The organism is Luteitalea sp. TBR-22 (assembly GCF_016865485.1).
In the GTDB taxonomy this organism is placed as follows: domain Bacteria; phylum Acidobacteriota; class Vicinamibacteria; order Vicinamibacterales; family Vicinamibacteraceae; genus Luteitalea.
This window is the reverse complement of sequence record NZ_AP024452.1, coordinates 4,378,687-4,494,029: the sequence shown is the minus strand read 5'-3', so window position 1 is coordinate 4,494,029 and position 115,343 is coordinate 4,378,687. Positions and strand designations below refer to the sequence as shown.

Sequence of the window (115,343 nt, the reverse complement as noted above, 5' to 3'; positions counted from 1 at the left end):
TTCCTGCTCGGCAAGTATCTGGGGCTCCTGCTCACGCTCGCGGTCAACATGCTGGTGATGACCGTCGCCCTCTACGCGGTGCTCCTGGTGTTCGGAAGGCTGACGCCCGCCAACGTGCAGGCCGTCTGGACGGCTCCCGCCGCCGATCCGCGGCTGATCGTCGCGCTCGGCCTGATCTACGTGGAACTGGCGGTGGTCACGGCGGTCGCGTTGCTGTTCTCGACGTACTCGTCGGCCCTGCTCTCGGCCACCTTCACGACGGCCATCTGGGTGGCCGGCCACTTCGTGGGCGACCTGCGGACGCTGGACACCATCGGCGCCTCGGGCTCCACGGTCTGGGTGGCGCGCGCCGTCTCCTGGGTGCTGCCGAACCTGGCGTTGTTCGACGTCAAGGCCGAGGTGGTGCACGGGGTGCCGGTGCCGTGGGCCCAGGTTGGTGGCGCGGTCGGGTACGGCGTCGCCTACAGCGCGGCGATGCTGGCCATCGCGGTGGCCATCTTCCAGCGCCGGGACTTCAAGTGATGACCGCCGCCGACGCCATGGCCGCTCCTGCCACGCCGCGAGGATGGCCCTGGCTGGCCGTGGCGGTCGCGTCGCTGGTCTCGGCCGCCGCCCTGCAGGCCTACGCGCTCGGCAAGCGCCCCGCCCAGGAACTGCCCGCCGTGCTGTACCTGCAGTCGCCCGCGGTCGCTCGCCGCGCGGTGCTGTCGTTCGACACGCTGGCGGCCGACCTGTACTGGATGCGCGCCCTGCAGCATTTCGGCGCCACGCGCCTGCGCGTCGACGGACCGAAGCGCTTCGAGAACCTGCAGCCGTTCCTCGACCTGGCGACATCGCTCGACCCGCGCTTCAACATCGCGTACCGGTTCGGCGCCATCTTCCTGTCCGAAGAGCCGCCGGGCGGCCCGGGTCGCCCCGACCAGGCGATCGCACTGCTCGAGAAGGGCGTGGCCGCCAACCCGCACCGTTGGGAGTACCACCAGGACATCGGGTTCGTGCACTACTGGTGGACCGGCGACTACGCCCAGGCCGCCGCGGCGTTCTCGCGCGGCGCGGCCGTGCCGGGGGCGCCGTGGTGGCTGAAGTCCCTCGCGGCGGTCACGCTCGCCCAGGGCGGCGATCGCAACAGCTCCCGCCTGCTGTGGCGGGCGCTCGCGCAGACGCCCGACAACGACTTCCTGCGCCGCGACGCCCAGCGCCGGTTGCTGCAGCTCGACGCGCTCGACCAGGTCGACGCGCTGCAGGCACTCGTCGAGCGTGCCCGGGCGGCTGGCCTCTCGGCGCCATGGTCGTGGCCGCTGCTGTTCCGGGCCGGCTACCTGCGACAGCTGCCCGTCGACCCCACGGGGACGCCGTACGCGATCGACATGACCACGGGCCGCGTCGACGTCCACCGGCAGTCCGGCCTCTGGCCCTTGCCGATCGAGCCGCGCAAGGCAGCCGGCGGGGGCCCTCGGTGACGACCGAACCCGTGCTGCTCTCGCTGCTCGCGCTGCTCGGCCTCGTGGTCGGCAGCTTCCTCAACGTGTGCATCTACCGCTTGCCGCGCGACCTGTCGGTGTCGTTCCCGGCGTCGCACTGCCCGTCGTGCGAGCACCCGCTGCGCTGGTATCACAACGTGCCGGTGGCGAGCTGGGTCGCGCTGCGCGGGCGCTGCGGGTTCTGCCGCGCGCCGATCCACTGGCGGTACCCGGTCGTCGAACTCCTCAACGCCGGGCTGTGGGCGCTGCACGGGGCGTGGTTCCCGTGGGACGGGCTGCTCATCGTGCGCCTCCTGTTCGCGTCGGCGCTGCTGGTGCTCTTCTTCACCGATCTCGATTGCCGCATCCTGCCCAACGAGATCACGGTGGGCGGCACGGTGGCCGGGCTGCTCGCCTCCGTGGTCGTCACTCCACCGGGCTGGCAGTCGTCGCTGATCGGCGTGCTGCTCGGCGGCGGAGTCCTGTGGGCGACCGGCACCATCTACGAACGCGTGCGCGGCGTCGAAGGGATGGGCATGGGCGACGTCAAGATGCTCGCGATGATCGGTGCCGTGCTCGGTTGGCCGCTGATGATCCTCACGCTCATCTGGTCGTCCATCGCCGGCGGCACGGTGGGGGCGATCCTGCTCGCCTTCAAGGCCGATGCGCGGACCACGGCCCTGCCGTTCGGCTCGTTCCTCGCCCCGGCCGCGCTGGCGGCCTCCCTGGTGGGCCAGCCGGTCCTGGACTGGTATCTTGGGTTCTACCGCTGATGCCGCTGCAGACCTACCTCTGGCTCGTCGGACCCCTCGTCCTGTTCTGCTTCGTGCTCGCGCTCTCGGTCCGCCGCGCGGCCCATCGCCGCGTCACGCTGGAGATGGCGCGCACGCGCGGTCGTTCGAGCGAGGCCGGCCTTGCCTCGGCCATGTCGGACGCACTGACCCGTCTGCGAGGGCAGGAACTGGCCCATCAGGCGCGCTACGAGGCGCTGGCGGGGTTCATGGAACAGGTCGTCGAGAGCCTGCCCGGGGGAGTGTTCGTCCTCGGCCGTGACGGCAATCTCCGCATCGCCAACACCGAGGCAGTGCGCTGGCTCGGCCTGTCGCGCGCCGAGGGACAGGTGCTGTGGACGCTCGACGGCACCGAGCCCCTGCGGCGGGTCGCGCAGGAGTGCCTCCAGCGCATGGCCAGGCACGACGCGACCGTCGTCGGTCCCGGCGCCCCCGGGACGGCGGTCCCCGTCACGGTGATGCCGCTGCGTGCCGCAGACGGCGACGTCGACGGCGTCCTCTACCTGGTCCACGTCGAGCACGTCGCCTGACCCGGCTGCTCCAGACTCGCTCGCGCTGACGGGATCGCAGGCTTTGCCACGGCCGCGGGTGCGCAGGTGCGCGATCCCTGCGACGGCCGTCCCGCCGCCTTGCCGAATGCGGCCAGAAACGTCGACGCCCGTCATGGCCTCCGCCTTGCCACTTCAGGCGGCATGCGTCCGCCCCCGCGTCGTCTTGCCTCGACACGCTCTGGTGCCCGTGAACGCGCTTCCGTCGCCCGCGGCGGCGCGCTCCTCGAGGCGGTGATCGCCTCGGGACTCCTCATCGTGTTGCTCACCGGATTGCTGCCCATCGTCGCGACGGCCCGTGTGGCGACCAGCCGCGCCCGCCGCGACGTGCTCATGTCGCTGCTGGCCGGGCGGCGGCTTGCCGAGATCGGCGCGCTCACGCACCTGCGGCTGCCGGCAGGCATCGTGCGTGACGAGGCAGCGCACCTCGGTGGCGGCGACGTGTTCGCCGAAGGAGGCACCGGCTTGCGGGAGACCGGCATCGGCGCGCTCGAGGCGCCCACGCCGGGTGCCAGTGACTGGCTCGACGACCGCGGGCGATGGGACGGGGAGGGGCCGGTGCCGGGGCCGGCAGGGCGCTACCTCCGCCAGTGGGGCCTGGTCACGGGACCGGAAGGCTGTGTCGAGGTCTGGGTCCGCGTGAGCGTCCCATCGTCGATCGACGAGGCGTTCGCGGGAGGCCTGCAGTGCCCGTGGGGAGGAGGACCGTCGTGAGCGCGCGCGGCGGGGCACGCGGCGGGTTCACGCTGCTGGACATGCTCGTGGCGCTCGCCCTGGTGCTGGCAGCGATGGCGACCGTGGTGGCGGCGTTGCCGCCGATGTTCGACGTCGTGCGGACGGTGCCCGAAGCCACGGACCTGCAGCAGCGGGCGCGCGCGACCGACGCCCTCATCGACGCGGCGCTGGCACCCGCCGGCGCCGGCGCCGACCTGCTCGGCGAGGGGCCGCTGTCGCACGCGGTGCCCGCGGTGTGGCCGCGCCGCCTGCTCGGCACGGCCGACCCACCGGGCTCGGCCTGGGGCGACCGGTTGTCGTGGCTGACGGTGCCCGCCGGTGCGGCGCAGGCGCCGGTCATCGGTTCCATCGCGCCTGGCGCCGACCTGGTGCCGCTGGCGTGGCACCCCGCCTGCGGCACCCATCCCACATGCGGGTTCCGGCGCGGCGATACCGTGCTGCTCGCCTCACGCACAGGCGCCATGGCGATGGCCTCGGTGGCCGACGCGACCGGGCTGCTCGTGAGGCTCGCGACGACCGTCGAGCAGGCGGTACCGGCGCCGGCGACGCTGGTGGTGGTGCAGGTGTCTGCCTTCCTGTTCGACGGCCCGCGCCGCCAGCTGCGTCGCGCCGACGACGCGGCCCCCAGTCAGCCCGTCACCGACGACGTGGTGGCGCTGCGCGTGCGGTACTACGGAACGGCGGCGCCACCGCGGTGGCCGTCGGTGCCTGGCGTCGAGACGTGCGCCGTCGCCGCTGATGGCACGCCGCGGCTGGGCCTGCTCGGGGCCGTGCCCGGGCCTCCGGTGGAACTCACGCCTGCCGATCTCACCGATGGTCCCTGGTGCGGCGCCGGGACCTGGCGCTTCGACGCCGACCTGTTGCGGCTGCGTGCGGTGCGCCTTGCGTGGCGCGTGCAGGCAGCCGGCGCTGGGGTGCGGGGCCGCAGTCCCGCCTGGTTCGCAGTGCCCGGGCAGGCTCGTCACCCGGCGCAGGAGGTGCGCGATGTCGAGGTCGAGACGTTCACGGTGTTGCCCAATCTCGCCTGGGGGCAGTGAGGCCGGCGCAGCGCTGCCGGCCGCGCTCCTCCTGATGGCGTGCCTGGTCAGCGTGACCGGCTGGCTCATCGGACACACGCGCGTCGACCGGGACATGACCCGCACGCTGGCCGACGAACGCGAGGCGGCGCGCCTCGCCGAGGCCGCGGTTCAACTGGCGGCGCTGGCTCTCGGCCGCGTGCCCGACTGGTCGCGGGTCGACGCGCTGGCGCTGCCGCTTTCCTGTGCCGATGCCCCGGGCCCCCTCGTCGGCCTGGACGCGGCGGCAGAGACCAGCCGCGTGCAGGCGATCGAGGACGCGGCGAGCCGCTGGGGCGTCGACACGCCTCGCTGGCGCCTCGCCTGGCAATGTCACGCTGCCGGGGTGCTCGTCGCCTGGCCGAGGGCCGGCACGACGCCGTCGGTCGGTATCTGGGTAGGAGACGACGTGGAGGGAGATGGCGCACCATGGATCGACACGAACCAGCGGATCCGGGTGCTGGGCGTGGTGGCGGGCCGCGGCGGGGCCCGTTCGAGTCAGGTGGTCACCATCGCGCGCTCGGCGTCGGGCGCGCCGGTCACGTTGCTCGCCTGGCGGAGCGGTCAGTACTGACCGGGTCAAGTTTCCGGGTGCGCCGGCCGATCATCCGGAGGACGCCTGTCTGCGGCACGGTCGGCCGCGCGGGAAGTGAGGAGGCATTCGATGACTGCACGAGGCGCGGGCCTGCTGGCCTGCTTGTGGATCGGGGCGACGGCCCATCAGGTCGACGCGCAATCACTCGGTGACGTGGCTCGGCAGGAGGCCGCCCGGCGCGAGCAGATCAAGACCTCGGGCAAGGTGTTGACCAACGCCGACCTGCCGCCGTCAGCGGTCCTGGCCCCGGCGGGTGCGCCTGCAGCCCCGGCACCGGAGGCTGGCTCCGAACTGGCCGAGGCCGCCAGGGGACGGGAGTCGGCCTCGACGACCGACGAGGCGAAGGCGAAGGCCACCGCGGCCGCCGCAGCGGACACGAAGGGGAAGGCTGCGCCGGCAGACGACGAGGACGGCTGGCGCAGCCGCGCGGCCGCCATCAACGGCGCCTTGTCGGAGGCCCGCACGCAAGTGCGTCAGCTCAAGGCGCTCGGCGACCGTTTGTCGCTCGAGTCGCAGGCGGCCAATCCCGACATCGCGGCGCGTGCGTCCGCCGAACGCGCCGACCTGAGGGCGCAAGTGGCCAAGGCCGAGGAGAGGCTCGCGGAGGCCACCGCGGCGCACGAGGCCTTCCAGCGGGAGGCGCGCGCGGCAGGCGTCCCGTCGGCGTGGATCCAGTAGACTGACCGACTCACGGCCGAGGGAAGGCTGGACCGCCCGTCTCCCGTCGGATTCGTCTGTCCCCAGATGTCTGCCTCGACGCGCGAAACGCCCGACGTCCTCCTCGTCGACGACAACGACGACCTCCGCTACGTGCTCGCGACCGTGCTGTCGCGGCACGGCTACCACGTCGTCGAGGCCGCCGACGAGCCGGCGGCGGTCGACGCGTTGCGTCTGCATCGGCCCTCGCTGGTGCTGTCGGACCTCCGGTTGCCCACCGGCGACGGCCTCGGCGTGCTGCGCGCCGCCAAGGAACTCGATCCCGCGCTGCCGGTGATCCTGATGACCGGGTATGGGGCCATCGAGGAAGCCGTCACCGCCGTGCGGGAGGGCGCCCTCGACTACCTGCCCAAGCCCGTCGACCACGAGCACCTCGTGCTCATGGTCAGCCGCGCCATCGAGCAGCGTCGCCTGGTCACCGAGAACCTGCTGCTGAAGGAGGCGCTCGGATCGCGGCACGGCGCGCCGACCATCATCGGCGAGCACCCGTTGCTGCTCGAGGTGCTCAAGAGCCTGCGTCGCGTCGCGCCCACCGAGACCACCGTCCTCCTCGGCGGCGAGAGTGGAACCGGCAAGGAACTGTTCGCGCGTGCCTTGCACGCCCACAGCGACAGGGCCGATGGCCCGTTCGTCGCGATCAACTGCGCGGCCATCCCAGAGACGCTGCTCGAGTCGGAGTTGTTCGGCCACGAGAAGGGCGCCTTCACGGGCGCCAATGCTCGCAAGCCCGGCAAGTTCGAGGTCGCGCACGGCGGCACGCTGTTCCTCGACGAGATCGGCGAGATGCCGGTCAACCTGCAGGCCAAGGTGCTGCGCGTGCTCGAGGAACGCAGCTTCGAGCGGGTCGGCAGCAACACGACGCTGCACGTCGACGTGCGCCTGGTCGCCGCGACCAATCGCGACCTGCGCGCCGCGGTCGCCGCGCGCACCTTCCGCGAGGACCTCTTCTTCCGCCTGTCGGTGTTCCCGATCACCATCCCGCCGTTGCGGGATCGCCCCACCGACGTGCCGATCCTCGCGCGGCACTTCGTCGAGCGGTTCGCGCGAGAGCAGAACAAGCGGCCGCCGCACCTCTCGACGACAGCCATCGAGGCGCTCGAGCGGCACGCCTGGCCGGGCAACGTCCGTGAGCTGCAGAACTGCATCGAGCGCGCGGTGATCCTCGCCGAGGGCGACACCATCCACGCGCAGCAGCTGAACCTCGGCGCGGGGGAGATCGTGCGCGAGGCGCACCCGGCGCCGCCGCGCGATCCGTGGGACGAGATCGACCTGTCGGGCACCCTGCCCGAGGCGTCACGTCGCGTGCTGATGGAGGTGGAGCGCCGCAAGATCGCGCAGGCGCTCGAGGACGCTCGCTGGGATCACGCGAAGGCCTCCGCGGCCCTGCAGATCCCGCCGCGATTGCTGCTGGCGCGGATCCGCGACTTCAAGCTCGCGCCCCGGTAATTCGAGCTTGGAAATGTGAAACTTCAGGCGGCTTGGGCCTTCGGTCTTCGCCGCGCCAGGCGCAGCCGGCGCACGAGCATTTCGAATTTCCAGGTTCAGATTACAGACCGAGCGCCGTCAGGCCCACCCTCACCTGCGCCTCGTCGACGTCGGTGGCGATCGTCGTCTCGCCGATGCGCGTCGGCAGGACGAAGTGCAACGTCCCGGCGACGACCTTCTTGTCGCGCCTGGTCGCCTCGAGGACGTCGTCGGCATCGAGGTGCGTGATGGCCGGCAGCGGTCCCATCGCCTCGAGCAGCGCGATCAGCGCGTCGTGCGCCTCACGCGGCCAGGTGCCCCTGGCGACCGCGATGGCCGACGCGGCCTTCATTCCGTAGGCGACCGCTTCCCCGTGGCGCAGGAGCCGGTACTGCGTCACGGCCTCGAGCGCGTGGCCGATCGTGTGGCCGAAGTTGAGGATCTTGCGCAGCCCGTCCTCGCGCTCGTCCTTGGTGACCACGTCGGCCTTGATGGCGCAGCACTCGGTGATCACCGGCAGCAGGGCGTCGGGCTGCCCGTCGAGCAGCGCATCCATCGTCTGCTGGCACCGGGCAAACAGCGGCGCCGACGCGATCACGCCGTACTTGACCACCTCGTAGAGGCCGGCCCTGAGCTCGCGCCGGCTCAGGGTGCCCAGCACCACCGGGTCCACGGCCACGAGCGCCGGTTGGTGGAAGGCGCCGAGCAGGTTCTTCCCGAGCCGGTGGTTCACGCCCACCTTGCCTCCGATGGCGCTGTCGGTCTGGGCGACCACCGTCGTCGGTACGTGCACCAGGCGGATGCCGCGGAGATAGCTGGCCGCGGCAAAGCCCGCCAGGTCGCCGATCACCCCGCCGCCGACCACCACCAGCACCGCCTTGCGGTCGATGCCGCGCGTGACGAGCGCGTCGTGCACCTTGCCCAGCGTGGCCATCGTCTTGGCCTTCTCGCCGTCGTTGACGAGCACCGGCTCGTCCTCGGCAGCGAGGCCGAGCCCCTCACGCACCGTCGCGCCGTGCAGTCGCCACACGGTCGGGCTCGAGACGACGACGAGGCGGGACGCGCCGGGACAGGCTTCGCGCACGAGGGCGTCGAGCGTGCCGAGAAGGCCGGGGGCGATGAGGATGCGCGACACCTGCGTCGACCGGGTGTGCACCTCGAGAACTGTGGGAGTCATGGGCGAATCGGACGAGAACCGCCGCGTGCCTGCCATCGCGACGGGGGCTGGCACACGGGCGTGGCCGCGGAGCAGAAATCCGGCCCGAAACAGGGGCCTGTCCGCCGAAGCCTCGGCGAAGGCGGATGGTAGGATAGCAGGGTCCCGGCGGGGATGCGGGCCGCACGGACAGGAGCTGACACCCCACTGGTGACCACCACACCCGATTTCCTCGTCCTCGGCAGCGGCATCGCGGCGCTCCGCGCAGCATTGGCGCTGGCGAGTCGGGGGCGTGTCTGCATCCTCACCAAGGGCGACCCCGGGCAGGGCAGCACCGTCTGGGCGCAGGGCGGCATCGCCGCGGCGCTGGGCGACGATGACTCGCCGTCGCTGCACTACGAGGACACGCTGGCGGCGGGCGACGGGCTGTGCGAGCCCGGCGCCGTGCGGATGCTGGTGGAGGCCGGTCCGGCCTACGTCGAGGAACTGCTCGCGTGGGGAGCCGCCTTCGACCGGCTCCCGGACGGCCGACCATCGCCGACGCGCGAGGCGGCGCACAGCGTGCGTCGCGTGTTCCACGCCGAGGATGCGACCGGTCGGGAGATCAGCCGCGTCCTGCATGCACAGGTGGCAGCCGCGCCGGCGATCACCCTCGTCGATCACGCCATCGTCAGCGACCTGATCGTCGAGGGCGGGCGGTGCGTGGGCGCCGCGTGGCACGACGCCGACGGCATGCGGCACGAGACGCGCGCCGCGGCGACGTTGCTCGCGACGGGCGGGGCCGGGCACGTGTTCTCGCAGACCACCAACCCGGCCGTGATCACCGGCGACGGCATGGCGATGGCGTTCGAGGCCGGCGCGGAAGTGGCCGACCTCGAGTTCGTGCAGTTCCACCCGACGGTGCTCGACGTGCCGGGGCGCGCGCGCTTCCTGCTGTCGGAGGCCCTGCGCGGCGAGGGGGCCCGCCTGCTGAACGTGCATGGCGAGGCGTTCATGACCCGCTACGAGGCGGCCGCCGAACTCGCGCCTCGTGATCGCGTCGCGCGGGCGATCGTGCGCGAGTCCCAGCGCACGGCAGCGCCCGTCTACCTGTCGCTGGCCCACCTGACCGGGCTCGACGTCCACGGGCGGTTCCCGCAGATTTCGGACGCCTGCCGCGAGGTCGGGCTCGATCTCGCGCGCGACCCCATTCCGGTGAGCCCGGCGGTCCACTACGTGATGGGCGGCGTGGTCACCGATCTCGACGGGCGGACGTCGGTGCCCGGCCTGTATGCGGCCGGGGAAGTGGCGTGCACGGGTGTGCACGGCGCCAATCGGCTCGCGAGCAACTCGCTGCTCGAGGGCCTGGTCTTCGGCGCGCGTGCCGGCGCAGTGATGGGCGAGAGGCCCCGGGCGCGGGACGCGTGGAACTCCGATCGCCTCGTGGTGTGCGATCAGCCGATGCCCGCCGCGGGTGGCGCGTGGCCCGAGGGACTCGATGCGGCGGTGGTCCGTGCGCGAGCCTGGCGGGATCTCGGCCTGGTCCGCACGCCCGAGGGGCTGCGCGAGGCCGAGTCCTACTTCGGGCGGGCCTGGGCGGCGCGCTTCGCGGCGCCGGGCGAAGGATTGGCGGCCGCGCAGATGCGCAGCCTGGTCACGGTGGCGTGGCTGATGGGCCGCGCGGCGCTGCGGCGGGAGGAGAGCCGGGGCGGCCACTACCGGACCGACTTCCCGGAGCGACGGGACGACACGTGGGGCCATCACTGCAGCGACGTGCTGCAGCGCAGAGCGGATTGACGAGGATCATGAGCGAGCAGCAGGGCAAGGGGCAGGCACAACAGGGCAAGGGCGGCGCCAAGGGCGACGCGTTCGTCACGGCGATCACCTCGCAGGCGGAGGACTACTCGCGCTGGTACCTCGACGTGGTGCTGCGCGCGGAACTGGCCGACTACACCCCGGGGCTCAAGGGGTGCATGACGATCCGCCCGTACGGCTACGCCATCTGGGAGCGCATCCAGCAGCTGCTCGACGCGCGGCTCAAGGCCACCGGTCACGTCAACGCCTACTTCCCGCTCTTCATCCCCGAGAGTCTGCTGATGAAGGAAGCCGAGCACGTCGAGGGCTTCGCCCCCGAGGTGGCCTGGGTCACGCACGGCGGCAAGGAAAAGCTGGAGGAGAAGCTGGCGATCCGGCCGACCTCCGAGGTCATCATCGGCACGATGTACGCCAAGTGGCTGCAGTCGTGGCGTGATCTCCCCATCCTGATCAACCAGTGGGCCAACGTCGTCCGCTGGGAGAAGGTCACGCGCCCGTTCCTGCGCACCACCGAGTTCCTCTGGCAGGAAGGGCACACGGTCCACGAGACCGAGGCCGAGGCCGAGGAGGAGACGCTGAAGATCCTCGGCGTCTACAAGGAGTTCGTCGAGACCGAGCTGGCGATGCCGGTCATCGAGGGCCGCAAGAGCGACGCCGAGAAGTTCGCGGGCGCCTCGAAGACGTATTCGATCGAGGCGCTGATGGGCGACGGCCGTGCGCTGCAGGCCGGCACCTCGCACAACCTCGGGCAGAACTTCGCCAAGGCCTTCGAGATCAAGTTCCAGGGGCGTGACAAGGTCGAGCAGCACGCGTGGACGACGTCCTGGGGCGTGTCGACGCGCCTGATCGGCGGGCTGATCATGGTGCACGGCGACGACAGCGGCCTCGTGCTGCCGCCCAACATCGCGCCGTACCAGGTGGTGATCGTCCCCATCCCGCGCGGCGACTGGCGCGAGACGGTGCTGCCGCACGCGCAGAAGATCAAGGACGCGCTGGTGGCCGCCGGCGTGCGCGTGATGCTCGACGACCGCGACGCCTACACGCCGGGCTGGAAGTTCGCCGACTGGGAGATGCGCGGCGTGCCGGTGCGGCTCGAGATCGGGCCCAAGGACATCGAGAAGCAGCAGGTGGTGCTGGCGCGTCGCGACACCCGCGAGAAGGCCTTCGTGCCGATGGACGGGCTCGTTGCGCAGGTGCAGGGCTGGCTCGCGTCCATTCAGGCGTCGCTGTTCGAGAAGGCGAAGCAGGTGCGCGAGGAGCGCACGCACTACACGGAGAACTACGACGAGTTCAAGACGCTGATGGCGGGCGCGCGTCCGGGCTTCGTGTTCGCGCCGTGGTGCGACGACCCGGCGATCGAGGCGCAGGTGAAGGCCGAGACGCAGGCGACCATCCGCAACTACCCGTTCGTCGCGCCGTCGTACGAGGGCAAGGCCTGCTTTGTCACCGGGCGCCCCGCGACGGTCATGGCCTGCTTCGCGAAGGCGTACTGATCGTTCAGCCCCACAGGGCCGCGAACGCCTCCGGCAGGCGTGCGGCCAGCTTCTTGACCGCGGCACTGCGCCTGGTGAGCTTCTCGCGTGCGGCGATGGCGCGGAAAATCGTCACCAACTGCCCGCGGAACCACGCGTCGGCCGACGCCTGCCAGGCGTCGGCCACGCTCTCCAGGGCGGCCGCGTCGCCCACCTGCTGCAGCGCCGACAGCATGCCCACCGGCGTCTGCTCTCCCAACAGTTCGAGCGTTTCCCGCAGGTCGTAGACCGCCAGCCGACTGCCACGCGCCGCGAGGGCCTGATGCGTCGTCGCGCGGATCACCCGCCACGCGTTGACGTGCTCGGCGGGCACGACGGCTTCGTGGGTACGCACGCGTTCGACGAGGCGGCTGAGCACGGTGAGCGGGGCGGTTGCGCCGTGCGAGGTCAGCAACTGCCGGAGGTGCTCGGTGTCGGCGGGCAGTTCTCCGGCAGCTGCCGCCTCGAGCAGGGCCTCTCCCGAGCGTTCGTCGCCTTCACCAGGGCCGGCGGCCGACCCTGGCCGCACGGCCTCACGCAGCGCCTCGGACGGGTCGTGTTTGAGCCGGTTGCGCAGCGGCACCAGGACGTCGGCCTCGTACTGGCCGGTGGTGTCCTGGGCGTTGGTGATCGCTTCGAGTGCCCGCAGGCGGACGGCGTCGGGTCGTGCGGCGTCGAGCAGCGTGACGGTCAGGGCATCGAGCGCCGTGGTCGCCACGTCGCCGTCGGGCGCATCGAGCAGGGGGCCCATCGCGTCGACCGCTGCGACCGCCACGTCGGGGTCGTGATGTGACAGGTACGGCGTGATGGTTGGCAGCGCCGACGGGTCGCCCATCCGCTCGAGCACGCGGAGGAGCTTCGGACGGTGGATGTCGTCGACCTGGGCGAGCCGCTGAATCACGGGTCGCAGCGCCGGGCGACCGACGATGGCCAGGCGGGCGATGGTGGCTTCGACACCCACCGGGTCATCGCTGTCGAGGAGGGCATCGAGCAGCGCCTTGGACTGACCGGGGCGGGAGGGCACGGCGGGATTCTAACGCCTAACGCTTAACGCCTAACGCTTGACGCTTGACCGTCGCCTTGTTCCGCCCAGGACTGCCGACGGCCGAAGGACGAAGGCCCAGAGCAGAAGCACGAAGGGCCCGACTGGCATGTGCCAATCGGGCCCTTCGTGTGAAGCGGTTGGCGAGACTTACTGCGTCACGCGGACCGTGAGGGCGGCGCGGCGGTTGAGGCGGCGCGTCTCCTCGCGGCTGTTGTCGTGCTTCGGACGCTCCTCACCGTAGCTCACCGTGCGGATGCGGTTGGCACCGATGCCGCGCGAGCCGAGGTAGTCGCGGACCGAGTAGGCGCGGCGCTCGCCGAGGGCGAGGTTGTACTCCGCCGTACCGATGTTGCAGGTGTGACCCTCGACCTCGATGCGCAGCTCGGGGTTGTCGGTCAGCGCCTTGATCGCCTCGTCGAGGATGCGAGTGGCTTCCGGCCGCAGCGTGTAGCGGTCGAAGTCGAAGTGGACGTCCTCGAACGTGTAGTCCTTGATGGCCGGCTTGACCACCTGGATGGTCACCGTGTCGGTCACCGTGCCGCCCTTGCCGTCGGTCACCGTCACCGTGCAGGGCACCGGACCCTCCTGCGCCGGGGCCGTCCACAGCGTCTCGCGGTTGCTGGGCTGGGCCACCGTGCCGGCGGGGCAGGACCACTTGTAGGTGAGCGGATCGCCATCGGGATCGCTCGCGTCAGCCGTGATCGTCGAGCTCTTGCCGACCTCCACCGTGCACGGGTTGCAGCGGGCCTTCACCGTCGGCGGACGATTCTCCTGCACGGCCGGCGGCGGCGGGGGCGGCGGCGGGGGCGCCGGCGCCACGTACGCGGTCGCCACGCCCGGGTGGTAGCCGATGCGGAACTGCATCGACACCTTGTCGAGGCCCTCGTTCTCCTGGAAGCGGTACAGATCGTTGCGCGAGTCGTGCTTCAGGGCGTAGGTGACGCCGGCACCGGCAAAGAAGCCCTTGCTGCTGAAGTACGTGGCACCAATCGCGGCGTCGAGAGGGCTCTTGATGGCCCAGGTGCCCGCGCTCGTCGATCCGTCGAACGCGGTGAGACCGCTCGAGGTGAGGGTGTCGTCGAAGTACGACTCGCCGAACAGCTCGGCAGTCAGCTTCAGGCCGCTCCGCGTCGGGAAGCCGAGGCCGAAGCCGTAGCGGAGGCCGTTGCTCTGATTGGTGCGCTCGGCGTCGGCGCGCACGGCCACGCCGGCATAGCCCGACAGGTCGACGCGCTCGTTGACTTCCTTGCTCACGATGTAGTCGAGGAAGAAGTCCGCCTGGCCAGAGCTCGTGCCCTTGTCGGCAGAGCCGGTCGGCAGCTTGACCATCGCCTTGAGGGCCATCGCCACCGGCGCGCCCTTGGCCTGCGAGGTCAGGGCCACCTTGCCGCCAGCGTAGATGTCGCCGAAGGTCGACCCGGACCACGGCTGCTTCACCAGCGGGTACTCGTTGTTGGGACCGCCTGCTTCATTGCCGGGCACGAAAACCGGACGGATGTCGCGATCAATACGCGTCACCGCCGAGACCGACGCGAACAGCTCGGCTCGTCCACCCACCCCATACCCGAAGGTCAGGGGGAAGAAGCCGATGTTCGTGAAACCTTCCTGGCGGTCGAAGTTCGTGTAGTAGGCGCTGGCCGACCACCGTCCCGCCGGCAGCACCTCGCCGAGCGGCACGAACCACAGACCCGTGTCGCCCTGGAATGTCGGGGCGGCGGTGCGGGTTTCGGTCACCACCAGGCTCGCGGCGGGCGCGGGTGCCGGCCCCGCCTGCTGCTGCGCGAACCCTGCAGGCGCAGCCATCGCCAGACCCATCGTGGCGGCGAGACCTACCCTGAAGAGGCGTGTCATGTGCGTGTCCTCGAATTTCCTTCTGCTGAACGAACGTTCGTACAAGATAGCGCTGCCCTGCATATTACTGGCGCGCATCGGCGGCCGTCAAACCTATTGGTAAGTTTATCGGGACACTGCCCCACCGACACGAGTCCCTGCAGGGTCGACGCACGTCATTGGACGCTTGCAAGATGGCCGCCAACCCGGCCGCGAAGATGATAGACGCTTGCGCCTCGTGGCGAAACGGCGCCCGACGACACGACATGGGACCGCCTGGGGAGCGGCAGACCAGGGAGCGCGGGGCGCCACACCTCGGCGCCCCGGTCCATCACGCCTCGGCCGGCGGGGTCCGCTTCTGGAAGATCCACGCGACGATGATGCTGAAGGCGTACAGCACGATCATCGGGAGCGCGAGGAGGAACTGCGACACGACGTCGGGGCTGGGCGTGACGATCGCCGCGACGACGAAGATGATCAGGATGGCGTACTTGGTGTGCCGGATGAGGAAGCGGGGCGTGACCAGCCCCACCCGGGCCAGGAACATGATCAGCGTCGGCATTTCGAACACCGCGCCCATTCCGAGGGCCATCCGGACGTAGAGCGAGAAGACCGGCTCGATGCGCGGCGCGAACTGCACGGTGTCGGTCGAGAAGCTGGCGAAGAACCGCCACATCGCCGGGAACACCACGTAGTGCGAGAAGAGGGCGCCGCCGATGAAGAACACCGTCGACATCAGCACGAACGGGATGGCGAACCGCTTCTCGTGCGCGTACAGCCCGGGCGCGATGAACGCCCAGATCTGCCACAACACCACCGGCAGCGCGATCATCAGCCCGACCAGCGCGCCCATCTTCATGTAGAGCATGAAGGCTTCGGTCGGCTCCGTATAGATGAGCTTGCCGCCCGACGGCAGGATCGCCTGCAAGGGCGCCATCACGAACTCGAAGATGGGGTTGATGAACGCGATGGCGACCAGGAACCCCACCAGCACCGCCAGCAACGCCTTGATCAGGCGCTGCCGCAGTTCGTCGAGGTGCTCGAGGAAGGACATCTTCCCGCCGACACCTTCGTCCTCCTCGTCCTCGTCGAACGGGCGGGGCGGTGGCGGAACGGCTGGGACGGGAGAGAGGGACATGCCGCGGAGGTCGGGCCGGAAGCCGGGTTAGACGTCGGCGCCGCGCGGCGTCGTCTCGGCCACCGGCTGGCGCGCTTCGTCCTGGGCGCGGTCGTAGAGCTCGTCGCCCGTGTAGGGGTCGATCGCGGGGGCCGGCGTGGCCTCGGCCACGGGGGCGGCCACCACCGCCGGCGCCACCGGCGCCGCGGGAGCCGGCGTCACCCTGGCCGACTTCTCCTTCTCCTCCTCGACCCGGATCTCCTCCTCGAGCGAGTTGCGCAACTCGTTCGACGCGCGCTTGAACTCCGCCAGGCTCTTGCCCAGGGACTTGCCGAGCTCGGGCAGCTTGCGCGGGCCGAACACGATGAGGGCGATGACGAAGATGATGACCAACTCCGGCATGCCGAGGGAACCGAACATCTTGCGCTCCTGAGTGGGGTCCGGGGAGCGACCCTAGATCAATCCGGGTAGTGCTTGGACCGTCCCTCGATTATAGGAACCCCGTCGAGGGAGGGTCAAATGACAACGGCGTCATCCTCGGCCGCGACGTTGGTGCGGCTCGACCTGCGTGATACGCTGCCAACATGCAGAAAAACCGCGCGCTTCCGGCGGTCCTGTTCGCCGTGGCCGTCTCCGCGCTGGTCGGCGGCGTGCTCGGCCGCCGTGCCCAGGCCACGGCCGACCCCCTCACCGATCGCTACCGCGTGTTCACCGCGGCGCTGGCGGCCGTGGAGCAGGAATACGTCGAGGACGTGGAGTCGGACCGACTCGTCTACAGCGCCATCACCGGCATGCTGCAGACGCTCGATCCGCATTCGAGCTTCCTCGACCCGCGCGCCTACGCCCAGTTGCGCGAGCGCCAGGAAGGCCGCTACTACGGCCTCGGCATCTCGATTTCCCCGATCGACGGCGACATCACCGTGATGTCGCTCTTCGAAGGCTCCCCCGCGTACAAGAAGGGCATCCGCCGCGGCGACGTCATCGCCCGCATCGAAGGCCAGGACACCAAGGGCTGGACCAGCGACCAGGCCGTCAAGCAACTGCGCGGCCCCAAGGGCACGCAGGTCAAGCTGGGCCTGCGGCGGCAGGGCTACACCGAGCTGATCGAGCTGGCCGTCGAACGCGACGAGGTGAACATCCCCACCCTCAAGGGCGTGTTCATGATCGGCCCCGAGACCGGCTATGTCCGCCTGAACGACTTCTCGGAGACGACCGACCGCGACCTCGGACAGGCCCTCGAGACGCTCAGCGCGAAGGGCATGAAGCGCCTCCTGCTCGACCTGCGCGACAACCCGGGCGGCCCGCTCGATCAGGCGATCAAGGTCTCCGACCGCTTCCTGCCCAAGGGCGACATGGTGGTCTACACGCGCGGGCGCACCCGCAACTCCGACCAGGACTATCGCGCCTCCGACGCCAGCGACTTCGGCACGATGCCGGTCGTCGTGCTGGTGAACCGCAACAGCGCGAGCGCCTCGGAGATCGTCTCGGGCGCGTTGCAGGACCACGACCGCGCGCTCATCGTCGGCGAGAAGACCTTCGGCAAGGCGCTGGTGCAGTCGGTCTACCGCATCAGCGAGGGCGCCGGCCTCGCGCTGACCACCGCGCGCTACTTCACGCCGAGCGGGCGCCTGATCCAGCGGCCGTGGGACGGCACCTTCGACGAGTACCTCACCTACTCGCTGCGTGAGCAGAAGGCCGACGAACCGCATGATCCGGCCAACCTGAAGCTGACCGACGCCGGCCGCAAGGTGTACGGCGGGGGCGGGATCCAGCCCGACAAGTACATCGCCGGCCCGGTGGAGGGCTTCAACCCGTCGCGGTTCGGCCGCACGCTCTGGGCCCGCCAGATCTTTGCCGACTATGCCGGCCGCTATACCGCCGAGGGCGACACCCGCATCAAGGGCAACGGCCAGACCCGCACCGTCAGCCGCGGGTTCACCGTCGACGACGCCATGGTCGCCGACTTCAAGGCGTACCTCGAGTCCCGCAAGGTGCGCATCGACGAGGCGGCCTTCACGGCCGACAACCAGTTCATCCGGGCGATGATCCAGTACGACATCGACCTCGCGCTGTTCGGCGTCGAGGAGGCCCGGCGCAACCTGATCGCCCGCGACCCGCAGGCCCAGTTCGCGCTCCAGCAGTTCGAGGAAGCGGCACGCTTGCCCCACCTCAAGGCGGCGTCCACGGCCTCGCGCCAGGCACCGTAACCGCACCCCGGCCGGGCCCGCCCGCGCGGCGGGCCCTTCCGCTCCGGGCGGCGGCGGAACAGCCGGCCCATCGTCTGTTCTCGCCAGGTTGGCGCAGGATCTAGTGGGTCCTGTGGGCTCTTGCCCCAATTAGTAGTTGCCTGCTAGACTCCGTCGCCTGTTCGACCTGCGTACCGCGGTGCCTCGTACGCGGCAGCCCCGTGCCCCGAAAGCCATGCGCCTCAATCGTCTCGAAATCAACGGCTTCAAGAGTTTCCCCGATCGCGCCGACCTGGCCTTCGACCTCGGCGTGACCGCCATCGTCGGGCCCAACGGCTGCGGCAAGAGCAACGTCGTCGATGCCATCACGTGGGTGCTCGGCGAGCAGAGCGCCAAGAGCCTGCGCGGCGAGCGGATGGAGGACGTGATCTTTGCCGGCAGCGACGCCCGCAAGCCGACGCACACGGCGGAAGTGAAGCTCAAGATGAGCGGCGTCATCTCGCGCGTGGGGCTCGAGGATCACCCGCAGAAGAAGACGATGGCGCAGGAACTCGAGGAGTCGGCCGAGACCCTCACCGAAGACGTCGTGATCGCGCGAGACGTGGAGGTCGCACGACGCCTGTACCGCTCGGGCGAGAGCGAGTACCTCGTGGACGGCCGCGTGGTGCGCCTGCGCGACGTGCAGGACCTGCTGATGGACGCGGGCCTCGGCGTGAAGGGCTACGCGGTCATCGAGCAGGGCAAGATCGGGCAGATTCTCGCGGCCAAGCCCACCGAGCGCCGGCAGTTGATCGAGGAGGCCGCCGGGGTCACCAAGTACAAGTCGCGGCGCCGCCAGGCGGAACTCAAGCTCGAGGCCGCGCAGCAGAACCTGACGCGCGTCGACGACATCATCTTCGAGCTCGAGAAGCAGCGCGGTTCGCTGAAGCGCCAGGCCTCGAAGGCGCGTCGCTATCGGACGCTGCGCGAGGAACTGCGGCAGTGGGAGAAGCTGCTGTTCGGGCAGAAGTACCAGGCGCTGCAGGCGTCGATGGCCTCGGCGCTCGAGCGGCTCGAGCAGGCGCGCGGCAACGAGGCCGCCCTGGCGGGACGCGTGGCGGAGGTCGAGGCGGCGCTCGAGCGCCTGCGCATCGAGCTCACCGAAGCCGACGCGGCCGCCAATGCAGCGCGCCAGTCCGCCCACGCCAAGGAACTCGAGAGCGGCCGTCGCCAGCAGCAGCTGGAGTTCGACCTGCAACAGGTGCAGACGATCGGCGTCGCCCTGGTGGGGATGCAGGACGAGATCGCGCGGCTCAAGGAGCGCATCGGCCCCGCGCACGACGAACTCGAGGCGCGCCGCGCCGGCAGCGCGCAGGCCGACCGCGAGCGCGACGAGGCGGCCGCCCGGGTGAAGGAAGAGGACGTCGCCGTCCAGCGCGCCGCCGGCGAGATCGCGGCGCTCGAGCAGGCGGTGGAGAAGGCCCGCAGCGAGCTCTACGCGGGCATGACGCAGGTCAACACGCTCAGGAACGCCATCGAGCGAGCCATCGAGGCGCGCGACCGGATCGCGCAGGAGCTCGGTCGCCTCGAGGTCGAGAGCGACGACCTGCGGGTGGAGCAGGAGGCCGCCCTCACCGAACGCGAGCGCGCCAGCAGCGCGCTGCGCGAGGCGCAGGCCGCCCTCGAGCAGGTCCGGAACGCCCGCGTGGCGGCCGACGCGGCGCTCGGTGCGGCGCGCGTCGAGCGCGAGTGGCGTGAGCGTGATCTCCGGACGCGTGAGCGCGAGCTTTCGGGTCTGCAGGCCCGCCTCAAGTCCCTGGAGGAACTCGACGCGGCCCGCGCCGAGTACGGCGAGGGCGCCCGGCTGCTCCTGGCGTCGGGCGCGGCCGGCTTCACGCATCTCGGTTCGGTCGCCGATGCACTGGAGGTGGACGGCGAGTACGAGACCGCCGTCGCCGCCTGCCTCGGCGAACTCGTCCAGCACGTCGTGGTGCCCGATCTCGCCTCCGTGCAGGCGGGCCTGGCGCTCGTACGCGAACGCGACGCCGGCCGCGTCGGCTTCCTGGTGGCCGACGACCTGATGCCGGCCGAGCCGACCGCGCCGCCGGTCGCCGGCGTGCGGCCGCTGCTCGACGTCGTGCGCGTGAACGGCCCCGCCGCCGCGCACGTCCGCGCCGTGCTGCGCGACGCGTGGCTGGCCGACTCCGCGGCGCAGGCCCGCGAGGCCGCGCGCCATGTCGCAGGACCGGTCGTCACGCCACAGGGCGACGTCTACCGTGGTGCCAAGCTCGTGTCCGGGGGCGGCAAGGCCGATGCCCGACAGATTCTGCACACCAAGGCCGAAATCAAGGGCCTGCGCGAGCAGGTGCAGGGGGCCCTCGCCGACATCGACCGGCTGGCCGGCGATCTGGCCGGCGCCGAGGCGGTGATCGCCAGGGTGGCCGGCGAGATCTCCGTGCTGACCTCCGAGCAGGTGACGCACGAGAAATCGATCGTCGGCCTCGAACTGCAGGTCAATCGCGCCTCCGACGAGCGCGACCGCGTGGCGCGGCGCATGGAGCTCATCGACAACGAGCGTCGTCGCGCCCAGGAAGAGCGATCGGCGCTCGAGGCGCGCGAGGCGGAGGCGCGCCGCTCCATCGAGGACCTCGAGGTGGAGCAGCAGTCACTCAGCGACGAACTTGCCGACGCGCAGCGTCGCCTGCTCGACGGGCGGGAGCGTCAGGCCTCCATCGGCCGACGGGCCGCAGAAGCGCGCGCCACGCATGCGGCGCTGGTCGAACGCGCGTCGGCCCTCGCGCAGGACGTCCGTCGGCTCGAGGACTCGTCGGCCGATCTGTTGCAGCGCATCGCGGCGCGGCAGGCCGAGGTCGACGCGTCGGTGGCCCGGCGGGCCAACCTCGAAGGCTCGATCTCGGCGCTGCGCGCCGCCATCGACGACGACCTCGCTGCGCTCGACGATCTGAAGCGACGTGTCGTCGAGGCTGACGAGGCGGTGGTGGCCGTGCAGGGCGCCTTTGCCGAGCACGAGGCGGCGGCGCGAGAGGCGAGGCGCGGCCTCGACGACGTGCGTTCGCTTGCCACGTCGCTCGAGATCGCCCGGGCGACGGCGGAAGCGGACCTGGGGCACCTGGCCGAGTCCTGCCGTGAGGCGCTCGACCAGAGCCTCGAGGAAGTCGCCGCGGCCGTGGCCGAGATGCTCGCCAACGAGCAAGGGCTCCCCAGCGCCGCCTCCGTCGCGGCGGCCGAGCGCGCCGGCGCCGAGGACGACAGCGCCGATGCGTCGGCGGAGGCCGGCAGTGCGGCCGGCGAGGCAAGCGATGCCGCCGCAGAGGCCGCCGTCGAACCGCCGCCACCGGTCCTCAGCGCCGAGCAGGCCATCACGCGGCTCAAGGCGCGCATCGCGGCGCTCGGCGCCGTCAACATGATGGCCATCGAGCAGTTCGACGAGCTCGAGCAGCGCCACGGGTTCCTCACGGGCCAGCGCAAGGACCTCATCGACGCCATCGCATCGACGGGCGAGGCCATCGCGCGCATCGACAAGACGACGCGCGAGCGGTTCGCCGAGGCGTTCGCGGCCGTCAACGCCAACTTCGAAGTGATGTTCACCACGCTGTTCGGGGGAGGGCGCGCCGGCCTCGTGCTCCTCGATCAGGAGGACGTGCTCGAGAGCGGCATCGACATCGTCGCGCAGCCGCCCGGCAAGCGCCTGCAGAACGTGCAACTGCTGTCGGGCGGCGAGAAGGCCCTGACCGCGATGGCGTTGATGTTCGGCATCTTCAAGTACCGCCCGAGCCCGTTCTGCCTCCTCGACGAGATCGACGCGCCGCTCGACGACGCCAACATCGGCCGGTTCGTGGAGATGCTGCGCAGCATGCAGGACCACACGCAGTTCGTGCTCATCACGCACCACCGCAAGACGATGGAGATCGCCGACCGCCTGTACGGGGTGACGATGGAGGAGCCGGGCGTGTCCAAGGTGCTCCGGCTCGATCTGACCCACTAGGCGGCTGCGGGCGTCAGGTTGCGGCTCCCCGCCGGGGCCGTCGCCTGGCGGCCGCCGCCGGTTTCCCGTGAACGAAGACAAGGGCACTCGCTATCGCCGCGCCGAGCGCGGCCTCCGGCTGCTGGAGGTGACGGCAGCCGGCGTGGTGCTCCTCGCGATGGCCTGCAGCCCCCTTCCCGTCGCCATCGCCCGCCGCGTGACGGGCGCCGCGGCCCTCGCGCCTGCTGCACCGCTCCCCGGGCCGCTTCAGGGCCTGGCCGCTGCCGCGGTCATCGCGGCCAGCCTGGCGCTCGCAGCGTTGGCGGCCGCCCCCTTCGCCAACCGCCGACTGGGCGGACTAGCGGCGCGCTACAACCTGCCCGTGGTGTCGGCACGCCACCTCGCGCGTGAGCGCCTTCGGCACGGTCTTGCCACTGTGGCAGGAGGTGCACTCGGCTGGTGGGTGTTCGCCGCGCTCTCGCAGTTCACGCCGTGGCTTGGCGGACTGGCGACGGCGGCGTTGCTGCTCGTCGTGGCGGGGGCCGTCATGCTGTTGGCGCCGTGGCTGATCCTGCTGTCGCCGCGGGTGCGGCCGATGAGCGACGAGACGACCACGGGTCGTCTGCACGCCCTCGCCTCTCGGGCCGGGCTGCGCCTCGCTGGCCTGCACGAGTGGGTCTTCGCCGAGCAGGGCGATCACGCCAACGCGGCGCTGGTCGGCGTGCTCGGGCCGCGACGGCTGCTGCTCTCGGACACCCTGGTCGCAGGATGCCCGCCCGACGAGATGGACGTGGTGGTGGCGCACGAGCTCGGTCACCACGCCCACGGCCACACGTGGACCCGGGTGCGGGCGCAGGCCGCCGTGCTGGTGCTCGCGGTGCTTGCCGCCCAGGCGGGCGCCGCGGGACCGGCCCGCTGGGTGGGCCGCACGGGCGGCATCACCGATCCGGCGTCGGTGGCCTGGATGCTGGTGGGCGCGGGCCTGGCCTGGCTGGCCGCACGCCCGTGGCTGCTCGCCCAGTCCCGGCTGCACGAGGCCGAGGCCGACGCCTTCGCCCTCGACCTCACCGGCCGCCCGGAGGTGCTCGAGCGCGTGCTCACGCGTCTGGGGGCGCGCAACCTGGCCAGCGAGGAGGACTCGCTGCTCACCCGTGCGTTCTTCCTCACGCATCCACCGATCCCGCAGCGCATCGCCGCCGCGCGCCGCGCGGCGCAATCGACCGATCCCGCGGGCCGCCCGTAGCCGGCGGCCGGTCACCTGTGCGACCTCGGCCCCGCGTTATGCTCTCTGGGCCCTGGGCCTTGGGCCTTGGGCCTTGGGCCTTGGGCCCTGGGCCCTGGGCCTTGAGCCCTGAGCCCTGAGCCCCGAGTCATGATCACCCGCCGCGCCTTCACCGCCACGACGCTCGCCACCCTGCTCGGCACCCGACTGCACGCGCAGGACGACGCCAACTACGACGAGGCGAAGGTGCCGCCGTACACGCTGCCGCCGCTGCTCGTCGATGCCGCGGGCCGGCCGCTGCGAGGTCGGGACGACTGGCAGGCCCGCCGCGTGGAGCTGCTCGACACGTTCGCGGCGCAGATGTACGGCCGCACTCCGCGAGGGCTCGCCGCGTGCACGGTGACGGCCATCGATGCGCCGGTGCCCGTGCTCGACGGCCGCGCCCTCCGGCAGCAACTGCGGCTCGACTGGGTGGGGAAGGCCTCGGTGGACGTGCTCGTCTACCGGCCCGCGCACGGCCGACGGGTGCCCGTGTTCGTCGGCCTGAACTACTACGGCAACCATGCGGTCGATCCTGATCCGGGCATCGTCCTCAACCGGCGCTGGATGCGCGCGAGCGAGGCCAACGGGATCGTCCAACACCGCGCCACGGAGCGGTCGCGCGGCACGATGGCGCGACGCTGGCCGGTCGACCTGATCATCGAGCGGGACTGCGCGCTGATGACGGCGTACTACGGCGACTTCGCACCCGACGACCCGGCCGTGGTCCGCGACGGCATCGCGCCGCTGGCCGATGGCCTGCAGGACCGCATCCCGGTGCGCGAACGGTGGGGGGCGATCGGCATGTGGGCATGGGGGCTGTCGCAGATGCGCGCCGCCGCGACCGGCGTTCCTGGCCTCGATGCGTCGCGGGCCATCGTGATCGGGCACAGCCGCCTGGGCAAGGCGGCGCTCTGGGCCGGGGTGCAGGACGAGGCCTTCGCGATGGTCGTGTCCAACGACTCGGGGTGCGCCGGTGCGGCGCTGAGCCGCCGCATCTACGGGGAGACGATCGGCCGCATCACGTCGAGCTTCCCGCACTGGTTCTGCGGCAATGCCGCGTCGTGGGCTGGCCGCGAGGCCGAGATGCCCGTCGACCAGCACCAGCTGCTCGCGCTGGTCGCGCCACGCGCGCTGCACGTCGCCAGTGCGGTCGACGATCGATGGGCCGATCCCCGCGGCGAATTCCTCGCCACCCTGGCGGCCGACCCGGCCTGGCGGTTCCTCGGCGGCACCGGCCTGGGGGACGTGACGGAGATGCCGCCGGTCGATGCGCCCGTGGGCCGGCGCGTGCGCTATCACGTGCGCACGGGCGGCCACGACATCAACCGCTACGACTGGACGCAGTACCTCGAGACGGCGAAGAGCACGCTGCACAAGTGACGAGGGACGAGGGACGAGTCACAAGGGCTGCAAGGGACCAGGGACGAGAGACGAGAGACGAGTCACAAGGGTTACAAGGGACCAGGGACGAGAGACGAGAGACCAGAGACGAGGGGACCAGTCACGAGGGGACCAGTCACAAGGCTTCCAGGGACGAGGGCCAAGAGGACCAGTCACGAGGGTCATCAGGGGCGAGGGAAAGGGGCCGGGGGGCCCTCGTCCCGTGCCCCCCTTGTGACTGTTCGCTCGTCCCTTGTCCCTTGTGCTGGCGTGCGCTACCGCACGATCAACTCGCCCTGCATCTCCTGGCAGCCCTCGTCGGCGCGCATGCTGCAGTAGAACGGGAAGCGACCGACCTCGTCGGCGCGGAACTCGAACGTGACGCTGCCGCCCGGCGGGATGCGCTTCTGGATGCGATAGGCATCCACGGTGAAGCTGTGGGCGATGTCGGCGGAAGTGATGGTGAGTCGCACCACGTCGTTGCGGCGCACGTCGATCACCTCGGGCTCGAACGCGTACTTGCGCGCCGTGATCGTGAAGCTGCGACGCCCGGCCGGCTCCGGCGCCGGCTGCACGGCGAGGCCGGCCCAGCAGGTCGCCGCCAGTCGCTGCAGCACCGCGCGCCTCGTGGTCCCGCGGCCATGGTCGGTCGCCGTCTTCGTCGTGTTCATCGCGGGTCTCGTCGTTTGATGCGGCGGCCGTCCACGCCGGTGCTCGCCGACCTCTGCCGCAGGACCTGTGGGTCGGTCGCGTCGGCCAGTATCGCCCAGCCCGGCGCCAGTCGGCGCAGCCCGCCACCCACGCCGGCCCGGCGTGACGGGCGAGGGCGTGCGTCGCGGGCGGTGACCGCGTCAGGGACGCGCATCGAGGCGTGCGGCGAGTGCGTCCACCTCGGGACGCAGCGAGCCGCCGCGGTCACCGGCCAGCAGACGACGCGCCTCGGTCAGTTCTGCACGTGCCTGCGTTGCCTGGCCGGCGGCAAGGGCGACATGCGCCAACAGCACGCGGGCCTCGCCCACCGTGACCGGTGACGCATTGGGGTTGCCCACGGCCGCCGAGACGACGGCGCCGGCCTCGCGCCGGGCCGTCGGCACGTCGCCCAGTCGCCATGAGGCGCGCGCGACCTGCACGCGCGACTGCTGGGTCTGTGGGTGTTTCCCACCCAGCGTCGCCTCCCTGATGGCCAGCGCCTGCTTGAAGAGCACGAGAGCCTCGGCCGGACGATTGGCGTCGAGGTGCGTCAGTCCCAGGTACGACAGGCTGCTGCCGATCCGTGGGTTGTTGGCGGGCAGGACCCGTCGCCGGATGTCGAGTGCGCGCTGGAAGAGCGCCGCGGCTTCCTCGCTGCGACCCTGGGCGCGCACGGCGCGCCCGAGGTTGGTGAGCCCGAGCGCGACGAGATCCTCGCCCTCTTCCCTCGCCTGCAGCTGTTCCCACATCGCCAGGCCCGTGCGATGCAGCGCCTCGGCCTCTGCATGGCGGCCCTGCGCCTGGCGCACGAGTCCGAGGTTGTTGTACGTCTCGGCGACGTCGCGGTGGACGGCGGGCAGCAGGCGGCGCCTGATCGCCAGGGCTTCCTCGAGAGGCGGCACCGCCTCGTCGGGCCGACCTGCATAGCGACGCACGTCGCCGAGCGCGTCGAGGCTGTCGGCCAGGACGAGCGCATCACCGCCGCGGCGCATCACCACGGCTTCGGCGTTGAGCCGCTCGGACACGTCGTACTTGCCGAGCTGCTTGTAGACGTCCGCGAGCGATTGCAGCAGCTCGCCGCGTACCTGCGGCTCGCCTCGCATGGTCGTCTGGAGGCGCGTCGCCGCACGTTCCAGCATCTGCTCGGCCGTGAGGGACTCGCCGAGGGCCTGCCGCGGGTCGGCCTGGCCGAACATGTCCACGAGGAACCGGTTCACCGCCGACGCGCGCGCCAGCGCCTGTTCGGCTCGATCGCGCTCGCGAGCCACGCGCGCCGACTGGATGGCGGTGACCGCCGAGACGGCGATCAGCGCCACGGCCGCGAGGGCGGCGCCCGCCACGGCCAACCGGTGACGGCCGATGAACTTGCGCGTCCGGTACGCCCACGAATCCGGTCGGGCGAGGACCGGCTCGCCCTGCAGGTATCGCTCGACGTCGTCGGCCAGTTGGTCGACCGAGCCGTAGCGCCGCGCCGGCTCGAAGGCCATCGCCTTGAGCACGATCGTGTCGAGGTCGCCGGCCAGCAGCCGGCGCAGGCGCTCGGGCGTGGTCTGTCGCGCTGCGGCGATCGCCAGCCACTCGCCAGGCGCAGGCGCCGGGGCGGCCGTGAACCTGGCGCGCGCCGGGGCGACGCCCACGGCGGTGCTCGGTCGCGCCACGGACGCATCGCGCAGCACGCTGTGCAGCTGGTCGCGCGTGCCGGAGGTGAAGCGGTGCGGCTTGCGGCCCGCCAGCAGTTCGTACAGCACGACGCCGAGTGCGTAGACGTCGGTGCGCGTGTCGACGTCGGCCTCGAGCACGCCAGCCTGTTCCGGACTCATGTACTCCGGCGTGCCGACGAACTGTCCCTCTCGCGTCAGCAGGTGACGGTCCGGGCCGTCATCGGCCACCACCTTGGCGATGCCGAAGTCGATCACCTTGGTGGTCGGTGCGCCCTCCTCGTCGGACACGAGGATGTTCGAGGGCTTGAGGTCGCGGTGGACGATGCCCTTCTGGTGCGCGTGCTGCACGGCGCGGCACGTGCTGACGAACAGGCCGAGGCGCTCGCGCAGCGGCGCGCGGCGTGCGTCACAGTACTCGGTGAGGGGCAGGCCCTGCACCAGTTCCATGACGAAGTACGGTCGCCCGTCGACGGTGGCGCCGGCGTCGAACACGCGCGCGACGCCGGAGTGGTTCATGCGCGCGAGGACGAGTCGCTCGGCGTCGAACCGCGCGATCAGCCGCTCGGTGTCCAGGCCGCGGCGCACCAGCTTGAGCGCCACCTCGCGCCGCAGCGGCTCTTCCTGCGTGGCGCGGTACACCACGCCCATGCCGCCGGTGCCGAGCACGCCGGTGATCGTGTACGGCCCGATGCGGCGGGGGGCGCCCAGCCCGAGGTCGTGCACCACCGCGCCGCCGGCGTGCGCGGTGGCGTCGGCCTCGGTGGCGAGGGACGGCACGGTGGGGAAGGACTGACGGTCGGTCGACAATGCCGCGTGCCGGGGGAGGCCGGAACTGACGCCCAATGGTCAGGCGAAAAGCCGAAGGGCGCAACCCCGGAGGGGAAGCGCCCTTGGACGGCCGTCGCCGACTGCCGACTGCCGACTGCCGAACTATTCGGCCTTCGGCTGCTCCTCCTGGAGGAGGGCCTTGCGGCTCAGGCGAATCTTGCCCGAGGGGTCGACGTTGAGCACCTTCACGAGGAGCTGCTCGCCTTCCTTCAGCTCGTCGCGCACGTCCTTCACGCGGTGCAGGGCGATCTCCGACACGTGCAGGAGGCCGTCCACGCCCGGCATGATCTCGACGAACGCGCCGAAGTCGGCGATGCGCTGCACCTTGCCCATGTAGGTCTTGCCGACCTCGGGCGTCGCGGTGAGTTCCTGGATGATCGCCAGGGCGCGGGCCGCGGAGGCCTCGTCGTTGCTCGCCACGTTGATGCGGCCATCGTCCTCGACGTCGATCTTGACGCCGGTGCGGTCGATGATGCTGCGGATCATCTTGCCGCCGGGCCCGATGACGTCGCGGATCTTGTCGACCGGGATCCTGATCGACACGATGCGCGGCGCCCACTGCGAGGTCTGGGTGCGCGGCGCCGCGATCGACTCGGCCATCTTGCCGAGGATCTCGAGGCGGCCCTTCAGCGCCTGGGCGAGCGCCTGGCGCATGATCTCCATCGTGATGCCGGAGACCTTGATGTCCATCTGCAGGGCGGTGATGCCCTGCGCGGTGCCGGCCACCTTGAAGTCCATGTCGCCGTAGTGGTCCTCGGCGCCGGCGATGTCGGTCAGCACCGCGTACTTGCCGGTGGCCTCGTCCATGATGAGGCCCATGGCGACGCCGGCCACCGGCGCGCGCAGCGGCACGCCCGCGTCCATCATCGCCATCGACCCGCCGCAGACGCTGGCCATCGACGAGGAGCCGTTGCTCTCGAGGATGTCGGAGACGACGCGGACGGTGTACGGGAAGTCGGCCTCGGCCGGGATGACCGGGGCGAGGGCGCGCTCGGCGAGGGCGCCGTGGCCCACCTCGCGGCGGCCCGGGCCGCGCATGAAGCCCACCTCACCCACCGAGAACGGCGGGAAGTTGTAGTGGAGCATGAAGCGCTTGTAGGTCTCGCCGTCCATCGTCTCGATCTTCTGCTGGTCGTCCGCAGTGCCGAGGGTGGCGGTGACGAGGGCCTGCGTCTCGCCACGCGTGAAGACGGCCGAGCCGTGCACGCGGGGAAGCACCGAGACCTCGGTCCAGATCGGGCGGATCTGCTCGAACGAGCGGCCGTCGAGGCGCTTGCCGCGCTCGAGGGCCTCGTCGCGCATGACCTTTTCCTTCAGGCCCTTGAAGATCTTCTTGGCCTCGACGCGACGCTCGACCTCTTCCTCGGGGATGGAGGCGACCAGGTCGGCCAGCACCTGGTCGACGCGGCTGTAGTTCTCGAGCTTGTCCTTGATGCGCATCGCGTCGGCGAGGGGCAGGTACACCTTCTCCTCGACCTCGCGGTAGAAGTCGTGGGCGACTTCCTTGACGGGCATCACGATCTTCTTCTTGCCGGCGGCCTTGGCGAGGTCGTCGATCGTCGCGACGATCTGCTTGATGGCGGCGTGGCCCGCGTCGAGCGCGCCCACCATCGTCTCCTCGCTGACCTCCTGCGCCCCGGCCTCCACCATCATGATCGCGTCGGCGCTCCCGGCGATGATCAGGTCGAGCGCGCTCTGCTTGCGCTGCGCGAAGGTCGGGTTGATCACGTACTGGCCGTCCACCTGGCCGACGCGGACGCCGGCGATGGTCTTGAGGAACGGCATCTCCGACAGCGCCAGCGCGCAGCCCGCGCCGGTCACCGCCAGGACGTCGGAGTCGTAGTCGGTGTCGGCCGAGATCACCATCGCGATGACCTGCGTCTCGAACGCCCAGCCGGCCGGGAAGAGCGGGCGGATCGGCCGGTCGATCAGGCGGCTGGTGAGCACTTCCTTCTCGGTCGGCTTGCCTTCGCGCTTGAAGAAGCCGCCCGGGATGCGACCCGAGGCGTAGGTGAACTCGCGGTAGTCCACCGTCAGCGGCAGGAAGTCGATGCCCTGGCGCGGCGACGCGGCGTGGCAGGCGCTGACGAGGACGACGGTGTCGCCCATCCGGACGAGGACGGAGCCGTCGGCCTGCTTGGCGAGCTTGCCGGTTTCGAACGAGAGAGCCCGGGATCCGAGCTCGAGACTGCGTGTGTGCATGGGGTTCCCTGTCATGTCCTTGCCAGGGGACCTGTCTGCCCTGGCGGTGTGCGGTACGGCAATCGCGCCCGAGTGGGGCCGCACGGCGGGAGAACTGCCGGGCCTGCCACGAGCCGCGCGCGGTCGGTGAGCGTGCCAAACACGAAGGGACGGAAGCACGGCTCCCGTCCCATGGTGTGGCTCGCTACTTGCGGATGCCCAGGCGCTTGATCAGCTGGGCGTAGCGGTCGGTGTTCTTGGCCTTCACGTAATCGAGCAACCGGCGACGCTGGCCCACCAGCTTCAGGAGGCCACGGCGGGAGTGGTGGTCCTTCGCGTGCGTCTTGAAGTGCTCGGTCAGGTACGTGATGCGCTCGCTCAGGATGGCCACCTGCACTTCGGGAGAGCCCGTATCGGACTCGTGCTGGCGGAAATCCTCGATCAGGTTGGTCTTGCGGTCCTTCGTCAATGCCACGGTACGTCCTCCGCGATCGGCCCAGACATCCCCGGCAGGGGCACCAGTCCGTCGACGTGCATGGCCCCCGTCCATCGGGCGCCAGCGAACTTGGAATGATAGCCGATTCGGTCCGGTTGGCGCCAGTCAGGCCCGAGGGGACGGGGCAGTGGCCGTCCTCTCGGCCGCGAACCCGGAACGCCCGATGGCCACTCGAGCGGCGGTGATCACCAGCGCCGTCAGCATCAGCGCTGTCGTCAGCGAGTACTCGAGGCGCCAGTCCACCCGGAGGGCCAGGGGGAGGCTGGTAACGACCTGCAGGGAGTACAGATGCCCGACGAGTGCGAGCAGGCCCACGCGAGTGAGCAGCACGAGCCGGACCCCCGACAGCAGCGCCTCGATCACCAGCGCCGCGCCGGTCGAGCCCGACAGCGCCCCCAGCAATACGAACAGCCCACCCGACGCCACCACGGCCAGGTCCCGGCGGCCGAGCCCCCGCACCGCCAACGCGAACAGCACGGCGTGGATCATGCCGCCCAGCACCGACCGCGGCAGCAGGTCCAGCCACGCCGCCACCAGGTGGCGGCTTCCCATCAGCGCGCCGGCTGCGTCCAGATCCTGAGGGCTCGGGGGCACCGCTGCGGCCGGCAGGAGCCCGCCGAGCGCGGCGAGTGCCACGGCCATCGTCGCCCCGACCAGCACCTCCCGGCCGACCCGGGGATCCCGCACCCGCCCGGCCATCAACCGCGTCCAGGCCACCAGGCTTTCCGGCCAGTGCCGCCGGACCGTCGGCTCCGAGGCGAGGTAGAAGATGCCGGTCAGCGCTGCGCCGACCATCGCCATCCCTGCAACCGTCCAGGGAAGCTGCGGATCGGTGCCGAGCACCCGCCAGTCGGCATCGAGCAGCGCCGTGCCGGACAGGACCACGAAGGTGAACCCCCCCAGGCGCGTCGCGCCGACGCCATCGCCGCGCCCGCTGCGAACGTTGCGCCAGGCCAGCGCGAGGCCGCCTGCAGTGAGCGCCAGCGCGAGCACGATCGGCACGACGGTGCCCGCATCTGCGCCTGACACGCCGTCCGTCACCACCGACGACCCCGGCGGCAGCACCCGGAACATCGTGAGCGTTCCGCCCAGCGTGGCGGCCTCGATCCGCACCTGGGCCCCAGTGGTGAGCCGTCCGGTCCAGGCCCATACCCGGTCGGCGAAGGGCTGTGGCTCGGTGCCGGTCGCCGTCTCGGTCACCACGCTCGCCGGATCGATGCCACTCCACGCCCACAGTGCCGCCCACGGCGAGGAGACGGCCGCACTCGCGTCTGCCGCCGGCGTCCTGAGAGGCACGATCCGGAGCCGACGCAGGTGGCCGCGCGCGTTGACCGCCACCGCGGCACTGCCCGGGGTCACGGGCATCGGGGTGTCCACCGACAGGTCGTCTCGCCTGCCCGCGTGACTGCCGCCCGATGCTGCCGAGGCCGGGCCTTCCCGATAGACGACCCATGCGCCCTCCGCCGGATCGCCGGCAGGCGCCATCCACTCGAGACCAGAGGCCCCGGCGGGCTGAAAGCGATGCGTCCAGCGCGCCGGACGCGCAAAGGCCGCCACCGTCCGAAGCCGAGCCTCGGCCTGCGCGGCCAGCACCGCCGGTGGGTCTTCCATCGGCAGGCGGTCGAGGGCGCGCCGGCCGGGTGCGCCCATCACGATTACCAGGCCGATGGCCCAGACCGCGAGCCATCGACGGGCCTCGCCCCCGGCGAGCGCACCAAGGCCACCCGCCCCAGCCACCACCTGCGGCGGGGGTGTCAGGCCGGCATCCCTGGCCAGGGCCAGCACGTCGCCGCCAGGAAGGGCGGCGGCCAGTGCGAGGGCCGACGCGGGCCGGGCCGACACCGGGGCCAAGGCCGCCATGATGACCTCGTCGAGGCCCGCCGGCACGTCGCTCACCAATTGCGAGGGGCGCGGGATCGGCGCGCCGGGGTGCGCCGCGGCGCTGGCCGGATGTGCGCCGGTCAGGAGTTCATAGAGGACGATGCCGAGGGCATGGACGTCACTGGCCTGCGAGGCTGGCCCTCCGGCGAGGACCTCGGGCGCCATGTAGGCGGGCGTGCCCGCCATCTGCCGGCCGGGTGTCGACGGGCCCATCGCCACCGCGATGCCGAAATCGGTGATGCGGATGTCGCCCCGCCGGTCCAGCATGACGTTGGCGGGCTTCAGGTCGCGATGCAGCACCCCTCGCGCGTGCGCCGCGGCCAGTCCGGCGCAGAGCTGCCGGGCGAGCGTCGCCACCCGCGACGGGGGCAACCGGCCGACGCGGCGCAACAGCGTCGCGAGGTCCTCGCCGTCCACGTACTCCATGGTGAAGTACCGGCGTCCCTCGACTTCCCCGGCATCGTACGTCCGGCACACGGCCGGGTGCGTGATGGCCCGCGCGAGCCGCACCTCCTGGAGGAGCCGGTTGCCGTCACGGTCGGCGTGCGTGTGAACCACCTTCAGCGCGACCGGAAGGGCGAGCAGCGTGTCGAAGACCTTGTAGACGGCCCCCATCCCACCGCGCCCGATGCAGGCATCGATGCGGTAGCGGCCCGCGAACAGATCGCCCGGCGAGAGCTCGCCCGTCGCGACCTCGTGGTGCCGCACGACGATGGGCGGCGGAGCCGGCGACGAGGCGTCCCACCCTCCGTCCGTACGGTCGTCGTGGAAGCCCAGCAGGCCTTCGACCTCCGCGCGCAGTCCGGTGTCGTCGCCGCACAGGCGCGCCAGCAGGGCTGGGCGCTCTTCGGGCGCGCAGCGACTGGCCTCGAGGAAGATCGACTTGGCGCGGGCGTGGCGCGCAGCGTTCATGATCGGCTCGCGAGGGCGCGGCGCAGCCAGGCCCGCGCGTGGGTCCAGTCGTCCTCGATCGTTCGTCGCGACAGGCCGAGCACCTCGGCCACCTCCGGCACGCTCAGGCCCCCGAAGAAGCGCAGTTCGACCACCTGCGCCTGTCGCGGGTCGAGGCGTCCCAGCTGCTCGAGCGCCTCGTCCAGGGCCATCACGTCGGCCGGGTCGAGGCCGTCGGGATGGCCACCCACGTCCTCCAGCGTCACCCGTTCCCAGTCACCGCCACGCTTGTCCCGACCGCGGGCCCGCGCGTGGTCCACAAGCAGCCGACGCATGCACTGCGCGGCGATCGCCAGGAAATGGGATCGGTTCTGCCAGGCGACACGCCTGTGGTCGGCCAGTCGAATCCAGGCCTCGTGCACCAGGGCCGTGGCCTGAAGGGTATGGCCCGCGCGCTCGCGAGAGAGGCGGGCCCGTGCCAGGCGCCTCAGGTCCTCGTATACATCGGCGGCCAGTGACGTCGGTCCGGACTCGTCTTCTGCCGAATGCATGGGTCGGCCCGATTCTACCCCTCGCGTTGCACGGGCGGCCGAGTGTCGAGCGACAGGGGACACCACTGCGGGGTCTGGCGACGGATGTCGCGTAGTAGGCAGGAGCCGCTGACCGGATCGGCGGCCGAAACCGGCGATCCGTGCGCACGCGTGACGCCGCCAGGAGTCCTCTCATGTCCCTTGCCGCCGTTGTCCTCACTGCTTTCGTCGTTCCCGGCCTGTGTCTGTCGCTGGCGACGGGTACCGCTCACGCCGAGGATGGTCCTCGTCGTCCCGGCGGACCGCACGCCGTGGGTGTGCGCGTCCTGCACCTGACCGACCCCTCCCGCCCCGAATTGGCCACCGTCGACCCCAACGACGTGAGGGAGGTCGTCGTCCATCTCTGGTATCCGGCCCAGCGTGCTCCCGGAGCCGTTCGAGCTCCGTACTTCCTCGACCCGCTCGAGGCCGCGTTGAACGCGCAGGTGCAGGGGCTGCCCGACGATGCCTTCGACGGCCTTCGCGGCTGGGCCGTGGCCGGGGCCCGGATGGTGCGAGGGCGCGCCGCGCGGCCGCTCGTGCTCTTCTCGGGTGGCCTGCAGACGCCTCCAGCCTTCTACGCGTCGGTCGTCGCCGACCTGGCCAGCCGAGGACTCGTCGTGGCGGTCGTGGCGCATCCCTATTCGAGCGGTGTCAGCGTCCTGCCTGGTGGGCGGGTCGCCTTCTCTCCTGATCCGTTCGCCGGTGGCTCGCCCGAACAACTGCACCAGACATGGGTCGAGGACATGGCGTTCGTGCTCGACACCTTGACGCGCGATGCCTCTGCCCTCGACGCGGCCGATCATCGCGGAGGCGCCGTGATGGCCATGGGCCACTCGTTCGGGGGCGCGGCAGCGGCCAGCCTCGCCGTGCGTGACACACGCGTCTCGGCTGCCGCCAACCTCGATGGCACGTTCTGGGGTGCAGCCCTCACCGACGCGATCGCGACCCCGTTCCTCATGCTCACGGCGGAGCGTTCGGTCGGCGAACCCACCCGCGACCGGGTACTTGCCGCCCTGCAGGCTCCCGGGTACGACCTGCGTCTGCTCGGGAGTGCGCACAACGACGTGACGGATTTCGGCGTGCTGCTGCCGCGGCTTGTCGAACTCGCGCCGGGCCTTTCCCCCGAGGTCCTCGAACTGGGCGCGATCGACGCAACGCGGGCACTGGACCTGACCACTGCCTACCTCGCCTCGTTCGTGGACCGTCACCTCCTGGGGCGCAGGGCGCCTCTCCTCGACCGCCCGCAGGCATTCGAGGAGGCGGTGCTCACGCTGGTCGGATCACACTGAACCAGGGGCGGGTCACGCGGTGGGCGCGTCGTCAGCCCACGACCACGTCGGCGTGGAGCAACCCGCGGGCCTGCCGGCTCGGGATGGCGAGCGCGACGAGCGCGCCGCCGCAGTCGAGCAGGCGCACCCGCTCTGCGAGGAAGACGCCCGGCGATTGCCCCGGAGCGGGGGCAAAGGGCTGCCCGTGCCGCACCGCGCGCTCCTGTGCCTCGTCGAGCGTGAGGGCAGGGAGGTGCGGCAGCAGGTCGGCCATGGGGACGAGCCACCCGGCCATCTCTTCCGGACTGGCCTCGACGATCGCGCCGATGGCGCGCGCCACGTCCAGCTCGAACGCGCCACTGCCCGTCCTGCGCAGCGCCGACAGGTGGGCGGGGACGCCGAGCGCCTGCCCCAGGTCACGCGCGAAGCTGCGCACGTAGTAGCCGGCCGACGTCTCCAGGTCGACCACCGCCACGTGCCGCATCGCGTCCCACTCGACGAGCGTCACCGCATGGGCGGTGACCTCGACGGCGTCCAGGGCCACCGTCTCGCCGCGCCGCGCGAGGGCGTAGGCGCGCTCGCCGTCGATCTTCTTGGCCGAATGCGCCGGCGGTACCTGCGGGTGCGTGCCGACGGCGCCGGCCAGCGCGCTGATCAGCGCCGGCTCGGTCAGCGCGGCGAGGGCATCCAGGGAGGCCTCCTCGGTCGGCGTGCCGGTGCGATCCCCGGAGTCGGTCGCCGCCCCGAACGCGACGTCGGCCCGGTATCGCTTGCGACTGGCGGTGAGGAACTGCGACAGGCGCGTCGCTCGCCCGACCACCACCGGCAGCACCCCGGTGGCGAACGGGTCCAGCGTGCCGGTGTGGCCCACCTTCGTGCCACGTGGCAACCGCCGGCGCACCGCCGCGACGACGTCGTGCGATGTCAGGCCGGCGGGCTTGTCGACGACGAGGGCCCCGTCGAGGGAGGCGCTCACGCGAGCGCGTCGAGCAGCAGGGGCAGCAACCGCGCCTCCACCGCCTCGAGGGGATCGGGCACCGTGAAGCCGCTGGCATTGCGGTGGCCGCCGCCGCCGAACTGCTGCGCCACGGCGCGCACGTCGATGGTGCCCTTGGAGCGAAGGCTGACGCGCGTCACGCCGTCCTCGTCGTTGCGCAGCAGGCACACCGCGCGGATCGCCTGCGCCGTGAACGGCATGTTGATGAGGCCCTCGGTCTCATCGGGTGTGGATCCGGCGCGCTCGTGCTCGTCGGGCGTCAGCGTCAGCACCGCCAGGCGGCCGTCGGCCTCGAGGCGCATGCCGTGCAGCAACTCGCCCATCAGGCGGACGCGTCCGAGGCTGAAGCTGTCGTAGGCGATCTGACCCACGCGGACGGGATCGGCGCCGGCCAGCACGCAGCGCCGCGCGAGGTCGAAGCTGCGCGCCGAGATGTGCGAATGGCGGAACCCGCCGGTGTCGGTGAGCAGGCCCAGATACAGGTACGTCGCGATCTCCTCGTCCCAGGGCACGCCGAGCGCATCGATGGCGTCGGCCACCATCTCGACGCACGCTGCCGCACCTTCATCGAACCAGTTGATCGTGCCGTAGGCGGTGTTGCCGAGGTGGTGATCGATGTTGAGGACGGCGCCCGCGCGCTCGAGCCCGGCGATGCCAGTGCGCGACAGCGCGCTCGATTCCATCACGATGACGGTGGCCCCTGCGGCGTCGACCTCGCGCGTCACCTCCAGCGTGTCCATGCGCGGGAAGGCGAGGAAGGCCGCAGGTGCCGGGTCGCTGCACACGGTGCGCACGCGACGTCCCCGCCGACGCAGCGCCGCGGCCATCGCCATGACCGAGCCGAGCGAGTCGCCATCGGGGCGCGCGTGACCGCAGATCAGCACGGGACCGTCGCCGGCGAGGGCCTCGACGAGCGAGGCCGGCACGGCGAGGGGCGCGTCACTCAGCGTGGTCATCGGGGGTGGCCTCGGCCTGCTCGCGGGCTTCGCGTTCGGCACGTTCGCTGGCGATCTGGCGCAGCAGCGTCTCGACGCGCTCCTGGCGCTCGAGGTTCTCGTCGTAGTGGAACTTCACCTCGGGGGCCCGCCGCATGTTCATCGTCTCGGCGAGCCGGCGACGCACGAACGGTGTGGCGCGTTCGAGGGCCTTCGCGGTCTTGCGCCGCTCGACCTCGTCGCCGACGAGCGTGTAGTAGACGTGGGCGAGGCCCATGTCGCTCGTCATCTTGACGTGCGTCACGGTGAGCAGGCCGATCGCCGGGTCCTTGACCTCGAACGACAGCAACTGGCTGACCTCGTCCTTGATGTGGTCGGCGATGCGCTCGGCGCGGGAACCGGAACCTTGCATGGGGGAATTGTACAAATGCCGCGATGCCGCGATGCCGGCAATGTCGGCAGCGCACGCAAGGAGCAAGGGAAGAGGGACGACAGAAGACGGACGAAAAAGGCGAATGCCGAAGGGTGGTGCCCCTCGGCATTCTCGGGATTCCTGCATCACGGCATTCCCGGGCTGACGCCCGGGGGCCCCGGGCCTCAGCCCGGGATGGTGACCGCGATTTCCTCGGTGACGAAGACCTCGATGGTGTCGCCGGCCTTGACGTCGTTGTAGCGCTCGAACGTCATGCCGCACTCGAGGCCGTTCTTGACCTCCGACACGTCGTCCTTGAACCGGCGCAGCGAGCTGAGCTTGCCGGTGTGGATGACGACCCCATCGCGGAGCAGGCGCGCCTGCACATCGCCCGAGCGACGGATGACGCCCTCGGTGACGAAGCAGCCGGCGACGGTGCCAGCCTTCGGCACGCGGAACACCTCGCGCACCTCGGCCATGCCGATCCGGTTCTCCTTGATGGTGGGCGCCAGCATGCCCGCCATCGCGGCGCGAATCTCGTCGGTGACGTTGTAGATGATCGAGTGGAGGCGGATGTCCACCTTCTCGCGCTCGGCCACCGACTCGGCATTGCGGTCGGGCCGCACGTTGAAGCCGATGATGATGGCTTCCGACGCGGTCGCCAGCAGCACGTCCGACTCGTTGATGGCGCCGACGCCCGAGCTGAGGACGCGCACCTTGATGCGCTCGTCGCCCAGCTTCTGGAGCGAGTCGGCCAGCACCTCTGCCGAACCCTGCACGTCGGCCTTGATGATCAGCGCCAGCTCCTTCACGTCGCCCTCGGCGATGTGCTTCTGGAGCGACTCGAGGGTCATGCGACCGCCCTTGGCGCCGAGCGACTTGGCCTTGGCCTGTTCCTCGCGGAACATCGCGATCTGGCGGGCCTTGGCCACGTCCTCGACCGCCTGGAACGTGTCGCCTGGCGTCGGAACACCGCCGAGACCGAGCACTTCCACCGGTGTGGAGGGGCCGGCTTCGCGGACGGAACGGCCACGGTCGTCCTGCAGCGCGCGCACCTTGCCGACGATGGTGCCGACCAGCACGGTGTCGCCGACGTGCAGCGTGCCGTCCTGGACCAGCACGGTGGCCACCGGACCGCGACCGCGATCAAGCTTGCCTTCGAGCACGGTGCCCGAGGCGTTGCGCGACGCGTTGGCCTTGTGCTCGCCGATTTCGGTGACCAGCAGGATCATCTCGAGCAGCGTGTCGAGGTTCTGCTTGGCCTTGGCCGAGACCGGCACCATGACCGTGTCGCCGCCCCAGGCCTCGGCGAGCAGCCCGAGCTCCGAGAGCTCGCGCATGACCCGCTCCGGGTTGGAGTCCGGCTTGTCGATCTTGTTGATGGCGACGATGATCGGCACCTTTGCCGCGCGTGCGTGGTCGATCGCCTCACGCGTCTGCGGCATGACGCCGTCGTCGGCCGCAACCACCAGGACCACCACGTCGGTGACCTTCGCGCCGCGGGCACGCATGGTGGTGAACGCCGCGTGGCCAGGCGTGTCGAGGAACACGATCTTGCGACCGTTGAGCTCGACCGCGTAGGCCCCGATGTGCTGCGTGATGCCACCGGCCTCGCGCTCGGCGACCCGCGTGGTGCGGATGCTGTCGAGCAGCGTGGTCTTGCCGTGGTCGACGTGGCCCATCACCGTGACGACCGGCGCACGGGTGACGCGGTCCTCGGGCTTGTCGGCCCCTTCCTCGAACTCGACGATCTCTTCCTCGAAGGTGCGGACCTCGACCTCGGCGCCGAACTGGCGCGCGAGCATCGTCGCCGTGTCGGCGTCGAGCGTGCTGTTGATCGTCATGCGCATGCCCTGCTCGAGGATCACGCGCATCACGTCCTTGACCTTGGCCTCGAGCTTGTCGGCCAGGTCCTTGACCGTCATGCCCTCCGCGAGGGTGATGATCCGGGTGATCGGCGGCGGCGCCGCCGGCCCCGACTGCACGGGCTGCTCGAGGCGCGGTCCGCGCGTCCGGCTGCCGCCGCTGCGCCCACCTGGCCGCGGGCGATGTCCGCCAGGCGCGCCACCCGGACGATACCCGCCGGGACCGCCGCCGGGCTGGCCGGGACGCGGGAACTGCGCCGCCCCGGGACGCTGGCCGGGCTGGCCTGGCGCGCCCGGAGGGCCGCCGAGCGGACGTCCGCCCGGCCCGACCACGCCCGGGGCGCGGCCGATGTTGGCGTACGTCGGCTGATAGCTCGGCCTGGCCACCTGCGGCAGCGGCGAGCGGATCGGCTGCGTAGGCAGAGGCCGCGGGCCACCTGGCAGTGCGGCGCCGGGGGGCAGGGGACGCGGACCGGCGGTTGCCGGACGAGGTGGACCTGCCGGCCCCGCAGGACCTGCCGGACCAGCCGCCGTCGGCGGCGCGGGGCGCCTGACCGGAGGAGGCGTGGGCGGCGCAACGGGGCGGGCCGGACGCATGGGTGGGGCGCTCACAGGGCGGTTCGGATCCTCGACGCGGAGGCGCAGCGACGACGGCACGACGCGGCCGGCATCCTGTTCCTCGTCCGTGGTGGACGGGGCTGGCGGAGCCGCCGGCGCGGCGGCCACGGGGGCCGACGGTGCCTCGACGACCGGGACCACCGGAGCGGGCGCGGCCTCGACCGGCGCCTCGCGCTGCTCGACGGCCGGTGCTGCGGCCGCCGCGGCGGGTTCACTCGCTGCGGCCGGCGCCTCCACGGGCGCCGACGGGGGCACCGCCTCGGTCGCCACCGTCGCGGCCGGAGCCGTCGGGGTGGGAGAGGCGGGTGGGGCGACCGCTGCCGGAGCCTCCTGCGCGGGCGCGACCTCGGCCGGAGCAGGTGGTGGCGCGACCTCGACGGGCGCAGGCGCGGCCGCAACGGGGGCCTCGACGGCTGGCGGGGCAGCCGGCATCGCGCCGGGCACCTTGAGGGCCTTGACGAGGCGGGGCGGCGGCAGCGGGGCCGCCTTGGGCGGCTCCGGCGCAGCCGGGGCCTTGCCGCCGGGGCCGGGCTTCTTGCCCATCGGGCGAGCGGCCGGACCCTCGTTGAACATCTGCGCCGCGGGCGGGAGCGCGATGTTGCGCTTGCGCGCATGGCGCTCCACGAACTGCCGGGCCACCACCTCTTCGATGGTGCTCGAGGCCGAACGCACCTCGATGCCTGCCTCCACCTTCAGGAGATCCATGACCTCCTGGCTGGGTGCATTGAGCAGTTCCGCGACTTTGTAGATCCGGACAGTCGACAACGTGTCCCCTTCGTTCTAGGCCAGCCTCCGACCGTGCCCTTGGCCCCGGTCGGCCCTTCTCTCGCGCGCCCCCACGGGGCGTACGAGTACTACGACTCCTGCGGCGGTTCCGCGTCCCGACCCGGGCCACTTTCGAGGCCCATGGGCGAGGCGTCACCCGGCGGCTCGTCGGCCCCCGGCGTGGCGGTTTCGGCCTCGGCCTGCTCGGCCACGTGCTCGACGCCCATGTTGGGGTCGAACAGCGCGTCCATCGCAGCGGCGCCGGTGAGCGGCACCTCGGCCTGGCCCTCGGCCACGGCGTTCCAGTCGAACCCGGCGAGCTGGGCCTCGACTTCCTTGCGCTTCTCTTCCTCGCTCTTGATGTCGATCTTCCAGCCGGTCAGCTTGGCGGCGAGCCGCACGTTCTGGCCCTTCTTGCCGATCGCGAGCGAGAGCTGCTTGTCCTCGACCACCACCTCCATCACCCGCTCCTGGTCGTCGAGGATGGTGACGCGCTGCACGCGCGCCGGGCTGATGGCGTTGGTGACGAACTCGACGGGGTCTTCCGAGAACTCGACGATGTCGATCTTCTCGCCGCGGAGCTCCCGGATGATGGCCTGCACGCGGGTGCCCTTGATGCCGACGCAGGCGCCGACCGGGTCGACGTCGCGCTCGCGGCTGTACACGGCCACCTTGGCGCGGTCGCCCGCCTCGCGCACCGCGCCGCGGATCATCACGGTGCCGTCGTAGATCTCGGGCACTTCCTGCTCGAACATCTTGACGAGCAGCGCCGGGTCGGTGCGCGACAGGATGACCTGCGGCCCCTTCAGGTTCTCGTTGACGTTCTTGATCACCGTCCGCACGCGGTCGCCGATGGCGTAGTTCTCGGCGCGCGACTGCTCCTTGCGGGGCAGGCTCGCCTCGATGCGACCGAGCTCGACGATGATGTCGCCCTGCTCGAAGCGCTTGACCGTGCCGGTGACGACCTCGCCGACCCGCGACGAGAACTCGTCGAACACGTTGCGCCGCTCGGCCTCGCGCACCTTCTGGAAGATCACCTGCTTGGCCGTCTGCGCGGCGATGCGCCCCAGCTTTTCCTTGCTCTTGGGGAACTCGATCTCGTCCTCGAGCTCGATGCCCGCCGCGTACTCCTCGCCGTAGACACGGTAGATGTCCTGGGCGTCGCCCAGCGAAATCTCGGTGGCCGGGTTCTCGACGGTCTCGACGACCTTCTTGACGGCCAGGAGCTCGACCTCGCCGGTCTCGTAATTCAGGCGGGCCTTCAGGTTCTCGCCGTCCTTGCCGTAGGACTTGCGCGAGGCGGTGAGCACGGCTTCCTCGATTGCCGTGATCACGATGGCCGGATCGATCCCTCGCTCCTTGGCGAGCGTCTCGATCGATTGCACGAGCGGGTTGGTACTCATCGCGTCTAGAACTCCACCTCGAGACGGGCCCGGCTGATCTCCGCAAGCGGAATCCGTCGCTCCTTGCGACGACCCACCTGCAGGATGACGACCTCGTCCTCGACGCCGGCAATCCGGCCCTCGAAATGCGTCTGGCCCTCGACCCCTGCCGGCACCACCAGCTTCGCGAGCCGTCCGCTGAACCGCCGGAAATCGTCGGCGTGGCGCAGCGGCCGGTCGAGGCCCGGTGACGACACCTCGAGGGTATAGGTGTGGTCGAGCACGTCCTCGACGTCCAGAATCGTGCTCAGGTCCGTGCTCACCCGCTGGCAGTCCTCGATCCCTATGGACTGCTCCGGCGTCTCCACGACGACGGCACCGTCGGCATCGCGCTGCAGCGGTCGATCGATGACGACACGCAGCACCCAGCCACTCGACTCCCGCCGCAGCTGGATGTCGAAGATGTCGAGTCCGCAGGAACCTGCGACCCGGGTGGCCGCGGTCCGGACGCGCTCCAGGCGCGTGTCGGTTGTCACAGTCGACGAGACAGCGACCCCTGAAACACGAAGAGTGGGCAAAGCGGCCCACTCCGGAAGGGTAGCCTGAACTCCAATCGTGGACTGTAGCACGGTTTCGAGGCCGCGCGAAAGGCCCGGAAGGACGGGCTCACCGGGCCTCGCCGCGGCCGGGACAATGCCGTGATGCCGCGAGGCCGGAATGTCACAGCCCGGGGCGCTTCGTCGGCCGATGGCTGGCCGTCGTCACGCGGCTTCCGGCCTTGGGCCTTCGACCTTCGGCCTTCCCTGAGCCTTGAGCCCTGAGCCCTTTCGGCATTCCCGGCATTACGAGGTCAGGGCTTCTACCGGCCTGACGATGAGGTCGTACCCCGCCGCGTCGACCACCTCGGCGTCCACGTACGTGCCGGGCGGGAAATCCGTGGGGTCACAGTCGGTGAAGAACACCACCGGATCCACCTCGGGCGCCTGCCCGGGCAGCCGGCCCTGCAGGACGAGGTCGTGCTCCTTCGACGGGCCGTCCACCACCACACGCACCGTCTGGCCGATTCGCGCCTTCTGCCGGCGGGCGACGATGCGCTGCTGCACCTGCATCACCCGCTTCTGCCGCTTCCGCTTCACCGCCTCCGGCACATCGTCCTCGAGGCTGGCCGCTGCGGTGCCCTCCTGGTGGGAGTAGGTGAAGACCCCCACGTGGTCGAACTCGATGGTCTTGACGAAGTCCACGAGCTCGTCGACGTCGGCCTCGGTCTCGCCGGGGAAGCCGACGACGAAGGTGGTGCGAAGCGTCACGCCGGGCAGGGCATGGCGCAGGTTGCCGAGCAGGGTCTCGTAGCTCTTGCGGGTGCCCGGCCGCCGCATCCGCTTCAGCATCGCCGCCGACGCGTGCTGCAGCGGCAGGTCGATGTAGCGCACCACCTTCTCGCACGCGGCCATCGCCTCGATGGTCTCGGCCGTGATCGTGGTGGGGTAGAGGTACAGGAGGCGAATCCACTCCAGCCCCTCGATGGCGTTCAGCGCCCGCAGCAGGCGGCCGAGCGCGCCCCGGTCCTGCCGGTCGCGGTCGATGCCATAGAAGGTCGTGTCCTGCGACACCAGGAGCAGTTCCTTCACGCCCCGGGCGGCCAGGGCCCTCGCCTCGGCCACCACGGAGGCCTCGTCGCGGCTCCGGTAGGCGCCGCGCAGCTTCGGGATGATGCAGAACGCGCAGTTGTAGTCGCAGCCCTCGGCGATCTTCACGTACGCGTAGTGGCCGGGCGTGGTCAGCCGCCGGGGCGTCGCCGCGTCGTACAGGTAGGTCGGGAGGACCTCGGCGTCGCGATGTCTCGCTGACGCCCTGTCGGCCTTGGGCGTTCGGCCTTCGGCCTTCGGCACCGACGTCACGGGCTCGGCGCTCCCGTCCGTGCCGCGGCGGAACAGGCCGACCGTGGCGGGCGCGGTGGCACTCCCCTCGAGCGCGCCGACGATGTGGTCCACCTCTCCGGTGCCGAGCACCGCGTCGATCTCGGGGATTTGCTCTCGCAGTTCCTCCCGGTACCGCTCGGCCAGGCACCCGGTGACCACCAGCCGCCTCGCCCGGCCGCCGGTCTTGTGCTGCGCCATCTCCAGGATGGTGTCGATCGACTCCTGCTTGGCCGAGTCGATGAACGCACACGTGTTGACCACCAGCACGTCGGCCTCGGCCGCGTCGCCGGTGATCTCGTGGCCGGCCCGTTCGGCCAGGCCGAGCATCACCTCGGAGTCGACGAGGTTCTTGGGACAGCCGAGGGAAACGAGGCCGATTTTCATTGCAGATCAGAACGGGAATCGGGAAGCGGGAATCGGGAATTGCAATCCGGACGCGGACGGTGTCGGGCGCAAACACAGGCTCGTCGACTCCCGACTGCCGACTCCCGACTCCCGACTCCCGTCACGGATACATCCTGTACAGCATCCGCGGGTACGGAATCGTCTCGCGGACGTGCTCGAGGCCGCAGATCCACGCCACCACGCGCTCGATGCCCATGCCGAAGCCGGCGTGCGGCACCGACCCGTAGCGACGGAGGTCCAGGTACCAGTCGAAGGCTTCCTGCGGCAGGTCGTGGTCCTTGATGCGCTGCAGCAGCAGGTCGTAGTCGGCGAGGCGCTCGCCGCCGCCGATGATCTCGCCGTAGCCCTCGGGCGCGAGCACGTCCACCCCCAGCGCCAGCTCGGGGCGTTGCGGGTCGGGCTTCATGTAGAACGCCTTCACGGCCGCCGGGTAGCGGTGCACCATCACCGGCCGGTCGAACTGGTCCGACAGCACGGTCTCGTCGGTGCCGCCGAAGTCGCCACCCCATTCGATCGGCAGGCCCGCACCCTTCAGGCGCTCGACCGCGTCGTCGTACGAGATGCGCGGGAACGGCGTCTTCACCGTCTCCAGCTTGGTGGTGTCGCGCTCGAGCTGCGCGAGCTCCGGACGGCGCTTGTCCAGCACCCGCGCCACCACCGATTCCACCAGCTGCTCGGCCAGCGTCATGGTGTCGTCGAGATTGGCGTACGCCATCTCCGGCTCCACCATCCAGAACTCGGTCAGGTGCCGACGGGTCTTGCTCTTCTCGGCGCGGAACGTCGGGCCGAACGCGTACACCCGGCCGAGTGCCATCGCGTTGGCCTCGTTGTACAGCTGGCCGCTCTGCGTCAGGTAGGCCGTCCCGTCGTCGAAGTACTTGACCGGGAACAGCGTCGTCGTGCCCTCGCACGCCGAGGGCGTGAAGATGGGCGTATCGGCGAGGATGAAGCCACGGCTGTTGAAGAAGTCGCGGACGGCATCGATGATCTCGTGCCGCACCCGGAGGATCGCGTGCTGCCGCTGCGACCGGATCCACAGGTGACGCCGGTCCATCAGGTAGTCGACGCCGTGCTCCTTCGGGGTGATGGGGTAGTCGACCGACTCGCCGACGACCTCGAAGCTCGTCCCCGTGAGCTCGTAACCGCCCTTGGCGCGCGCATCGGCCCGGACCTTGCCCGTCACGATGATCGAGGTCTCCTGCGCGAGGTGGTCGGCCTTAGCGAAGAGCTCCTCGCCGATGTCGGCCTTCGACATGACGACCTGGATGAAGCCCGTGCCGTCACGCACGATGAGGAAGTGGATCTTCCCGCTGGAGCGGCGGTTGTGCAGCCACCCCCGGAGGGTCACGTCCTGGCCGTCGAACTGGGCGATGTCCTGGATGTAGGCGACAGGCGGCATGGGTCCGTCGAACAGGATCGCAGGAAACGCCGAAAATCCCAACGACCCGGTGGAGGGGGCGCCCCGGGTCACTCGTCGGCGAAGACGAAGTCGAGGCCGAGCATCGACTCCATGCGCCGGCGGGCGGCGCCGGCCCGCCGGAGCGTCGGGGCAGGCCCGTCCGGCCCCGCGGCGAGCTCGAACAGCAGCGTGCCGTCGTAGCCGACCTTGTGGAACCCGATCAGGAGCTCGTCCCAGTCGATCACGCCGTCGAAGGGCACGAGGTGGTCGTCGGCGCGGCCCCGGTTGTCGTGCAGGTGCGTGGTCACCAGGTAACCGGCAACCGTCTCGAGTGCGTCGATGACGTCGCCCTGCAACCGGGCGTGGCCGACGTCGAGACAGATGCCCAGCTCGGGGCGTTCCTCGTCCTCGATGAGGCGGACCAGTTGCCGCGCCGTCGACAGGGCATTCGGGATGATCTCGACGGCAATCTGCACGCCCACCCGCTCGGCGACCGGCGCGAGCGCGTCGAGCGTGTGGAGGACGGCGTCGCGCTGGTTGTCGCCGGAAGGCGGCGCGTACTCGTCGGGCACGCCGAGGTGCAGCACCAGGTGCCGGTAGGGCGCGACCTCGGCCAGCGTCAGGGCCTTGATGCACTCGTCGATGGTGCGGGTCCGTGCGGCGGCGCCGCTCGCGCCGGTCGAGAACGGCGGGCCCCACGTCGTGCCATGGAGGAACTCGGTGATCGGGGCGTGGACGCTGTGCAGCCGGACGCCTGCCGCCGCACACCAGCCGGCCAGTTCACCGGCCGCCGTCCGATCGTGGTAGTCGAAATGCGACCGCGTGGCGAACACCTCCACGGCCGAGAAGCCCTCGGCTGCCAAGGCCTCGAGGTGCGCCGGTCCGAGCCGCTCGGCGTGGAAGAGGTGAGTGGAGAGGCCGAAGTCCACGGTGGAAGTGTAGAACGCCTCCTACCTCAGTTCATCGACGTGCGCGGCGAGCAGGTCGTGCAGGCGGCCGAACATCCGATACCGGGCGAGGTTGGTGCGCACGTATCGCAGGGTGCGCGGCATGTACTGGATGTACACGGGGTTCTGCTTGGCGGTGGTCTGGTAGCCGAACGTGCCCAGCGCCTTGAGGTTGCGCTGCAGCGACATCACGTCGAAGCGCTCCCTGAACTCGGCCTCCGCCTCGGGGCGACCGGTCAGCGCCAGGAAGTACGCCAGCAGCCAGTTCACCGTCGAGTCCGACAGGTCGACGTACGAATCGCGCAGCAGGGACGCCAGGTCGTAGGTGTCCGGCCCGAGCCGCGCGTCCTGGTAGTCGATCAGGTACAGCCGCTGCTTGTGCAGCATCAGGTTGCGGCTGTGATAATCGCGGTGGCACAGCACGCGCGGTTCCGCGGCGAGCCGTTCGACGAGCAGCTTCAACTCCGCGCGGATGGCCGTCTGGGTGCCCTCGTCGAGCTCCACGCCCCGGTACCCGAGCAGGTAGTGCTTCAGGAAGAAGTCCATCTCCCAGCCGAGCTTGGCCTCGTCGAAGGCGACCCCGTACGGCAGGTACGCGTCGGACGCGAGTTCGGCGCCCCGGCTCTGCAGCGCGGCAATCAGCCGCACCGCCTCGCGATAGAGGCGTCCGTGCTCCTCGGTCGTCGCCAGGCCCAGGTGCGCCTGCAGCGTGACGTCGCCCAGATCCTCGAGCAGCAGCAGGCCGAGATCCGGCGCCTCGTCGAGGATGTCGGGCACCGGCACCGGCATCTGGTCGAGCAGGCGCGTCACGTTCAGGAACGGCAGCGTCTCGTCGAACGCCGTCGGGTACGCCGCCAGGACCATCGTCTGGCCCTCGGGGGCGATCAGGCGGAAATATCGGCGATCGGACGCATCGCCGGTCAGCGGCACCACGCGCACGCCACGCGCGCGCTGCCCGCTTCGCCCGAGATACTGCTCCACGCGTTCCTGAAAGGAATCGGCCACCAGTCGGTCCTGTCGAAGCGCCCGGTCGCCGGACGCGGCAAGCATGGTAACAGGCGTGAGCGGCTTCGCTGCGCCAACCCGCTCACGCCGATGCAGCGATGCCGAATGCCGCGATGCCGCAGGGGAAAGAAATCAGGAGCGAAGAGCACGGAGCCAAAGGCGCCGGGCGCCGGTCAGTGCTATGCGATCGAGTCCTGCAGGGCGGCGCCGGCAGGCAGCGGGCGCGCGCCCGTGACGATCACGTTGTGGAGGGCACACCCCGCGGGGACCTGCGCGCCTGGCCAGACGATGCAATCGCGCAGCCTGGCGGTGGGATCCACGAGGGCGGTGCGGTCGATCACGTTGCCCCGCGCATCGACCGCCTGGGCGCGGCAGGTCCGGCGGTAGTCGTCGACGGTGCCCACGTCGTCGAAGCGCGCCCCGAAGACGACGCCGCGCACCGCGCCCGGGTGCGAGGCGATCAGCCGCGGGTAGACGCCGCCGACGCTCTCGGCCGGGGCGTTGTCGGGGAGTCCGGCCAGCACCTCACGCCGTACCAGCTGGACGCCGGGGAAATGGACGCTCGGCACGATCGACGTGCGAGGGACGAAGCCGGTGACGACGCCTGCCGCCAGGACCGGACACGCCTCGGCCGGCGTCGCAAGGCCGGGCGCGGGGACCGGCACGTCCATCGTCACGCCACCGTAGCGACCCGGCGCGGGGTGCGGCATCAGTCCCATCGTGACCAGCGCTCCGCTCGCGACGTGCTCGTCCCACAGCGCGCGCAGCGGGATGTCGCACAACGTGTCGCCGTTGACGATGAGCAGCGTGTCGCCGTCGACCAACGGCAGCGCGTGCCGGGGACCGCCCGCCGAGCCGAGCACCACGGGCTGCTCCCAGGAGTAGCGCACGCGCACGCCGTATTGCGAGCCGTCGCCTACCTCGCGGGTGATCGTGTGCGGCAGGTGGTGCAGGTTCAGCACCGCCTCGGCGATGCCCTGCGCGGCCAGGCGGCGCAGGATGATGCCCACGAGCGTGTCGTCGCCGACCGGCATCACCGGCTTGGCACGGAGGTCGGTGAGCGGGCGCAGGCGCGTGCCGAGACCGGCCGTGAGGACCAGCGCCGCCGGGGGCCACGCGCTCATGCGGGGAACAGCATGTCCGGGCCGAGGCCCAGGGCGTCGCGCCGTTCCGCATGCAGCCGCGCGTACGACGCGGTCACGTACCGATCCGGCTCGACGCCAAGTGCCGCCGCGAGTTCGGTGATGCGCGCTTCCTGGCCTTCGAGCTCCACGAACACGCCGACCGGCGTCTCGTCGAGGGCCACCACGCACGTGTCGTCGCCGAACTCCTCGCGGAACTTCTGGTAGCGGAACGCCACCTCGTACCCGAGGCCCTCGAAGATCGCCCGCGTCATGGCGGCGTCGTCCGTGGACGTCTCGAACTCGGGCCGCACCTTCATCGGACCCGGCACGGGCGTCCCCTTGAAGGTGACGATGGCGCGTCCGGCGTCGAGCCGCAGGCGCAAGGCGCAGCCGCGTTCGCGCAGGCTGCGGTCCGGCGTGTCGTAGAGGGCGTCGTCCTGCAGGCGCCGCGCGTGACGCAGGGGGAGGCCGAGCGCGCCGACGGCGGCGCGCGCGGCCTCGATGGAGGGGTACTCGAGCTTGATCTCGCGCTCGACCACTAGTCCTTGCGGATGGCGAGCCCGAGTTCCTGCCCGCCGCGCAGCACGAGCAGGCGCGCGAGCCGACCGCTGGCGATCGCCTGCAGCTTCTTGCTGGCGTCGGCGGCGCTGGTCACCGGCTGCCCGTTGATCTGCGTGATCACGTCGAACCGGCGCAGGCCGCCCTCGGCCGCTGCGCTGCCGGGGTCGACCTCGGTGACTATCGCCCCGCCCGTGCTGCGGGGCAGTTCGAGGCGGCGCGCGATGTCGGGCGTGATGTCCTCGAGCCCGATGCCGAAGCCGGCGCTCTCCTCGACGGTGCTCTCTTCCTCGTTCGAGCCGGCCTCGGCCTCGAGGTCGAGTTCGCCGATGGTCACGCTCAACGAGGTGTTCTTGCCGTCGCGCACGACACGCAACGGCACCGTGGTGCCGGGACGCGTGCGCGTGACCATGTCCACGAGCTGATCGCGGTTCTTCACGGCCTTGCCGTTGAACTCGACGATGACGTCGAGCGGCTTGAGGCCGGCCTTGCCGGCGGGGCCGCCCGGCCGCACCGTGCGGACCAGTGCACCCTGGCGATTCGTGAGGCCGAGGTCCTCGAAGCCCTGCGCTTCGATGGGCGCAATCTCCACCCCGATCATGCCGCGCGTGACCTTGCCGGTCCGCAACTGCGGCACGAGCTCGCGCACCAGGTTGATCGGCACGGCGAACCCGATGCCCATGTTCGACGCCTGCGCGCGGTCACTGAGGATGGCCGTGTTGATCCCGATCACCTCGCCGCGCACGTTCAGGAGCGGCCCCCCCGAGTTGCCCGGGTTGATGGCCGCGTCGGTCTGCAGCATGTTGACGCTGCGCTGCGGGGCGACCTGGAAGGGCCGGCCCAGGGCGCTGACCACGCCGACCGTGACGGTGTGGTTCATGTTGAACGGGTTGCCGATGGCGACCACGAAGTCGCCGGGCTGCATCTGGTCGGAGTCGCCGAACTTCACCTGGTGCAGGGCGGCGGTCGGCTTCTTCAGCAGCTGGATCAGCGCGCTGTCGGTGAGGGGATCGCGTCCGACGATCTTGGCCTCGAACTCGACGTCGGCGTCGTCGCCGAAGAAGGCCACGTGGATCTTGTTGGCGTTCTCGACGACGTGGTTGTTGGTGAGGATCAGGCCCTCGGCCGCGTCGATGATGAAGCCGGTGCCGGCGCCCTGCGACTGCGGCTGCGGACGGCTGCGGCGCTGCCGGTTGCCCTGGCCGGGCTGCTGTCCTTCCGGCAGGAAGCGGCGGAGGAAGTCGTCGCCGAAGAAGTCGGTGAGCTCCTCGGTGCGCGGCGTCGACTCGGTGCGGATGTTGACCACCGCCGGCGACACCTCGCGCGCGATGGTGCGGAACGTCGTCGCGTCGATGCTGCCGGTGATCGGAGCGCTGTTGGCCGGCGGTGCGGCAGTCAGCGGCTGGGCCGACGAGGTCGGCGACAAATCGAGCCGCGACGCCAGCACCATGCCGATCGCCACCGAGGCGATCGCCAGCAGGACGGCGTAGAAGAGCGTGGTCTTGCGAGTGGACATGCGTGTCTCCGTGCGTCCTTCGACTTGCGGGGCGGCCGGCGGGAGGCTCGGCAGCCCGGACCCTTCAGCCCGCGAGGGCCGTGATGGCGCCCTGGCACGGGCCGCTGACCCGCGCCTCGGCGCCCCTGATGACGACGTTGATTTCCGTGCGGACACCGAACGTCGGGAAATACAGGCCCGGCTCGATGGTGAATCCCGATCCGTCGAGCAACTGCCGTTCGTCGCGCGTCTCGTAATCGTCGAGGTGCGCGCCATTCCCATGGACGCTTTCCCCGAGGCTGTGGCCGGTCCGATGCAAGATCGCGTCCGCGTAGCCGGCGCCGATGAGCACCTCGCGGGCGGCCTGGTCGAGTTCGAACCCACGCGCGTGGCCCCCGGCGTCGAGGGCGGCCTGCACCCGCTGCACGGCAGCGTCGCGAGCCCGCGCGATGGCGTCGAACGCCCTGGCCATGTCGTCGGGCACGCTGGCGCCCGTGTACGCGACCCACGTGATGTCGGCGTAGACCGCGCCCGGCGTGCCCTGCTTGCCCCAGAGGTCGAGCAGGACGAGCTGATTGCGGCCAATCGGCTGGTGTGCGTCGGCGGTCGGCAGGTAATGGGGGTTGCCGGCGTTGGCCATCGCCGCCACCACCGGCGGGTCGGAACTGACGAGCCCCTCTTCGGCGAACCAGCCGACCATCTGCTGCTGCAGGGCGTATTCGGTGGTCTGCAGGGAGCCGGCAGCCACCTGGCGCAGCACGTCGAAGGCCCGGTCCTTGATGCGGTGCAACGCTGCCGAGGCCGCCTCGTGTGTGGCAATCTGCACCGCCGACCAGACGGCCTCGAACTGCTGCACCAGGTCGCCCGACGACACCACCTCCACGCCACGCTGCCGGACCGCCTCGAGCGTGCCGGCATCGACGCGGGACAGGTAGGGGATGTTGCAGCCCGGCGAATACTCCATGGCGACACGCCGCCGCCCGCTCAGCAGCGCGTCGAGGCCTTCGTCCAGCGACCGGCGGCCGGCGTAGGGGCGCATCGTGCCCGGCAGGTGGTCCAGGTTGTGCCGCTCGACGGCGTGCACCAGGCCCTGCGGTTCGCCCTGCGCCGGGATGAAGTAGTACCAGCGGCGCGTGGTCATCTTCGGCGCGCCCAGCATGCCGGCCACCGACTGCGCGATCGGGTTGGAACCGTGGAAGTCGTACAGCAGCCAGCCGTCGAGGCCAGCGGCAGTGAGACTCGCCTGGATGGCGGCGACGTCGAGGGGCATCGGAAAAGTATACGGCCGCGGCTCAGCCGCCCGCCGAGGGATAGGACGCCGCACCGGCCAGGTTCGTTCACCCGGGGCCTCGACCATGTCCCGGCCGGGCGCGTCTTATAATCCCGTGTTGCCCAGCGCTGATGCCAGCGCGCAGTCCGGCGGGACGTGGAAGGACCACGCCCCGCGTCCCGGTAAACCTATGCGTCGATTCGTGTCATCCACGGCGGTCCTGGCGCTGCTGGCCGGGGCCGGGCTCCTGGCCCAGCAGGCCAGCGCTCCCGCTCCTGCCGCGCAGGCCGACCAGCCCCAGCGCCCCACCTTCCGCGCCCAGATCGACTACGTCGAGGTCTCGGCCATCGTCACCGACGACGACGGCAACCTCGTGTCGGACCTCAAGCAGGGCGACTTCCAGGTGTTCGAGAACGGCAAGCCGCAGACGATCAGCGTGTTCACGCCGGTGCGGATCCCTTTCGAGACGCCCACTCGGACGCTCATCGAGGGGCGCCCCCTCAAGTTCGACGTGGCCACCAACGAGGGGGCCCGTGAAGGCCGCGTGTACGTGATCGTCCTCGACGACTACCACATCGGCGCGTTGCGGGCCAATCAGGTCAAGCGTGCCGCCAAGGAGTTCATCGAGAAGCACGTCGCAGCCAACGACATGGTGGCCGTCATCCACTCGAGCGGCCGCAACAACGCGTCGCAGGAGTTCACCAGCGACAAGGACCTGATGACCGCGGCCATCGACAAGCTGATGGGCATGAAGCTGCGGTCGGCGACGCTCGAGCGGCTCGACGACTACCGCAACCGCGTCGAGTACCAGAACGCCCTCGCGGCCAGTTCCGGCGACGCCAATGCGGCGCGTGACAGGGCGCTCGACATGCTGGATCCGGAGCGGGCCTTCAACGCCCGGTCGACGATGGAGACGCTGCGCAACGTGTCGCGCCTCCTCGAGACCGTGAACGGCAGCCGCAAGGCGGTGCTCTTCTACAGCGAGGGCATCGACTACAACATCATCGACATCATGGGGACCCAGACCGGGTCGCGGTTCTCGAGCGACGTCCTCTACTCGATGCGCGACGCGATCGGCGCGGCCACCCGCAGCAACGTGGCGTACTACACGATCGACCCGCGCGGCCTCACCGCCATGTCCGACGACGAGATGGACATGCAGGCGCCACCGCAGGACGTCACGCTCGGCCTGAACCCCTGGAACATCCGCGACGAGCAGCGGCTGGCCCAGATGAGCCTGATGTCGCTCGCCGAGGAGACCGGCGGCGCGTACTCGGTCAACAGCAACGACTTCACGAAGATCTACGAGCGCGTCGTCCGCGACAGCAGCAACTACTACCTCCTCGGGTACTACCCGACCGACGAGCGCCGCAACGGCGCGGTGCGCCGCATCGAGGTCAAGGTGAACCGCAAGGACGTGAAGGTCTACGCCCGCAAGGCGTACCAGGCGCCCAAGGACAAGGAAGAGAAGAAGGTCACCGAGTCGGCCGCGGGAACCTCGCCCGAGGTGCGCTTCGCCCTGAACTCCGCGCTGCCGACGCCGGGCTTGAACCTGTCGGTGCACGCCGCGCCGTTCAAGGGGGCCAACAAGACCTCGTCGGTCGCGATCACCGTGCAGGTGGAGGGGGAGAAGCTGGCGTTCAAGCAGGCCGGCGACGTCTTCACCAACAACCTCGAGATCTCGATGATGGCCATGGACATCATGGGCAAGGTGCCCGACGGTGACCGGGCCAACCTGGACCTCAAGCTCCGCAAGGAGACCCGTGACCGCATGGCGCAGACCGGTATCCGTTCGGTGGCGACGCTCGACCTGCCGCCCGGGCGGTACCAGCTCCGCGTCGCAGCGCGCGAGGCCAACAACGGCACGCTCGGCTCGGTCTTCACCGACCTGATCGTCCCCGACTTCTCGGACAAGGACCTGAGCATGAGCGGCATCCTCCTGACGTCGACGGGCGCGCAGCTGACGCCGACGCCGCGCATGGAGGAGTCGCTCAAGAAGCTGATGCCGCTGCCCCCGACCACGACCCGCGGCTTCGCGCAGGTGGAGAACCTGTTCGGCTACGTCGACGTGTACGACTCGATTCAGGGCGGGCACAGCGTCGACATCACGACGACGGTGACGCGTGTCGACGGGACGAAGGTGTTCAACACCACCGAGGAGCGCAAGTCGACCGAACTCGGCGGCGGCAAGGGCGGCGGCTACGGCGTGCAGTTCGAGGTGCCGCTGAAGGACTTCGCGCCCGGCCTGTACGTGTTGAAGGTCGAGGCCAAGCCGCGCCTCGACAAGCCGTCGGTGTCGCGGGAAGTGACGTTCGCGGTGTACGGCCCGCCCGGGACGGGCACCGAAGCGGCCTCCAACGCCCCGCGATTCGTGCCCATCGCGCACGGCCCGCTCAGCAACGGTGGCGGCGCGGCCCGCGAGGCGGTGGTCCGCACCGAGCAGGACTGGGCGGCGCTGTGGGCGCAACTGCCCACCAAGCAGGCGGCGCCGCAGGTGGCCTTCGACCAGATGATGGTCGTGGGCGTGTTCCTCGGCAATCGCCCGACCAGTGGGTACAAGGTCGAGATTGCCGGCGTCGGCAAGGACGGCGACACGCTCATCGTGATGTACCGCGAGATCCCGCCGGTGCAGGGGTCGAGCGTCACGGCCACGGTCACCACGCCGTTTGCGGTCGCCGGCGTGACCAGGCACGACGGCCCGGTGCGCTTCGAGAAGGTGGCCGACAAGTAGCAGGACCGGGCAGGGCCGGAGAGCCGGCCCTGCCCAAATGGTTTACGCTGGACGCCGCATGGCGAAGCTCCCCGCACAGTCGTCGGCCGTCAGGACGCCGACGGCTCCCGAGCGCACCTCGCTCGGGCTCACGTCCAGGCAGGCCGCCCTCCTCGCGTACTCGGCCGGCTGGATCTCGGGGGTACTCGTCCTGTGGCTCGAGGCGCGCGACCGTCCCTCCCGGTGGCACGCCGCACAGTCGGTGCTGGGCTTCGGCGTCCTCTCGTTGCTCGGCGTGGCCACCCTCGGCGTGGCCGCGGTCGGGCTCCTGAGTTCGCTCGCCCTGTTCCGCGTGGGCGTTTGGGCGACCCAGTTCATCGTCGTGGTCGGGTTCGGCTTCTGGGCCTGGTCCCTGGCGCGCGTTGCCCTCGGCGGCACGCCGCGGTGGCCGCTGCTCGGCGACCGCGTCGACAGGCTCGCCGAACCGCACTGAACGAAGGGCTCAGGGGTCACGGAAGCCCAAGGTCCAAGGCCCAAGGCCCAAGGCCCAAGGTCCAAGGCCCAAGGTTTACGCGTCACCCAGGAGGTCAACATGCGTCGTCTGCCCGTCGTCGCCGCCATCGTCGTCCTCGCCTTCACTGCGGTGCGTGCGCAGGCGCCCGCGCCTACTCCAGCGCAACCCACCTTCCGCGGCGGTACCACGCTCGTCGAGGTGTCCGCTGTCGTCACGCGCGACGGCAAGGCCGTCACCGACCTGCGCGCCGATGAAGTGACGGTGCTCGACAACGGCAAGCCTCAGCCGCTGGTCGCCTTTGAACGCGTCGATCTCGGAGGTGGCGAGCAGCCCTCGCAGCGGCGCGACTTCGTGCTCGTGCTCGACGACTGGCACATCCACCCGACGCGGACCGCGCCGGCGGCCGAGGCCGCCCTGGCCTTCGTCGATGCGCTCGGGCCGCACGACCGCCTGGCGGTGGTGAACACCGGGCCGGGTGAACTCGCGCTGGACCTCACCACCGACCGTGAGCCGGCCCGCGCGCTGATCCGCCGGTTCCGCGGCCAGAAGACTGGCGGGACGCCGATGGAGGCGGAGTTCCGGACGCGACGGGCGATGGAGGTCCTCGGCCACGTCGCCGAATCGGTGCGTTCGGATGCCGCCGAGCGGCGCGCCATCCTGCTCGTGAGCGAGGGGCACGACGGCTTCGTGCAGGAGCGCAATGTCCGCCTCACGCCATTGGGGCAGGCCACGTTCACCGACTACCTGGAGGTGCTGCGGGAGGCCGCCCTGAGCAACGTGGCCATCTACACGGTCGACCCGCGCGGGCTGCGCGCGCCGGGCACCGCGCACATCCCCTCGGCCCAGATGGTCAACATGGGCGGCTCCGACAGTCCGCAGTTCACACAGGCGACGCAGATCTCCAACGGCGAGATATTCGGCAGCCTGTCGATGCTGGCCAGGAACACCGGCGGCGTGCAGACGCTGTGGACCAACGACCTCACGAAGGTGTTCCCGCAACTGCTGCAGGACAGTCGTCAGTACTACCGGCTCGCCTACGCACAGCCGGAACCGGCGGCAGGGAAGAAGCAGCCCGAGTCACGGAGCATCGAGGTCAAGGTGGCGCGCCGGGGCGTGGAGATCCGGGCGCGGCAGCGGTACGCGCCGGCCGCCGGCAGCTAGGAACCCGCCGATCCGGGGTGTAATGGCGCCAGCCATGCGCACCCCGCCTCTTCTCGTTGCCGTCGCCCTCGCCCTGCTCGCATCCGCGCCGCCCTCGGCCGCGCAGGTCGGGCGCGACTGGGGCATCGAGCAGCAGACGTACGTCGATCCCGTCACTGGCGTCACCGTCCGGGAGATCGCGACGACGGGGACGAGCGACAACCTGTACTTCCACGTCTCGAACTTCACGGCCGACAACCGCTATCTGCTGTTCACGTCGACGCGGACCGGCACGTCGCAGCTCTATCGCGCCGACGTCGGGACCGGCCGCCTCGTGCAACTCACCGACGACCCGGCGGGCACCTCGCGCGGCGCGACGCCCGACCACACCAACCCGCGCCGCGTGTACCTGCAGCGCGGCGTGGTCATCGTCGCGCTCGACATCGAGACCTTCACCGAGCACACGGTCGGCACGATTCCCGGGGTGGCCGTCGGGGGCTTCGGGCAACCATCGCTGAACGGCGCCGGCACGCACCTCGCCCTCTCGGTGCAGCGCGACGAAGGCACGTGGGAGATCGGGCGCATGGACGTGCGGACGGGGGAGTACCGCACGGTGATCACGCAGGGCTTCCGCATCGGGCACGTGCAGCACAGTCCGACCGACGACCGCATCTTCTACGTCTGGGAAACAGGCGGCTACGCACCGCAGCGTACCTGGGTCGTCGACGCCGACGGCCGCCGCAACCGCCCGTTCTACGCGCGCACCGACCAGAAGACGTGGGTGACGCCGCTGAAAGAGTGGATCACCCACGAGGCGTGGATTGCGGGGACGGGCGAGCTCACCCTCATCAACGACAAGCAGGGCGTGATGATCGCGGACAAGGACGGCAGCGCGCGCATGGTGAAGGAAGGCGACTACTGGCATGTCGCCGCGCGTCCCGACGGCCGTTTCCTCGTCGTGGACGACAACAAGGGCCGTCTGTGGCTGCTCGAGACTGCGACCGGAGCGATGCGGCTGCTTGCCACCGGCATCCGCGACGCCGTGCGGGCCGTCCACGCGCACGCGTCGTTCGATCGGCAAGGCGACTACGTGCAGTTCCACACCGGCCGGACGCGCGAGACCGTCGCGCTCATCGACCTGCGCACGCTGCCGCCCCTCGCGTGGCGCTGAAGCCGACGTCCCCGGAATCGCCGGACGCGTGGGCGCTTCCGGAGCTCGACCGTATATGATGACGCCTCCTCAAAGGGGCGAGCGTGTCACCGAGCGAACTGGTCGACCAACTCACGACGCACACGGTCCTCAGCGCCGCGCCGCGCGAGGAACTGGCCTGGCTGGCGGACCACGGCGTCGTGCGGCAACTGGCCACCGGCGACGTCCTGAGCGCCAGGGACGCCACCGTTGCCGGCATGTACGTGCTGCTGGCAGGACACATCGCCATGTTCGTCCAGCGGCCCTCGGGGCGCGAGAAGACGATGGAGTGGCGGACGGGCGATGTGCTCGGCGCGCTGCCGTACTCGCGCCTGTCGAGTCCACCGGGAGACACCATCGCGCAGGAGCCGTCGACCCTGCTCGCGATCGATCGCAGCCTGTTCCCCGCGCTGATTGGCGAGTGCCACCAGGTCACGGCGATCCTCGTGCACCGGATGGTCGATCGGGCGCGACTGTTCACGTCGAGCGACCTGCGCACCGAGAAGATGGCCTCGCTCGGCAAGCTGTCTGCTGGTCTTGCGCACGAGCTGAACAACCCGGCCGCGGCCATCGAGCGCAGTGCCGCGGTGCTCGACGACCGGCTCGCGCAGGCCGAGCGGGCCACCCGTGTGCTGTGCAAGGCACGCCTCGATGAAGAGCAACTGGCAGCCATCGAGGCCATGCGCTCCTCGTGTCTCGCCTCGCGCGCGGGGGGCGTCCTGTCGCCGCTGCAGCGCGCGGAACGGGAGGAGACCCTCGCCGACTGGCTCGCGGCGCACGCCCTCGACGAGACCCTGAGCCCACTGCTGGCCGAGACCGCCGTCACCCTCGACGCGCTCGATCGGATTGCCGGGCAGGTTGACGGCGACGCCCTGGACGCCGTGCTCAGGTGGGCGGCAGCCGGGTGCGCGGTGCGCGAGCTGGCCTCGGAGATCCAGGAGGCGGCGATGCGCATCACGGGCCTGGTGCAGGCGGTCAAGGGCTTCACGCACATGGATCAGGCAACAATGGCCGAGCCGCTCGACCTGCCCACCAACCTCGCCAACACGGTGACGGTGCTGAAGTCGAAGGCGCGACGCAAGGAGGTGGCCGTCGCCATCGACGTGGAGCCGGGCCTGCCCCGCGTGCTCGGCTTCGTCGGTGAGCTGAACCAGGTGTGGTCCAACCTGATCGACAACGCCCTCGATGCCGTCGCGACCGGCGGCCGCATCGACGTCACCGCCCGTTGCGAGTCCACCCACGTGGTCGTCCGCGTCATCGACGACGGTCCCGGCATCCAGCCCGACGTCCAGGCCCGCATCTTCGAGCCGTTCTTCTCCACCAAGCCGGTGGGGCAGGGCACCGGCCTCGGCCTGGACATCGTGCGGCGCCTGCTGCAGCACAACGACGCCACGATCGAGGTCGAGTCGGTGCCCGGGCGCACGGAGTTCCGCGTGCGACTGCGCGTCGCCGCCGCCCCCATGGAGAGCGCATCGTGAAGAATCCTGCGCTGCTGGTCGTCGACGACGACCCGCAGGTGCTCGCCGCCGTCCGCCGCGACCTGCGCAGCCGCTACCGCGACAAGTGGGCCATCGTCAGCGCCTCGTCAGGCGAGGAAGCCCTCGAGGCGATGAAGGAGATGAAGGCGCAGGGCGACGCGCTGGCGCTGCTCCTCAGCGACCAGCGGATGCCCGGCATGCACGGCACCGAGTTGCTGACGCGATCGCGCGAGGTCTACCCGATCGCCCGGCGCGTGCTGTTGACGGCCTACTCCGACATCGACGCCGCCGTGCGCGCGATCAACGACGCGCACCTCGATCACTATCTCTCCAAGCCGTGGGGGCCGCCCGAGGAGCGCCTGTATCCGGTCCTCGACGACCTGCTCGACGCCTGGCAGGCCGACTACCTGCCCGAGGCGACGGGCCTGCGGCTTGTCGGCCACCAGTGGTCGCCCCGGTCGCATGCCATCAAGGACTTCCTCGCGAGCAACCTGATCCCGTATCGCTGGGTGGACGTGGCGCGCAGCCCCGACGCGGCGCCGTTGCTCGAGGCGGGTTCCCTGGACTCCGAGGACCTGCCGGCGCTGTTCTTCGAGGACGGCACGGTGCTGCGCAGCCCCGAGCCACGCCAGGTGGCCGAGCACCTGGGGCGACCGCTCGCCGCGACGTTCGACCTCTACGACCTGGTGATCGTCGGGGCCGGCCCCGCCGGGCTGGCGGCGGCGGTCTACGGCGCCTCGGAGGGCTTGCGGACCCTGATGCTGGACCGCCACGCGCCAGGCGGGCAGGCGGGCACCAGCTCACGCATCGAGAACTATCTCGGATTCCCTGCCGGCGTGAGCGGCAACGAACTGACGCGTCGCGCCGTGGCCCAGGCGCAGCGGCTCGGCGCCGAGTGCCTCGTGCCGATCGAGGTCACCGGCCTCGAGATCGAGGGCGGCTACAAGCGACTGCACCTGGCAGACGGCCGGCAACTGGTCACCCGGACGCTGCTGGCGGCCACCGGCATGGCGTATCGCGAGCACCCGGCGCCAGGCATCGCGGAACACACCGGCGCCGGGGTCTACTACGGCGCCGCGACGACCGAGGCGGCCGTGTTCACGGGCAAGCGGGTGGTGGTGGTCGGCGGTGGCAATTCAGCGGGGCAGGGGGCCATGCACCTGTCGCGCTACGCCGCGAACGTGGACATCGTCATCCGCGGTGCGTCACTGCAGGCCACCATGTCGCAGTACCTGATCGACCAGATCGCCAAGACGCCGAACATCCGGCTGCGCGCCGGTACGGAGATCTGCGGCGTCGAGGGCGACGAGCACGTCGAGCGCGTGTCGTTCTCGTCGGTGGGCTCCGGCGTCGTCTCGGTCGAGCCCGTCGACGCGGTGTTCGTGTTCATCGGCGCCCGGCCGCGCAGCGAGTGGCTGCCGGCGGAGGTGCTGCGCGACGATCGCGGGTTCGTCCTCACGGGCCGCGACCTGATGGCGGCACCGTCGTGCGCCCGCGTGTGGAAGGAAGCCCGCGAGCCGTTGCCGCTCGAGACCAGCGTCCCTGGCGTGTTCGCGGCCGGCGACATCCGCGCCAACGCGATGAACCGCGTCGCGTCGGCCGTGGGCGAAGGCTCGATGGTCGTGCGCTTCGTGCACGAATACCTGGCCCTCACCTAGGCTGGCAGGTCGAGACCTACAGCTCGCCGTTCCACTCCTCGGGATCGGGCTGCGTGGCGCGGATGATCTCGAGGTGCCACTTGCCGCCGCCCCAGGGCTCGATGACCTCCGCGACGACGACGTCGACGAGCACCTCGTGGAAGCTGCGGGTCTCGGGGTCGCCTTCGAGGTGGTACGCGGGCTCCTCCCACCCGAAGGTCGGGTAGAGGACCAGCGTGAGGAACAGGTCGTAGCCGTCATCGACCACGATGAGCATCCCGCAGGGGCGCTTCAGCGTCGAGTGGTAGATGAGGTACTTCTCGGCACTGTGGGCGCGGATGTAGCGCTTGAGCGCGAACTCGCGCGCGACGATCTCCTCGACGGCGATCTTCTTGTCCCAGCAGTCGCGGCAGTACTTCTCCTCGCCTCGCGGCTCGGAGACCTCCTTGGCATTGCACAGAGCGCAGCGGGCGCTCGAGGCGGTACGACGAGGCATCAGGCCATTGTCGCATGGCGCCAGGGCGACACCCGGGGAAGGAAAGAAGAGTAGAAGAGTAGAAGAGCAGAAGGTAAGAAGGCAGGGCGGGAAGGCGGAAGAGGCAGGAAAGGGCAGGAAGGAGCAAACCGGGAGGCACGGCGAAAGCGCGAAGTCCTTGGAGACTTCGGCGCTTCCGTCCTTCGCCCTTCCCGCTCTGCCTTCTTCCCTTCTACTCTTCTGCTCTTCCTACTTGCCTTTTCCCATGCTGTGCTCGAACGCCGGCATGTACATCCGCTCGACGTACTCCTTCAGCATCCGGCGCGTGCAGAACTGCGGCGCCACCGTGCGGATCGACTCCTTCACCATGCCCACCCAGCGGTGCGGCACGTCGTGGTCGTCGCGGTCGTAGAAGGCCGGCACCACCTCGTTCTCGAGCAACCGGTAGAGCGCGTCGGCGTCGGCGGCGTCCTGTGCCGACGGGTCGCCGTGCTCGACGCCCGGGTCGATCAGCCAGCCGTTGCCGCCCGCGAACCCCTCGGGCCACCAGCCGTCGCCGATGCTCACGTTGAGCACGCCGTTGGCCGCCGCCTTCATGCCGCTCGTGCCGCTCGCCTCGAGCGGCTTGCGCGGGTTGTTCAGCCACACGTCGCAGCCCTGCACCAGGTAGTGCGCGACGTGCAGGTCGTAGTCCTCGACGAAGGCGATGCGCCCGCCGAAGCGCGGGTCGAGGGCCCGCCGGTAGATGCCCTGCAGGGCGTGCTTGCCGCCCTCGTCGGCCGGGTGCGCCTTGCCGGCGAAGACGATCTGCACCGGCCGCTTCGGGTCGTTGAGCAGGCGCGCCAGGCGGTCCGGGTCGTGGAAGATCAGGTCCGGCCGCTTGTACATCGTCATGCGGCGGGCAAAGCCGATCGTCAGCGCGTGCTGGCCGAGGAAGGTGCCGCCGGCCAGGACGCGGGGCGGCGCGATGTTCTCGCGGACCCAGCGCTCGCGGATCCGCTCGCGCACGAAGTTGTACATGTAGGACCGCATCTTCTCGCGGGTCTCCCACAGCACCTCGTCGGGGATCGACCGCACGGCTTCCCAGATGGCCGGGTCGTCGTGGTGGGCGCGCCAGTCGGCGGGCAGGTACTTGTCGAGCGTGCGGGTCAGTTCGAGCGACAGCCAGTTGGTGAGGTGGACGCCGTTGGTCACCGCCTTCACCGGCTCGTCCTGCCTGGGCAGTTCCTCGATGAGGGGCGCCCACATCTCGCGCGTCACCTCGCCGTGCAGCTGGCTGACGGCGTTGACGCCTGCCGCGCTGCGCATCGCCAGGGCCGTCATGTTGAACAGGGTGCCGCTGCCGTTGTCGTACCGGCCCAGTGCCAGGAAGTCCTCGCGGTGCGCGCCGAGGCCGCCCCAGCACCCGGCCAGGTGCGTCTCCACCATGTGGAACGGGAAGGCGTCGTGGCCCGCCGGGACCGGCGTGTGGGTGGTGAACACCGTCGTCCTGCGCACTTCCTCGTGCGCTTCCTCGAACGAGCGGCCCTGCTCGAGCAACTCCCGAATCCGCTCCAGGACGACGAAGCCGGCGTGGCCCTCGTTGAGGTGCCACACGGCCGGCTCGTACCCGAGCGCCCGAAGGATGCGGACGCCACCGATGCCGAGGATGATCTCCTGCTGGACGCGCGTCTCCCGGTCGCCGCCGTACAGGCGGGCCGAGAGCTCCCGATCCCAGGGCGCGTTCTCGGGCAGGTTGGTGTCCATCAGGTACAGCGAGATGCCACCCAGCTTGACCTGCCACACCGACACCAGCACGGTGCGGTTGCCGAGGGGAACGGCGATCACCAGTTCCGAGCCGTCCGCGGCGCGGGCCGGCTGCGTCGCGGCGTTCTCCCAGTTGATCTGCTCGTAGATCTCTTCCTGCCAGCCGTCGGCCGTGACGCTCTGATGGAAGTAGCCCTGCGGGTACATGAAGCCCACCCCGACGAACGGCAGCCCGAGGTCGGAGGCTTCCTTGCAGTGGTCACCGGCGAGCACGCCGAGGCCGCCCGCGTAGATGGGCAGCGACTGGTGCAGCGCGAACTCGGCCGAGAAGTAGGCGATCGGCCGCGATCGGCCCATGTCACTGCGCTCGGCCCACCAGGTCTGCTCGCCGGCCCGCGCCGACTGCAGTTGCCGCATCGCCTCGTCGTACAGCGCCAGGAACGCCGGGTCGGCGGCGGCCGCGGCCAGTCGCTCGGGAGCGACGAGGCGGAGCATCCGGACCGGGTTGTGGGCGGTCAGCCGCCACACCTTGTAATCGAGGCGGCGGAACACCTCGCGCGCGTCGCGGTGCCACACCCACCACAAATCCGTGGCGAGGTCGTGCAGGCCGGCGATGCGTTCGGGGAGGACGGGGGAATCGGACATGGCTCCTTCGCTTGTCTTGAGCACACCACTCGCATCGGCGCCGACACACACTCCATGAGCCCGACTGGGGCAGGTGGAAGGACGCAGGGGGCGCGGGGCGAGCGGCCGGGGTGGACGCACCCGGCCTGTAGACCAGCTATCGTACACTCTGGCGCATGCCATCCCGCCTGAATCGACGTCAATTCGTCCGGTCCGGCGCAGCGGCGGCCGGCCTCGGCCTGGCCGCCCGCGCCGACGGCGCCCCGGCCATCCTGCAGTCCCGGCCGCGGCCGGTGGTCATCGCCTCGACCAACGGCCACACCCGCCTGCACGACGGCAACGAGAGTTGCGTGGCGCGGGCATTCCGCCTCATGACCGGCGGCACCGACGTCCTCGAGTCGCTCATCGCCGGCGTCAACATCGTCGAACTCGACCCCAAGGACACCAGCGTCGGCTACGGCGGCCTGCCCAACGCCGAGGGCGTCGTGCAACTCGATTCCTGCTGCATGCACGGGCCGAAGAAGCGGGCGGGCGGCGTCGCGGCCCTCGAGGGCGTGCGGACGCCTTCCAAGGTGGCCTACGCGGTGCTGCAGAACACCGACCACCACCTGCTGGTCGGCGCCGGCGCCCAGAAGTTCGCCCGCCAGATGGGGTTCCAGGTCGAGGACGACCTCAACACCGATACGTCACGGAAGCTGTGGCTCGAATGGAAGCGTCGCCTCGACCCGGAGCACTTCCTCGACCCCGAGAAGCGCGCCCAGGCCAGCTTCGACGCGGGTTGGTCGATGGTGCGCGACGGCCTGATCGACCGTGACCACTTCTTCGGGACGATCAACTGCGACGGCATCAACGCCAAGGGCGAGATCTGCGGCGTCACCACCACCAGCGGCCTGGCCTGGAAGATCCCCGGCCGCGTCGGCGACTCGCCGATCCTGGGCGCCGGTCTCTACGTCGACGGCGAAGTGGGCGCGGCGGGCTCCACCGGCCGCGGTGAGGCGAACCTGTACGGCCTGTGCTCGTTCCTCATCGTCGAGCAGATGCGGGCCGGCAGGTCGCCCAAGGACGCCGGGATGGAGGCGCTGCGCCGCGTCCGCGCCAACACCATCGAGAAGCGCCTGCTGCACGAGGGCAAGCCGAAGTTCGGCCTGAACTTCTACATCCTCAACAAGAACGGCGAGTTCGCCGGCGTCTCGATGTACGAGAGCAGCTTCGCCGTGTGCACCGAGAACGGCCCGGAGACCCGCAAGACCGAGTCGCTGATCGAAGGCAAGGAACCGAACTGGTAACGCGGTCGGGAAGCGGGAATCGGGAGTCGGGAGTCGGGAGTCGGGAGTCGGGAGTCGGGAGTCGGGAATGGGGAGCCGGGCCGGTCTCCTCGAAGGAGGCGTGATGGCGCACGCGGTGATCCGCGCGATGCTCGCGGCCCTGGTGGCACTCGCGGTCGCCGGGCCTGCCGAGGCCCAGGCACCGGCCGCCGCGCAGGATCGCGTCGCGGCGCTCGCGCCCGCGTTCCCCGAGATCGACCGCGCCTTCACCGACTACGCCCGCGCCGCCCATGTGCCGGGCATGGCCTGGGGCGTCATCGTCGACGGGCGACTGGTCCACACCGGCACGTTCGGCGTGCAGGACGTCACGACGCAGGCGCCCGTGACCGCCGACACGGTGTTCCGCATCGCGTCGATGACCAAGAGCTTCACGGCCGCAGCGATCCTCATGCTGCGCGACGAGGGCAAGCTCGCGCTCGACGATCCCGCCGAGCGCTACGTGCCCGAACTGAAGGGGCTTGCCTATCCCACCACGGACTCGCCGCGCCTCACCGTGCGCCACCTCCTGACACACGCCGCGGGCTTCCCCGAGGACAACCCCTGGGGCGACCAGCAGCTCGCCCTGACCGACGCGCAGATGGACGCTCTCATGCGGCAGGGCATTCCGTTCTCGACCCCGCCCGGGCTCGCGTACGAGTACTCCAACTACGGCTTCGCCATCCTCGGACGCATCGTCACCAACGTCTCGGGCATGCCGTACCGCGACTACGTGCGCACGCGGCTCCTCGCGCCGCTCGGCCTGACGGCCACGACCCTGGATGCGCCTGTCGTGCCCGCGGCGCGCCTCGCGCACGGGTATCGGTGGGAGGACGAGCGCTGGAAGGAAGAGCCGCCGTTGCCCGATGGCGCCTTCGGGGCCATGGGCGGCATGCTGACCTCGCTTCGTGATCTGGCGGCCTACGTGGCGTGGCACATGGACGCCTGGCCTGCTCGCGACGGCGCCGAGGCCGGCCCGCTCCGGCGGTCCTCGCGCCGCGAGATGCAGCAGGTCTGGCGCCCGGCCCCCGCGGTGGTCCGGTCGACGCCGGCGGGACCGTCGCTGTCGTCGGGCGGGTACGGCTACGGACTGCGCGTGTCGCAGACGTGCGCGTTCGGACACGTGGTGGCGCACTCGGGCGGCCTCCCGGGCTTCGGCTCGCAGATGCGCTGGCTCCCCGAGTACGGCGTCGGCCTCGTCGCGATGGGGTCGCTCACCTACACGGCCTGGTCGCCCCGGTTCGACAACGCGCTCGACGCGCTGGCCCGCACGGGCGCGCTCGCGCCGCGTCCCGTCGTTCCGTTGCCGGCGCTGGTCGGGCTGCGCGCCGACGTCACCAGGCTCATCCAGAAGTGGGACGACGGGCTGGCCGACAGCATTGCCGCCAACAACCTGTACCTCGACGTCGCGAAGGACCGTCGTCGAGCCGAGATCGCCGCGCTGACTGCCAGGCATGGCGCCTGTCGGGCCGACGGACCGTTCCTTGTCGAGAACGCACTTCGAGGCGAGTGGGTGATGCCGTGCGAGCGGGGTGCTCTGCGTGTCGCGATCACGCTGGCGCCCATCGTGCCGCCAAAGGTGCAGTTCCTGTCGGTGCGCTCGGCAGACACGGCCGATCCGCCCAAACCGCCCGCCACCTGTCAGTAGGATTCCTGAACGCCGAACGCGGAACGCCGAACGCGGACGGGCCGGATGAGGACGGCCGCGCCTAGCGCTGCACGACGTCGAGGGTGATGGCGGTCAGCAACTCGCCGTCACAGAGCACGTCGAACACGTAGGTGCCGATCTCGGGCAACTCGAGTTCCAGCGGCACGTTCAGGGTGATGGCCGGCCGTTCGTCCGAGAAGACGACGACGGTGTCGGAGGCGAGTCCCTCGGCGCCGGACGGGAACCAGCCCCGCAGGGTGAGGATCCTGGACCCGCGGACACTGCCGCCCCTGAGGGCAATGAGGGCGCGGACGTTGAGGACGAGCGGGGGAGTCCCCGGTTCCGTGGGGTCGTCGATGGCCAGGCCATCGACGATGCCGAGGATGTTGGCGGTGCCGTCGGGCTGCAGGTCGATGCGTTGGCAGAGGACTGCCAGGGCGACGTAGGGACCGCCTGCCACGCTCATGCGGCGAGTGTAGCAGCCCTTCGACTCAGCTCGGCCGTGCCTGCGCGTCGAAGGCGTCGGGGCGCCGGAGTCTAGGAAGCGGCGCGGGCGGCGTCGCCGTCCAGGGCGTTGGCAGTCCGCCAGCCGCGGATCAGCAGGCCTTCGCACCACGCGGCAGCGGCGTGCTCGAGCGCATCCCACTCCTCGAAGACGCGGCTCATCACCGGCTTGTTGTTGACCAGGTAGCGGAGTTCCATGCCGAACGGGTGCGGTGAGACGTCACACCGCACGGCGTGACCGGCACGGAAGAGTTTCCAGAGGACTCGGCGGCGCTGAGGGAGCATGCGCATCGGGTTGTCTCCTGTCCGGCGCGGAGGCGCAGGACACCCCATTAGACGCAAGAGACATGCCTACAGAAACACGCCGGGGACGGCGTGCCTGGCGTCCGCCGTGTCAGCCTTTGCAAATCGCTGTAAGGAAACAAGACGAAAAAAGGTGCCGGTGGGCACCTTGACTCGCTACTGCTGTGGTGTTGGTGCGGAAGGAGGGACTTGAACCCTCACCGAGTTGCCCCGACAGGTTCCTGAGACCTGCGCGTCTGCCAATTCCGCCACTTCCGCAAGGGGCGTGTGACCGGGCCGGTCACAGACGCCGGAGTATAACGCACCTCGCGTCGCAGCGGAAGAGGGAAGCGAAATGCGGGTGCTATGCTCCTTGCCAGGGACCCCGAGACATCAGGCGCCTTCGTGGTGGGCGCCGCTTTCCGGCGAGGAACGACGCGTGGCTGTGCGACGAGGCATCTGGGTGGTGGTCTTCCTGCTGGTGTGTGCCGTGCTCCTGTCGGCCGCGCTGGTGGCGTTCTCCTGGGTCGCGTTCAGCCGGCCCCCGGGGGTGCCCGACAAGGGCGTCCTGGTGCTGAAGATACAGGGCGACCTCGACGAGATTTCGACCAATCCGTTCGACGCGCTGATGCACGAGCCAGTGACGGTCCGGAGCATCACCGACGCCCTGCGCGCGGCCAAGACCGACCCGCGGGTCACCGGCGTGCTGCTCAGGCCGATCGACGCCCCGGCCCTCTGGGGCAAGGTGCAGGAACTGCGCGACGCCCTGGTCGATTTCCGCTCCTCCGGCAAGCCGCTCGTGGCGTTCCTCGAGTCGGCGGGGGACCGCGAGTACGTGCTGGCGTCGGCGGCCACCCGCGTCGTCCTGGTGCCGCCGGGGCAGCTCAACCTCACGGGCCTGGCGAGCTACCAGGTCTTCCTCCGCGGCACCTTCGACATGGTCGGGGCCAAGCCCGACCTGCTGCACATCGGCGATTACAAGACCGCGGTCAACACCTTCACGGAGAAGGGCTTCACGCCGGCGCACCGCGAGATGACCGAGTCGCTCAACCATGACGCCTTCGAGCAGTTGATCGGGGTCGTCGCCAGCGCCCGCAAGAAGACCGTCGACGAGGTGCGCACGCTGATCGACGAGGGCCCGATGCTGCCCGAGGCCGCGCTCTCGCACGGGCTTGTCGACGACGTGGCGTACTTCGACGAGATCGGCAAGACCAGCGGCCTCGGCGATCGCTTCAAGGAACTGCCGCTGGAGCAGTACCTCACCGTGATGCCCGCGACGCGCGCCGCGCTGACGGCGCCCAAGGTGGCCGTCCTGTATGCGGTGGGCACGATCGTGACGGGGGCGGGCGGCACGGGGGCGACGGGGACCGAGGTCGGCTCCGACAAGCTCACCGAATACATCCGCGAGGTGCGCAACGACGACAGCATCAAGGCGGCGGTCCTGCGGATCGACAGCCCTGGCGGGTCGACGGTGGCCTCCGACGTGATCTGGCGCGAGCTGATGCTGTTGCGGGCCCGCAAGCCGCTGGTCGTCTCGATGTCGGACCTGGCAGCCTCGGGGGGGTACTACATCGCGATGCCCGGACACGTGATCGTCGCCCAACCGGGCACGCTCACCGGCTCGATCGGCATCTTCTCGGGCAAGTTCGTCGTCGGCGGCACGTACAACAAGCTGGGGATGAACATCGAATCGGTGAGCGAGGGCAAGTACGCCGAGATGTACTCGGGCGCCCGCCCGTTCACCCCCGAGGAACGGGTCAAGGTCGAGGAGCAGATGCAGGCCTTCTACGACCAGTTCGTGGAGAAGGTCGCCGAGTCCCGCTCCTCGACGCCCGAGAAGATCGACGCAATCGCGCAGGGCCGCGTGTGGACCGGGCGGCAGGCGCGGGAGCGCGGGCTGGTCGACGAACTCGGGGGGCTGCCGCGGGCCATCGCCATCGCGCAGCAGCGCGCCGGCATCGGCAAGGACGTCGCCGTGCAATTGGTGACCTACCCGCCGCGTCCGTCGGTGATCGAGGCGCTGTCGGCGACGCTGGGCGGCACCCAGTCGATGCGCGCCAGCCTGGGCGAGGCGCTCCTGAGCCAGCAGGACCGCGAGACCCTCGCCGCCGTGCGCCGCCCGCTGAAGATGCTCCGCCGCGGCGAGGCGCTCGCGCTGTTGCCGTGGGTGTTCGTGCGGTAATCGGGGATCGCGGATCGGGTTGGGCATCCGAGATCGACAGTAACGGGCCAGGTCGACGGTCCGAAGGCGTTCCCCGGACGCCGTACAAAAAAAGGGGGCGGTGAGCCGTCAGGCTCCCGCCCCTTTTCCGATCCGCGTTGCGCGAATCCCGATCCGCGCTCCCTACGTGGTCAAGCGCTGCAGCACGGCCTGGTCGATGTTGATGCCCATGCCCTGCTTGGCCTTGGTCATGTAGCTGGCGAAGAACTGCGCCCGCTTCTGCGAGGCGAGCTCACGCCGGATCGCGTCGCGGTTCTTGGCCAGGTCGGCGGCCGGCACGTCGGCCCGGCTCACCACCTTCACCACCACCGCGCCGTTGGGCGTCGGAATCGGGTCGCTCACGCTGCCCACGGGGGCCGAGAAGGCCACCTGGTCGACCGCCGGGCTCGGTCCCACCTCGGGAATCGCCGCGCCGCGCACGATGCCGTCGGCGTTGCGCACCGTGAGGCCCGCCGCCTTCGCCGCGGCGCCGAAATCGGCTGCCGCCTTCAGCGCGGTCGCGGTGGCCTGCGCCTTGGCCTTGGCCAGATCCTGCGCCTTCTTGCGCTTCAGGTCGTTGGTCGCGCGGTCCTTGACCTCCGACAGCGCCGGCACGCGGGCGGCCTCGCTGCCGGTCACCGTCAGGAACGCCACGCCGGTACCGGTGCGCAGCGGCCCGCTCACCTTGCCCTGCTCGAGCGCGAACGCGGCCTCCGACACCTCGGGCGAGGCGCCGAGCCCGGGGATCGGCTCGGTGCGCGTGAACAGCGGCGATTCCTGCACCTTCAGACCACGCGTGCGGGCCGCCTTGTCGAGGTCCGCTGGCGTCTTGACCTCGGCCGCGATGGCCGTGGCGAGGTCCTGCACGCGCGTCTGGGCGCGTTCGAACTTGAGCTGCTCGGTGATCTGCGGCCGCACCGCGTCGAGCGGCTGCACCTCGGCGGCCTTCCTGTCAATCACCTTGATGATGTGGAACCCGTACTGGGTCCGGACCAGTTCGCTCAACTGGCCGACCGGCAGCGTGAACGCCACGGCCTCGAACTCGGGCACCATGCGGCCCTTGCCGAAGTAGTCGAGGTCGCCGCCCTTGGAGGCGCTGGCCGGGTCGTTCGAGTTCGCCTTGGCCAGCGTCGCGAAGTCGGCGCCGCCCTTGAGCTGCTTCAGCAGGTCCTCGGCCTTCGCCTTGACTGCGGCCTCGTCCTTGCCTTCCGTGCTCAGCAGGATGTGGCTGGCGCGGACCTGCTCGGTCTGCGTGTACTGGTCGATGTTCTGGCGGTACGCGCGCTGGATGTCCTGCTCGGGCACGGTGATGTTCTGGCGAATCGCCTGCACGTCGAGCAGCAGGTACTTCACCTTCCGGCGCTCGCCGATCCGGTAGGTCTCCTTGTTCTTGTCGAACCAGGCGCTCACGTCGGCGTCGGTCACCTGCACCTGGTCGAGGAACGAGACCGTGGGGAATGACACCAGCTCCAGCGTCACCTTCTCGGTGCGGCGCTTGTACTCGGCGTCGGCATCGGCGTCCGAGACGGTGATCCACTCGGTCAGCGTCGCGCGCATCTTGTCGAGGATGACGCTGTTGCGAATCTCGTCCTCGAACTGCGCGGCCGTGATCGGCGGCCGTTGCAGGCGCAGCAACTGGCGGTAGCGCTGCTCGCCGATGAACTGCCCGTTCTCCTGGAAGGCCGGGATGCTCATGATCCGCTCGCGGACCTCGGCGTCGCTCGCGGTGATGCCCAGGCGCGTCGCTTCGGCCAGCACGGCCTCCTGGTCGATCATCTGCTGCAGCACCTGGCGGTCGAGGCCGAGCTGCCGCAGCATCGCGGTGCTCATGTTGCCGCCGTACGCGTTGCGGAACTGCGCCATCTGCGCGTTGTACGCCCGCGTGAAGTCGGCCACGGTGATGGGACGCCCCTGGACGGTGGCCACCGCGTCACCCGGGGTTCCCGTGGCGCCACTGTTCCGGGTGCCCAGGAAATCGGGCACGTAGAAGAACACGAATGTGAGCACCACGAGTCCGAGGCTCCACTTGAGCCACCCCTGGTGGCGACGCATCCGGTCGAGCATGGTCATACAGTCGTTCTCCGGGGGGCTGACCGACGTCAGCACAAAGACCCGCCATTATACGGCACTGGATGTGCAAGGCTATGATGGTGGCCGGTTCGTGATCTTTCGAGACACCCGCCTGCCCCTCCAGACGCCCCGAGTATCGACCCCGTGAACCTGGCCCTTGGTCTGCCTCGCCTGCCCCGCGCCGCACGTCGTGCGCTCGCGTCCCGCGAGGCCCTGCACGCCTGGTGGCTGGCGCTTCAGCAGCCCGAAACGGCGCCAGCTCTTGCACGGTTTGTCGTCGACAGGGTGTCGGAATGGCTGCCGCTGCAGGCCTGGGCCATCGTCGTTCCGGGGCGCCATGGGCTCGAGCTGGTGGCAGGTCCGGCTCCTCGCCGTCGCCCGGGACAGGCCGCCCTGGCCATCGCCGACGCCGCCCTGAAGACCCCCGACGGCCACTGGAGCGCCGGGTCCATCCGGGCCGCGCTCGGCACCGGGCCCGACGCGGCGGCTGTCGCGTGGGTCGTCCGCGGCCGAGAAGAAGTGGCAGGAGTGATCGTCGGGATTGACGACGCGCCGGCGCCCCGCCCGCCCGACGTGGGCACCGTGGCGACGATGCTCGAGGAGGACGTGCTCGGACCCGTCGGGCTGGCGCTGGCGCGCGTGCGCCAACTCGACCGCCTGCGGGAACTGGCGGCCATCGACGATTTGACGGGCCTGTACAACGCCCGGCACCTGCAGCAGACGGTCGAGCGCGAACTCTCGCGGTTGGCGCGCACGAGGCGCCCGCTGTCGCTGGTGTTCCTGGATCTCGACGCCTTCAAGCGGGTCAACGATCGCCATGGCCACCTGATGGGCAGCCGAGCGCTCGTGGACGTGGGGCACCTGCTGCGGGCCTGCGTCCGCCAGACCGATACCGCCGTGCGTTACGGCGGCGACGAGTTCGTGGTGGTGCTGCCCGACACCGGCGCCCGCGACGCTGGTGGCGTCGCCCGCCGCATCCAGCAGCGCGTCGCCGCGGAGAAGTTCCTGGCCGCCCACGGGCTGGACCTGCGCCTGACCGTCTCGGTCGGCGTGGCCACCCTGAGGCGCCCGACATTCACGGCCGCCGACCTGATCAGGACCGCCGACGAGGCGATGTACTGGGTCAAGCGTCACGGCCGCAACGGCATCAGGGCCGTGCTGCTCGGCAGGGCAGCACGGCCCGACACGATGACAGGGCCGGCTGCTGCAGCCGGCCGTCCCAAGAGGAGTACCACCGAGTGAGCCTGCGTTCCCTGTTCTCGTTGTTCTCGAGCGACCTTGCCATCGACCTGGGCACCGCCAACACGTGCGTGTACGCCCGCGGCAAGGGGATCGTCGTCAACGAGCCCTCCATCGTCGCCATCAACAAGGTGAACGGCCGCATCGAGGCCGTCGGCAAGGAAGCCAAGGACATGCTCGGGCGCACGCCCGGCAACATCGTGGCCATCAAGCCGATGAAGGACGGCGTCATCGCCGACTTCGAGGTCACCGAGAAGATGCTCACGTACTTCATCAAGAAGGCGCACAACCGCAACGTGTGGGTGCGCCCGCGGATCGTCATCGGCGTGCCGAGCGAGATCACGCAGGTGGAGAAGCGCGCGGTGAAGGACAGCGCCTATCGCGCCAAGGCGAGCGAGGTGCACCTGGTCGAGGAGGCGATGGCGGCGGCGATCGGCGCCGGCATGCCGATCACCGAGCCCTCCGGCAACATGATCGTCGACATCGGCGGCGGCACCACCGACATCGCCGTCATCTCGCTGGCCGGCATCGTCTACAGCAAGGCGGTGCGGGTGGCCGGCAACGAGATGGACGAGGCGATCATCCAGTACATCAAGAAGACCTACAACCTGCTGATCGGCGAGCGCACCGCCGAGCAGATCAAGATGGAACTCGGCTCGGCCTTCCCGCTCGAGGACCCGCGGGAGATGGAGATCAAGGGACGCCACCTCGTGGAGGGCGTGCCCAAGACCATCACCATCAGCGACAGCGAGATCCGCGGGGCGCTTGCCGAGACCGTCAACGTCATCGTCGACGCCGTGCGCATCGCGCTCGAGCGCACGCCCCCCGAACTGTCGGCCGACATCGTCGACCGCGGCATCGTGCTCACCGGCGGCGGATCGCTGCTCAAGAACCTCGACAAGCGTCTCCGCGAGGAGACCGGCCTGCCCGTCGCGATGGCGGAGGACCCGCTGTCCACCGTGGTGCTCGGCGCCGGCCGCATGCTGTCGGACTTCAATCTGCTCAGGAAGATTTCGATCGATTGATGACAGACCTCGGGAATCGGGAAGCGGGAATCGGGAGTCGCCGAAGGGCGGCGTGCAGCGGGCTCTGTCCCGGTGCACCTGACGCATCCCGTATGCCGACTCCCGACTCCCGACTCCCGACTCCCGTCCCTGTGCAGTCGTGCTGACCAACGACCGCGGTCCCGTCCTCGAGTTCCAGAAGCGCACCGGCTACCTGCTGGTGGCGGCGCTGCTCGGGCACCTGTTGCTGATCTCGGCGCAGGTGAGCTCGCAGACGGGCGCCAGCGTGCTCGAGACGACGATGTTCGGCGCCCTGTCGCGGGTGCAGGCGCTGACGTCGTGGGTGACGCAGGGGATCACCGGCGCCTGGGGGAACTACGTGGCGCTGCGCGGGCACCGCGCCCGCGCCGACGCCCTGCAGCTGCAGCTCGATCGGCTCGGTGTCCAGCTGCAGCACGCCACTGCCCAGGCCCGTCGCACCGAGCAGCTCGAGCGCCTGCTGCAGCTGCAGCGCACCGAGCTGCCCGCGACGATGGCGGCGCGGGTGATCGCGGCCGACCCCGCCGCGGCATTCCGCACCGTGACCATCGACAAGGGCGCCTCCGACGGCGTCCGGCGCGACATGGCGGTGCTCTCGCCGCTCGGCGTCGTCGGACGGGTGATCGACGAACCGGCGGCGCATGCCGCCAAGGTGCAGCTGATCATCGACCGCAACGCGGGCGCCGGCGGCGTGATCGAGCGCAACGGCGCCGGTGGCGTCGTGGTCGGCGCCAGCGCCGACACCGACCTGCCGCTGCGGATGGAGTACGTGTCCAACCTGGCCGACGTCACGCCGGGCGACCTGGTCATGACGTCGGGCCTGGACGGCATCTATCCCCGCGGCTTCGTGCTGGGGCGGGTCGAGCGTGCCGAGCGCGGGTCGGGCCTGTACCGCCTGATCGCTATCCGGCCGTCGGTGGACTTCTCCTCGCTGGACACGGTGTTGCTGGTCACCGGGCCGCAGCCGGCCCGTCCCGATGCCGGCACGGCGCCCGCGTCCAACGCGCCCGGCGCCGGGGCCCGAGAGGGGCGCGGTGAGGCCAGCGGCGGGGCGTCGCCCACCGTGGCGCCACCCCAGACCCAGGCGGCACCGGTGGGACCGGCCGGGACCGTCGGTGCCCCCAGCGTGCCGGCGACGCCGGCCGGGCCCGTCCCATGACGCGCCTGCTGTCGGTGGGGGCAGCGCTGCTCGCCGCGCTGATGCTGCAGACGGTGGTCGGCTACCAGCTGTTCGGCCGCCTGATCGCGATGGACCTGGTGCTGGTGGTGGTGGTCGGCACCGCGATCTTCTTCGGCCCCACCGCCGGCCTGGTGGCCGGCACGGTCGCCGGGCTCTGTCAGGACGCGCTGTCGGGCGGCGTGCTGGGCGTGGCCGGGCTGGCCAAGACGCTGGCCGGCTTCGTGGCCGGGGTGGTGGCCACGCAGTTCATCGTGAGCGGGATCATCCCCCGTGGCGTGGTGTTCTTCGCCATGACGTGGCTGCACGGGGTGTGTTTCCTCGGGCTCTACGCGATGATAGAGAGACACGGCATCGGGCGGCCCTGGCGGCAGATCCTGGTGCAGAGCCTGCTCAATGCGCTGGTCGGCGTGGTCGCCACCCAGGCCATCGAGCGAGGACCCGAGTGGTGGCGCCGGCGCCAGTACACGCGGCGCCACGAGGGACGACGAAGGCTGGCGCGCTGAGCGCGCCGTGAAGACGGGTCGAGCATGATCGCCGAGGAACGCCTGAACCTGCCGTTGCGCCTGCGCGTGCTCCAGTGGAGCCTCGCCGCGGTGTTCCTCGTGCTGGCGATCGCGTTCTGGTACTTCCAGGTCGCCCGGCACCAGCAGTTCCTCGAGATGGCGGAGAACAACCACCAGCGCGCGCTGCCCCTGCAGGCGCCGCGTGGGGTGCTCTTCGACCGGCGCGGCGCCGTCCTCGTCGAGAACCGCTACGCCTTCAACATCTCCATCGTCCGCGAGCAGGTGTCCGACCTGGCGCGCACCACCCGCCTGGTCGCGCAGTTGACCGGCACGCCCATCGAGTCGATCAGCGAGGCCCTCGAGCGCAGCAAGCGGCTGCCGACCTACCGGCCGACGGTGGTGATTCGCAACGTCACCGAGGCGCAGATTGCCGCCGTCGCCGCCCACCGCCTCGAGTTGCCCGGCGTGATCGTCGAGAAGACGCCGACCCGCCGCTACCCGTCCGAGTCGATGGCCGCGCACCTGATCGGGTACGTCGGCGAGGTCACCGACGCGCAACTGGCGCGCCCCGAGTATCGCGAGATCCCGGGCGGCGCCATCGTCGGGCAGGCCGGCGTCGAGCAGACCTACAACCCGTTGCTGATGGGCAGCGACGGCGCGCGTCACGTGGTCGTCAACAGCCGCGGCCGCGAGATCGACGTGCTCGGCGAAGAGGAGCCGGTCGAAGGCCGTCGCCTGCAACTGACCATCGACGCCGACGTGCAGCGCGCCGCCGAGGAGGCCTTCCGTCACTACGGGTTCCGCGGCGCCGCGATCGCCCTGGCGCCCAGGTCCGGCGAGGTCCTCGCGCTCTCGAGCCTGCCGGCCTACGACCCGAACGCCTTCGCGGCCGGCATCGGCCGCGCCGAGTGGAACGGCCTGCTCACCGACCCGCTGCGCCCGCTGAACAACCGGGCGATCCAGGGCCGGTACTCGCCCGGGTCGACCTTCAAGATCGCCGTCGCGGTGGCCGGGTTGCAGGAACACGTGATCACTCCCGACACGCGGATCTTCTGCGGCGGTGGCGCCTCGTTCTACGGACGGTTCTTCAAGTGCCACAAGGCCGGTGGTCACGGGTCGGTCGCGATGCGGGAGGCGATCGAGAAGTCCTGCAACGTGTACTTCTACACGCTGGGCAACATCCTCGGCGTCGACCGGATCCACAAGTGGGCGACCGCGCTCGGCCTCGGCGAGATGAGCGGCATCGACCTGCCGCACGAGACCCGGGGCATCATCCCGTCGACGGCGTGGAAGAAGCAGCGCACCGGCGAGAAGTGGTACGCGGGCGAGACGATCTCGGTGTCGATCGGGCAGGGGCAGGTGTCGGTGACGCCGATCTCGCTGGCCGTGATGATGGCCTCGGTGGCCAACGGCGGCACGCGCATCGTGCCGCACCTGGTGCGCGCGGTCGACAACGGGAAGGGCTGGGAGCAGTTGCCCGCCCCGGAAGGCCAGCACGAACTGGGGATGGAGCCGGCCAACGTCGACGTCGTCCGCGAAGGCCTGTGGATGGTCGTCAACGGCGCGGGCACCGGCGGCCGCGGCCGGATCGTCGGCTACGACGTGGGCGGCAAGACGGGGACCGCGCAGGTGATCTCGAACCAGGGGAAGGCGCGCGCCAAGGGCGACCGCGACCTGCGCGACCATGGCTGGTTCGTGTTCTTCGCCCCGGCGAAGAACCCGACGATTGCCGGCGTGGTCTTCGCCGAGCACTCCGAGCACGGCTTCAACGCCGCGCCGATCGCCAAGTTCATGATGGAGACGTGGTTCGCCAAGGAGGAGGGCCGCCCGCTGCCCACCCTCGGCCCACCACCGGCCGGCACGCCCGGCGCTGCCGGCACCACCGTGGTGGCGCAGCGCCCCGCCCCGCCGCGGACTCCGGCTGCACCCGTGGCCGCGACGCCGAGCACCCCCACGCACGCCTCGACGGGAGGCGCGCGATGAGGCTCGTCCGGATCGGCGAGCAGCGTTCCGCAATCCGCGCCCTGCCCGGCGCCCGGCGCCCGGTGCCCGGTGCCCGGTGCGGGCTGCCCGACTCCCGAGTTCCGGCTCCCGAGTCCCGGCTCCCGACTCCCGACTCCCGAGTCCCGACTCCCGACTCCCTTCCCCGGAGGCGTGCCTGATGTTCGAACAACGCCTCTACAAGCACCTCGACTGGTTCCTGTTCGGCGCGGTGCTTCTGCTGTGCGCGGTCGGGCTGCTGATGATCTACAGCACCACCTACGATCCGATCCGCGAGCGGGTCGGCCGCGAGTTCTACACGCAGTTGTCGGCCTGCGGCATCGGCCTGGTGGCGATGGCGCTGGTGCTGCTGATCGACTACCGCACGCTGTCGGAGTACGCGCCGGTGTTCTACGTCGGCGTCGCCGTGCTGCTGCTCTACGTGCTCTTCTTCGGTGTCGTGGCGGGCGGGTCGCGACGCTGGATCTCGCTGGTCGTCTTCAACCTGCAGCCGTCGGAGTTCGCCAAGGCGGCGCTGGCGCTCCTGCTGGCCACGTGGTTCGGCCAGGAGAAGCTGTCGGCGCTCCGCACCGGCGACCTCGCGATCGCCGGCGGGTTGCTCCTCCTGCCCTTCCTCCTCATCGCACGCCAGCCCGACCTCGGATCCGCGGTGACGCTGCTGCCGGTCCTCGGCGGCATCGCCTACGCGGCGGGCCTGCGCATGCGCCTGGTCGGTTACGCCGTCCTGGTGTTCATCCTGCTCGCGCCCGTCACCTGGGCGTACGGCCTGAAGGACTACCAGCGATCGCGCGTCGTCACGTTCCTGGATCCCTCGCAGGATGCCCGCGGCGCGGGCTACCAGCAGATCCAGGCCCGCATCACCGTGGGGTCGGGCGGCCTCACGGGCAAGGGGTTCCTCAACGGCACACAGGGCCAGTACAAGTTCCTGCCGGTCGCCCACAACGACTTCGTCTACTCCGTGCTCGCCGAGGAGCACGGCTTCCTGGGGGTGCTGGGCACCCTCGGGCTGTACCTGTTCGTGCTGCTCCGCTCGCTGGAGGCGGCGCGGCTCGCCCGAGACCGCATCGGGGCCTACCTGGTGGTAGGCCTGGCCTCGTGCTTTGCCTTCCAGGTGATTTACAACATCGCGATGTCGGCCGGCCTCGCGCCGGTCAAGGGCCTCACCTTGCCCCTGATGAGCTACGGCGGCTCGTCGATGATCGCCACGCTCATGAGCTTCGGCTTCATCCTCAACGTGAGGATGCGGCGGTTCGCCAATTGATGGTGACCTCCTCCTTCCTGATCGTGTGGCACCTGGTGCTGCGGCTGCTCGGCGTGACCTCCGGGTCGCGGGCGGCGCACCAGGCCCCGACGCGCCGATGGCGCGCGCGGGCACACGCCAGGCCGGCGGCCGGCACCGGGAGTTCCGTGCATGACCAAGGAGATGATCGTCTCCGCGAACGACCGCGAAACCGCGGTCGCGATTCTCGAGGACGACCAGGTCGTCGAGTTCTTCATCGAGCGGGAGCGCCAGCAGGGCGTCGTCGGCAACGTCTACAAGGGCCGGGTGTCGAAGGTACTGCCCGGCATGCAGTCGTCGTTCATCGACCTCGGCCTCGAGCGTGACGGGTTCCTCTACGTCTCGGACGTGATCACGCCGGCCGAGGCGCTCGAGGACGACCCCGACGAGCCGACGACGGCCGCCGACCACGCCGCGGCGGATGCCGCCGAGGACGGCATCGAGGCGGCCGGCGAGGTCAGCGCCGAGGCCAGCGCGCAGGCCGCGCAAAAGGGCGGCGACCGCCGGCAGCGGCTCGAACGTGCCGCGCAGCCCAACATCGAGGACCTGCTGAAGGAAGGGCAGGACGTCCTCGTGCAGGTGGTCAAGGAGCCCATCGGCACCAAGGGCGCCCGCATCACCTCGCACGTCACCATCCCCGGGCGGTTCCTGGTGTTCATGCCGACCGTCGATCACATCGGCGTGTCGCGCAAGATCGAGTCGCGCGAGGAGCGGGCCCGCCTGCGCGGCATCGTCAAGCAGTTCCGCGAGGCGCACGGCTTCAACGGCGGCGTCATCATCCGCACGGCGGCCGCCAGCCGCCCCGACGCCGACATCCTCGGCGATCTCGAGTACTTCCACCAGGTGTGGAAGGAGATCAAGCACAAGTCGGAGACGCAGCGCTCGCCGGCCGTCATCTACCGCGAGCAGAGCCTGGTCGCCAAGCTGCTGCGCGACCTGTTGACCGACGAGTTCAGCGTCATCCGCATCGACTCGCCCGAGGAACACCGCCGCGTCACGTCGCTCATCGAGCGGATCATGCCGGCGATGCTGCCGCGCGTGAAGCTGTACACGCGCGACTTCCCGATCTTCGAGGAATACGGCGTCCGCACCGAGATCGACAAGGCGCTGCGCAGCAAGGTGTGGCTCAAGTCGGGCGGCTACATCGTCATCAACCAGACCGAGGCGCTCGTCGCCATCGACGTCAACACCGGCCGCTACGTCGGCAAGAAGACCACCGGTCGGCTCGAGGACACGATCCTCAAGACCAACCTCGAGGCGGTGAAGGAGATCGTGCGGCAGCTGCGCCTGCGCGACATGGGCGGCATCGTCGTCCTCGACTTCATCGACATGGAGGACAAGAAGAACCGTCAGAAGGTCTTCCAGACGCTCGAGCAGGAGCTGCGCCGCGACCGCGCGCCGAGCAAGGCGATCCAGGTCTCCGACTTCGGGCTCATCATCATCACGCGCAAGCGCGTCAAGCAGAGCCTGGAGCGCCTGATGACCGACACGTGCCCGTACTGCTCGGGCAGCGGCACGATCAAGTCGAGCGCGACGGTGTGCCAGGAGATCCTCAACGAGATGCGCAAGGTGGGCCACGACATGGACGGCAACGGCGTGCTGCTGCGCGTGAACCCCGAGATCGCCGACGCGTTGCAGGGCGAGGAACGCGGCGTGCTGCGCGAGGTGGAACAGGTGGTCGGCCGTCGCGTGACCGTGCGGCCCGACGCGCACCTGCACCACGAGCAGTTCGACGTGATGAGCCTCTGAACAGGCGACCAGGGACGAGCGAGGAGTCACGAGGGCTGCAAGGGACGAGGGACAGGGGTCTCGAGGGACGAGGGACAGGTCACGTGAACTTCTCGGGAGCGTGCATGCGAAACGTGCGTTCGTTGATGGTGGCGGCGGTCGTGGCCACCCTCGGCCTGGGCCTGACGGTCTCGGCCCGGCAGGGGCCACCCGCGGGCCAGCAGCCACAGGAGATCCGGGTCACCATGCCCCGGGCCGACGGTCCGGTGGTGCAGATTCCGCGCACGCCCGTCGTCGACCAGGAGGCGCACGACCGCGGGCGCGCCATCTGGGCCCGCGAGTGCGTCGACTGCCACGGCACGCAGGCGCGTGGGGGCGACGGCGGCGGGCCGAACATCATCCGCACGAAGACGGTGAACTACGACCGCTCTGCGCCGGTCGCAGGAAGCGTACTCGGACCCTTCCTCAAGGCCGGGCACAAGACACAGAGCGGCACGCCGAGTGCCAGCTTCTCCGAGGCCGATGTGGTCGCCCTCGCGCACTTCCTGCGGCAGCGGGTCAACGACACGATGCGCGGGTCGGCGGTGTTCACCGTCGGCGACATCCTGGTCGGCGATCGCGCGGCCGGCGAGGCCTACTTCAACGGCGCCGGCAAGTGCGCGACCTGCCACACCGCCACCTCGAAGAGCCTGGCCGGGATCGGCAAGCGCTTCCCGGCGCCGGTCGACATCCAGCAGCGGATGCTGTTCCCCGGCAGCGGGCCGCAGCGCCGCGGGGCGGCGGCCGCCGGTGCCGGGCCGAACCCGAACGCGATCACCGCCACCGTGACGCCGCCAGGAGGGCAGTCGGTTTCCGGCGTCCTGCTCGAGCAGAGCGACTTCTTCGTCACGCTGCGCCTCGCCGACGGCCGCGTCCGCGCCGTGCGCAAGGTGCCGGGCACGACGGTGCAGACGGTCAACCCCCTGCAGGCACACATCGACCTGCTCGACGTGATCACCGACACCCAGATCCACGATCTGGTGGCCTACCTGGAGTCCCTCAAGTGAAGCGCCTCGTCCTCGTGCTCCTCGCGGCCGCGTGCCTGGTCACGACCGTGGTCGCGCAGCAAGGCGGCCTCACCGTCGCGCAGATCCTGAAGCCCTCGACCTCGTCGTGGCCGACCTACAACGGCGACTACTCGGGCCGCCGGTTCAGCACGCTCACGTCGATCACCGACAGCAACGTGCAGCACCTCAGCCTGGCGTGGCTGTACGACCTGCCGTCCCCTGGCGGCACCATCAAGGCCACCCCGGTGCAGGTCGACGGCGTGCTCTACTTCACGATCCCCGACCACGCGTATGCGGTCGAGGCCCGTACCGGCCGCGAGATCTGGCACTACACCTGGACGCGCAACCGCGGCGGCATCCACATCGGCAACCGCGGCGTCGCCGTCCTCGGCGACTCGGTGTACTTCGTGACGCCCGACTGCAACCTCGTGGCGCTGGACATCGCCACGGGCAAGGAGCGCTGGTTCACCGAGTACTGCTCGACCGAGATGGTCTACTACGGCTCGGTCGCGCCAGTCGTCGTGAAGGACAAGCTGATCGTCGGCGTCAGCGGCGACGACCTCGACCAGCCGGCATACCTCGACGCGCGCAGTCCCGCGGACGGATCGCTGATCTGGCGCTGGTACGTGACGCCGCAGAAGGAGGGCGACCCAGGCCTGGACACCTGGCCGAACCTCGACATGGCGCAGCACGGCGGCGGCATGACCTGGCAGCCGATCACCTACGACCCCGACACGAACACGATCTACGTGACCACCGGCAACCCGCAGCCGGTGGTGGCCTACAAGAACCGCGAGGGCGCGAACCTGTACACCGCGTCGCTCGTGGCACTGGACGCCGACACCGGCAAGATGAAGTGGTACTTCCAGGCCTCGCCGCACGACACGCACGACTGGGACGCCACCCAGACGCCGGTGCTGATCGACGGCACGGTGAACGGCGCGCCGCGCAAGCTCGTGGCCCTCGCCGCGCGCAACGGCCACTTCTTCGTCCTCGACCGCCTGACGGGCAAGAACCTGGTGTCGGCCGAGTACGTGAAGACCAACTGGTCGAAGGGCTACGACGCGAAGGGCCAGCCGATCCCGAACCCCGACAAGCGTCCACAGGTGGCAGGCGCCCTGGTGACGCCGAACCAGGGCGGCGCCACCAACTGGTTCTCGCCGAGCTTCAGCCCGCAGACCGGCCTCTTCTACGTCAACGCCTCGCGTGCCTTCAGCGTCTGGTACGTCTACGACGCGAGCGACAACCCGATGGGGTGGGGCGGTACCGACCGCGGCGGCTACGCCGAGCAGGGACAGTTGAAGGCGATCGACTACAAGACCGGCAAGGTCCGCTGGAGCGTGCCCCGCTACGGGGGCAATTCCGGGCTCCTGTCGACGGCAGGCAACGTCGTCTTCGGGTCCGGCGCCAACGGCCTGGCGGCCTTCAACGCGACCACCGGGCAGGCGCTGTGGGATTCGCGCATCGGCAACGTGACCAACGGCCCGATCACCTACGAACTCGACGGACGTCAGTACGTGGTCGCCGGGGCGGGCAGCCGACTGGCGGCCTTCGTGATGAACCCGTGATGGGGGGACGGCACATGAAGAGCGGCCAGCCGGTGCACAGGGCGGCCGTGATGCTGGGTCTGGCCTGGACGGTCTCGGTGGCGTGGACGTCGGCGCCCGCCGCCGCGCCCGCGACGATGACCGCCGTCGGCCAGGTCACGCAACCCGCCGATCCTCCGGAGCAGTTCAAGCGCACGTGCATCAAGTGCCACACCTCGGACCGCGTGGTGCAGGGCCGTCGCTTCCGCAATCAGTGGGAAGAGCTCATCGAGCAGATGATCGCGCGTGGCGCCGTCGTCGCCGACGAGGACTACGACGTCGTCATCGGCTACCTGGTGGGCGAGTTCGGGCGGGTGAACGTGAACTCCGCGTCGGCAGCAGAACTGGCCGAGGTGCTCCACCTGCCGCCCGCCGACGCCGATGCCATCGTCGCCGCGCGGAAGGCGGCGGGGAAGTTCGCGGACTTCGAGGCGCTGATCGCCGCGCCAGGCGTTCCTGTGGACGCCCTGAAGGCCCGACGCGACGCGATGGTGTTCTGAAACGGAAACGAAAAAGGCCGCTCCCGAGGGAGCGGCCTTTGGTATCTCGGCTGGCGTGGGTTCTACGCCGCGACCAGATGCACCAGGTAGTGCGTGCCGCCGCGGTTGATCCACACCCGCAGGTACTCGTTGCCGCGCAGCAGTTCGACCTTGCTGCCGCCCGAGGCAGGCCCGGCGCCCTTGGCGACGTTCTTGATCTCGCTCTGCGGGACCACGCTGACGACCTCGCGGCCGACGACCTTGCCGCCCTTCACGAACTCCACCCACCGCTCGTACGGCTTGGTGGCGCCCGTGGGAGCCGGCGGCTCCTCGCCTGTCAGGCGAACCTGATAGCTGCCGGCCGGCAGGGCCTCGCCGTTGGCCTTGACCGCACGGCTCAGGCGGACCGAGCCGAGCGACACCGTCCCGGTGGGCAGCGCCGCCGTGTCGGCCGCCGCCGTCGCGGGCTGCGCGTTCGGCGCCTTGTGCTGGGCCGCCAAGGGAGCCGTGGTGGCCAGCAGGGCGAACACACCCGCCGCGCACACACCGGTCAGACCAGCCATCGTTCTACGCGTCATCCGTGCCTCCTGAAAGTCCGGCCCCAATTATACGCACAGGGGCCACCCAAGGGGGTAATCCGGCCATCGGGCCCCATGCCGGCTTCAGCGGACGGGCGCCTTCTTCATGACGCGGATGTCGCCGGTGAAGCTGGTGAGCTCGAAGAAGGCCGAACCGTCGCCCACGGTCCCCCGCACCTGCCGCGCTCCCTCCGAGGCGTCGGCCGGCACGCTGGCCAGATCCGACCGCACGTCGCCGCGGAAGGTGCTCGCCTCGAATTCGAAGCCCGACGACGACGGTGCCACCACCAGGATGTCGCCGCCGTGGGTCTTGAACTCGTATCGCCCGGCCCGGCGGGGCGCGCCGGCAAACTCGATGTCGCCGCTGACGGTCCGGACCAGCGTGCGATCCGATGAGGAATCCCGAACCTCGACGTTGCCGCTCACCGAGCCGAGCGTGAGCGAGGAGGCCTTCACGCCGGACGCGAGCACATCCCCGCTCACGGTCTGCAGGGTGGCCTCGCCGTCCACGATGCTGCGCGACAGCATCACGCTGCCCGACATGCTGCGCAGCAGGCGGACGCGCGACAGCGCCTCGGCCACCACGTCGCCCGCATAGGCTTCCACCCGCACGTCACCGGCGACGTTGGTGACCTTCACGTTCCCCTTCATGTTCTTGAGCTCGAGGGCCGTGCCCGCGGGCAGCGCCACCTCGTAATCGGTCCGCACCCGGGCGCGCCAGCGGCCTTCGGACTCGGTTCGCGGCAGCCGCGTGCGCACCTCGACCCGGTTGGCGTGCTCGTTGACGTCGATCTCGAGCGACTTCAGCAGCGCCTCGGTGTCCGGCCCCCGCCCCTGCACCCGGCGGACGATCGACAGCTTGCCCTCGCGTCCCTTGCCGCCGCCGACCACCACCACGTCGCCGATCATGTTCATCAGGTCGAGGGTGACGCCCTCGCCGCCGCGGAACGCGCGCACGATCGGCGCCTCGGCCTCCACCCAACTCGCCCGCTCGGCCGCCTGACGCGCGGCGTGGGCCTCGCGAGCCTCGACCCGCGACCGTGGCGTCGGGTGGGCGGGCGGTGGCGGGGGCGGAGGGGCCGGCTGCTCGGGCCCGGCGCTGGTCAGCAGCGGCGCCGCCTCGAGGGCGCTGACCGCCCCGATGGGGCCCAGCTGGCTCGCCGCCAGCACCCCCGCATACATCAGTCCTCGCCAGATCCCGGTCATCGTGGTCATCCCTTGTTCAGTCCCGAGGCGATCTCCGTCGCACGCGACGGGTTGCCCTTGCGCATCTCGTTCATCAGCGCGATGGTGTCCTGCAGCAGCGCCACCTTGCGACGGAAGGCGTCGAACAGGCTCTCCTGCGCCAGCTGGCTCTGCGGGTCGGCCCGGAGCGCCTGCCGGCTGTCGTCGATGGCCCGGTCGATCACGTCCAGGTTCTCCTTCACGGTGGCCATGAGCGTCGGATCCAGGGGCGTCTCGCTCTCGGCCGCCACCTTCTCGAGGCCGGCAATGGCGTTCTCGTAGTGCTTGGCGGCCAGGTCCAGCTCGCCCTCGATGGTGGCCATCGGGTCGGCCGCGGACGCCCCGCCGGGCGAGGGCGCGGTGGCCACGGCCGGCGCCGGGGCCGGCCCGAGCGATCGGCGCATCATGAACAGCGACCCCGCGATCACCAGCACCAACGTCGCGGCCAGGGCGACCCACCGCCAGTCGAATCCGCGACGGGCCTGCGCCTCGTCGAGCGCCGCGCCAGCCCGTCGCTGGAACTCGGGATCGGCTTCCAGCCGCTCGGCGATGCGTTCCCAGGCCCGAGGCGACGGGCCCTCCGCTCCCAGCAGCCGCAGCTCCGCCTGCAGCCGCCGCGCGGCGGCAACCTCCGCCCGGCAGGCGCCGCACGTCGCGAGGTGGGCGTCCAGCGCCTCGGCCCCCGCCCGATCGAGCGTGCCCGTCAGCTGCGCGTCGAGCGCCCGAGGCACGTCCTGGCAGGTCACGCGTGTGTTCTCCCCGTCGGTCATCCCTGGATGGAGCGGCTCGCCGCGGCCGCCCCGTCTCCCAGCAAGCGCCTCAGGCGCGCCCGCGCCTTGTGCACCTGCGACTTCGATGTCCCCTCGGCAATCCCCAGCATCGACGCCACTTCACGATGCTCGAACCCTTCCACGTCGTGCAGCAGGAAGGCCGCGCGACACCCCGGCGGCAACTCCCGCAAGGCCCGCTCGAGGTCCAGCCGGTGCAGCAGCCCCGGACCGCCGTCCGAGGTCGCCGCCACCGGCGGCAGTTCGTCGTCGAGCCACTCGGTCTGCTGCTCGTTGCGCCGCGCCCGGCTGCGCAGCCTGTCGAGGCAGGCGTTCACCCCGAGGCGGTACAACCAGGTGCCGAGCGACGCGTCGCCCTTGTACGAGTCCATCTTGCGGAAGGCCAGCAGGAATATCTCCTGGAGCAGGTCTTCCGCATCCTGGGCATGGCCGAGCATGCGATACGCCACCGCGTAGAGTCGCGGGCTGTGGGCCCGGTACAACTCCTCGAACGCCGCGAGATCTCCGGCGCGGCATCGGGCGGCGAGCCGCACGTCGGCGGCATGACTCGTCACTGGCATCTTTGACGGCAGGGTGTGCGCCGGCGTTGCCCGGCGTCGCTCATGGTACGTGCGGCGCGCGGGACGGGTTCGCGCCGCGCCGGTCGGCTACGGTTCCCAGCGGACGGCTGTGAAGTTCCTGATGCGTCGGCCGACGACGATGATGCCTTCGGCGCGGAGGAGGGCAGCCTTCTCCGATTCGTGGCCGCCGTAGCCACCCAGGGCGCCGCCGGCGGCGACGACCCGGTGGGCGGGGAGCTGGCGCGGCGTGCCGTTGGCCATCAGGGTGCCGACGGCCCGTGCGGCTCGTGGCCGGCCGGCCGCCGCGGCCACGTCGCCATACGTCGCCACGCGCCCCGGCGGGATGGCGCGCACCGCGTCGTGGACCCGGGCCGCGAACGACTTGTCGCCGACCGCGGCAGGGGGCGCCTGCCGCCGTCCTGCGCGCCGGTCAGGGGCGGCACCTAGACCTCTCGGCACGTGTCCCCCGCGTCGGTCATCGGGTCCTCCGGCGTGATCAGAAGGTGAACAGCACCCGGACCCGCACCTGCGCGCCGCCCAGGTCGGTTTCCTTGTAGTACGCCGACACGCCGCCGCTGCCGATGGCATCGGGCACCCAGCGGTAGATCACGTCTGCCGACACCCCGAGCCGCCGGCTGAACGGCAACTCCATGCCGCCGAGGACGTGGTAGCTGCCGTGCGAGTCCGACGTGTCGTCGCCCGACGAGGCGAACTCGGATGTCTCCTCGTAGTTCTGGAGCCCGAACCCGCCGCCGGCGAAGGGCACGGGCCTGAACCGTGGCTTGCCCGTCGGACCGGGCTTCGGAGCGCCGGCGAACCGCCAGCCGATGGACACGTCCATCGGCGTCACCGTCACCTGCGTCGCGATGCCGAGGTCGAGCACCTCGCCGCTGTCGGTCACGAAGACGCGCGTCCCGTCGGCGGAGAAGCGCGACACGCTGACGTCGACGAAGAGGTTGCGACCGAGCAGCATGCCACCACCGCCGCCGAACACCGGTCCGCTCGAGGTGTCGAGCACGGCGGCGAAGCTGTCGGCCGCCGTGAACGACTGGAAGCCGACCAGCCCGAACACGCGGGCGCGGACCTGCACGCCGCGCTTCTTCGGCGCTGGGGCCTCGTCGGCTGGCTGCGGATCCCCAGGCGCTGGCGCCGCCGCTTCGTCTTCCGGCGAGCGCGCGGGGGCGTCGACGGGGGAGGCCGGCGCGGCGGGCGGTGGCGAGGGTTCCTGTGCGCGCGCCGGCGCCGCGACCAGTGCAACCGCGAGGACCACCAGAGGCAGGGACGACCTGAACAGGGCGCTCACTTGGCAATCCCCAATCCGCGCAGCGTGGCGCGTGCGTCCGCCAGGCCGCTGCCGTACTCGTCGTCGCGACCGGTCGCGCCGCGATCGGTCGCGAACTGCCTGATCGCGCTCTCGATGGCCGCCGGGTTGCGGATGCCCTGTGCGTACAGCAGCGCCGCCAGGCCGGCGACGTGCGGCGAGGCCATCGACGTGCCCTGGTAGGCGTCGTCCTCGATCAGGTCGAAGCGCGGCGCGAGCTGGTTGAGCGCATAGCCCGACGCGCGGTACGTCTGTTGCCAGATGCGGCCCGCGGCACCGCCGACGCGCGTGTTGCCGCCCGGCGCAGCGATCTCGATGTAGTCGCCCGTCGACGAGTAGTAGGCGCGATTGAGATCCTGGCCCACGGCCGCCACGGCCATCACGCCCGCGATGTCCTTGGCGTACGACGCCGGGTAGCCGCGCTGGTTGCCTTCCTCGAAGCGGTTGCCCCCCGACACGGCCACGAACATGCCCCGCGAGACGGCGTACTGCAGCGCGCTCTGCACCGCCGCCGACGGCGACGTGCCCCCGATACTGAGGTTGGCCACCTTCGCGCCGTTGTCGGCGGCGTACCGGAGGGCGCGGGCCTCGTCCGACGCGAAGCACACGCCGCCGAGGAACTGCGACGGCAGCGTCGAGACGCCGTCCTCGGCCAGCGCAAAGAGCACCTCCCACTCGCCGAGGCAGACCTTCAGCGGCATCAGCCGCGCGTTGTAGGCCACGCCGACGCCGCTCTCGCTGTTGGCCTGCTGGCCCACGGTGCCGGCCACGTGCGTCCCGTGCCCGTCCATGTCGTAGGGCAGGTCGTCCTCGTACATGAAGTCGTAGGGCGACACGAGGCGCCCGGCAGGGGCGATGTCGGTGGCGCGCGCGAACGGCACGTCGACGATCTGCAGCCGCCCGTTGAAGTAGCGCGGGAACCGCAGCACGTCGTTGGCCATCGCCAGGCCGCTGTCGATGACCGCCACGACGACGTCGCGGGCGCCGGGGTTGATGTCCCAGGCGCGCTCGAGGTTCATGGCCTTCATGTGCCACTGCCGCGAGTACGACGGATCGGTGGGCGTCACCTCAGGGCGGTGCAGGCCGTCGGGCTCCGCGAACTCGATCTCCGGCCGTGCCGCCAGGGCCTCCGCCACGGCGGGCACGTCGGCGTCGAGCGGCACCTCGAGCACGTCGAAGTCGGCCCACGCCGCCCCGGGCCGCAACTGCGTGGCCATGCCCGGCAGCGCCATGGTGATGGCCGACGTCTGTGCCTGGGTGGGCAGCCCCGGGCGGAACTTCACCAGGACGCGGCCGGGGACGTAATCGGTGCCGAGGCTGGCGGCGGCGCGCAGCCGCGCCGAAAGCTCGGCGCGCGGGCTGCGCGTGGCGACCGGTTCCTGGGCCGAGAGCGCGAGGCCGAGGCCGGCGACCAGCACCAGCCCCAGAAGGGACACGGATCGACGCACGGGACTCTCTTTCGTGTGACGCCCGGCGCGTGGAAGGGGGAGACGCACCCGGCAGGGGCCGACCCCTGCATTGTGGGTGTCGCCCCCGACGGGGTCAAGGTTCGTCGTGACCGGTGCCGGCGCCGCCCGCCGTGGCCGTCGGTGCGGGCAGCCCGGGTGGCGTCGCGAAGGCATCGGCGCGAACGGCGCCGTCGGCAGCGGGGAGCGTCACGCCGACCAGCCGGCCCAGGGTCGGCGCCACGTCGGCCGGGCTCGCGGTGGCCGTGTAGCGCCCACGCCGGAACTGTGGCCCCAGGAACACCATCGGCACGTGCTGGTCGTACTGGTACGGCGTGCCGTGCGTGGCGGTGATCTGGTAAGGGAACCAGTACGGGTCGGTGATGTAGATCAGGTCACCGGACCTGTTGGGATAGGCGCTCAGGCGGGCGGCATGGGCCAGCGGATCGGACTCTGCCTCGTAGCGCCCCGCCAGCAGGTCGCTGGTGCGCCACACGCGGGAGATGCCCGGGATCTGCTCGAGCGTGCTGCGCAGCGACTCCCAGTCACGATTGTCCAGCGTCGTCAATCGCGAGGCCGCGTCGCGCGACAGGTACAGCTCCGAGCCCGTCAGGCTGTCGAGCAGGCTGCCGCCCAGGCTCGCGGCCAGCACCGTGGCGATGGCCTTGCGATCGACCACGCCACCGCCGAGGCCGAGTTCGCGCATCTGCTCGGGGATCGGGCTGACGCCGTGGTCGGCCGTCAGCGCGAGCGCGTAGTGCTCGCGCCCGACCTGCGCATCCAGCGACTCGAGCAGATGCCCGATCGTCAGGTCGAGCCGCGCCAGCACGTCCTGCACCTCATGGCTGCGAGGGCCGTAGGCGTGGCCCACCGTGTCGAGGGCCGAGAAGCTCACGGCGAGGAAGTCGGTGCCCGGCCCTCGCCCGAGGCGCATGTCGGTCACCGCCGCCGCCGCCATCCTGCCGAGGAAGGCATCGGAAAACGGGCTCATCTGCCAGTTGGCGTAGAAGGCCGGGTCGATGGATCCGTCGCCGGTCGGCGTCGACAGCCGATGCGGGAAGAGCGCGCCCGTGCCGGCCTCGCCGGCGCCGTCGTCCGTATACGAATACGCCTGCTCCGGCAGCAGGCGGGTCCACACCTCGTTGGCGTCGCGCTCGACGGGGTGCGCCGGCAGGTAGGAGGCAAGGAACGGGTGCCGCTCCGGCCCGTTCAGGGCCGGCGAGCTGACGAAACCGCGCGCGCCGTCGTACCACGCCGAGAGCGTGGAGCGGTGCCCGGCCAGCGTGATGGCCGCGCGTGCCTTCATGGAGAACGTCACGACGCGCGTCGACGGACCGAGCTGCGCCCGCATCTCGTCGGCCAGCGTCGGGGTGGCCATCTGCGCGCCGCTGTCGCCGCTCCGTGCCGGCAAGGCACCGTAGGTCACGTTGGTGACCGTCCGGTCGTCGGTGCAGGCCACGTCGTGGCCGACGCCGCGGTCGTACCAGACGTTCGAGATCATGCCGTGGATCTGCGGCGTGGCGCCGGTGCCGATGGTGGCGTGCCCGGCGCAGGTCATCGTGCTCGCGTAGCGGTACGCGGCCTCGGTATAGTACGCGCCCTCGTCGAAGAGGCGACGCAGGCCGTGGCGCCACTGGTGGCCGTACTTGTCCACGTAGTCGCCGCGGAACTGGTCGATGACCAGGACGACGACCAGCTTCGGGCGTGTCGGGCGGGGCGCCGGCGGCGGCGCGGTCTCCTGCGCCGCGGCCGGTGAGGCCGCGAGCGCCAGGGTGCAACAGGAGAGGAACGCGCCGAGCAGCCGGCGCAGGTGCGTGGTCACGACCGCCCGCCTTACAGCCGCTCGAGCAGGAACTGCTTGCGGAACGACCGACGCAGGAGGGCGTTCGGCGCCTTGTGGCTGGTGACGCGCATGGCGGCCGGGTCGTACGCCAGCGTCTCGTTCGGGAAGTGTTCGGCCACGCTGCCCAGCAGCACGGCCTCGGTGACCAGCGAGGCGTAATCGAAGCCCGCCGAGCAGGTGGTGCCGGGGCCCTTGAGCACCGCGTCGAGGAACTCGTGGTAGTGGTTGCGCTCCACCACCTGCGGCACCGCGCGGCCCGCGAACTTCTCGGCCGGGTGCAGGGTCGGCGCGCCGATGTGGGGCAGCAGGATCGCCCCCTCGGTGCCGATGATCACCGCGCCCGAGCCCGGCACCTTGCCGCCGACCGCATCGGCGACGTTCTGCGGTGGCCGCGTCGCGCCGTCGTACCACCAGAAGTCCAGCGTGCTGCCGGCGGTGAGCGTGGTGCCCGGGAACACGAACTTGATCTTCGCGTCGATCGGCCAGTTGCCGTGCACCGAGCCGGGGCCGTACGAGGTGACCGACGTCGGCAGGTACAGGTTCACGCCGCGGATTGGCGTGCTGAAGATGTGGCAGCCCATGTCGCCGAGGGTGCCGGTGCCGAAGCCGACGCGCTTGCGCCAGTTGCCCGGGTGGTAGACGTCCTTCTTGTACGGGCGCTTCTCGCTCACGCCCAGCCAGAAGTCCCAGTTCAGCGACTCGGGAATCGGATCGGAGCCGGCCGGGATGGGGTTCATGTCGCCCCACGTCTTGTCGCAGAAGGTGTGGACCTCGGTGATCTTGCCGATCACGCCGCTGCGGATCATCGCCTCGGTGGCCAACTGCGTCGGGTGCGACGAGATCTGGATGCCCATCTGCGACACGAGCCGTCGCTGGCGCGCCGTCTGCGCCAGCATGCGGGTCTCGTGGACCGTCGTGGCCAGCGGCTTCTGCACGTACACGTGCTTGCCGTACGACATCGCCGCCATCGCGATCGGCGCGTGCATGTGGTCAGGCGTCGACACGTTCACCGAGTCGAGGTTGTCGTGCTCCTTGCGGAGCAGTTCGCGCCAGTCCTGGTAGACCTTGACGTTGGGGAACAGCTTCTTCACCTGTTCGGTGCGCGACAGGTCGGCGTCGGCGACCGCCACGAGGTCGAACGCCGGGTGACTCGAGAAGCTGCGGATGTCGGCAAAGGCCATGCCCGAGGCCCCGAAACTGGCATGGCGCACCTTGCGCCCCGCCTGCGCCTGCGCCAGCCGGGCGGCCAGCGGGACGGCGGCCGAGGCGGCGGCGAGTTCGTGCAGGAAACGGCGGCGGCTGAGGGAAGACGACATCGGCAACGATCCTCCGGGAGGGGAGGGCCGCACCGGCGCGGCCCGGCCTCCTAGTCTACGGCGTTCGAGCCAGGGCGGCGTGTCCCGCGCCGGCGTCTGCCATGAACCCACCGGTCTCGAAGACCGCGCTCTACCTGAGAGGAGTCCTCAGCAACGGCAGGGCGCAGCAGGCGGCCGCGCACAGGTTGGCCACGAGGCTGCCGGCCAGGACGCCGCGGGGCGCGGCCACCGGCGGGAGCCAGCCGAGCGCGTGCCCGAGGTCGAGGACGGCGCGCCCAAGGAACGCGGCGCCCAACCAGGCCAGCGCGGCGCGTGGATCGCGCACGAGCGTCATCAGGGCCAGGCCACAGGCCAGCACCGCGCAGGCCATGTCCAGGGCCGCCACCGGACCCGCCGCCGACGCGCCCATGCCGGCGAGGAACGCGGCGGAGAAGGCCAGGAGGACCGCCGCGGCCTGCGCCAGGCGCAATTCCGCCACGACGCGGTGCGGCGCGTGTCCCGGGATCCGGAGGGTCTGGATCGTCAGGGCCGCCAGCGCCAGGACCAGGGTCGCGGCCCCGGCCAGCAACGCGCGCGTCGCTTCAGAGGCCATCTCGGAAGGTCACCCGGCCGCCTCGGATGGTCACCAGCGGTCGCGCCTCCAGGATGCGCGGGGCCGGCACCTGCATGATGTCGTCCGACAGCACCAACAGGTCGGCCAGCATGCCCGGCCGGAGAACGCCGAGGTCCCGTTCGAGGTGCGCGGCATACGCTGCGCCCGCCGTGGCGGCGTGCAGGGCCTCGGCGCGCGACAGCCGCTGGTCGGGCATCCAGCCGTCGGGCGGCTGACCCTGCCGGTCCTGGCGTGTGACGGCCGCGTAGAACCCGAACATCGGATTGGGCTCCTCGACGGGGAAGTCGGACCCATTGGCCAGCCGGGCCCCCGACTGCTTCAGCGCCTGCCACACGTAGCCGCCGGCCCGCGTGCGCGCCTCACCGAGCCGTCGCGCCGCCCACGGCATGTCCGACGTCGCGTGCGTCGTCTGGATCGAGGCGATCACGTCGAGCGCGGCGAACCGCGGGATGTCGGCGGGGCGCAGGATCTGCGCGTGCTCGTTGCGCATGCGCAGGGCGCGGCTGCCCGGCACCTCGCGCTGCAGCTGCTCGAACAGGTCGAGCACCGCGGTGTTGGCCCGATCGCCGATCGCGTGGATGCACGGCTGGTAGCCGGCCCTGACCGCCGCCAGCGCCTGCGCGTGCAACTGCTCGGGTGAGGTCACCAGCAGGCCCCGCGTCGAGGGCTCGTCGGTGTAGGGATCGTGCAGCGCCGCGCCGCGCGATCCGAGCGCGCCGTCGGCCACCAGCTTCACCGCACGGACGGTGAGCAGGTGCGCGGCGTGGCCGATCAGCGGGCGGGGCAGCGTCTCACCCTGGCGTGGCGGGCGCAGCATCACGTACAGCCGCGTCTTCAGTCGCTCCTCGTCGGCCACCGCCCGGTACATCGCGGCGTCGTCCCAGGCCACGCCCGCGTCGTGGACCATCGTGACCCCGAGGCGCGCGAGCAGGTCGTCGGCGAGCCGGAGTCGCTCGCGCAGCGTGGCGCGCGTCGGCGCCGGGATGCGGCGCGACACCAGCGCCTGCGCGGTGTCGACGAGCACCCCGGTGGGCGCGCCGGCGGCGTTCCGGATGACACGACCGCCCTCCGGGTCGGCGACGCTCGCCGTCACCCCGGCAGCCGCGAGGGCTGCGTGGTTCACCCAGGCGGCGTGTCCGTCCACCCGCGACAGGAACACGGGATGGTCGGGCGCCGCCGCGTCGAGCACCGCGGCGGTCGGCCACGCCGTATCGGCCCAGTCGTTCTGGTCCCAGCCCCGGCCCTGGATCCACTGGCCCCTGGGCAGGGTCGCGGCCCTGGCGCGGACCTTCTCGGCGATGGCCGCGGCGCTCGTCGTGCCGCGGAGGTCGAGATCCTGCAGGCCCTGGCCGAGCCCGAGCACGTGCCCGTGCGCGTCGTGCAGGCCGGGGATGACGGCGCGTCCGACGGCGTCGATCACCTGCGTTGCGGGGCCCTTCAGCGCGAGCGCCTCGGTCGTCGTGCCGACGGCCACGATCCGGTTCCCGCGGACGGCGACCGCCTGCGCCTCGGGGCGCGCCTGGTCGACGGTGTAGACGCGCGCGTTGGTGACGATCAGGTCGGCGGGCGCGGCGGGCGGCTGCGCCTCGCGCGCGACCGTGGCGGCGCCGGCGACGGCCAGGGCCAGGAGCAACGACAGGATTCGGGGCATGGAGGCGAGCCAGTATACTGACGCCCCTCATGCGTGCGGTCGACATCATCCGCGCCAAGCGCGACGGCAACGCCCTCACCCGCGACCAGATCACGTGGATGGTCCGCGGCGCCTCCGATGGATCGGTGCCGCCCTATCAGTTGTCGGCGTGGCTGATGGCCGTGTGGCTGCGCGGCATGTCGCCCGAGGAGACCGCCTGGCTCACCGACGCGATGGTGCGGTCGGGCGTCCGCGTCGACCTGTCGGCCGTTCCGGGCGTGAAGGTCGACAAGCACAGCACCGGCGGCGTCGGCGACAAGACGTCGCTGGTCATCGCGCCGGTGGTCGCGGCGCTGGGCGTGCCCGTGCCGATGATGTCGGGCCGCGGCCTCGGTCACACCGGCGGCACGCTCGACAAGCTCGAGAGCATCCGTGGCTTCCGCACGCGCCTCACGCTCGACGAGTACCGCCAACAGGTGGCCGAGCTCGGCTGCGCCCTGATCGGCCAGACCGACGAGGTGGCGCCCGCCGATCGCACGCTCTACGCCTTGCGCGACGTGACGGCCACCGTCGAGAGCCTGCCGCTCATCTGCGCCTCCATCCTGAGCAAGAAGATCGCCGAGGGCATCGACGCCCTGGTGCTCGACGTCAAGACCGGCAGCGGCGCCTTCATGGCGCGCGAGGAGGATGCGCGCGCCCTCGCCGACGCGCTCGTCGGCCTGGCGGAGCGCTCGGGACTGCGCGTCGCGGCGCTGCTCACGCAGATGGACGTGCCCCTCGGCCGGATGATCGGCAACGCCCTCGAGGTGCGCGAATGCGTCGACGTGCTGCGGGGCGGCGGCCCATCCGATCTCGTGGATCTCTCGGTCGAACTTGCGGCGCTGATGCTGTGGCTCGGCAACGGCCGGCCGTCGGTGGCCGAGGCCCGCGCGGCCGTGCGCGAGGCGCTCGTCGACGGTCGCGGCCTCGCGATGTTCCGCCGCATCGTCGAACGCCAGGGCGGCGACGTCGGGATGATCGACGATCCCGACACGCTGCCGAAGGCGCCCGTGCAGGCCGACGTCCTGGCGACGGCCGCCGGGTTCCTGGCCCGGTACGATGCCGGCATGATCGGCCGCGCGGCGGTCGCGCTCGGCGCCGGCCGGGCAAGGGCCGAGGACGCGGTCGATCCCGGTGTCGGATTCGAGCTCCTGGCGATGCCGGGCGATCGCGTGGAGATCGGCACGCCACTGATCCGGATCCACGCCAACAGCGCCGGTGACGCCGACACGGCCCGCGCCGGCATCGTCCCGGCGATCACGATCACCGACGGCCCGCCCGCGCCGCGTCCGCTGATCCTCGACCGCCTCGGCCTGGCCCGCGAACGCCCCGATTACCATGCGCCCTGAGCCCTGAACCCTGAGTCCCGAGCCTCGAGTCGTTGCCATGTCCGACCTGCTTTCGTCCCTCGACAACGCCGTTTCCGTCCTGCGCCAGCGCGCCGGCGCCGCGCCGGACGTCGCCGTGGTGCTCGGCTCCGGCCTCGGTGCCTTCGCCGAGACCCTGGCCGATGCCACGGTGCTGCCCTACGCCGCCATTCCCGAATGGCCCTCGTCGGCCGTGGTGGGCCACGCCGGCAAGCTGGTGGTCGGGACGCACGCCTCCGGCGCGCGTGTCGCGGCGCTCTCTGGCCGGGCGCACCTGTACGAGGGGCATCACGTGTCGCGGGCGGTCTTCGGCGTCCGCGCCATGGCGCGCTGGGGGGTGCCGCGCATCCTGCTCACCAACGCAGCGGGGGGCATCAACACCGCGTTCACGCAGGGCGCGCTGATGCTGATCGAGGACCACATCAACCTGCTCGGCGCCAATCCGCTGGTCGGGCCGAACGTCGATGCGCTCGGCGTGCGCTTCCCGGACATGACCTACGTGTACGACCGCGAGCTCCGCGCGATGGCGGTAGAGGCGGCGGCCGCCGTCGGCGTGCCACTGCAGCAGGGCGTGTACCTGGCCACGATGGGACCGAGCTACGAGACGCCGGCCGAGATTCGTGCGTTCCGGGCGCTGGGTGCCGACGCCGTCGGCATGTCCACCGTACCCGAGGCCATCGCGGCGCGGCACATGGGCGCCCGCGTCGCCGGCATCTCGTGCATCACCAACCCCGCGGCCGGGGTGGTGGACCAGCCGCTGCAGCACGACGAGGTGATGGAGACCGCGGCGCGGGTGCGCGGCCAGTTCATCGCGCTGCTCGATGCCTTCATCGCGCGCATGGTGAAGGCGTGACGGACAAGGCGGTCGACTTCCGCGACGACGAGCTCGTGGCGGCGGCCCGCGCCGTCCGCCAGCACGCCTGGGCGCCGTACTCGCACTTCGCGGTCGGCGCCGCGCTGCGCCACCGCGACGGGCGGATCGTGACGGGCTGCAACGTCGAGAACGCCACCTATGGCCTCACCGTGTGCGCCGAGCGCGTGGCCGTGTTCAAGGCGATTTCCGAGGGCATGCGCCCCGACGAGTTCACCGCCGTCGTCGTCGTGGCCGACACCGAGGAGCCGACCCCGCCCTGCGGGGCCTGCCGCCAGATCCTGTGGGAATTCTGCGGCGATGTCCCGGTGGTGATGGCGACCCCGGCCGAGGTGAAGGCCGTCCTCGGCCTCGCCGCCCTCCTCCCATGGCCGTTCGACCGACGGATCCTGGGAACGGCGAAAAAGGAAGGGTAGCCTTCTACTCTTCTCCCCTTTCCGTCGGTATCATCGTCGGATGCTTCCGACAATCGCCTGGCAGGACGACGCGGTGGTCATGGTGGACCAGCGCAAGCTGCCGACTCGCGAAATCTACGTCACCTGCAAGACCCCCGCTGAAGTCGCCAGGGCCATCAAGACGATGGTCATCCGTGGCGCCCCGGCGATCGGCGTCTCGGCCGCGTTCGGCCTGGCGCTGTCGGTGCGCCGCAGCAAGGCGGCCGGCACCAAGCAGCTGACGACCGAGTTCCTCAAGGACTGCGACCTGCTCGCGGGCACGCGGCCCACGGCGGTCAACCTGTTCTGGGCCATCGACCGCATGAAGCGCGTGTTCTCCGAGCGGGTCCTCGCGGGCGCGAGCGTCGACGACCTGCGCGCCATCATGCTGGCCGAGGCGCAGGCCATCCACGACGAGGATCTCGAGAGCTGCCGCGCCATCGGCCGCCATGGCGGCGCCCTCGTGCCGGCCGAGGCGGGTATCCTCACGCACTGCAATGCCGGCGCGTTGGCGACGGCGGGCTACGGCACGGCACTCGGGGTCATCCGCGGCGCGATCGAGCAGGGACGCCACGTGCGGGTGTTCGCCGACGAGACCCGGCCGGTGCTGCAGGGCGCGCGCCTGACGGCGTGGGAGCTCGTGCGCGACGGCATCGACACGACCGTCATCTCCGACAACATGGCGGGCGTGCTGATGCGCGACGGGCGCATCAACTTCATCGTCGTCGGCGCCGATCGCATCGCCGCCAACGGGGATGCGGCCAACAAGATCGGCACGTACTCGGTGGCCGTCCTGGCGCGTGAGCACGGCATTCCGTTCTACGTCGCGGCGCCGCTGTCGACCGTCGACATGAGGACCCCCGCCGGCAGCGCGATTCCCATCGAGGAACGCCACGCCAGGGAGGTGACGCACGTGGGGACGACGCAGATCGCGCCGGTCGGCGCCAAGGTGTTCAACCCGTCGTTCGACGTGACCCCGCACCGCTTCATCGCCGGCATCATCACCGAGAAGGGCGTGGCGCGCGCCCCGTACACCGAGTCGCTCGCGGCGATGTTCGGCGAGCCCGTGGCAGCCGCGGCACGCTGATGCGCGTGCTCGGCATCGAGAGCAGCTGCGACGAAACCGCCGCGGCGGTGGTCGAAGCCACCGGGCCGGGGGCGTGGCAGCTGCGATCGAGCGTGGTCGCCTCGCAGGTGGCGATCCATCGGGAGTGGGGCGGGGTCGTCCCCGAGCTGGCCGCCCGCCAGCACCTGCGCGACATCGTCGGCGTCGTCGGGCAGGCACTCGACCAGGCGCAGGCGACGTGGGCCGGCATCGACGCGATCGCCGTGACGCAGGGCCCGGGCCTTGTGGGGTCGCTGCTCGTCGGCGTGAGCTTTGCCAAGGCCGTCGGCGCGGCGCGCAACATCCCCGTCGTGCCGGTCCATCACCTGGCCGGCCACATCGAGTCGCTCGTCCTGCACAACGGCGAGTTGCCGTATCCGGCCATCGTGCTCGTCGTGTCCGGTGGGCACACCAGCCTGTACCACCTGCCGTCAGCCGGCGTGTACCAACTGGTGGGGCGCACGCGCGATGACGCGGCCGGTGAGGCATACGACAAGGTGGCCAAGCTGGTGGGGCTCGGCTACCCGGGCGGGCCGATCGTCGACAGGCGGGCGCGGCAGGGCAATCCGCACGCCATCGCGTTCCCGATTCCCAAGCTGACGCACGACGCGCGCGAACCCGGGCCGGCCACGCACCTGCCGGCGGGCTTCGAGTCGGTGCTGAAGCGGCGGACCGACTTCAGCTTCAGTGGCCTCAAGACGGCGGTGCGCCGGCATGTCGAACTGGCGACCGACGGCGGCGCGCGCCCGCTGACCGATGCCGACGTGGACGACATCTGCGCCAGCTTCCAGCGCGTCGTCGTGCAGACGTTGCTCGACCGGACGTTCCGCGCGGCGGAGTGGTTCGACGCACGGGCGATCGGCATCGCCGGCGGCGTGGCGGCAAACGCCGGCCTGCGCGCCGAGGCGGAGAGGCGGGGTGCCGCGGTCGGCCTGCCGGTGTTCGTGCCGAGCGTCGCCCTGGCCACCGACAACGCCGCGATGATCGCCGCCGCCGGTCTTCGCCGGTGGGAGTCGGGGACGCGCGGGGCGGTCCTCGACTTCAACGCCGACCCGAGTCTGAGCCTCTAGGCCACACAGGTAGGGCCGGGTGTCCCACCCGGCCGCCATCGACAGCGGCGCGGTCGGAGACCGCGCCCTACCGCTTGACCTCGTAGAAGTCGTACCGAATCTGCCACGTCGTCTGCTGGCCCGGGTCGACGCTGGCGTCGACGTACGGTTCGGGGCAGGCGGTGCGCGAGGCCGACCAGAAGATCAGCTTCGCGATCGGTCGGTCGCCCCGGATGCGGACGCCCGCGCCCGTCTCCGCATGTTCGAGGCGGAAGTCGTAGTCGGCCGCCGTCGGGCCGAATCCCTCGAACTCGGTGAACACGTGCTCGCCCTTCCCGAGTGCCTTCCTGAACCGCAGCTCGCGGCCGGCCATCTCGCCGAACGGCTCGACGGGGCGCAGCGGCTTCGGGTCGAAGGGGAAGCGGACGATGACGGGTGGGGCGGTGGGCTGGCGGTCGAGCGTGAAGAAGTTGTGGTCGTAGACCAGCGTCTCGATCCGCTTGCGGCCCGTGTTGCGCAGCACGTGATCGATGACGAGCGCGTCGCCGTCGAGGCGCAGGGTCTTGACGTACTCGTAGGCGTAGCCGCCGGCCTCGCCCAGCACGTGAGTGAAGGTGATGCGGTCGGCTGCCCTGGCGACCGTCCACGTGCCGGGGTCGACGATCTGGTAGGTCCCGAAGCGCCGGTATGCGGGTTCCTCCGGCTTGCGGACGTGGCCCACGCCGATGCGCACGAACGTGCCGCCGGCCGCGGCCTCGGCGTAGCCCACCGACGACTCGCCGGCCTGGAACTCCTCCACGGGGCCGGTGATGCCGTCATGCCCCGTCGGGTCGTGCGTCTCGAACCACGGCCCGAAGTACTCGTGGTCGCCGGCCCGCAGGCTCGCGACGGCACCGGACCAGTCGAAGCGCGTGCCGCGGTAGTACCCGGCGCCGGCGTCGGGCAGCAGGACGACGGCCCGCACCCGGCCGTTGGTGATCGTCGCCTGCGGGAACGAGGCGGGCACGTCCTGCGCGAACAGCATCATCAGCATCGTCACCCAGAACATGGCGTGGTGTCTCACTCCTGGACCGCGAAGGCCATCACGACCGAGCCGGCGGCGATGGCGACGTACTGGCGCCCGTCGAAGCGATAGGTCATCGGCGACGCCTTCCAGCCCTGGTTGGTGTCGAAGCTCCAGAGGCGCGTGCCCGTCCTGCCGTCGACGGCCGTGAAGGCTCCGCCCTCCTCGGCCACGAACACCAGTCCCGTGGCCGTGGCGAGGGTGCCGCCCCATGACTCGCCGGGGCCGACCTGCGGCATCTCCCAGCGAATCGCGCCGGTGCGGACGTCGAGGGCGCGCAGCAGTCGCTGCGGCACCGGGTCGGGCGAGGTGCGCTGGCTTCCGCCGAGGTACGTCTTGCCGGGCCGCCAGGGGCCCTGCGGGCGCGTCGTGTAGATGCTGCACTTCTCGAAGACCTGGACGAAGTACAGGCCCGAGGCCGGATCGAACGACGGCGAGAACCAGTTGGTGGCGCCGTCCTGCGAGGGGCAGACGCGCGTGCCGGCGGGCGAGGGCTCCTGGCCGGCGACGCGCTGCGGCCGGCCGTCGGGGCCGATGCCGGTGGCCCAGGTGAGGTTCTTGACGAAGGGCGTCGAGAGCAGGCGCTCGCCGGTGACGCGGTCGAACACGTAGAAGAAGCCGTTGCGGTCGGCGTGGATCAGCACCTTGCGTGGCTGGCCGTTCCAGTCGAGGTCGGCGATCACCGACGTCTGCGTCGCGTCCCAGTCCCACAGGTCGTGGGGCGTGAACTGGTAGTGCCAGCGCAGACGGCCGGTCCGGCGATCGAGCGCGAGGATGCACGAGGCGTACAGGTTGTCGCCCTTGCGGTCCGAGCCGTCGTATTCCTTCGACGGGTTGCCGGTCGGCCAGTAGACCACGTCCAGTTCGGGGTCGTAGCTGCCGGTGAACCACGTGGGCGCGCCGCCGTGCGTGATGTCCTTGCCCTGCCAGGTCTCCGAGCCGGGCTCGCCGGGGCGCGGCACGGTGTGGAAGCGCCAGGCCTCCTTGCCCGTGGCCTGGTCGACGGCCACCAGGAAGCCGTTGGCGCCGAACTCGCCGCCCGCCACGCCGGTGATCACGTGGTCGCCGGCGACGAGGGGAGCCGAGGTCGCCGAGTAGTTCTGCCGGAAGTCGGCCAGGGCCGTGTCCCAGAGCAGCGCGCCGGTGAAGCGGTCGAGCGCGATCACGTGGGCGTGGTCGGTCATCATGAAGACGCGCCGGCCGGCCACGGCCACGCCGCGGTTGGCCCAGCCCCCGGACACGCCCTTGGTGCGGGGCCGCTTGTACCGCCACAGGCGACGGCCCGTGCCCGCGTCGAGCGCCACGCATTCGTTCGGCGCGGCGACGTACATGATGCCGCCCACCACCACGGGGGTGACCTGCAGTGAGCCCGCCTCGCCGATGGTGGTCATCCACTGCGGCGCGAGGCGGGACACGTTGGCGGGCGTGATGCCGTCGAGGGTGGTGAAGCGGTTGCCGCCGGGCCCGCCGTTGTAGCCGGGCCAGTCCACGTCGGAGGTCACCTCGCGCACGCGCTCGCCGCCGGCCTTGCGCAAGAGGCGGATCGTGCCGTCGGCGGTGCGCAACTGCAGATCCTGACGACCTTCGCCGAGGATGTCGCCCTCGAGTCGATCACCCGAGACGGTCTGCACGACCCGGCGGGGCAGGGGCGGCTCGGCCTGTTCGATCGAGCGGAGGTGGCGGAGCAGGGCCGCCATGTCGGCCGGCGGCACCGCTTGCGCGGGCATGCCCCGCGCCGCTCGTCCGAGCCGCACGAGAGTGGTGATGTCGCCGTCGGACAGTGCGGGCAGCCTCGTCGTGATGGCGGGGCCGCGCTCGCCGCCGTTGCCATCGCCACCGTGACACAGCGCACAGCGCGCCTCGAAGACGCGCTTGCCGCGAGGCGACTGCGCCCCGGCAGGCGCCACGCCCATCGCGAGCGCCACCGCGCCCACCACCAGAATCAGCCTCGACCGCATGTCCGGCGATCGTACGACAAGGGAGGACGGCGCGGCCTTCGTCATTGGGCCGCCGGCCTTCACCCTGGCCGGCATCACCGCGTCGCAGCCTTACTGTGACTGCGTCCGAGGGGCGGTCTCGTCGAGCAGTTTCTCGAGCGCGACCGGGTCGATCGGCTTGATCAGGTGGTGATTGAAGCCGGCATCCTCGGTGCGACGCCGGTCCTCGTCCTGTCCCCAGCCGGTCAGGGCCACCAGCACCATCTCGCCGCCCCAATCCTCCTGGCGCAGCCGGCGCGCCGCCTCGCACCCGTCCATCACCGGCATGCCGATGTCCATCAGCACCAGCTCGGGCCGGAACGCCTCGGCCTTCTGCAGCGCCTCGGCACCATCGTGCGCCGTGCACACGGTATGCCCCATCAACCCGAGCAGCAGCGACAGGCTGTCGGCCGAGTCCACGTTGTCGTCCACCACGAGCACACGCTTCACCGGGCCTCCTTGCGTCGCCGCAAGCATACGAGCGAACCGACTGGCCGTCGCGACTTTTCGGCACAGCCGAGCTGCCTGTCCTGCTTCTCCCCGCAGTCCTTCCGTCACTCATGACCCATGACTCATGAGCTACTCTCCCCTCGTGTCCCAACGCCTCTATCCCACCCGTCCCATCGTCGGCGTCGGCGGCGTGATCGTCGACGGGGATCGGGTCGTGCTGATCAAGCGCCGGTACGAACCGCTCGCCAACCGGTGGAGCATCCCGGGGGGCACCCTCGAGGTCGGCGAGGGGCTCGAGGAGGGCGTCGCGCGCGAACTCGTGGAGGAGACCGGGCTGGTTGTCCGGGTCGGCCCGGTCATCGAGGTCTTCGACCGCATCCTGCGCGACGAGGACGGGCGCGTGAAGTACCACTTCGTGCTGGTCGACTACCTGTGCCTGCCGGTCGGTGGGGCGCTGCAGGCGGGCGACGACGTGTCGGAGGCCGAGTGGGCGCCGTTCGGCGGGCTCGAGCCGTATGAGCTGACCGACAAGGCCACTTCCGTGATCCGCAAGGCCATGGACCTTCGTCACGACTGGTGAGGCCGGTGGCCGGCCACGTCGCGCCAGCGCGACGGCAACATCTGTCGCCGGTGCCCGGTGCCCGGCCCTCGATCCCCGGCCCCTGATATATTCCCCAACCCATGCAGACCAACTCGCCCGCGGAGACGCGGGACGCCGGGCTCGACAGCGAGTTCACGCGCGGGCTCGGCCTCTACGACGCCACCATGGTCGTGGTCGGCTCGATGATCGGCTCGGGCATCTTCATCGTCTCGGCCGACATGGCGCGGCTGATCGGCAGCCCTGGCTGGTTGCTGGCGGCGTGGTTGCTCACTGGCGTGCTCACCGTCGGCGCCGCGCTCGCGTACGGCGAGCTCGCGGCGATGATGCCGCGGGCCGGTGGGCAGTACGTGTTCCTGCGCGAGGCGTTCTCGCCGCTGTGGGGCTTCCTGTACGGCTGGACGCTGTTCACGGTCATCCAGACGGGCACGATCGCGGCCGTTGCGGTGGCGTTCGCGCGGTTCACCGGCGTGCTGTTCCCGTGGGTCGCCGAGGACCACTACCTCATCGCGCCGATCCACGTCACGTCGGGCTACGCGCTCTCCCTCTCGACGGCGCAGTTGCTCGGCGTGCTGCTGATCGCGTTGCTCACCTGGACCAACACCCGCGGCCTCGAATACGGCAAGATCGTGCAGAACGTCTTCACCACCGCGAAGACCGGCGCGCTGGTGGCGCTCATCGCCGCCGGCCTGCTGCTCGGGTGGAACGCCGATGCGGTCGCCGCCAACTTCGGCAACTTCTGGCAGCCGCGCGGCGTGGTGGAACTGGCTCCCGGGCTGACGGCCGTGACCGCGTTCGGGCTGTTCGTCGCGATCGGCATCTCGCAGACCGGGTCGCTGTTCTCGTCGGACGCGTGGAACAACATCTGTTTCACCGCCGGCGAGGTCAAGGATCCGCGGCGCACGCTGCCGCTGTCGATGGTGCTCGGCACGGCCATCGTCACCGGCCTCTACATCCTCTCCAACATCGCGTACCTGGTGGCGCTGCCGCTCGAGTCGATCCAGTCGGCGCCGTCCGACCGGGTGGCCACGCTGCTGCTCAACACCGTGTTCCCGGGCGTCGGCGCCGCGGCGATGGCGGTGGCAATCATGGTCTCGACCTTCGGTTGCGTGAACGGCCTGGTGCTGGCCGGCGCCCGGGCGTACTACGCGATGGCCAGGGACGGCCTGTTCTTCCGGCAGGCGGGGGAGTTGAACGCGGCCCGGGTGCCCGCCTTCGGCCTGGTGCTGCAGGGCCTGTGGGCCGTCCTGCTGGTGCTGCCGCGCACCTTCGACGCGACCACCGGCCGGTACGGCAACCTCTATTCGAACCTGCTCGACTACGTCATCTCGGCGGCGCTGATCTTCTACGCGCTCACCGTCGCGGGCCTGTTCCGGCTGCGGATCACGCGGCCCGACGCCCACCGGCCCTATCGCGCCTTCGGCTACCCCGTCGTGCCGGGGCTCTACATCCTCGGGGCGCTCGCGATCCTGTTCGTCCTTTTCGCCTATCGCCCGGCGACGACCTGGCCGGGGCTGGCCATCGTGCTGGCGGGTGTGCCGGTCTACCTGGTGGCGCGGGGGAGCCGGTCATGAGCTGGACGCCGGATCGCGACGCAGCGTTGGCGCTGCTCCACGAGTACACCACTGGCGAGAGCCTCCGGCGACACGCCTACGCGGTCGAGGCGGCGGTGCGCGGCTACGCGCGGCGCCTCGGCGAGGACGAGGCGCTGTGGAGCGTGACGGCCCTGCTGCACGACTTCGACTACGAGCGCTGGCCGTCGCAGGAGGAGCATCCGTACAAGGGCGTCGAGATCCTCAAGCAGCACGGTTACCCGGAGGTCGTGACGCGGGCCATCCTGTCGCACGCCGACTACAGCGGCGTCACCCGGGACAGCCTGCTCGAGAAGGTCCTGTACGCCTGCGACGAGATGTCGGGCTTCGTCACCGCCGCGGCGCTCGTCCGTCCCTCGAGGAGCGTGATGGATCTCGAGGCGGCCTCGGTGAAAAAGCGGATGAAGGACAAGGCCTTCGCCCGGGCCGTGCCCCGCGAGGACCTGATCGCCGGCGCCGAGTCGCTCGGGCTGCCGCTCGAGGTCCACATCGCCAACGTCATCGAGTCGTTGCGTGAGGTGGCCGACGACCTCGGGCTGCGGGGGAGCGCGCGCCCTGATCCCTGAGCCGGAGCCTGTAGCCTTTTCCTGAACTCCCGTTCGTCCCCGTCCGTATGTAGGCAGAGCAGGCGACAAGCGACAGGCTTCAGGGCTGGCCGCAGCCGACTCCCGACTCCCGATTCCCGACTCCCGATTCCCGATTCCCGATTCCCGATTCCCGACCGCCCGCGACCTCCCGTGACTCCCGATCCCTCTTCCGTGGTGGCCCTCGACGACGTGACCGTCGTCTATGGGAAGAATCAGGCGCTTGCCGGCGTGGCGGCGCACTTTCCGCCGGGGGCCGTCGGCCTGCTCGGGCCGAACGGCGCCGGCAAGAGCACGATGATCAAGGCGCTGCTCGGCTTCGTGGTGCCGACACAGGGCCGGATGACCGTGCTCGGCCTCGACGTGCGCCACAAGGCCCAGGACATCCGGGCGCGCATCGGCTACATGCCGGAGAACGACGCGCACATCCCCGGGATGAACGCGGTGACCTTCGTCGCCTACTGCGGGCAGCTCTCGGGGTTGCCGCCGGTGGACGCGATGCAGCGCGCCCACGAGGTGCTGTACTACGTCGGCCTCGGCGAGGCGCGCTACCGCAACATCGAGACCTACTCGACGGGCATGAAGCAGCGCATCAAGCTCGCGCAGGCGCTGGTGCACGACCCCGACCTGCTGTTCCTCGACGAGCCGACCAACGGCATGGACCCGAAGGGCCGCGACGAGATGCTCGCGCTCATCCACGACCTCGGGCACAACAAGCGGGTCAACCTGATCCTGTCGTCGCACCTGCTGCCCGACGTCGAGCACACCTGCGACCACGTCATCGTGATGGACAAGGGCCGGGTGGCGACGCAGGGGCCGATCGCGACGCTGAAGGGCACCGGCGGCAGCGTGTTCGAGCTGCGGATCAAGGGCGACCTGCCGCGCTTCATCGAGGTGCTGCGCGGGCAGGGGCTCGAGGCGCACGGCACCGACGAGGACGTGATGCGGGTGCTGGTGCCGGCCGGCCGGTCGGCGCGCGACGTGTTCGCCCTCGCCGCGGCGCAGGACATGCAGGTGCGTCACCTGCGCCCGAGCGTGCCGACGCTCGAGGACGTCTTCATCGACGCCATCGAAGGAGGCGGCCGTGCCCATTCATGACCAGTCGTACCGGCGCTACTCCGGCGAGCGCCGGCCGGTGCGCAGCGCCTGGACCGTCATCGCCCGCGCCGGTCTCATGGGGTTCATCGTGAAGCGGGCCTTCCTGGGCCTGCTGCTGGCCGCGTGGATCCCGTTCGTCGTCCGGGCCAGCCAGCTGTTCCTGGCGTCGAACTTCTCGCAGGCGGCGACGTTCCTGGCGCCGACGCCGCAGACGTTCCGCGACTTCCTCGGCCAGCAGCAGATCTTCGTGTTCCTGGTCACCGTGTACGTCGGCGCCGGGCTCATCGCCAACGACCGACGCGCCAACGCGCTGCAGTTGTACCTGTCCAAGCCGGTCACCCGCGCCGAGTACATCCTCGGCAAGATGACCGTGCTCGCCACGTTCCTGCTCGCCATCACCTGGCTACCGGCCATCCTGCTCCTGGTGCTGCAGATCGCCTTCTCGGGCAGCTTCACGTTCCTCAAGGCCAACTCCTCGCTGGTGGCCTCGATCACGCTCTACTGCCTCGTGCTCACCCTGGTGATCACCTTCGGGATGACGGCGCTCTCGTCGCTGTCGCGCAGCAGCCGGTTCGTCGGCATCCTCTTCGCGGGCGTGCTCATCTTCTCGGATGCGATGTTCAACGCCCTCCGCTTCATCACCGGCAGCACCGCGGTGTCCTGGGTCTCGATCCAGGCGAGCCTCGACCAGGTGGGTGACGTGATCTTCAGGCAGGCGCCGCGCCACCAGACGCCGGTCGCCGTGTCGTTCATCGTGCTCGTCGCGGTGGTGGCGGTGGCCGCCTCGGTGCTCGAGCGCCGCGTGCGCGGCGTGGAGGTGGTGGCATGAGCGTCGTCGCGGAGCGGGGCTCGCGGACCGCGGATCGGGAAGGACCGGGAGCCGCGATCATCACCGCCGACCACGTGTCGAAGTGGTACGGGCAGGTCATCGGCCTCAACGACGTCAGCGTGTCGATCCCGGCGGGCATCACCGGGCTGCTCGGCCCCAACGGCGCCGGCAAGTCGACGTTCATGAAGCTGATCACCGGGCAGCTGCAGCCGAGCAAGGGCAGCGTCACCGTGCTCGGCGCGCCGATCTGGGGCAACCCGGCGGCCTACACCCGCATCGGGTTCTGTCCCGAGCAGGACGCCTTCTACGAGCGGATGACCGGCCTCGAGTGGGTGTCGGCGCTGGTGCGGCTCAACGGCTACTCCAGCACCGAGGCGAAGGCCGCGGCGTTGCGCGCCCTCGAGGCGGTGGACCTGGTGCCCGCCGCCGACAAGAAGATCGGCGCCTACAGCAAGGGCATGCGGCAGCGCGTCAAGCTCGCCCAGGCCCTGGTCCACGACCCCGAGTTGCTGATCCTCGACGAGCCGCTCACCGGCATGGACCCGCTGATGCGCCGCCGCACCATCCGCATCATCCGCGAGTGGGCCCGTGACGGCCGCAGCGTGCTGGTGTCGAGCCACATCCTGCACGAGGTCGAGGCGATGACGAGCAACGTGCTCCTCATCAACAACGGCCGCATCCTCGCCGAGGGCGACGTCCACGACATCCGCGCGCTGATCGACCACCACCCGCACACGGTGCACATCCGCGCCGAGCGGCCCCGCGAACTGGCGCGCGAGTGCCTGTCGTACCCCTACGTGCGCAGCCTGCGCTTCGAGGCCGACGCCCTGGTGGTCGAGACCGACGCGCCCGACACGTTCTACACGCAACTGACGCTGCTGGCTTCCGAGGAACCCTTCGGCCGGATCGACGAAGTGACGTCGCCGGACGATAACCTCGCGGCGGTGTTTGGGTACCTGGTGAAGTGACGGGAATCGGGAGTCGGGAGTCGGGAGTCGGGAATCGGGAGTCGGGAGTCGGGAGTGGGGAGTGGGGAAGGCCCGCACACGGCGGATGACAGATACAGGGTCACTGCACCTTAAGGAACGCTGGCAGTCGACAAGTCAACGCCCTTCGAGCGTCTGAAGCAGGCGAGTCAGCATGGCGGCAATGCGATCGTTGGTTTCGCGGGTGCGTGCAGCTCGTGCCTCACTGAGGTAGCCCAGCCGGGTGGCGATGATGAGCAGTGAGGAGACTTCAGCATTGGAACCTCGGGCTATGCGCAGAAAGCGCACATATTCCGGCCGTGTCGAGCGGCCGTATCCCTCGGCGATGTTGCTGGGGACCGAAATCGCCGCTCTGCGCAACTGCAGCCCCAGCGCGTACAACTCGCTCTGTGGCAACTGGTTGGCCAGTCGTGTGATGTCGACGGCGAGTTCGATCGACGTCTGCCACACCTCGAGATCCTGATAGGTACGTACGATGCCCATGCCCAACGTTCGGAGCAATGCTCATGCCTACTGACGCGCTGCCTGTGTCGACTGGCCCTTCGGCGACTCCCGACTCCCGACTCCCGACTCCCGCCGTGCCTGCGAGCCGCGCTGAGGCGAGCCTCTCCCTCCCCCGCGCTGCCGCCCGCATCTTCGACCTCTCCCTCGACCAGATGCTCTGGTCGCGGCGGACGGTGTTCATGGCGCTGGTGGTCGGCGGGCCGCTGCTGATCGCGCTGATGGTGCGCGTCATCGACATGTTCTCGGCCGGCAGCGGCGGCGTGCAGATCGACGGCGTGCGGGTGGGCAGCGGCGCCATCTTCGGCCTGATGGTGTGGGTGTTCTACCTGCGCTTCGCCGTCCCCGTGCTCGCGGTGTTCTACGGCACGTCGCTGATGGCCGACGAGGTCGAGGACAAGACGATCACCTACCTGTTCTCGCGGCCCATCCCGCGCGGCGCGGTGCTGCTCGGCAAGTACCTGGCGTACCTGGTGTGCACCATCGCCGTGGTGCTGCCGTCGGTCGTGCTGGTGTACCTGCTCATCATGTCGCGGCCCGGCGGGTCGCTCGCCGGCGGCTTCCTCGACCTGGTCAAGGACCTCGTGGTGATCGCCCTCGGGCTGGCCACCTACGGGGCGCTGTTCGCCTGGGTCGGCGCCCGCTTCAAGCGGCCCCTGCTCACCGGCCTGGCCTTCGTGTTCGCCTGGGAGCCGGCCATCCTGGTCATCCCGGGCTACCTGCGCCGGTTCACGGTTGCCTATTACCTGCAGGGCCTCGTGCCGCAGGCGATGCCGGCCGACGACAGCACCGTCAGCCTCCTCACGTCGCTCTTCCGGGAGTTCCCGGCCGTCGGCACCAGCCTGTTCTGGCTGGCCGTGATCGTGGCAGTCGGCCTCACCCTGGCCATGCGGACCGTGGCGCGGCGGGAGTACGTGCTCGAACAGTAGAACGGGCATGGGGATCCGGGTACGGGCGCCCGGGTGCCCGGATATCGGTGCCCGGTTTCCGGTGCCCGGTGCCCGCAATTCATCCCACCCCTTCAAGCCCGGCCGTGGAACCTTCCCGGGGCCGGGTACGTTACAGTGGCTATACCGGGAGTTGATCCTCCGATGAGCACCGCAAAGACCCGCTACTTCCTCTTCGGTTCGGCCGCCATCCTCACTGCGGGCCTCGCGGCCGGCACCGTCGCCTACATGGGCGGCATGCCCCGCGCCCTGGCCAGCAACACCGGACCCGACGAACTGTCGCTCGTCCCTGCCGGCGCGGCCGTGGTGGCCTACGCCAACGTGCAGGGGGTGATGACGTCGGAGTTCCGGCAGCGCCTGAACACCCTCATGGACAACGAGGGCAAGGGCCGACAGGAGTTCCAGGAGCAGACCGGCATCGACGTCGAGCGCGACATCGACGCCGTCATCGCCGCCATGAGCCCGGCCGCCGACGGCACGGCCAACCACGGCAGCGGCTTCGTGGCCCTGCGCGGTCGCTTCGACATCGCCAAGATCGAGGCCCTGGTGACCAGCAAGGGCGGCCAGCTCACCGACTACAAGGGCGCCCGCCTGCTCGTGGCGCACGAGGAGGAGGGCGAGTCGCCGCGCATCGCGCTGGTCAACGCCGGCCTCGTGATCGTCGGCTCCGAGGCCGCCGTCAAGGCCGCCATCGACCGCAACGCCGGCGACGGCACCGCGAGCATCACCAGCGACGGCGAGTTCGTCCGCATGCTCGAGAGCGTCGACCAGAACTCCACGGTGTGGGCCATCGGTCGCCCGAAGGTGCTCGGCGTGGCGGCGACCGGCGACGGCGCCCAGGTGCTCGGCCAGCAGCTCCCCGAGGTCAGGTGGTTCGCCGCGTCGGGCCACCTCAACGGCGGCCTCACGGCCACGGTCCGCGCCGAGGGCAAGGACGCGGAAGCCGGCAAGAACATGCGCGAGGTCGTCCAGGGCGTGCTCGCGCTGGCCCGCCTCCAGCTCGAGGCCAAGCCCGAGCTCAAGCCGCTGCTCAACTCGGTCACCGTCGAGGGCACCGGTAGTGGCGTCGCCGTCCACATGACGCTCCCCGCCGAGATGCTCGACGTCATCGTCAAGCAGGCCTCAGCGGTGCACGGCGACCACATGAAGCAGCTGCACGAGATGCACCGCAACGCCGAGAACTGACGCGCGCGCAACCCGCACGCGACCCACACGGGCCGGCACGAGGGCAGCCTCGGCCGGCCCGATTCATTTCTGCTAGACTTCGAGTTTCCCGGACATGCCGCGCGCGGCTGCAAGCGGCCTCCCTACGCTCGTATCCCTGTCCGGAACCAGGTATCGTGAGCTCGGCTGCGTTCTTCTACGGCACCCTCATGACGGGCTTCGACCGGCGTCGCCGGGCAGGCATCGAGGGCAAGCTGCGCCACCGTCGGCGCGGATGGATTCGTGCCTCCCTGTACGACCTCGGCATCTATCCCGCCGCCATCCCCGATCCTGACGGCTGCGTCTGGGGCGAGGTGTACGACATGGACGACCCCGCGGGCGTCCTGGCGGCGCTCGACGAGATCGAGGGCTATCGCGAGGGGCACCCCGAGCAGAGCCTCTACACCCGTCACCTGTCGCCCGTGCAACTCGAGACGGGGGAAACCCTCGACGCCTGGGTGTACTTCTACAACGCGCCGCTCGGCGGCGCGCAGCGCGTCGCCTCGGGCGACTACCTCCAGCACGTCCGCGCACGCTGACCGCTGACCTGACCGCGCGCCATCGCTGACCGTCGCCCAAGGGCGACGGCTACGCCCCGACCGCGAGTCGTGGGCGTCGACATTCATGTCGACGCTCGGTGATGCTGGCGACCCGGTGCCCGGTGCCCGGTGCCCGCTGCCCGCTGCCCGGTGCCCGGTAACCGGTCACGATAAGCTTGCCTCCATGCGTCTCCCCATCGCCCTGGCCGCGTCGTGCCTGACGCTGGCCTTCGCCCTGCCTGCCGCCGCGCAGGACGCCGACCCTCGCATCGAACGCGCGCTCGCGCAGGTCTCCGCCGAGCGCCTGAAGGCCACGGTCGAGAAGCTCGCCGCGTTCGGCACCCGGCACACCCTCTCGAGCCAGACCGACCCCAACCGGGGCATCGGCGCCGCGGCCCAATGGATCCACGACCAGCTCGTCGCCGCCAGTCCACGGCTCAAGGTCAGCTTCGACGACTACGAGATCCCCGCGCAGGGCGAGCGCATCCTGCGCGACGTGCGCATCCGTAACGTCGTCGCCGTGCTGCCCGGCAAGACCTCGCGTCGGATCTACGTGAGCGGGCACTACGACACCGTCGCGCGTCCCGAGGCGCCAGCCGCGGCCGCGCCGGGCGCGACCGGCCCCCGGCCGGCGTCGGCCAACGGCGGCTTCGACTGGGCCAACGGCGACCTGCCGGCCCCCGGCGCCAACGACGATGGCAGCGGCACCGCGTTGACGATGGAGGCGGCGCGGGTGCTGGCGCAGAGCGGGCTGGAGTTCGACGCGACGCTCGTGTTCGTGGCGTTCGCGGGCGAGGAGCAGGGCCTGGTCGGGGCGCACCTGCACGCGCAGAAGGCACTCGCAGAGAAGGCGGAGATCGACGCCGTCTTCAACAACGACATCGTCGGCAACTCGCGCGGCGGCAACGGGATCGTCGACGCGGAGACGGTGCGGGTGTTCGCGGAGGGACCGGAGGATTCGGGGTCGCGGCAGTTGGCGCGCTTCATCAAGCGGGCCGCGGCGCGGTACGTGCCGTCCCATCGCGTGCAGTTGATCGCGCGGCACGATCGGTTCGGGCGCGGCGGGGACCACACGGCGTTCAACCAGCGCGGGTACGCCGGCGTGCGATTCAGCGAGGCCAACGAGGACTACTCACGCCAGCACCTCGTGGCTGACACGCCCGACGGCGTCGATCCGGTGTACCTGGCGCGGAACACGCGCGTGAACGTCGCCGGCGTGGCGACCCTGGCACTCGCGCCCGCTGCGCCTGACGTGACCACGGAGCGTGGCGCGCCGATGCTCGACCGCAACCCCACTGGCTACGACGCGCGCCTGCGCTGGAAGGCGTCACCCGGAGCCGTCGGCTACCGCATCTTCTGGCGTGACTCGTGGGCGACCGACTGGCAGTTCGAGCGCCATGTCGGCAACGTGACCGAGATCGTGTTGCCCGATGTGTCGATCGACGACCACGTCTTCGGTGTGGCCGCGATCGGCCCGGGCGGCCACGAGAGTCTGGTGTCGGCGTACGTGAACCCGCCGCGAGGGAAGGTGGAGGTCAAGACGAAGTAACGGGAGTCGGGAGTCGGGAATGGGGAGTCGGTCCGCAGGCAGACCCTGCTGCTCTCGTGACACGGAGTCCAGCGCCGTTTGCCGAAAGGACGCCGTGGGCGGGGTTGTTTCCGACTCCCGACTCCCGACTCCCGACTCCCGCGCCTAGTGAATCTCCCCGTGCTCGGCGGTGATGACCTGGCCGCCGACGCGCTCGAGGAAGCGCTCGATGGCCATGCGGGCCATCGGCGGGACGTCGAGGAACTCGATGCCCGAGGTGTAGACGACGAGGTGGTCGTCGAGCGCCCGGACGCTGGCGTGGCACACCCGGCCCTTGAGCACGACGGTCTGCTCGCCGAGGTTGAGGCGGAACGCGCGCACCGAGTTGACGCGGAGCGGCTCGGGAGTCTCGACGCGGGCGCCGAACGCCGACAGGTCGCTCACCGACAGCGGCCGGTAGACGGTCACTTCGCCGCTGAGGCCGTTCGGGAGGGGGATGCGGGGGCGCTGGCGCTGTTCGATGGACATGTGGCGTCGGTGGCGGCGGCCGGGGGCACACGCTCATTGTCGGGAATCGGCAGGCGGGTGCCCGGACTGCAGGCCTAGAATAGCGCCGTGGCGCACACCTACGACAACTACATCGATGGCCAGTGGGTCCCGGCCCGGTCGGGAGCGACCTACGAGAACCGTAATCCTGCCGACCGCGAGGACCTGATCGGCCTCTTCCCCCAGTCGGGGGCGGAGGACGTGGCGGCGGCGGTCGCCGCGGCGAAGCGGGCATTCCAGACGTGGCGCCTGGTGCCGGCGCCGGGGCGGGCGGAGATCCTCTACCGGGCCGCGCAGCTGTTCAAGGAGCGGAAGGACCGCTTCTCGGACGACATGACCCGTGAGATGGGGAAGGTCCTCGCCGAGACGGCTGGCGACGTCCAGGAAGCCATCGACATGAGCTATCTCATGGCGGGGGAGGGGCGGCGGCTGTTCGGCCAGACCACACCCTCGGAATTGCGCAACAAGTTCGCGATGTCGGTGCGCCAGCCGATCGGCGTGTGCGGGATGATCACGGCCTGGAACTTCCCGATGGCGGTGCCGTCCTGGAAGATCCTGCCGGCGCTGGTCTGTGGCAACACGGTGGTGTTCAAGCCAGCCGAGGAAGCGCCGCTCACCGCCATCAACTTCGTGCAGACGCTCATCGACGCGGGCCTGCCCCCGGGCGTGGTCAACCTCGTGATGGGCGACGGCCCCGGCGCGGCGGCGCCCATCGTCGAGCATCCCGACGTGTCCGTCGTGTCGTTCACGGGCTCTACCGAGACCGGCCGTCGCATCAACGAGACCTGCGCGCGCACGTTCAAGAAGGTGCACCTGGAGATGGGCGGCAAGAACGTCATCCTGGTGATGGACGACGCGAAGCTGGAGTTGGCGGTGGATGGCGCGGTGTGGGGCGGCTTCGGCACGACCGGGCAGCGCTGCACGGCGGCCAGCCGGGTGGTG

General features: G+C 70.7%; 97 protein-coding genes and 1 tRNA gene (2 of these 98 only partly in view). 51 read left to right on the top strand and 47 right to left on the bottom strand.

Features of this window, described 5'->3' with window-relative positions:
* The 9 genes from TBR22_RS18810 to TBR22_RS18770 all read left to right on the top strand — a co-directional run.
* Positions 1-522, top strand: partial view of an ABC transporter permease gene (locus tag TBR22_RS18810; RefSeq protein ID WP_239489383.1) — the 3' portion only. Its footprint begins 288 nt before the window's first position; only the last 522 of its 810 coding nucleotides appear in the window; its start codon lies beyond the left edge, outside the window; the stop codon is at positions 520-522.
* A complete protein-coding gene (locus TBR22_RS18805) occupies positions 522-1,460 on the top strand; it encodes a hypothetical protein (RefSeq protein ID WP_239489382.1) in 939 nt (312 codons plus the stop codon). The genes TBR22_RS18810 and TBR22_RS18805 overlap by 1 nt, the downstream gene beginning before the upstream one ends.
* Positions 1,457-2,233, top strand: coding sequence for an A24 family peptidase (locus TBR22_RS18800; protein ID WP_239489381.1), 777 nt, complete (start codon positions 1,457-1,459; stop codon positions 2,231-2,233). The genes TBR22_RS18805 and TBR22_RS18800 overlap by 4 nt, the downstream gene beginning before the upstream one ends.
* Complete coding sequence (locus tag TBR22_RS18795; protein ID WP_239489380.1) at positions 2,233-2,781, top strand: PAS domain-containing protein; 549 nt, start codon at positions 2,233-2,235, stop codon at positions 2,779-2,781. The genes TBR22_RS18800 and TBR22_RS18795 overlap by 1 nt, the downstream gene beginning before the upstream one ends.
* 162 nt (positions 2,782-2,943) lie before the next feature.
* The gene (locus TBR22_RS18790) at positions 2,944-3,513 is read left to right on the top strand and encodes a hypothetical protein (protein WP_239489379.1); all 570 of its coding nucleotides are present in this window, start codon (positions 2,944-2,946) and stop codon (positions 3,511-3,513) included.
* Entirely contained in the window at positions 3,510-4,571 is a 1,062-nt protein-coding gene (locus TBR22_RS18785) for a hypothetical protein (protein WP_239489378.1), read from the top strand. Before TBR22_RS18790 ends, TBR22_RS18785 begins: the two co-directional genes overlap by 4 nt.
* A gap of 34 nt (positions 4,572-4,605) precedes the next feature.
* Positions 4,606-5,163 (top strand): hypothetical protein, encoded by a 558-nt coding sequence (locus TBR22_RS18780; protein ID WP_239489377.1) that lies wholly within the window; start codon positions 4,606-4,608, stop codon positions 5,161-5,163.
* 90 nt (positions 5,164-5,253) lie between these two features.
* A complete protein-coding gene (locus tag TBR22_RS18775; protein ID WP_239489376.1) occupies positions 5,254-5,862 on the top strand; it encodes a hypothetical protein in 609 nt (202 codons plus the stop codon).
* Between the two features lie 66 nt (positions 5,863-5,928).
* Positions 5,929-7,347, top strand: a complete 1,419-nt coding sequence (locus TBR22_RS18770) for a sigma-54 dependent transcriptional regulator (protein ID WP_239489375.1) — start codon at positions 5,929-5,931, stop codon at positions 7,345-7,347.
* Positions 7,348-7,447: 100 nt separating this feature from the next.
* On the opposite strand, the gene aroB is transcribed toward TBR22_RS18770, so the two are convergent.
* On the bottom strand, positions 7,448-8,542 hold the full coding sequence (aroB, locus tag TBR22_RS18765; RefSeq protein ID WP_239489374.1) for a 3-dehydroquinate synthase: 1,095 nt from the start codon (positions 8,540-8,542) through the stop codon (positions 7,448-7,450).
* Between the two features lie 189 nt (positions 8,543-8,731).
* Between aroB and nadB the strand changes: the two genes are divergently transcribed.
* Both nadB and proS read left to right on the top strand, forming a co-directional pair.
* Positions 8,732-10,297: an L-aspartate oxidase gene (gene nadB, locus TBR22_RS18760; protein WP_239489373.1), complete on the top strand. Its 1,566-nt coding sequence runs from the start codon at positions 8,732-8,734 to the stop codon at positions 10,295-10,297.
* A gap of 8 nt (positions 10,298-10,305) precedes the next feature.
* Entirely contained in the window at positions 10,306-11,808 is a 1,503-nt protein-coding gene (gene proS / locus TBR22_RS18755; RefSeq protein WP_239489372.1) for a proline--tRNA ligase, read from the top strand.
* A gap of 4 nt (positions 11,809-11,812) precedes the next feature.
* Here proS and TBR22_RS18750 read toward each other — a convergent pair whose 3' ends face one another.
* The 4 genes from TBR22_RS18750 to TBR22_RS26820 form a co-directional block, all read right to left on the bottom strand.
* A complete protein-coding gene (locus TBR22_RS18750; RefSeq protein WP_239489371.1) occupies positions 11,813-12,850 on the bottom strand; it encodes a HEAT repeat domain-containing protein in 1,038 nt (345 codons plus the stop codon).
* 168 nt (positions 12,851-13,018) lie between these two features.
* The gene (locus TBR22_RS18745; protein ID WP_239489370.1) at positions 13,019-14,722 is read right to left on the bottom strand and encodes an OmpA family protein; all 1,704 of its coding nucleotides are present in this window, start codon (positions 14,720-14,722) and stop codon (positions 13,019-13,021) included.
* A 310-nt stretch (positions 14,723-15,032) separates the two neighbouring features.
* Complete coding sequence (tatC, locus tag TBR22_RS18740; RefSeq protein ID WP_239489369.1) at positions 15,033-15,839, bottom strand: twin-arginine translocase subunit TatC; 807 nt, start codon at positions 15,837-15,839, stop codon at positions 15,033-15,035.
* A gap of 27 nt (positions 15,840-15,866) precedes the next feature.
* Positions 15,867-16,238, bottom strand: coding sequence for a TatA/E family twin arginine-targeting protein translocase (locus tag TBR22_RS26820; RefSeq protein WP_305068742.1), 372 nt, complete (start codon positions 16,236-16,238; stop codon positions 15,867-15,869).
* A 164-nt stretch (positions 16,239-16,402) separates the two neighbouring features.
* Between TBR22_RS26820 and TBR22_RS18730 the strand changes: the two genes are divergently transcribed.
* The 4 genes from TBR22_RS18730 (at position 16,403) to TBR22_RS18715 (ending at position 24,612) form a co-directional block, all read left to right on the top strand.
* Positions 16,403-18,025 carry a S41 family peptidase gene (locus tag TBR22_RS18730; RefSeq protein ID WP_239489368.1) on the top strand — a complete coding sequence of 541 codons (1,623 nt, stop codon included), beginning with the start codon at positions 16,403-16,405 and terminating at the stop codon, positions 18,023-18,025.
* Positions 18,026-18,239: 214 nt separating this feature from the next.
* Positions 18,240-21,989 (top strand): chromosome segregation protein SMC, encoded by a 3,750-nt coding sequence (gene smc, locus TBR22_RS18725; RefSeq protein ID WP_239489367.1) that lies wholly within the window; start codon positions 18,240-18,242, stop codon positions 21,987-21,989.
* 67 nt (positions 21,990-22,056) lie between these two features.
* Positions 22,057-23,211 carry a M48 family metallopeptidase gene (locus TBR22_RS18720; protein WP_239489366.1) on the top strand — a complete coding sequence of 385 codons (1,155 nt, stop codon included), beginning with the start codon at positions 22,057-22,059 and terminating at the stop codon, positions 23,209-23,211.
* Positions 23,212-23,340: 129 nt separating this feature from the next.
* Positions 23,341-24,612 (top strand): hypothetical protein, encoded by a 1,272-nt coding sequence (locus TBR22_RS18715; RefSeq protein ID WP_239489365.1) that lies wholly within the window; start codon positions 23,341-23,343, stop codon positions 24,610-24,612.
* 275 nt (positions 24,613-24,887) lie between these two features.
* Here TBR22_RS18715 and TBR22_RS18710 read toward each other — a convergent pair whose 3' ends face one another.
* The 6 genes from TBR22_RS18710 to TBR22_RS18685 all read right to left on the bottom strand — a co-directional run bounded on the left by TBR22_RS18710 (position 24,888) and on the right by TBR22_RS18685 (position 33,791).
* Positions 24,888-25,283 (bottom strand): cupredoxin domain-containing protein, encoded by a 396-nt coding sequence (locus tag TBR22_RS18710; protein WP_239489364.1) that lies wholly within the window; start codon positions 25,281-25,283, stop codon positions 24,888-24,890.
* A 180-nt stretch (positions 25,284-25,463) separates the two neighbouring features.
* Positions 25,464-27,740, bottom strand: a complete 2,277-nt coding sequence (locus tag TBR22_RS18705; protein ID WP_239489363.1) for a serine/threonine-protein kinase — start codon at positions 27,738-27,740, stop codon at positions 25,464-25,466.
* 153 nt (positions 27,741-27,893) lie between these two features.
* A complete protein-coding gene (gene pnp / locus TBR22_RS18700; RefSeq protein WP_239489362.1) occupies positions 27,894-29,993 on the bottom strand; it encodes a polyribonucleotide nucleotidyltransferase in 2,100 nt (699 codons plus the stop codon).
* A gap of 184 nt (positions 29,994-30,177) precedes the next feature.
* Complete coding sequence (gene rpsO / locus TBR22_RS18695) at positions 30,178-30,447, bottom strand: 30S ribosomal protein S15 (protein WP_239489361.1); 270 nt, start codon at positions 30,445-30,447, stop codon at positions 30,178-30,180.
* Positions 30,448-30,573: 126 nt separating this feature from the next.
* Positions 30,574-33,261: a serine/threonine-protein kinase gene (locus TBR22_RS26815; protein WP_305068741.1), complete on the bottom strand. Its 2,688-nt coding sequence runs from the start codon at positions 33,259-33,261 to the stop codon at positions 30,574-30,576.
* Positions 33,258-33,791: an ECF-type sigma factor gene (locus tag TBR22_RS18685; protein WP_239489360.1), complete on the bottom strand. Its 534-nt coding sequence runs from the start codon at positions 33,789-33,791 to the stop codon at positions 33,258-33,260. Before TBR22_RS18685 ends, TBR22_RS26815 begins: the two co-directional genes overlap by 4 nt.
* 290 nt (positions 33,792-34,081) lie before the next feature.
* Between TBR22_RS18685 and TBR22_RS18680 the strand changes: the two genes are divergently transcribed.
* On the top strand, positions 34,082-35,101 hold the full coding sequence (locus TBR22_RS18680) for a hypothetical protein (protein ID WP_239489359.1): 1,020 nt from the start codon (positions 34,082-34,084) through the stop codon (positions 35,099-35,101).
* Between the two features lie 31 nt (positions 35,102-35,132).
* Here TBR22_RS18680 and truB read toward each other — a convergent pair whose 3' ends face one another.
* The 14 genes from truB to TBR22_RS18600 form a co-directional block, all read right to left on the bottom strand.
* The gene (gene truB, locus TBR22_RS18675) at positions 35,133-36,056 is read right to left on the bottom strand and encodes a tRNA pseudouridine(55) synthase TruB (protein ID WP_239489358.1); all 924 of its coding nucleotides are present in this window, start codon (positions 36,054-36,056) and stop codon (positions 35,133-35,135) included.
* The gene (locus TBR22_RS18670; RefSeq protein ID WP_239489357.1) at positions 36,053-37,033 is read right to left on the bottom strand and encodes a bifunctional oligoribonuclease/PAP phosphatase NrnA; all 981 of its coding nucleotides are present in this window, start codon (positions 37,031-37,033) and stop codon (positions 36,053-36,055) included. Before TBR22_RS18670 ends, truB begins: the two co-directional genes overlap by 4 nt.
* Positions 37,017-37,424, bottom strand: coding sequence for a 30S ribosome-binding factor RbfA (rbfA, locus tag TBR22_RS18665; protein WP_239489356.1), 408 nt, complete (start codon positions 37,422-37,424; stop codon positions 37,017-37,019). Before rbfA ends, TBR22_RS18670 begins: the two co-directional genes overlap by 17 nt.
* 185 nt (positions 37,425-37,609) lie before the next feature.
* On the bottom strand, positions 37,610-40,612 hold the full coding sequence (infB, locus tag TBR22_RS26810; protein ID WP_370651356.1) for a translation initiation factor IF-2: 3,003 nt from the start codon (positions 40,610-40,612) through the stop codon (positions 37,610-37,612).
* Positions 40,613-40,761: 149 nt separating this feature from the next.
* Positions 40,762-42,075, bottom strand: coding sequence for a transcription termination factor NusA (gene nusA / locus TBR22_RS18645; protein ID WP_239489355.1), 1,314 nt, complete (start codon positions 42,073-42,075; stop codon positions 40,762-40,764).
* Between the two features lie 5 nt (positions 42,076-42,080).
* The gene (gene rimP / locus TBR22_RS18640; RefSeq protein ID WP_239489354.1) at positions 42,081-42,590 is read right to left on the bottom strand and encodes a ribosome maturation factor RimP; all 510 of its coding nucleotides are present in this window, start codon (positions 42,588-42,590) and stop codon (positions 42,081-42,083) included.
* A gap of 306 nt (positions 42,591-42,896) precedes the next feature.
* Positions 42,897-44,357, bottom strand: a complete 1,461-nt coding sequence (rimO, locus tag TBR22_RS18635; protein WP_239489353.1) for a 30S ribosomal protein S12 methylthiotransferase RimO — start codon at positions 44,355-44,357, stop codon at positions 42,897-42,899.
* A gap of 121 nt (positions 44,358-44,478) precedes the next feature.
* Positions 44,479-45,777: an asparagine--tRNA ligase gene (gene asnS, locus TBR22_RS18630; RefSeq protein ID WP_239489352.1), complete on the bottom strand. Its 1,299-nt coding sequence runs from the start codon at positions 45,775-45,777 to the stop codon at positions 44,479-44,481.
* 68 nt (positions 45,778-45,845) lie between these two features.
* Complete coding sequence (locus TBR22_RS18625) at positions 45,846-46,706, bottom strand: sugar phosphate isomerase/epimerase (protein WP_239489351.1); 861 nt, start codon at positions 46,704-46,706, stop codon at positions 45,846-45,848.
* Between the two features lie 21 nt (positions 46,707-46,727).
* A complete protein-coding gene (locus tag TBR22_RS18620) occupies positions 46,728-47,729 on the bottom strand; it encodes an aminoglycoside phosphotransferase family protein (RefSeq protein ID WP_239489350.1) in 1,002 nt (333 codons plus the stop codon).
* A gap of 179 nt (positions 47,730-47,908) precedes the next feature.
* Entirely contained in the window at positions 47,909-48,853 is a 945-nt protein-coding gene (locus tag TBR22_RS18615; RefSeq protein WP_239489349.1) for a sugar phosphate nucleotidyltransferase, read from the bottom strand.
* Positions 48,850-49,392 (bottom strand): class IV adenylate cyclase, encoded by a 543-nt coding sequence (locus tag TBR22_RS18610; RefSeq protein ID WP_239489348.1) that lies wholly within the window; start codon positions 49,390-49,392, stop codon positions 48,850-48,852. The genes TBR22_RS18615 and TBR22_RS18610 overlap by 4 nt, the downstream gene beginning before the upstream one ends.
* Entirely contained in the window at positions 49,392-50,927 is a 1,536-nt protein-coding gene (locus TBR22_RS18605) for a trypsin-like peptidase domain-containing protein (protein ID WP_239489347.1), read from the bottom strand. Before TBR22_RS18605 ends, TBR22_RS18610 begins: the two co-directional genes overlap by 1 nt.
* Before the next feature lie 64 nt (positions 50,928-50,991).
* Positions 50,992-52,176, bottom strand: a complete 1,185-nt coding sequence (locus TBR22_RS18600; protein ID WP_239489346.1) for a Xaa-Pro peptidase family protein — start codon at positions 52,174-52,176, stop codon at positions 50,992-50,994.
* Between the two features lie 202 nt (positions 52,177-52,378).
* Between TBR22_RS18600 and TBR22_RS18595 the strand changes: the two genes are divergently transcribed.
* The 6 genes from TBR22_RS18595 (at position 52,379) to TBR22_RS18570 (ending at position 60,865) form a co-directional block, all read left to right on the top strand.
* Positions 52,379-54,907, top strand: a complete 2,529-nt coding sequence (locus TBR22_RS18595; protein WP_239489345.1) for a VWA domain-containing protein — start codon at positions 52,379-52,381, stop codon at positions 54,905-54,907.
* Between the two features lie 58 nt (positions 54,908-54,965).
* Positions 54,966-55,379 (top strand): hypothetical protein, encoded by a 414-nt coding sequence (locus TBR22_RS18590; protein WP_239489344.1) that lies wholly within the window; start codon positions 54,966-54,968, stop codon positions 55,377-55,379.
* Positions 55,380-55,478: 99 nt separating this feature from the next.
* Positions 55,479-56,561 carry a VWA domain-containing protein gene (locus TBR22_RS18585; RefSeq protein ID WP_239489343.1) on the top strand — a complete coding sequence of 361 codons (1,083 nt, stop codon included), beginning with the start codon at positions 55,479-55,481 and terminating at the stop codon, positions 56,559-56,561.
* 34 nt (positions 56,562-56,595) lie between these two features.
* Positions 56,596-57,711: an oligogalacturonate lyase family protein gene (locus tag TBR22_RS18580; RefSeq protein WP_239489342.1), complete on the top strand. Its 1,116-nt coding sequence runs from the start codon at positions 56,596-56,598 to the stop codon at positions 57,709-57,711.
* An 83-nt stretch (positions 57,712-57,794) separates the two neighbouring features.
* A complete protein-coding gene (locus TBR22_RS18575) occupies positions 57,795-59,207 on the top strand; it encodes a sensor histidine kinase (RefSeq protein ID WP_239489341.1) in 1,413 nt (470 codons plus the stop codon).
* Positions 59,204-60,865, top strand: coding sequence for an FAD-dependent oxidoreductase (locus TBR22_RS18570; RefSeq protein WP_239489340.1), 1,662 nt, complete (start codon positions 59,204-59,206; stop codon positions 60,863-60,865). Before TBR22_RS18575 ends, TBR22_RS18570 begins: the two co-directional genes overlap by 4 nt.
* Before the next feature lie 16 nt (positions 60,866-60,881).
* On the opposite strand, the gene TBR22_RS18565 is transcribed toward TBR22_RS18570, so the two are convergent.
* A complete protein-coding gene (locus tag TBR22_RS18565) occupies positions 60,882-61,340 on the bottom strand; it encodes a hypothetical protein (RefSeq protein WP_239489339.1) in 459 nt (152 codons plus the stop codon).
* Between the two features lie 228 nt (positions 61,341-61,568).
* On the bottom strand, positions 61,569-63,710 hold the full coding sequence (gene glgP / locus TBR22_RS18560; protein ID WP_239489338.1) for an alpha-glucan family phosphorylase: 2,142 nt from the start codon (positions 63,708-63,710) through the stop codon (positions 61,569-61,571).
* A 155-nt stretch (positions 63,711-63,865) separates the two neighbouring features.
* Between glgP and TBR22_RS18555 the strand changes: the two genes are divergently transcribed.
* On the top strand, positions 63,866-64,975 hold the full coding sequence (locus tag TBR22_RS18555) for a N(4)-(beta-N-acetylglucosaminyl)-L-asparaginase (protein ID WP_239489337.1): 1,110 nt from the start codon (positions 63,866-63,868) through the stop codon (positions 64,973-64,975).
* A gap of 103 nt (positions 64,976-65,078) precedes the next feature.
* Entirely contained in the window at positions 65,079-66,638 is a 1,560-nt protein-coding gene (locus TBR22_RS18550) for a serine hydrolase (RefSeq protein ID WP_239489336.1), read from the top strand.
* 61 nt (positions 66,639-66,699) lie between these two features.
* Here the strand turns inward: TBR22_RS18550 and TBR22_RS18545 are convergent, their stop codons facing one another.
* From TBR22_RS18545 to TBR22_RS18535, 3 genes are all read right to left on the bottom strand, one after another.
* Positions 66,700-67,104 carry a hypothetical protein gene (locus TBR22_RS18545; RefSeq protein ID WP_239489335.1) on the bottom strand — a complete coding sequence of 135 codons (405 nt, stop codon included), beginning with the start codon at positions 67,102-67,104 and terminating at the stop codon, positions 66,700-66,702.
* Positions 67,105-67,175: 71 nt separating this feature from the next.
* Positions 67,176-67,433 (bottom strand): hypothetical protein, encoded by a 258-nt coding sequence (locus tag TBR22_RS18540; protein ID WP_239489334.1) that lies wholly within the window; start codon positions 67,431-67,433, stop codon positions 67,176-67,178.
* A gap of 183 nt (positions 67,434-67,616) precedes the next feature.
* Positions 67,617-67,703 (bottom strand) — tRNA-Leu (locus tag TBR22_RS18535).
* A 160-nt stretch (positions 67,704-67,863) separates the two neighbouring features.
* Here TBR22_RS18535 and sppA point away from each other — a divergent pair.
* A complete protein-coding gene (gene sppA / locus TBR22_RS18530; RefSeq protein ID WP_239489333.1) occupies positions 67,864-69,606 on the top strand; it encodes a signal peptide peptidase SppA in 1,743 nt (580 codons plus the stop codon).
* A gap of 162 nt (positions 69,607-69,768) precedes the next feature.
* Here sppA and TBR22_RS26955 read toward each other — a convergent pair whose 3' ends face one another.
* A complete protein-coding gene (locus tag TBR22_RS26955; RefSeq protein ID WP_370651355.1) occupies positions 69,769-71,694 on the bottom strand; it encodes a peptidyl-prolyl cis-trans isomerase in 1,926 nt (641 codons plus the stop codon).
* Positions 71,695-71,838: 144 nt separating this feature from the next.
* On the opposite strand from TBR22_RS26955, the gene TBR22_RS18510 reads away from it, so the two are divergent.
* From TBR22_RS18510 to TBR22_RS18465, 10 genes are all read left to right on the top strand, one after another.
* The gene (locus TBR22_RS18510) at positions 71,839-72,936 is read left to right on the top strand and encodes a diguanylate cyclase (RefSeq protein ID WP_239489332.1); all 1,098 of its coding nucleotides are present in this window, start codon (positions 71,839-71,841) and stop codon (positions 72,934-72,936) included.
* The gene (locus TBR22_RS18505) at positions 72,933-73,958 is read left to right on the top strand and encodes a rod shape-determining protein (protein WP_370651354.1); all 1,026 of its coding nucleotides are present in this window, start codon (positions 72,933-72,935) and stop codon (positions 73,956-73,958) included. The genes TBR22_RS18510 and TBR22_RS18505 overlap by 4 nt, the downstream gene beginning before the upstream one ends.
* 139 nt (positions 73,959-74,097) lie before the next feature.
* Positions 74,098-75,135, top strand: coding sequence for a rod shape-determining protein MreC (gene mreC / locus TBR22_RS18500; RefSeq protein ID WP_239489331.1), 1,038 nt, complete (start codon positions 74,098-74,100; stop codon positions 75,133-75,135).
* Entirely contained in the window at positions 75,132-75,659 is a 528-nt protein-coding gene (gene mreD, locus TBR22_RS18495) for a rod shape-determining protein MreD (RefSeq protein WP_239489330.1), read from the top strand. Before mreC ends, mreD begins: the two co-directional genes overlap by 4 nt.
* 24 nt (positions 75,660-75,683) lie before the next feature.
* Positions 75,684-77,642: a penicillin-binding protein 2 gene (gene mrdA, locus TBR22_RS18490; protein WP_239489329.1), complete on the top strand. Its 1,959-nt coding sequence runs from the start codon at positions 75,684-75,686 to the stop codon at positions 77,640-77,642.
* 178 nt (positions 77,643-77,820) lie between these two features.
* Positions 77,821-78,921: a rod shape-determining protein RodA gene (gene rodA, locus TBR22_RS18485; protein ID WP_239489328.1), complete on the top strand. Its 1,101-nt coding sequence runs from the start codon at positions 77,821-77,823 to the stop codon at positions 78,919-78,921.
* A gap of 150 nt (positions 78,922-79,071) precedes the next feature.
* The gene (locus TBR22_RS18480; RefSeq protein ID WP_239489327.1) at positions 79,072-80,688 is read left to right on the top strand and encodes an Rne/Rng family ribonuclease; all 1,617 of its coding nucleotides are present in this window, start codon (positions 79,072-79,074) and stop codon (positions 80,686-80,688) included.
* Positions 80,689-80,792: 104 nt separating this feature from the next.
* Positions 80,793-81,713, top strand: a complete 921-nt coding sequence (locus TBR22_RS18475; protein WP_239489326.1) for a c-type cytochrome — start codon at positions 80,793-80,795, stop codon at positions 81,711-81,713.
* Positions 81,710-83,281, top strand: a complete 1,572-nt coding sequence (locus TBR22_RS18470) for an acido-empty-quinoprotein group A (RefSeq protein ID WP_239489325.1) — start codon at positions 81,710-81,712, stop codon at positions 83,279-83,281. Before TBR22_RS18475 ends, TBR22_RS18470 begins: the two co-directional genes overlap by 4 nt.
* Before the next feature lie 14 nt (positions 83,282-83,295).
* Entirely contained in the window at positions 83,296-83,799 is a 504-nt protein-coding gene (locus TBR22_RS18465; RefSeq protein ID WP_239489324.1) for a helix-hairpin-helix domain-containing protein, read from the top strand.
* A gap of 62 nt (positions 83,800-83,861) precedes the next feature.
* On the opposite strand, the gene TBR22_RS18460 is transcribed toward TBR22_RS18465, so the two are convergent.
* The 11 genes from TBR22_RS18460 to TBR22_RS18410 form a co-directional block, all read right to left on the bottom strand.
* A complete protein-coding gene (locus TBR22_RS18460) occupies positions 83,862-84,356 on the bottom strand; it encodes a hypothetical protein (RefSeq protein WP_239489323.1) in 495 nt (164 codons plus the stop codon).
* 84 nt (positions 84,357-84,440) lie between these two features.
* Positions 84,441-85,562, bottom strand: coding sequence for a DUF4097 family beta strand repeat-containing protein (locus tag TBR22_RS18455; protein WP_239489322.1), 1,122 nt, complete (start codon positions 85,560-85,562; stop codon positions 84,441-84,443).
* A gap of 5 nt (positions 85,563-85,567) precedes the next feature.
* Positions 85,568-86,350: a zf-HC2 domain-containing protein gene (locus TBR22_RS18450; protein ID WP_239489321.1), complete on the bottom strand. Its 783-nt coding sequence runs from the start codon at positions 86,348-86,350 to the stop codon at positions 85,568-85,570.
* Complete coding sequence (locus TBR22_RS18445; RefSeq protein WP_239489320.1) at positions 86,347-86,928, bottom strand: RNA polymerase sigma factor; 582 nt, start codon at positions 86,926-86,928, stop codon at positions 86,347-86,349. The genes TBR22_RS18450 and TBR22_RS18445 overlap by 4 nt, the downstream gene beginning before the upstream one ends.
* Positions 86,929-87,015: 87 nt before the next feature.
* Positions 87,016-87,387: an MGMT family protein gene (locus TBR22_RS18440; protein WP_305068739.1), complete on the bottom strand. Its 372-nt coding sequence runs from the start codon at positions 87,385-87,387 to the stop codon at positions 87,016-87,018.
* A gap of 37 nt (positions 87,388-87,424) precedes the next feature.
* Positions 87,425-88,231, bottom strand: coding sequence for a hypothetical protein (locus tag TBR22_RS18435; RefSeq protein WP_239489318.1), 807 nt, complete (start codon positions 88,229-88,231; stop codon positions 87,425-87,427).
* Positions 88,228-89,697 (bottom strand): S8 family serine peptidase, encoded by a 1,470-nt coding sequence (locus TBR22_RS18430; protein WP_239489317.1) that lies wholly within the window; start codon positions 89,695-89,697, stop codon positions 88,228-88,230. Before TBR22_RS18430 ends, TBR22_RS18435 begins: the two co-directional genes overlap by 4 nt.
* Before the next feature lie 94 nt (positions 89,698-89,791).
* The gene (locus tag TBR22_RS18425) at positions 89,792-91,516 is read right to left on the bottom strand and encodes an alkaline phosphatase family protein (protein WP_239489316.1); all 1,725 of its coding nucleotides are present in this window, start codon (positions 91,514-91,516) and stop codon (positions 89,792-89,794) included.
* 11 nt (positions 91,517-91,527) lie between these two features.
* Positions 91,528-92,853: a Gfo/Idh/MocA family protein gene (locus TBR22_RS18420; protein ID WP_239489315.1), complete on the bottom strand. Its 1,326-nt coding sequence runs from the start codon at positions 92,851-92,853 to the stop codon at positions 91,528-91,530.
* A gap of 130 nt (positions 92,854-92,983) precedes the next feature.
* Positions 92,984-93,445, bottom strand: coding sequence for a hypothetical protein (locus TBR22_RS18415; protein ID WP_239489314.1), 462 nt, complete (start codon positions 93,443-93,445; stop codon positions 92,984-92,986).
* Complete coding sequence (locus TBR22_RS18410; RefSeq protein WP_239489313.1) at positions 93,435-95,117, bottom strand: amidohydrolase; 1,683 nt, start codon at positions 95,115-95,117, stop codon at positions 93,435-93,437. The genes TBR22_RS18415 and TBR22_RS18410 overlap by 11 nt, the downstream gene beginning before the upstream one ends.
* Positions 95,118-95,146: 29 nt before the next feature.
* Between TBR22_RS18410 and TBR22_RS18405 the strand changes: the two genes are divergently transcribed.
* Genes TBR22_RS18405 through tsaD form a run of 5 tightly spaced genes read left to right on the top strand, consistent with a single transcriptional unit; the run spans position 95,147 to position 99,982 of the window.
* Positions 95,147-96,484, top strand: a complete 1,338-nt coding sequence (locus tag TBR22_RS18405; RefSeq protein ID WP_239489312.1) for a thymidine phosphorylase — start codon at positions 95,147-95,149, stop codon at positions 96,482-96,484.
* Positions 96,485-96,521: 37 nt separating this feature from the next.
* Complete coding sequence (locus TBR22_RS18400) at positions 96,522-97,355, top strand: purine-nucleoside phosphorylase (protein ID WP_239489311.1); 834 nt, start codon at positions 96,522-96,524, stop codon at positions 97,353-97,355.
* Positions 97,352-97,789: a cytidine deaminase gene (locus TBR22_RS18395; RefSeq protein ID WP_239489310.1), complete on the top strand. Its 438-nt coding sequence runs from the start codon at positions 97,352-97,354 to the stop codon at positions 97,787-97,789. Before TBR22_RS18400 ends, TBR22_RS18395 begins: the two co-directional genes overlap by 4 nt.
* A 40-nt stretch (positions 97,790-97,829) precedes the next feature.
* Positions 97,830-98,894: an S-methyl-5-thioribose-1-phosphate isomerase gene (gene mtnA / locus TBR22_RS18390; protein WP_239489309.1), complete on the top strand. Its 1,065-nt coding sequence runs from the start codon at positions 97,830-97,832 to the stop codon at positions 98,892-98,894.
* Positions 98,894-99,982, top strand: coding sequence for a tRNA (adenosine(37)-N6)-threonylcarbamoyltransferase complex transferase subunit TsaD (tsaD, locus tag TBR22_RS18385; protein WP_239489308.1), 1,089 nt, complete (start codon positions 98,894-98,896; stop codon positions 99,980-99,982). Before mtnA ends, tsaD begins: the two co-directional genes overlap by 1 nt.
* 67 nt (positions 99,983-100,049) lie before the next feature.
* Here the strand turns inward: tsaD and TBR22_RS18380 are convergent, their stop codons facing one another.
* From TBR22_RS18380 to TBR22_RS18370, 3 genes are all read right to left on the bottom strand, one after another.
* On the bottom strand, positions 100,050-101,024 hold the full coding sequence (locus tag TBR22_RS18380; protein WP_239489307.1) for a hypothetical protein: 975 nt from the start codon (positions 101,022-101,024) through the stop codon (positions 100,050-100,052).
* Positions 101,021-102,982, bottom strand: coding sequence for a PQQ-binding-like beta-propeller repeat protein (locus TBR22_RS18375; protein ID WP_239489306.1), 1,962 nt, complete (start codon positions 102,980-102,982; stop codon positions 101,021-101,023). The genes TBR22_RS18380 and TBR22_RS18375 overlap by 4 nt, the downstream gene beginning before the upstream one ends.
* A gap of 90 nt (positions 102,983-103,072) precedes the next feature.
* A complete protein-coding gene (locus tag TBR22_RS18370) occupies positions 103,073-103,450 on the bottom strand; it encodes a response regulator (RefSeq protein ID WP_239489305.1) in 378 nt (125 codons plus the stop codon).
* Between the two features lie 142 nt (positions 103,451-103,592).
* Between TBR22_RS18370 and TBR22_RS18365 the strand changes: the two genes are divergently transcribed.
* The 6 genes from TBR22_RS18365 (at position 103,593) to TBR22_RS18340 (ending at position 109,119) form a co-directional block, all read left to right on the top strand.
* Entirely contained in the window at positions 103,593-104,030 is a 438-nt protein-coding gene (locus TBR22_RS18365; protein ID WP_239489304.1) for an NUDIX hydrolase, read from the top strand.
* Positions 104,031-104,131: 101 nt separating this feature from the next.
* Entirely contained in the window at positions 104,132-105,622 is a 1,491-nt protein-coding gene (locus TBR22_RS18360) for an APC family permease (RefSeq protein WP_239489303.1), read from the top strand.
* Positions 105,619-106,206 (top strand): HD domain-containing protein, encoded by a 588-nt coding sequence (locus TBR22_RS18355; RefSeq protein ID WP_239489302.1) that lies wholly within the window; start codon positions 105,619-105,621, stop codon positions 106,204-106,206. The genes TBR22_RS18360 and TBR22_RS18355 overlap by 4 nt, the downstream gene beginning before the upstream one ends.
* Positions 106,207-106,377: 171 nt before the next feature.
* A complete protein-coding gene (locus TBR22_RS18350) occupies positions 106,378-107,322 on the top strand; it encodes an ABC transporter ATP-binding protein (RefSeq protein WP_239489301.1) in 945 nt (314 codons plus the stop codon).
* Complete coding sequence (locus TBR22_RS18345; RefSeq protein WP_239489300.1) at positions 107,309-108,151, top strand: ABC transporter permease; 843 nt, start codon at positions 107,309-107,311, stop codon at positions 108,149-108,151. The genes TBR22_RS18350 and TBR22_RS18345 overlap by 14 nt, the downstream gene beginning before the upstream one ends.
* Positions 108,148-109,119, top strand: coding sequence for an ABC transporter ATP-binding protein (locus tag TBR22_RS18340; RefSeq protein ID WP_239489299.1), 972 nt, complete (start codon positions 108,148-108,150; stop codon positions 109,117-109,119). The genes TBR22_RS18345 and TBR22_RS18340 overlap by 4 nt, the downstream gene beginning before the upstream one ends.
* A gap of 135 nt (positions 109,120-109,254) precedes the next feature.
* Here the strand turns inward: TBR22_RS18340 and TBR22_RS18335 are convergent, their stop codons facing one another.
* Positions 109,255-109,620: a four helix bundle protein gene (locus TBR22_RS18335; RefSeq protein ID WP_239489298.1), complete on the bottom strand. Its 366-nt coding sequence runs from the start codon at positions 109,618-109,620 to the stop codon at positions 109,255-109,257.
* Positions 109,621-109,715: 95 nt separating this feature from the next.
* Between TBR22_RS18335 and TBR22_RS18330 the strand changes: the two genes are divergently transcribed.
* From TBR22_RS18330 to TBR22_RS18315, 4 genes are all read left to right on the top strand, one after another.
* Entirely contained in the window at positions 109,716-110,567 is an 852-nt protein-coding gene (locus tag TBR22_RS18330) for an ABC transporter permease (protein ID WP_239489297.1), read from the top strand.
* Positions 110,568-110,729: 162 nt separating this feature from the next.
* Positions 110,730-111,770, top strand: coding sequence for a DUF3352 domain-containing protein (locus tag TBR22_RS18325; RefSeq protein WP_239489296.1), 1,041 nt, complete (start codon positions 110,730-110,732; stop codon positions 111,768-111,770).
* Between the two features lie 155 nt (positions 111,771-111,925).
* Entirely contained in the window at positions 111,926-112,327 is a 402-nt protein-coding gene (locus TBR22_RS18320) for a gamma-glutamylcyclotransferase (RefSeq protein ID WP_239489295.1), read from the top strand.
* A 184-nt stretch (positions 112,328-112,511) separates the two neighbouring features.
* Positions 112,512-113,876, top strand: coding sequence for a M20/M25/M40 family metallo-hydrolase (locus TBR22_RS18315; protein ID WP_239489294.1), 1,365 nt, complete (start codon positions 112,512-112,514; stop codon positions 113,874-113,876).
* A gap of 144 nt (positions 113,877-114,020) precedes the next feature.
* Here TBR22_RS18315 and TBR22_RS18310 read toward each other — a convergent pair whose 3' ends face one another.
* Positions 114,021-114,383, bottom strand: coding sequence for a PilZ domain-containing protein (locus TBR22_RS18310; RefSeq protein WP_239489293.1), 363 nt, complete (start codon positions 114,381-114,383; stop codon positions 114,021-114,023).
* Between the two features lie 87 nt (positions 114,384-114,470).
* Between TBR22_RS18310 and TBR22_RS18305 the strand changes: the two genes are divergently transcribed.
* A protein-coding gene (locus tag TBR22_RS18305) for an aldehyde dehydrogenase family protein (protein WP_239489292.1) crosses the window boundary here: on the top strand, positions 114,471-115,343 show its 5' portion. Its footprint extends 621 nt past the window's final position; the window shows 873 of its 1,494 coding nt (coding positions 1-873); the start codon lies at positions 114,471-114,473; the stop codon falls past the right edge of the window.

Excerpts from the sequence above, each read along its gene's own strand:
- TBR22_RS18805 (WP_239489382.1), top strand. The coding sequence starts at position 522 with ATGACCGCCGCCGACGCCATGGCCGCTCCTGCCACGCCGCGAGGATGG.
- TBR22_RS18795 (WP_239489380.1), top strand. The coding sequence starts at position 2,233 with ATGCCGCTGCAGACCTACCTCTGGCTCGTCGGACCCCTCGTCCTGTTC.
- TBR22_RS18790 (WP_239489379.1), top strand. The coding sequence starts at position 2,944 with ATGCGTCCGCCCCCGCGTCGTCTTGCCTCGACACGCTCTGGTGCCCGT.
- TBR22_RS18780 (WP_239489377.1), top strand. The coding sequence starts at position 4,606 with ATGGCGTGCCTGGTCAGCGTGACCGGCTGGCTCATCGGACACACGCGC.
- TBR22_RS18775 (WP_239489376.1), top strand. The coding sequence starts at position 5,254 with ATGACTGCACGAGGCGCGGGCCTGCTGGCCTGCTTGTGGATCGGGGCG.
- TBR22_RS18770 (WP_239489375.1), top strand. The coding sequence starts at position 5,929 with ATGTCTGCCTCGACGCGCGAAACGCCCGACGTCCTCCTCGTCGACGAC.
- aroB (WP_239489374.1), bottom strand. The coding sequence starts at position 8,542 with ATGACTCCCACAGTTCTCGAGGTGCACACCCGGTCGACGCAGGTGTCG.
- proS (WP_239489372.1), top strand. The coding sequence starts at position 10,306 with ATGAGCGAGCAGCAGGGCAAGGGGCAGGCACAACAGGGCAAGGGCGGC.
- TBR22_RS18745 (WP_239489370.1), bottom strand. The coding sequence starts at position 14,722 with ATGACACGCCTCTTCAGGGTAGGTCTCGCCGCCACGATGGGTCTGGCG.
- tatC (WP_239489369.1), bottom strand. The coding sequence starts at position 15,839 with ATGTCCCTCTCTCCCGTCCCAGCCGTTCCGCCACCGCCCCGCCCGTTC.
- TBR22_RS26820 (WP_305068742.1), bottom strand. The coding sequence starts at position 16,238 with ATGTTCGGTTCCCTCGGCATGCCGGAGTTGGTCATCATCTTCGTCATC.
- TBR22_RS18730 (WP_239489368.1), top strand. The coding sequence starts at position 16,403 with ATGCAGAAAAACCGCGCGCTTCCGGCGGTCCTGTTCGCCGTGGCCGTC.
- smc (WP_239489367.1), top strand. The coding sequence starts at position 18,240 with ATGCGCCTCAATCGTCTCGAAATCAACGGCTTCAAGAGTTTCCCCGAT.
- TBR22_RS18715 (WP_239489365.1), top strand. The coding sequence starts at position 23,341 with ATGATCACCCGCCGCGCCTTCACCGCCACGACGCTCGCCACCCTGCTC.
- TBR22_RS18710 (WP_239489364.1), bottom strand. The coding sequence starts at position 25,283 with ATGAACACGACGAAGACGGCGACCGACCATGGCCGCGGGACCACGAGG.
- pnp (WP_239489362.1), bottom strand. The coding sequence starts at position 29,993 with ATGCACACACGCAGTCTCGAGCTCGGATCCCGGGCTCTCTCGTTCGAA.
- TBR22_RS26815 (WP_305068741.1), bottom strand. The coding sequence starts at position 33,261 with ATGAACGCTGCGCGCCACGCCCGCGCCAAGTCGATCTTCCTCGAGGCC.
- TBR22_RS18685 (WP_239489360.1), bottom strand. The coding sequence starts at position 33,791 with ATGCATTCGGCAGAAGACGAGTCCGGACCGACGTCACTGGCCGCCGAT.
- TBR22_RS18670 (WP_239489357.1), bottom strand. The coding sequence starts at position 37,033 with ATGACCACGCTGAGTGACGCGCCCCTCGCCGTGCCGGCCTCGCTCGTC.
- rbfA (WP_239489356.1), bottom strand. The coding sequence starts at position 37,424 with ATGCAAGGTTCCGGTTCCCGCGCCGAGCGCATCGCCGACCACATCAAG.
- infB (WP_370651356.1), bottom strand. The coding sequence starts at position 40,612 with ATGGATCTCCTGAAGGTGGAGGCAGGCATCGAGGTGCGTTCGGCCTCG.
- nusA (WP_239489355.1), bottom strand. The coding sequence starts at position 42,075 with ATGAGTACCAACCCGCTCGTGCAATCGATCGAGACGCTCGCCAAGGAG.
- rimO (WP_239489353.1), bottom strand. The coding sequence starts at position 44,357 with ATGAAAATCGGCCTCGTTTCCCTCGGCTGTCCCAAGAACCTCGTCGAC.
- asnS (WP_239489352.1), bottom strand. The coding sequence starts at position 45,777 with ATGCCGCCTGTCGCCTACATCCAGGACATCGCCCAGTTCGACGGCCAG.
- TBR22_RS18615 (WP_239489349.1), bottom strand. The coding sequence starts at position 48,853 with ATGAGCGCGTGGCCCCCGGCGGCGCTGGTCCTCACGGCCGGTCTCGGC.
- TBR22_RS18605 (WP_239489347.1), bottom strand. The coding sequence starts at position 50,927 with ATGTCCACTCGCAAGACCACGCTCTTCTACGCCGTCCTGCTGGCGATC.
- TBR22_RS18600 (WP_239489346.1), bottom strand. The coding sequence starts at position 52,176 with ATGCCCCTCGACGTCGCCGCCATCCAGGCGAGTCTCACTGCCGCTGGC.
- TBR22_RS18590 (WP_239489344.1), top strand. The coding sequence starts at position 54,966 with ATGGCGAAGCTCCCCGCACAGTCGTCGGCCGTCAGGACGCCGACGGCT.
- TBR22_RS18585 (WP_239489343.1), top strand. The coding sequence starts at position 55,479 with ATGCGTCGTCTGCCCGTCGTCGCCGCCATCGTCGTCCTCGCCTTCACT.
- TBR22_RS18580 (WP_239489342.1), top strand. The coding sequence starts at position 56,596 with ATGCGCACCCCGCCTCTTCTCGTTGCCGTCGCCCTCGCCCTGCTCGCA.
- TBR22_RS18565 (WP_239489339.1), bottom strand. The coding sequence starts at position 61,340 with ATGCCTCGTCGTACCGCCTCGAGCGCCCGCTGCGCTCTGTGCAATGCC.
- glgP (WP_239489338.1), bottom strand. The coding sequence starts at position 63,710 with ATGTCCGATTCCCCCGTCCTCCCCGAACGCATCGCCGGCCTGCACGAC.
- TBR22_RS18555 (WP_239489337.1), top strand. The coding sequence starts at position 63,866 with ATGCCATCCCGCCTGAATCGACGTCAATTCGTCCGGTCCGGCGCAGCG.
- TBR22_RS18550 (WP_239489336.1), top strand. The coding sequence starts at position 65,079 with ATGGCGCACGCGGTGATCCGCGCGATGCTCGCGGCCCTGGTGGCACTC.
- TBR22_RS18545 (WP_239489335.1), bottom strand. The coding sequence starts at position 67,104 with ATGAGCGTGGCAGGCGGTCCCTACGTCGCCCTGGCAGTCCTCTGCCAA.
- TBR22_RS18540 (WP_239489334.1), bottom strand. The coding sequence starts at position 67,433 with ATGCGCATGCTCCCTCAGCGCCGCCGAGTCCTCTGGAAACTCTTCCGT.
- TBR22_RS26955 (WP_370651355.1), bottom strand. The coding sequence starts at position 71,694 with ATGACCATGCTCGACCGGATGCGTCGCCACCAGGGGTGGCTCAAGTGG.
- mreD (WP_239489330.1), top strand. The coding sequence starts at position 75,132 with ATGACGCGCCTGCTGTCGGTGGGGGCAGCGCTGCTCGCCGCGCTGATG.
- mrdA (WP_239489329.1), top strand. The coding sequence starts at position 75,684 with ATGATCGCCGAGGAACGCCTGAACCTGCCGTTGCGCCTGCGCGTGCTC.
- rodA (WP_239489328.1), top strand. The coding sequence starts at position 77,821 with ATGTTCGAACAACGCCTCTACAAGCACCTCGACTGGTTCCTGTTCGGC.
- TBR22_RS18480 (WP_239489327.1), top strand. The coding sequence starts at position 79,072 with ATGACCAAGGAGATGATCGTCTCCGCGAACGACCGCGAAACCGCGGTC.
- TBR22_RS18475 (WP_239489326.1), top strand. The coding sequence starts at position 80,793 with ATGCGAAACGTGCGTTCGTTGATGGTGGCGGCGGTCGTGGCCACCCTC.
- TBR22_RS18465 (WP_239489324.1), top strand. The coding sequence starts at position 83,296 with ATGAAGAGCGGCCAGCCGGTGCACAGGGCGGCCGTGATGCTGGGTCTG.
- TBR22_RS18460 (WP_239489323.1), bottom strand. The coding sequence starts at position 84,356 with ATGACGCGTAGAACGATGGCTGGTCTGACCGGTGTGTGCGCGGCGGGT.
- TBR22_RS18455 (WP_239489322.1), bottom strand. The coding sequence starts at position 85,562 with ATGACCGGGATCTGGCGAGGACTGATGTATGCGGGGGTGCTGGCGGCG.
- TBR22_RS18450 (WP_239489321.1), bottom strand. The coding sequence starts at position 86,350 with ATGACCGACGGGGAGAACACACGCGTGACCTGCCAGGACGTGCCTCGG.
- TBR22_RS18445 (WP_239489320.1), bottom strand. The coding sequence starts at position 86,928 with ATGCCAGTGACGAGTCATGCCGCCGACGTGCGGCTCGCCGCCCGATGC.
- TBR22_RS18420 (WP_239489315.1), bottom strand. The coding sequence starts at position 92,853 with ATGTCGTCTTCCCTCAGCCGCCGCCGTTTCCTGCACGAACTCGCCGCC.
- TBR22_RS18415 (WP_239489314.1), bottom strand. The coding sequence starts at position 93,445 with ATGGCCTCTGAAGCGACGCGCGCGTTGCTGGCCGGGGCCGCGACCCTG.
- TBR22_RS18410 (WP_239489313.1), bottom strand. The coding sequence starts at position 95,117 with ATGCCCCGAATCCTGTCGTTGCTCCTGGCCCTGGCCGTCGCCGGCGCC.
- TBR22_RS18405 (WP_239489312.1), top strand. The coding sequence starts at position 95,147 with ATGCGTGCGGTCGACATCATCCGCGCCAAGCGCGACGGCAACGCCCTC.
- TBR22_RS18400 (WP_239489311.1), top strand. The coding sequence starts at position 96,522 with ATGTCCGACCTGCTTTCGTCCCTCGACAACGCCGTTTCCGTCCTGCGC.
- mtnA (WP_239489309.1), top strand. The coding sequence starts at position 97,830 with ATGCTTCCGACAATCGCCTGGCAGGACGACGCGGTGGTCATGGTGGAC.
- tsaD (WP_239489308.1), top strand. The coding sequence starts at position 98,894 with ATGCGCGTGCTCGGCATCGAGAGCAGCTGCGACGAAACCGCCGCGGCG.
- TBR22_RS18375 (WP_239489306.1), bottom strand. The coding sequence starts at position 102,982 with ATGCGGTCGAGGCTGATTCTGGTGGTGGGCGCGGTGGCGCTCGCGATG.
- TBR22_RS18360 (WP_239489303.1), top strand. The coding sequence starts at position 104,132 with ATGCAGACCAACTCGCCCGCGGAGACGCGGGACGCCGGGCTCGACAGC.
- TBR22_RS18355 (WP_239489302.1), top strand. The coding sequence starts at position 105,619 with ATGAGCTGGACGCCGGATCGCGACGCAGCGTTGGCGCTGCTCCACGAG.
- TBR22_RS18340 (WP_239489299.1), top strand. The coding sequence starts at position 108,148 with ATGAGCGTCGTCGCGGAGCGGGGCTCGCGGACCGCGGATCGGGAAGGA.
- TBR22_RS18335 (WP_239489298.1), bottom strand. The coding sequence starts at position 109,620 with ATGGGCATCGTACGTACCTATCAGGATCTCGAGGTGTGGCAGACGTCG.
- TBR22_RS18325 (WP_239489296.1), top strand. The coding sequence starts at position 110,730 with ATGAGCACCGCAAAGACCCGCTACTTCCTCTTCGGTTCGGCCGCCATC.
- TBR22_RS18315 (WP_239489294.1), top strand. The coding sequence starts at position 112,512 with ATGCGTCTCCCCATCGCCCTGGCCGCGTCGTGCCTGACGCTGGCCTTC.
- TBR22_RS18310 (WP_239489293.1), bottom strand. The coding sequence starts at position 114,383 with ATGTCCATCGAACAGCGCCAGCGCCCCCGCATCCCCCTCCCGAACGGC.